Source organism: Enterovibrio norvegicus DSM 15893 (assembly GCF_900115495.1).
Classification (GTDB): Bacteria; Pseudomonadota; Gammaproteobacteria; order Enterobacterales; family Vibrionaceae; genus Enterovibrio; species Enterovibrio norvegicus.
Map to the genome: position 1 here is coordinate 1 of NZ_FOWR01000019.1, position 99,280 is coordinate 99,280.

The following is a 99,280-nucleotide window of genomic DNA, read 5'->3' on the forward strand; positions in this document are numbered from 1 at the left end:
TGGCAGAGCAGCGGATTCCAAATCCGCGTGTTGGGAGTTCGAATCTCTCCACCCCTGCCACATTTAAGGCTCCAGCAGAAATGCTGGAGCCTTTTCGTTTCTGTCACTTTTTCAAAGTGATGTTGGGAGCTGGAACGCCAGCCCGGTCGAATCTCTCCACCCCTGACACATTTTTCGTCCTAAAGACAGCTATTCCAACATAGAGCATTTATCTCCCTTCCTTAGCGCTTCGAAGGTTTAAGGCGTATCATACGGCTATTGTTTCTCATCATCACGGTCAAGAACCATGAATCAAGCTGTCCTACTCTCATTTATCGCGTTAGGCGGTGCTGTTGGTGCCTGCTCTCGATACCTTATTTCAGAACTGTGTGTCGTCTTGCTAGGACGCGGGTTTCCCTTTGGTACATTGACCGTCAATGTCATTGGATCTCTTGCAATGGGGCTACTCGTTGCTGCTCTAGAACAAGAAACCTTTGTTCCAGGTCCCTGGAAGCATCTTATTGGGTTGGGTTTCTTAGGTGCATTGACGACATTTTCCACTTTCTCAATGGATAATGTATTGATGATTCAGCAAGGTGAATGGCTGAAGATGGGGCTGAACGTTGTACTCAATGTGGTGGTGTGTATTTTTGCTGCATGGGCGGGTTTTCAGCTTTTAATGCGCGCCTAATCACACCTTCTGCGGTTGAGAAGGTTTACCCGATTACCTATACTGCTCGATGATACTTGTCGGAGTGCCATTTGGCTGAGACTGCGAAAGCGGGATCCGTTGAACCTGATCAGGCTAATACCTGCGAAGGAAACAAGAGAAGAAAACTTACATGCCGTAGGTGTATCTATTTTTTGATAGGTTTATTTATGTGCAAATATCACTCTTGAAGCGCCTATCCGGCAAGCATTTATTCCCACATAAATTTGGAGTAATGCTATGTCGAGTCGTAAACAATCTAGAAGCGAAGCTAAAGCTTTCATCGATAACCTGTCGGTAAAACCTTTCCCCAATTCTCAAAAAGTCCATGTAGAAGGCTCTCGTCCTGACATTCGCGTAGGTATGCGTGAAATCTCTCTTGCCCCAAGCCTCATTGGTGGCAGTAAAGATAATCCTCAATTTGAAGACAATGAAGCGGTTCGTGTTTATGACACGTCCGGTGTTTATACTGATCCTGATTACGATATAGATATTTATTCAGGCTTGCCTAAACTCCGCGAACGTTGGATAGAAGAACGTTCTGATACTGAACGGTTAGACACCGTCTCTTCTGAATTCGCGCAGACCCGTCTTGATGATGACACTTTAGATGAGTTGCGTTTTGGTCATTTACCAACGGTTCGAAAAGCTCAAAAAGGTCGTTGTGTTACCCAACTTCACTATGCACGCCAAGGGATCATTACCCCAGAAATGGAGTACATCGCCATTCGTGAGAATATGGGAAGTCCTAAGTATTCTGATGAGCAACTAAACCGCCAGCATCCAGGTGAAAACTTTGGGGCTAATTTACCTAAAGAGATTACACCCGAGTTTGTACGTAAGGAAGTGGCGGAAGGACGAGCGATCATTCCATCCAATATCAACCACCCAGAATCCGAACCGATGATCATTGGTAGAAATTTTCTGGTAAAGGTTAATGCCAATATTGGTAACTCTTCCGTGAGTTCATCCATTGAAGAAGAAACCGAGAAACTGATCTGGTCGACACGTTGGGGTGGCGATACCGTCATGGATCTTTCTACGGGACGAAATATTCACGAAACGCGAGAGTGGATTTTACGAAATAGCCCGGTCCCTATTGGTACAGTACCTATGTATCAAGCACTTGAGAAAGTAAATGGTGTCGCTGAAAACCTGACTTGGGAGGTTATGCGTGACACCTTAATTGAGCAAGCCGAGCAAGGTGTCGACTACTTCACCATTCATGCTGGCGTGCTTCTTCGCTATGTGCCTATGACCGCTAAACGCGTAACGGGTATTGTGTCCCGTGGCGGCTCCATCATTGCCAAATGGTGTCTTGCTCATCACACCGAGAGTTTTCTTTATACTCATTTCCGCGAAATCTGTGAAATCTGTGCTCAATATGATGTCGCGCTGTCTCTTGGTGATGGCCTGCGCCCTGGCTCTGTGGCTGATGCGAATGATGAAGCCCAATTCTCAGAGTTACGCACCTTGGGCGAATTGACCAAAGTTGCGTGGGAATACGATGTTCAGGTCATGATAGAAGGACCTGGACATGTGCCAATGCACATGATCAAAGAGAACATGGATGAGCAGCTTAAACACTGTCATGAAGCACCGTTTTATACGCTTGGTCCGCTAACGACGGATGTTGCACCTGGTTATGACCACATCACGTCGGGTATTGGCGCAGCAATGATTGGCTGGTTTGGTTGTGCAATGCTTTGTTATGTTACGCCTAAAGAGCATCTTGGCCTTCCAAACAAAGACGACGTGAAAGTCGGTTTGATTACTTACAAACTCTGCGCACATGCCGCTGACCTTGCGAAAGGCCATCCCGGTGCACAAGTCCGTGATAACGCTTTGTCGAAAGCGCGTTTTGAATTCCGTTGGGAAGATCAATTTAATTTAGCGCTAGACCCAGAAACTGCACGTGCATACCACGACGAGACTCTGCCGCAAGAATCCGGCAAAGTGGCCCACTTTTGCTCTATGTGTGGTCCTAAATTCTGTTCAATGAAGATCAGTCAGGAAGTCCGTGAGTACGCGAAAAACCAAGAGCTTGGCGAAGCGATTGAAGTGAAAATGCTCGATGATCCACTTGAAGGCATGAAACAGAAATCGGCTGAGTTTCTTGCGAAAGGCAGCGAACTTTATCATCAAAAGGCGTAAGGAGTCGGTATGAAGGCTTCGAATGTATTCGTCAGTCAGCCTTTTGAAAAAATGGAGGAGGGCTTAGGCCCTCTTTACCCTGTGGTTGATGACATTGCGCTGCTTAAGAGATTGTTGGCGCATGGCGTACGAACAGTGCAGCTTCGGGTTAAAGACCCAAACCATCCTCATCTCGAAGCAATGATAGAAGACGCGGTTGGGTACGGTGAGCTTTATAACGCACAGGTGTTCATTAATGACCACTGGGAAAAAGCCTTATCAGCCGGCGCTTACGGCATACATTTGGGACAGGATGATCTAAAAAGTGCTGATCTGAATGCCATTGCGAAAGCAGGGATTCGCTTAGGTGTGTCGACAAGAACGGCAGAGGAACTGCAATTAGCCTTATCTTTAAATCCGAGCTACTTGGCGATTGGACATATATTTCCTACCCCTACCAAGCAGATGCCAACCCCTCCTCAAGGCATTGAGCAACTAAAAACACATTTACGGACTGTGAATGGAAAAGTTCCGACCGTGGCCATTGGCGGTATCGATCTATCTGTCGCGTCAGAGGTATGGCAATCAGGCGTTGATGCCATTGCTGTCGTTCGTGCTATCACTCAATCCGAAGATCTAGCCGCAACACTTCACTCTTTTGCAGACATTCTGACAGAGGAGGCGAGAAATGAACTTTCCACCGCTCTCTGATGACGCGTTTGATCGATACAGCCGTCAAATCATGCTGGCTGATTGGGGGGAGAAATCTCAACAAAAACTCGCGGTAGCCAAGGTCTTGATTGTTGGGTGTGGCGGGCTAGGGACCGTGGCGGGACTGTATCTTGCCGGAGCAGGGGTGGGGCATCTTGTATTAGCCGATGATGATGATGTCGAATCTTCCAATTTGCCTCGTCAGGTTGCTTATCGCGAAACGGATGTAGGCACCCCCAAAGCCAAAGCGCTGAGTGCCCAACTCAGCGCGTTGAATCATCGTATTCATTGTCGACCTGTTGAGCGCCGTCTCTCGGGAAAATCGCTTTCTTTGGAAGTGTCTCTTGCCGATCTGGTATTGGATTGCAGCGATAACCTAGAGACGCGCCAAGCCATCAACGAGGCTTGTTTTACCTCGAAAACGCCCCTTATCTCTGGTGCAGCAATCGGTTGGAATGGTCAGTTAATGGTGTTTGATTTTGCTCGTGCGAAGACACCTTGCTACCACTGTTTGTTCCCTGCGAAACATGATGAAACGACACGAAACTGCCAATCAGCAGGCGTTATTGGGCCTGTTGTTGGTGTGATTGGTAACTTTCAGGCACTTGTCGCACTGCAATACCTGACCCAGCCAGAGAAACCTGCAACGCGCTTTTATCACCTTGATGGGCTCACATTATCTTGGCAAATGATGCACGTTCCTCAGGACCCCGCATGTACAGTTTGTCAGGTTCAAAAGAAGGCGGTGATAAATGAATATTTGGCTTAATGAACAAGCGTATACAACGATTGATGCTTGCGATCTTAAAGCACTCATTACTGAATTGTCGCTGCCAGATAATGCTGTCGCGGTAGCAATTAATGGCGATATTGTCCCGCGTCACCAGTGGCAAGACACGCCATTAGAGGAAGGTCTTCAAATTGCTGTTTTTCAGGCTATTGCAGGAGGATAACCATGTTGAGAATTGCAGATAAAGTTTTCGCTTCTCGCCTTTTTACGGGAACAGGCAAGTTTTCAAGCACCAAAGTGATGGCAGAAAGCATTGCGAAAAGTGGTTCAGAACTGGTCACTATGGCACTTAAACGTGTTGATGTTCGAAATCGAGATGATGACATTCTTGCGCCCCTTTTAGCCTCTGATATCCATTTGCTTCCCAACACGTCAGGTGCCAAAACTGCAAAAGAGGCAATATTCGCGGCGCGTTTAGCGCGTGAGGCATTGGGCACAAACTGGCTAAAACTGGAAATTCATCCAGACCCTAAATATTTGATGCCCGATCCAATTGAAACGCTCAAGGCTGCCGAACAGTTAGTCCAAGAGGGCTTTATTGTGTTGCCTTACTGCCATGCAGATCCGGTGCTGTGTAAGCGACTTGAAGAGGTTGGGTGCGCTGCTGTCATGCCGCTTGGTGCGCCAATTGGGAGTAATAAGGGTCTGGTTTCTAGCGACTTTCTCGACATCATTATCGATCAAGCAAAAGTGCCGGTTGTGGTGGATGCTGGGATAGGCGCACCTTCTCATGCTGCATTTGCAATGGAAAAAGGTGCGGATGCTGTGCTCGTCAATACGGCTATCGCCACCGCAGCAAACCCTGTCGCCATGGCGTATGCGTTTAAATTGGCGGTTGAAAGTGGCCGAATGGCCTATGAAGCTGGGTTGGCAGGTAGAGCACAACACGCGGTGGCATCGAGCCCTTTAACGGCTTTCTTAGATGAGCTTGCTTGAGAATAGGGAGACGACATGGGTTTTTCAGAGCAATGGGCAGATCTCGAATGGGACGACATTCGGCTGTCTATTTACAGTAAAACAGCCAACGATGTGTCGTGCGCGTTGGCGAAGCCGAAACGCGATCTTGAAGATTTCAAAGCGCTGATATCGCCGGCCGCTGAGCCTTTTCTAGAGCAAATGGCGCAACAAGCAGCCGCGGCGACAAGGCGTCGTTTCGGGTATACGGTGAATTTCTACGTACCGCTTTATCTATCAAATCTATGTGCCAATGCTTGTACCTATTGTGGTTTTTCGATGGAAAACCGCATTAAACGCAAAACCTTGTCGATGAGCGAAATAGAGCGTGAATGCAATGCTATCAAAGCCATGAACTTTGACAGTATTTTGCTCGTCACAGGTGAACATCAAACCAAGGTAGGCATGGCGTATTTCCGTGATGCTGTGCCTGCGATTAAGCAGCACTTTAGCTATTTGGCGATGGAAGTTCAGCCAATGGAAGAACAAGAGTATGCCGAGTTGCGTAGCTTTGGTTTGGATGCGGTGATGGTCTATCAAGAGACGTATAACCGCGCCACTTATGCAGAGCACCATCTTCGCGGGAACAAAACGGATTTTGCATACCGACTCGATACGCCGGATCGATTGGCGCGAGCCGGCATAGATAAAATCGGCATTGGCGCATTGATCGGGCTGGATGAATGGCGCACGGACTGCTTTTTTGTCGCTAACCATCTTGATTACTTAGAGCGCACCTATTGGCGCAGTCGTTATTCGATTTCTTTCCCCCGTTTACGTCCTTGTGAAGGCGCTGTTCAGCCTAAGTCGGTGATGACAGACCGCCAATTGGTACAACTTATCTGTGCCTATCGGTTGTTAAATCCTGAGGTTGAGCTTTCCTTATCGACCCGAGAGTCACCGGATTTTCGTGACAAAGTACTGCCGCTGGGTATTACGTCGATGTCTGCGGCATCGAAAACACAACCCGGTGGATATGCCGACGAAGAAGAAGAGCTAGAGCAATTTGCCGTGTCTGACGAACGCAGCGCCAGAGAAGTCGCAACGGCTGTTAAACAGGCGGGTTTTGAAGTGGTTTGGAAAGACTGGGATGCATCGTATTCAGGTTAAGTACAACTCAACGAAAAGGCTCCAGAAGGAGCCTTTTATTCAACACGCATAAAGTTAACTTTATGTCACAAAGGTACTGTGGCTTGCTTAAGCCACGCTAAGTCTTCACCCTCGAGAGACGGACTCACGTCTTGCCATACTTTCTGATGGTAATCGTTCCACCATGTGATCTCGCTATCGGTCAGTAGAGAAACATCGACGAGTCGACGATCAATCGGTGCGCGGGTCAGTGATTCAAAGCCCAGCACCGTCATATCACCTTTCGTTGGCACTTCCACGACGATTTCCAAGTTCTCAATGCGAATACCGAATGCGTCTGCGCGGTAGTAACCAGGCTCGTTAGACAGCACCATACCTGGAAGCAATGCGACGGTGTTTGGCGCTTTTGCGATACGTTGAGGGCCTTCATGCACGCTAAGGAAGTGACCGACGCCATGGCCTGTGCCATGGTCGTAATCAAAACCGTGCGCCCATAGGTGTTGACGGGCAAGTGCATCTAATTGGCTGCCACTGGTGCCTTTCGGGAAGCGTGCCGTACCCAATGCAATATGGCCTTTCAGTACTAAGGTGAAGGCGGTTTTCACTTCGTCTGAGCACTCACCAATCGCAATGGTTCGCGTGATGTCGGTGGTGCCATCTGGATACTGGCCGCCTGAATCCACCAAATACACATTGTTGAGCTCAAGATCACCTGGCTTTGGTTGGTTTAGGTGATTGTAATGACACATTGCGGCGTTTCCGCCCGCGGCAGAGATAGTGTCAAAGCTCAAATCGGCAAGGGTGTCATCTTTTTCACGGAAGCTGAGAAGCGTGTCAGAAAGCTCGGCCTCATTAGGAAGGCTTCCCGCTGCGACTTGTGCATCGACCCATGCGAGGAAGCGGCTCACTGCAACACCGTCGCGAATATGGCAGGCTTTGATACCTGCGATTTCAGTGCTGTTTTTAGCGGCTTTTGGCAACATGCAGGGATCGGCTGCATGCACGATGTGCGCGCCATGTTGGGTAAGCACTTGGCTTGCCCATGCATTGCTTGTTTGTGGATCAACCAAGACTGTCTTTCCGCTCAAAGAGGCTAAAGAAGCTTCGAGAGCGTCAGGTGCTTGAACGGAAACACCCTTTCCAACATGCGCAGCGAAAGCGTTTGGCAGGCGAGCAGGGTCGATGAAAAAGGTCACGTTGCCGTTGGCTTCGATCAATGCGCTTGAAAGTAACACGGGCAGGCGCGATACATCGCCGCCGCGGATATTAAGCAGCCAACAAATACTATCAAGCTGGCTTAACAGTGCAGCGTCTGCACCTGATGTTGAAAGGGCTTGACCGATGACGTGACGTTTGTCTTCACTGCTTTGACCTACAAGGTTATTCTCCATCAATCGTGCGTCAGTGAGTAACGGAGCTGGGCGGTCATGCCACAAGGTATCGATTGGGTTACTGTCGATGCGAATGAGCTCAAGGGAGCCGTCTACTACTGATTCCGCTTGTGCTAACCAATTGGCGCTGTGAAGACGTGGATCCACGGCCACTTTGCTGCCAAGTGGCAATGTATTAAGTAGCCACTGCAGTGCAGGTTCTTCAATCAGGTGGCGGTATTCAAAAGTATCGGCAGGGACTTGCTTGCGCACTTGCACCGTGTAGCGACCATCGACAAACATCGCTGCTTTTTTGCGAGTGATCACCGCTGCGCCAGCCGAGCCTGTAAATCCTGTTACCCAGTGGAGGCGTTCGTTGTGTTCTGGGATGTATTCGCCAAGAAATTCGTCTTCATGTGGGATAATCAGCGCGTCCAGAGACTGGTCATCTAGCCAACGTCGTAAAGCCTCGACGCGTTCAGCAGTCGTAGTGTGCATGTATCGTCCTATTATTCTCTGTTTGAATGATCGTAACGTTCTAAATGGGTTGAAACCCTGTGGTTTCTTAACCTCTACGCTATCTGTTTTCCTCTGCCGCTGCAATTTCTGTCATATGTCTGCAACGTGAAATAATTAACTCCCTTAACCAATGGTGTCCCGGATCGCTTTGTCGGCTTTGATGCCAAAACAAGGTGTATGCCATGGGAGGGAGAGGTTCTGGAAGCGTCAGCACCATCATGTCGAGTTGTTTGGCGACCGAATAAGCAAAATGTGAAGGGGCAGTAAATACGAGATCGGTGTGCGTACAAAGGCTTGCCGCACTATTAAAGTCTGGCACATACATAGCGATATCCCGTTCAAGGCCTCGCTCTGCCAGTTTATAGTCTAGTAACCAACGATCACTGCCATCACACCGAACTTGCACATGCCGCTGTTTCAAATAGATGTCCATGTTCCAGTCAGCACTAAGGATCGGGTGGTCTTTTCTTACGATGACACGTTGCTGATCTTGATAGAGTTCTTCATAGATGATGCCTTTTGGTGGCATCAGCGTCAGCATGGCATCCGCAGGGTTTAGGTCTTTCCCTGTGATGCCAAAGTCGACGTCTCCTCTCGCCATGGCATCAAAGGTATGCGGACCCCATGCTTCTGTGTCTAACGTGATGGATGGCGCGGCATCAAGAATTTCACTGAGAAAGCGGGGAAGTAACAACGGATACGCGCTTTCAACCAAGGCAAAATGAAAGCGACGGTCGCTGGTTGCTGGACTGAATTCGTCGGTCACTATTAACCCTTCGATATGGCCAAGTAAATTCTTTAGTCCTGCCTTTAAAGAAATGGCCTTCGGGGTGGGGTGAAGCCCTCGCGAAGTGCGGTTAAACAGTGGGTCATCAAACTGCGTACGTAATTTTGCGAGGTTCTTACTTACCGCGGATTGGCTAAGGTTCAACCTTTGTGCTGCGCGCGTGACGTTGCATTCTTCGATCAATACATGGAGGCAAATCAGGAGGCTGAGATCGTAACGAAGCAACTGGTTGAGGTTCATTGAATGATATTCCAAATGGTCATGTCTAACCTGAATATAAACCATTTTTGTTCATATCTGAATGCGACTACACTCCGCGTTAAATAATCAGGAGTACGTTATGTCCGCCCCTTCTTCAAAACCTGATAGTCGCCTTGTTGCGTTAATGGTCTTGCTGGTGCTTTTCAGCCCACTGGCTATTGATATCTATCTACCTGCTATGCCGCTAATGGCCACTGAATTTGATGTCGCGCCAACGCGTATTCAAGACACCATCTCATGGTTCTTGGTGAGCCTCGGTGTGGGTCAACTCTTGGCTGGCCCATTGGCTGATCGCTTTGGCCGTCGTCCTGTTGCTATGGCAGGCATTGCGATTTATGCCGTTAGCTCAGGCATGGCATGGGTAGCTCAATCACTCGACGCACTCTTAATTGCCCGATTACTGCAAGGTGCTGGTGCTAGTGCAACGTCTGTGTGTGCATTTGCGGCTGTTCGAGACAGCTTTGGTGCGAAAAAAAGCGGCCAAATGATCAGCTACCTTAACGGTGCTATCTGTTTTATTCCTGCGCTTGCGCCACTTCTCGGTAGTTGGCTTACGCACATGTTCGGCTGGCGTTCAAATTTCAGTTTCATGATGGCGTATGCGGTTGTGGCATTTGTGTTGGTGATGACGCTGTTCCGTGAAACCCGACCCGCAGATACCGATACCAGTGGTCGCTTACTAAGCCCTTCGCGTTATTGGCAAGTGCTTAAAGAGCCTGTGTTTGTTTACCATGCGGTACTTTGCTTGCTGGCGATGTCTGTCATTCTTGCGTATGTCACCTCGGCACCCGTGAGATTGATTTCGGAACTTGGCTTATCCATGGAAGCCTTCACCTTGTGGTTTGGTACCAATGCGGCCTTCAATATTTTCGCGTCAATGACAGCGCCAAAAGTCATCGAAAAATTTGGCAGTCGTAAAACACTGAATGCAGGCATGGTGACCTTGTTGTTTGCGGGCTGCTTGATGGCGGCATTGAGTGGCACACAACAGGCGTGGGCATTTATGTTGCCAGTGATTGTGTCTTCATTTGGTTTTGCGTGGATTTTAGGTTCAGCCGCAGGTAAAGCCCTGGAGCCATTTGGTCAGCGCGCAGGTACGGCCGCTGCATTGTTGGGTTTATTCCAAATGAGTGGCGCTGGCACCTTGGTGAGTTTGACACAGCGTGCTGGTCTGAGTGAGCCGCACTTGCTGGTCTTCCACATGCTGTTACTAGCACCAGGCCTATTTGTTCTTTGGTCATCAGCTGGTAAGCGCTGGCACACGGCTGAATGCTAAACCTGCTGACTAAGTGTTAAAGAATACAAAATGATAAGACGCGAAAAGCGCAGGGTCTCGACAACCCAATAACAAATCTTCGCCCGCCAATTCTTATTGTGCGGGCATTTTTTTGTTGCTTAATAAGCAAAGGGAGTATATTTAGTGTGCAACCTTTTCCTTTCCACCCCTACATACACTAATAGGCAGTCATAATTTATGTCGATGTCGACAATCGAATTAGCACGTCATCTGGAAATGCTTGAAGAATCGCCAGAGAAAATGATGTTCGGAAAACTTCTCACTGAATTAAGCGGTATGAGCGAAGAGCGTGTTCAGCGAGCAGCACGTCAAGTGCCTATCAGCGGCCTGCGTGAGCTGGTACATCAGTTTAATAAGGTGATTCACGATCGTCGTGGTGAGCGCGTACAAGAGCTTGCACAAGAGATGGCGAATGATGGTATTTCAGCAGAAGAGCTGCGCCAATATTTAGCGCAGCGTACTCGCTAGAATTAAATATTCCCCTGAACTACGTTTTACTTTTTCGCTGCTGAACCAAAAGACCTGCAACAATCATTAGCAATCCGACCAGCGTTGTTGGATGGATTTGTTCGCCTATGATCGTGGCAAGTAGCAATAAAGAAATAAATGGCGAAATAAAAATGAGATTACTGATACGCGCTGTATTTGACGCTAACTTAATGGCATTTAACCAAAGCACGAACGTGATCCCCATTTCGAATAAACCAACATAGCTAACTGCTAACCAGCCTTGCCAAGGAATGCCGCTCCAATCGCTGGTATAAAGGCTCAGTCCAATCGAAAAGGGCAGTGACAGAAGAAAACCAAGCAGTAGACCTATAACCGGGTCGGCTTGGTTTTTTGCATTTAGAATCCAATACCCGGCCCACAGTAAAGTGGATAGCAGCGCCAAGCCAACCCCTAATGGACTGTCAAAATTCAACGCAAGCACATCCCCTTTTGTGGCAATCACCACCACCCCGGCATAGCCAAGTACCGCAGCAATCCAATCTTGTTTACGGATTTTTTGCCCCATAAAAATGGCCGCCATCAGCGTGAGCGTAATTGCCCAGCTGTAATTAAGGGGTTGGGCTTGAGAGGCGGGCAGCAAATCGTAGGCTTTAAAAAGCACCAAGTAATAAACCAGTGGGTTAATTAAACCCAGCATCAAATAATACAGTGGGCGCTTCGACAGTGTGGCGGTGAGCGTGTTCAGTGTGCCTTTCCACGCCGCAATTGCCGCAAGAGACAGGGCTGACACGACACTCGCTGCGGCAAGCATTTGGATGGGGTCCATGTAAGTGAGGGTGATCTTGAAGGCTGTTGCGACGGTTGACCACAGCAACACCGCAGCCAATCCGTAGCCGATCGCAAGGCGGTCGTTCATGACGAATCATTCCATTGAGAAAGAGAGAGCATGCAGTCTAGAGCAATCGGTGACCATTAGAAAAGCTGGACATTTATCCAGTGCTTTATTAGCCTTCAATACTGGTTATGGCGTGAAATTAAAAGGTTATCGCATGCAGATAGAAAGCCTGCTTTCGGATGGAATGATTTGGGCTGCAGCAGGCGCTGGAGTCACGGCGATTGTTGGCACAATATTTCATCGACTCTCACAGCGAAACCTTCGCGATCTGATGATGCAGCAACAAGAAGCCGATGAGAAAATCAGCCAATCCACTATTTTACGTCTTGAAGCCGAAACGCGCACCTTGCAGGGTGAGCTCGATGGCATGGACTTAGAGCGTGACCGATTGAGCAATGAACTTCGACATCAATATGGCAAGTTGACTGCCGCGGCCGAAAAACTGCGTCAGATGGACATCATCCGCAGTGAAAAAGACCAGCTGTCTGACACCGTTGAAACCCTTCGAGACCACAAAGCCGCGTTAGAACTTTCTCTTCGAGAGCAGCAAACCCGCACGGAAGAGCAACTTGAAGCCGCTGATGCAAAAATTCGATTGCTTGAAGGTGCGGAAGAGCGTCTGCGTGTTCAGTTTGAAAGCTTAGCGAACAAAGTGTTTGACCATAAAACCCGCACCGTGGATGAGCAGAACCGTCAGAGTTTAGAAAGCTTACTTGGGCCGTTGAAAAACCAACTAGAAGGTTTCCATAAGCAGGTTTCTGACAGTTTCGGCGAGCAAGCCAAAGAGCGCCACACCCTGATCCATGAAATAAAAAGCCTGCAAAAGCTCAATGAAGACATGACCCGAGAAGCGGTGAACCTCACTCAAGCATTAAAAGGCGACAATAAGCAGCAAGGAAATTGGGGTGAAGTGGTGCTTGCTCGTGTGCTGGAAGAGTCAGGACTTCGCGAAGGGCATGAATACCAAACGCAGGTCAGCCTCGAAAATGAACAAGGCAAGCGATATCAGCCGGATGTGATAGTGCGTCTACCCCAAGGGAAAGACGTGGTTATCGACGCCAAAATGGCGCTGGTGGCTTACGAACGTTACTACCATGCGGAAACCTTAGCGGACAAAGACAGTGCCCTGCGAGAGCATGTAGCGGCGATTCGCGGGCATATCCGTGGCCTTGGGCGTAAAGATTATCATCAGCTTCACGGCATTCAGAGTTTGGATTATGTGCTCATGTTTATTCCGGTTGAGCCAGCGTTCCAAATTGCCCTTGAAGCCGAGCCCTCATTGATTCGGGAAGCCCTCGATAACAATATCATGCTTGTGAGTCCGACCACTTTGCTGGTGGCACTTCGCACCATCAATAATCTATGGCGATATGAGCACCAAAACCAAAATGCCCGTTTAATTGCGGAAAAAGCCGCCAAGCTTTATGACAAAATTCGCTTGTTTGTCGTAGACATTGAAGTGCTGGGCGGTGCGTTGGACAAAGCGACCGACAGTTACCAAGGTGCGCTTAATAAGCTTTCTACTGGGCGCGGGAACATATTGCGTCAGGCGGAAGGCTTTAAAACACTGGGTGTGGAAGTAAAACGGGATATTAGTGTGGCGATGCTGAAAAGAGATGCGTCAGACGATGAAGACGACGCGCCAGCCTTGTCGGCATCTCGTGATTAAGCCTGACCTCTTATCCGCGGCACGAACCGCTTTTCGCCTTTGTGGGTATAAAGTACACTAAGCAGCAAAAATAACGGGCATTTTCTTAGCACGTCCGCTATTACTCAGGGGTTTACGATGACAGATACGACACAGGGCGTGACGCAAGACGCGGATCAGAATACCACTCACTTTGGCTTTCAAACGATCGCCAAAGAAGACAAAGTCAGCATGGTGGCAAATGTCTTCCACAATGTGGCAGCGAAGTACGACATCATGAACGACGTGATGTCTATGGGTATTCACCGGATTTGGAAGCGCTTCACCATCGATTGCAGTGGTGTGCGTCCAGGTCATCGCGTGTTGGACTTGGCTGGTGGAACCGGCGATCTGACAGCAAAATTTTCCCGCATCGTGGGTGATAAAGGTCAGGTGATTTTGGCTGATATCAATAACTCGATGCTCAATGTTGGCCGCGATAAACTGCGTGACATCGGCATTGTTGGCAACGTGAATTACGTGCAAGCCAACGCCGAAGAACTGCCATTTCCAGACGATTATTTTGACTGCATCACCATTGGTTTTGGTTTGCGTAACGTCACCGACAAAGACAAAGCATTACGCTCTATGTATCGCGTGTTGAAACCCGGTGGCCGCTTGTTGGTGCTGGAATTCTCAAAGCCCATCGTAGAACCACTGTCGAAAGTGTACGACGCCTACTCCTTCCACCTGTTACCGAAAATGGGCGAACTCATTGCTAACGATGCGGAAAGTTACCGCTATCTTGCAGAGTCTATTCGCATGCACCCAGATCAAGAGACCTTGAAAGGGATGATGGAAGGTGCAGGTTTCGAGCAAACGAAATATTTCAACCTGACCGGTGGCATTGTTGCCTTGCACCGCGGTTACAAATTCTAAGGTGCTGCTATGCCACTCGATCCGTTAGTGACCGCCGTTGTCGAAACCAGCATCAATACGCTGATCCGTCAAGACAGCGAGAGTCAACGCCGTTTAGCGCGCCTAAAAGGTAACGTGCTGCGCGTCAAACTGACCGACATCAACAAACAGTTGGTGTTTGTGTTTAGCCAGCAAGTTGATGTGTTGGCAGCGTTTGAAGGTGATGCCGATTGCGAGCTTGCGCTTGCGGTTTCCGTGCTGCCTCAGCTAAAAGACAAAGCCAACCTGACCCGTTTGATCAAACAAGACAAACTGCATTTAGACGGTGATATCGACATTGCTCAGCATTTTTCTAGCTTGTTGAATGGGCTAAACCCAGACATTGCAGAATGGTTGTCTCACTATACCGGTGATGTGGTTGCACATACCGTGGTGAGAACGGCACAACAAGGCATCGCGTTTCTCAAAGATGTCGGTAAGCGCCAGCAGCGTTATGCCGCAGAATTGGTGGTTGAAGAGTGGCGCTTAGCGCCCGGCGCATTGGAAGTCGCGTATTTCGCTGACCAAGTGGATGATGTGCAAAGCCATGCCTCGCGTCTTCAAGCACGTATTGATGCGTTTGAACAAAAGCTAAACGTAGTCGCTAAGGTGGAGAGCGCATGACACCCAGCGAAATTCGCCGTTTATACCAAATCACAAAAGTTCAGCTAAATTACGGTCTTGATGAGCTTTTACCAAAACAACCTATTACGCGTGGGCCTCACCTCATGCGAAAAATGCTGTTTTGGCTAAAAAATTGTCATGAAGACAAAGTGCTGGGCGAGCGCCTACGGTTGGCATTGCAAGAGCTCGGGCCGGTCTGGATAAAGTTCGGACAGATGATGTCAACGCGTCGAGATCTGTTTCCGCCAGCGATTGCTGACCAACTCGCCATGCTGCAAGACCAGGTTGCCCCATTTGACGGCAAGTTGGCGAAATCGCAGATGGAAGAAGCACTCGGTGGGCCTATTGAAACTTGGTTTGATGATTTTGATGAAACGCCCTTGGCATCTGCATCTATTGCGCAGGTGCACACCGCGATATTGAAAGAAAATGGTCGCGAGGTCGTGCTCAAAGTTATTCGCCCTGACATCCTTCCTGTTATTCAAGCCGACATTAATCTGATGTACCGCATGGCGCGCATCGTCGCCCGTTTCTTGCCAGAAGCGCGTCGTTTAAAGCCGGTCGAAGTGGTGCGTGAATACGAAAAAACACTGCTTGATGAGCTCGATTTGATGCGTGAAGCGGCCAATGCCATCCAGCTTCGTCGTAACTTCGAAAATGACCATATTCTCTATGTGCCGGAAGTCTTTAGCGATTACTGCCGTACACGCTTGATGGTGTCTGAGCGCATCTATGGCATTCAAGTGTCAGACATGGAAGGCCTACGAGAAAACGGAACCGATTTAAAACTCCTTGCTGAACGCGGCGTACAGGTATTTTTCACACAAGTTTTCCGTGATAGTTTCTTCCACGCTGACATGCACCCGGGCAATGTGTTCGTGTCTTATGACCACCCTAAAGACCCACAATGGATTGGATTGGACTGTGGCATTGTTGGTACGTTAAACCGTGAAGACAAACGCTACCTTGCAGAGAATTTCTTGGCGTTTTTCAATCGAGACTACCGTAAAGTCGCCGAACTGCACGTTGATTCAGGTTGGGTGCCGCATGACACCAATGTGGATGAGTTTGAATTTGCGATTCGCACCGTGTGTGAGCCTATTTTCGAAAAGCCACTGTGTGAAATTTCCTTTGGCCATGTGCTGTTGAACCTGTTTAACACCGCGCGTCGCTTTAATATGGAAGTGCAGCCACAACTTGTCTTGTTGCAGAAAACCCTGTTGTATGTAGAAGGGCTAGGGCGTCAGCTTTATCCGCAACTCGATTTGTGGGATACCGCCAAACCTTTCCTTGAAGACTGGATGTCTCGACAGCTAGGTCCAAAAGCGTTGATAAACGCAATTAAAGAAAAAGCACCATTTTGGGCTGAAAAACTGCCGGAGTTACCGGAACTTGTTTACGATAGCTTAAAGCAGGGACGTCAGGTAAACCAACGCATGGACGCTATGTACCAAGAGTTTATGTTGGCACGCCGACAGCATAACCGCGCTCGCTTCTTACTTGGGGTGGGTGCTACATTGCTCGTTACCTCTGCCATACTGTATAGCAATCACGTGGATCTTCTCCCTCACGTTGCTGGTGGTACGGCATTGTTGAGTTGGTTATTCGCATGGCGAGCATTTAATAAATGATTCCATTGTCCTATCAACGTGAAGTAGATTGGGGCATATCAAATAAGTTGTAGCATTGAGCGCGTAGACTCCTGTTACTTTTTTTACACCACATAACGCAGAGGTAGCACTAGCATGGGTGGTATTAGTATTTGGCAACTGCTGATTGTCGCAGTGATCGTAGTTCTTTTATTCGGAACGAAGAAATTGCGTAACATTGGCGGTGACCTCGGCTCAGCAGTAAAAGGCTTCAAAAAAGCCATGACTGACGACGAGAAAAAAGACGCTGATTTTGTCCAGGAAAAACTGGAAGAAAAAGACAGCACTGCACAGAAAAGTGAAGCGAAAGACAAAGAGCAGGCATAATCCGTGTTTGATATCGGTTTTTGGGAGCTGATCCTGATCGCGGTTGTTGGTCTGGTGGTTCTCGGCCCTGAAAGGTTACCCGTGGCTATTCGTAATGTGTCTCGCTGGATTGGTGCAGCACGAAGAATGGCAGGGTCTGTGCGCGATGAACTTGAGCAAGAGCTCAAGATTCAAGAGCTGCAAGATAACCTGAAAAAAGCCGAGCAGATGGGAATGCAAAACCTGTCACCGGATCTACAGCAGTCTGTTGATGAGCTAAAAAAAGCAGCTGAAGACGTGCAGCGACCTTATGAAAATAAGAACGCAGGTGAACCTATCGCCAACACCGATTCTGCTCCTGCTTCCAGCCCAGCCAAAGATAAAACCGAATAACGGTTTTTGGTCGGGCTCCAGTTTTTTGTCGAGAAACTATGTCATCTGTAGAAGATACCCAACCGCTCATTAGTCATCTTGTCGAACTAAGAGATCGCCTGTTACGTGCTTTGTTGGCCGTGCTGGTGGTTTTTTTAGGTTTGGTGTATTTCGCCAACGACATTTACACCTTTATTTCTGCGCCGTTGGTCGATCGCTTACCGGAAGGCACCAGCATGATTGCGACAGATGTGGCATCGCCCTTCTTTACGCCAATAAAATTAACGCTGGTGGTATCGGTATTCGTTGCGGTTCCTATGATCTTGTACCAAGTGTGGGCGTTTGTCGCGCCTGGCTTATACAAGCATGAGAAGCGCTTAATCATGCCTTTGTTAGCGTCGAGCTCACTGCTGTTTTACTGCGGCGTGTCTTTTGCTTATTTCGTTGTGTTCCCTCTGGTGTTTGGCTTCTTTACGTCAATTGCCCCCGTGGATGTCGAAATTGCCACTGACATTGCGAGCTATCTGGATTTTATCTTGGCCCTGTTCATGGCCTTTGGTATCGCGTTTGAAATCCCTGTTGCCATCATTTTGTTGGTGTGGACAGGCGCGGTAGATCCAGATGAATTACGCACCAAGCGCCCTTACATCATTGTTGCGGCATTCGTGGTGGGCATGTTCCTCACGCCGCCAGACATCATTTCGCAAACATTATTGGCGATTCCAATGTGTTTTCTGTTTGAAGTTGGTTTGTTCTTCTCCCGCTTTTACAAGCCACGTGAAGAGCTCAATGACGAAGAAAGTGAAGGTCAGAACTAAGCGTTTTCAATCCCTAAAAGCCAGTTTTATACTGGCTTTTTCTTTATCTGTTGCCATGAAGTTTCACCACGGCATTGCCGCCGACACCACGTTTGAATAAAGGACATACACAGTGATTGATATTGGAGTGAACCTCACCAGCAGCCAATTTGATGCCGATCGAGAAGAGGTTGTCCTTCGTTCTCAAGAGGCCGGTATCACTGCCATGGTGCTGACGGGGACTGATCTCGAATCTAGCCCTGCTGCTGCGAAGCTTGCGGAGCAATATCCGGGATTTGCGTATTCCACCGCAGGCGTCCATCCTCATGATGCAAAAAGCGTGGAGGATTTATCCTTACCGAGCGTTCGAGAATTAGCATCCTTGCCCCATGTTGTGGCTGTTGGTGAATGTGGATTGGATTTTAATCGCGATTTTTCACCAAGACCGCAGCAAGAAGCTGTCTTTGATGCGCACTTGGCATTGGCCGCAGAACTTAACATGCCGGTCTTCCTGCACTGTCGTGATGCTCATGCGCGTTTTATGACGATTCTTTCGCCATGGATAAGCAAACTGCCGGGCGCTGTTCTACATTGTTTTACGGGCTCAGAAGACGAGTTGAAAGCGTGTCTTGAGCTGGGCTTACATATTGGCATCACAGGGTGGGTTTGTGATGAACGACGCGGGCAAGCGCTACGTGAAATTGTGCCTTTGATTCCTGATGACCGCTTGATGATTGAAACCGATGCGCCGTATTTGCTGCCGCGGGATCTCGCACCAAAGCCGAAATCACGTCGTAACGAACCCTGTTACTTGCCACATATCGCCAACGAGATCGCGACATTGCGTCAGCAGGACACTGAGCAGTTGATCACAATAACCACACAGAACAGTCGTCGATTCTTCAGACTGTAAGCGCTATCATGCGTTCAAAGCATTTGGATTAAGGAGGATGCCATGACTGTATCCACTCAGGGCGCGTTTCCGGCCCGTCGCATGCGCCGACTGCGCAAGCATGACTTTAGCCGCCGTTTGATGGCTGAAAACCAACTTTCCGCGAGCGATCTGATTTACCCAATGTTCATTCTGATGGGAAAAAACCGTCGCGAGAGCATTGAATCCATGCCCGGCATCGAGCGTCTGTCTATCGACCTGATGCTGTATGAAGCAGAGTATTTGGCAACTTTGGGTGTGCCAGCAATTGCGCTGTTTCCCGTTGTACCAAAAGAATTTAAATCAACAGATGCCAACGAAGCACATAACCCAGAAGGTCTTGTGCAACGTGCTGTGCGTTTGCTGAAAGAGCACGTTCCACAAATGGGCGTGATCACGGATGTGGCGCTCGACCCGTACACCTTATCTGGTCAAGATGGTTTGACGGATGAAGGCGGCTACGTGTTGAATGATGAAACCACAGAAGTACTGATTCAGCAGGCGCTGTCTCATGCTGAAGCGGGTGCGGATATCGTGGCACCGTCAGACATGATGGATGGTCGCATTGGTGCTATCCGCGAAGCGCTTGAAGAGGCGGGTTACATTCACACCCAAATCATGGCGTATTCTGCCAAGTATGCGTCTGCTTACTACGGTCCATTTCGTGATGCTGTCGGTTCAGCGGCAAATCTGAAAGGGGGCAACAAGAAAACCTATCAGATGGATCCTGCAAACAGCGATGAAGCAATTCACGAAGTGGCCATGGACATTCACGAGGGTGCGGACATGGTCATGGTGAAACCGGGCATGCCGTATCTGGATGTGGTTCGTCGCGTGAAGAGTGAGCTGAAAGTGCCGACGTTTGCTTACCAAGTGTCTGGTGAGTATGCGATGCACAAAGCCGCGGCACAAAACGGCTGGTTGAACGAGCGTGAGACCGTCATGGAATCGCTCATGTGCTTCAAGCGTGCAGGCGCAGACGGCATCTTGACCTACTTTGCCAAAGACGTGGCGCGCTGGCTAGCGGAAGACCAACAAATGGACATTCCTGCCCTGCCTAATCAGGACAGCGCTGATTAGTGCTTTTTGCCCTCCAAAGACAAAATGCCAGCTTACGCTGGCATTTTTCATTCTGAGCTTTAAAATTTCTCGCTTCTCGCTTCTCGCTTCTCGCTTCTCGCTTCTCGCTTCTCGCTTCTCGCTTTAAGGTGCAACATTCCGTTTAATGGGATTTTGCAGCGAGATCAGCGTTTCGGTTGATTGCACTTCATCGATCGCTTGTAGTTTGTCGATCAGCACATATTGCAGTTCTTCGATTGAACGGCACATCAGCTTAACAAAAATGTTGTAAGCCCCTGTCGTGTAATAGGCTTCAACCACTTCATCCAATTGCTGCAGTTTTTCAATCGCTGAATGGTAATCGCGCGCTGCGTAGAGATTGATGCCGATAAAACAACATACGTCATAGCCAAGCGCTTTGGTGTTCACCAGTACTTCCGTACCTGTAATAATGCCAGCAGCTTTCATTTTTTCTACGCGCACATGAACCGTGGCTGGGCTGACAGAAAAGCGTTTACCCATCTCCGCGTAAGGGACTTTCGCGTCGCTCATCAAGGTGTGAAGTATCTGACGATCTAAATCATCTAACTTAACAATTTCATTCATTGGTATCGCTAAACTCCATGTTACCCGCAGTTTTCGTGCATGAAACTTGACCACTTCATTGTCTAGCCAATACGGTGTACTGACATTTCACACAGTGATAAATTCATCCAAATCCATTTTTATGCATCAGATAATTAAGTGTTTTTTTCTACTCGTATTGATGCTGAAAAGCAGCCTTCTGTTGGCTGCTGATCAGGTCCTTGCCATACATTCTTATCACCCTGATTTTTTCTGGACGGAATCGCTCGTCAAAGGGATAGAAAAGGGGGTTGAAGGGCAGGACATTGTGGTTGAACACACGTATCTTGATACAAAACGCATTCAAACACCCGACTACCTTTCGCAACTTAAACAACTTTATCAGTCTCGCCTACAAGATCACCACTACGACGCGATATTAACCACAGATAATGTTGCGATGTGGTTAGTGGATGAACTCGGCGACACCTTAGGGGATACCCCTGTCATCTTTTCTGGCCTGAATATTGATACCGCACAATCCTTTGAAAGAATCCCACGTTTAAGCGGTGTGAAAGAACTGGTCAATGTCCCTGATAATATTGCCTTGATAAAGACCCTTCATCCTGACACGAAACGTGTTTGGGTTGCATTAGATGATGGCTATTCAAGCAATCAATATTGGAATGCCATTGAAGAACAGCTCGATGGCGTGCCAACGTTGGATGTGACAGTAAATCGTCTTCACAACATGCGATTTGATGAACTTGTGACGCGGATATCGACCCTAGAAGCAGGTGATGTGGTGTTTTTTGTCTCGTATTTTAAAGATGCGAGCGGCGCGTTTATGGAGCACAAAGATTTGTTACGCCAAATATCAGCCACCTCATTAGTACCAATCTACGGCGCGAGTAGCTTCATGCTGCCTTACGGCGTGATTGGCGGCATCATGGTGGACGGTGAGTATCATGGAGAGGTACAGGCTTCTTTGTTAGGAGATGCGCTGAATAAATACAACATGCCTACTGTTATCGACGATGCAAACCAACTGATGTTCCAATACGATACCGCTAAGCGCAATGCGATTGATATATCCCAATTTTCTGACGCTATCGTTGTTGATCGTCCTCCCTCTTTCTGGGTCTCGAACCAAGATGCGGTAATGAGCAGCTTAGCGATCATGTTCGTCTCGGGCGTGATCATCGCCATGCTAACCAAGCAGATGAATAAACAACGACAAAGCGAGCGCGCATTGGCGCAAAGCCGTGCCTTGTTTAAAGGGGTGTTTGACCAAAGCCACCAATATATCGCTATGCTGGATTATCGCGGGCGTGTCGTTTCAGCAAACAGTGCATTTCAATTCTTATTCCCTGACATGTTGTCGCGCGAAATGCTGCCGATTTGGCGTTGGTCTGATTGGCTTAGCTCAGACCGCTTAAAGCTGCACATTGAGTCCTTGATTGAAGGACAAACCAGTCGCTTTGAAATCTGCATAATTTCTGAACAGCAAAACGAAATCATTCTGGATGTGGCGCTCAAGGCGTTGCCTGATCACAGCCATGCGGATGCGCAAATTCTGTTTGAAGCCCGTGATATCAGCCAGCGCAAAAATGCCGAGCAAAAGCTGCAGCGTAGCGAAGTGGAATATCGCATGCTCTATGAGCAACAGCCCGTGATGTTGCTGACCATCGACCAACAGTCTCGCATTCAGTCCGTTAATCAATGTGCATCTGAGTGGCTTGGCTTTTCCAAGCGCCATATGCTCGGACATAAAGTGACGGAGTTCTATGCCGATGAAAGTTTGCCGCCGCAATCTCTTGTGAGTGAAAACAACCGTGAACGCTTTGGCATTTGGCGACGCGATATTCGTTATGTCACCAGTGATGGGAAAGAGCGCTGGATACGCGAAAGTGTGCGTTCAACTCAAGTGAAATCACAGTTGCTTCTGGTGGGGGAAGACATCACTGAAAACCGCCGCATGGAATCGCAGCTTCGTTATCAAGCACAGCATGACTTCCTGACAGGGCTGCTTAACCGCACCTATTTTGAAATGCGTCTCGTGGATGCGCTGCAAGAATCGGCAGACACCGAATCGGTGCATGCCTTGTTCTACATCGACCTTGATCAGTTTCGCGTCATTAATGACACTGTGGGTCACGAAGCTGGCGATGAGGCCCTCAAGCAAACGGGTCAGGTGCTTCGTAGCATCTTGCCTCATGGTGCGACGTTAGCGCGTCTTGGTGGTGATGAGTTTGCGGTAATTTGTTACCACTGCAATGAAGTAGCGGCCTTGGCGCAAGGCGAGAAAATTCTCGACTCGTTGAGTGGTATGGATTTCTACTGGGATAACACGCGCCTCGCGTTAGGGTGTTCTGTCGGGATCAGGTTGCTTGATAAAACCGCAGGTACGCCACAGCAAGTGCACGCACAGGTCGACACGGCGTGCTACGCCGCTAAGCATGATGGCCGAAGCAGAGTGCACCTATATCGCCCTGATGACCAAGAGCTTCGCCGTCATGAGCGCGAAATGGCCTTTGTAAACAAAATCTACGCAGCGCTAGCAGAAGACAGGCTTGAGGTTTATGCCCAACCGATTGTGAGCGTGAGTTCAAGACTGAAGGAAAAAATGTATTTCGAAGTCTTGGTGCGTATGCGCGATGAAGACGGTAACCATGTGGCTCCGGGGCAATTCATTCCTGCTGCTGAGCGCTACAACATGGCGCACTTGATTGATAAGCGTGTGATTGAAAAAACCTTGGGTTGGTTTGAAGCCCATCCCGTCTTTGTTGACGAAATCGCCATGATTTCAGTGAATTTATCCGGTCGCTCTATGAGCGATCAGAGCTTTATCACCTTCCTGCTCGATGCGCTGAAAAACAGTGTCTTGCCAAGCAATCGTATTTGTTTGGAGATTACAGAAACAGCGGCCATCGGTAATTTATCCGATGCGATAGAGTTGTTCACCAAACTCAAAGCGTTGGGATGCACCATTGCGTTGGATGATTTCGGCTCAGGGCTTTCCTCTTTCGGTTATCTCAAACGCTTACCTGTCGACATCATTAAAATTGATGGTCTGTTTGTGAAAGACATCGTGGATGATGAAACAGATTACGTCATGGTGCGTGCTATCCATCAACTTGCTAGCCAAATGGGTAAAAAGACAGTGGCGGAATTTGTCGAGAACGAAGCCATTTTGACGCGCCTCAAATCGCTCGGCGTGGATTACGCCCAGGGCTATCACTTCAGTATTCCTAAGCCGATGCAGCATTTGATTGAAGATCATGTGGGCATTCATTTGGATGTATCGACGAGCTAAGGGTATGACCTTGGGTTTGTTTCTTAAAAGCAGCCTATGAGCTGCTTTTTTCATGGGCTTATTCACGGTGATGTGGCGCGTTTTTGCTCTGTGTTCCTTGTATGAGCCTGATATACTCGCCGAGATTACTTTTCCGGAGAGTTCAGGTGCACATTGCTTTATCTTGCGACGCGCCAGCGCGTGCAGATACCCTGGCTGAGATTGCTCAGCGCTGGGGTCTTACCCATGATGCGGGTGCCATATTCGCCCTCGTTTTAACCGAATCCCGTTTAGAGCTTCGTAAGCTTGATGAGCCTAAGTTGGGCGCGGTATACGTTGATTTGGTTGGCGGTGCGGCGGGACATCGACGCAAATTTGGTGGTGGCAAAGGGCAATCCATTGCCAAAGCGGTTGGATTGAACAAAGGCGCGACACCGACGGTGCTTGATGCAACGGCGGGTTTGGGTCGAGATGCATTCGTATTGGCGTCGTTAGGCTGTAAGGTGCAAATGGTTGAGCGTCACCCTGTGGTGGCTGCATTGCTTGAAGATGGATTAATGCGTGCTAAAGCGGATGCGGACATCGGCGGCTGGGTCAGTGAGCGTTTGTCGATGGTGCATGCTTCTAGCCATGATGCGTTAAACCAATTGGTGAATGACGCCACGTTAACCCGCCCAGATGTTGTATACCTCGACCCTATGTATCCGCATAAAAAGAAATCGGCACTGGTGAAAAAAGAAATGCGTGTTTTTCAATCATTGGTCGGTGCTGACAACGATGCCGATGGCTTGTTTGCGCCAGCCTATGAGCTTGCGACCAAACGTGTGGTCGTGAAGCGTCCTGATTACGCGGAATTTCTTGCCGATAAAACGCCATCGACGCAGATTGAAACCAAAAAGAATCGCTTTGATGTGTATGTAAAAGCAGCAATGCGCTGATCGCGTCATCAAGAGCTGTAAACCGGAGACTGAAGCGTTGGCAAAAACACTGTGTGACTGGAAGAGCCGAGACATTGAAGGCGATTTGTCAGAACTGACAAAACTGGTCAAAAAACCAGAGTTCGTGTGTAAGAAGTGCGCACGGGTAGCGAACACCAAAAAAGTGCTGTGCAAACCCATATCACTCAAGTGATTAGGTTTAGCGAATACAATATAACGTATAAATGATAACGCCCCCGAGTCGGAGGCGTTAGAAGGGCGTGGGGTTTACTCCATGCCTTTGACCATCAGTACCGTTAGCAGACCGGTAACTACCGATACCAACAGGCCTGAGATGATCATCCAAGGTAACATATCCATGATCAGTTGAGCTCACTTTACAAATTTTAGCGTTATAGTTTTTGTTACCGCTCTATTTGATACCAGTTACCTTGCCTTAACAATACGCTGTAAATAGCCCTTAATCATTATTAACGACTCGAAACACATGGGGTTGTTAATCGGTCTATTTGCTAAATTTGTGAATAAAAAAACGCCCGTTTGGGCGTTTTGTGTATCTGTGATTTTTCGCCTGCTTTAGGCGATTTGCAGATGCTACGACGAAGACGTTGGAGGCAATGCGAGCTTCAACGCTTCACGTGAAACGCTGTTGGCAATGCCTGATTCGTTGAGCTTCTCCAACGTATCAACCAGCCATGCATAGTCGGTCACGTCAGGACGAGCTTCCAGCGCGCGCTCAAAGTGCTGTCTTGCCTCAGCCCATTTTCCTTCTCGGAAATACAATTGTCCCAATGCACTGTTGGTCACTGGGTTGTTTTCGTTGTAACGCAGCAACTCTTGAAGTTTTAAGATCACTGGGTGGTAATCAGGCAGCGTAAGCTCAGGAATCAAGCTGATCAGCGACTCGTCAGGCTGCTTCTTCAGGTTTTCACGTAAAATTACATAAGCTTCTGAATCCGAACGGCGAGCAATCAACTGTTTCACCAAACACGCAATCAATGACGTTTGCTGACGTGCCGCGCGTGACAAACTGTTCCAGTGTGCCAGTAAGCCATCGCTGCCTTTCTGGGTCGCGATGTAAGCCATCAGACCACATTCCGCCTTTATCTCAAGCTTATGGACTTCTTCATCAGAGAGCGCTTTAACGCGCTTCAGAGACGGCAATAAGCGAATGAGAGCCTGCCAATCTTGCAGTTGTAGATAGGTATCTTTTAGCAGTGTCAGCAAAATCGCATTGCGCGGGTGTGCATCAATCAAACCTTGCAGACTGGCGAGTGCCTCTTCGTACTGCCCTTGGCGGTATTGAAGCTTGGCGCGTGTCAGAGACGTCGCCAAATTGTCGGAGCCAAAATCCGCCGCTTTTTGTAGGTAGCGGTCACGGCTTTCGACATCACCACGCCCTTGTGCGGCTTCCGCAGCGGCAAGGCAGTTCAACAAAGGAGCATCGCTATGTGAAGCGCCTTTGACGACCAATTTCTCCGCTTGCTTCCAATCGCCTTCCAGCAATTTCATTAAGCCATCGTTGGTCAGCTTGCGTGCTTTCTTGTTCTTACGACCGGAGAACCAACCGCGGGTTGAACTCGAAATCGAAAGCAGTTTGCGCACAAGAAACTCGAGAATGAAAAAAGCAGCAAACGCGGCGATGACCAAAATGATCAAGGTGGTTAAGCTCATTTCAATGGTCTGGTTGGCCGCGGAGATCAGTACATAACCTTGGTTGCCCGCAAGATCGGGCCCCACGATTAAGCCAGCAATCAGCGCAATGACCAGTAAAAGGATTTTGATCATTGGGTGCTCTCCTCTGTTGGGAGTGCCTCAGCTTCCGCCGGCAGTGGCGACAAATCACGACGCAAGCGCTCAGACAGTGCTTCGCTGATCAAATCTTGGCTGTGCAGCACTTCCGGGTAATTCACGGAAATGGTTTGCTCACTCAAGTGTGTCAGGGTGGTGATGAAAGCTTCTGTCGATTTCGCGTCTTGGTTATAGAAACGCTCTGCCCATGCTTTTGCTGTGCTCAATGATTCTGCGTACAAACGACCATTTTCGCGATAAACCGCCGTGATGGCTTGGTCTAGCTTCGCTTTGAGGTTTTCTTGTAAGTAGAAAGTTTGAGCCGGTGTCAGCAGCGGGACCACATCGCCTTCGCGTTTGCGGTACGTGATGAATTTACCCACAAAGTCATTCATCGACGCTTTCAGGTTTTGTTCCCAATCACTGACGTCTGAAGAGACCTTCTCCGGTGCAACCTCTTCGGCTTGCGGCATGATGGCGTTTGCCAGTGGCAACGTATCAACTTCTTGCTGAAGGCTGTTCAAACGAAGAACCAGACCGTCTCGGTCAATACGCTTGAGTGCTTTCAATTGCATGATGTCTTTTGCCATGGCTTGGCGAATAGGTGTCATTGAAGGGTCGTTGAGTTCGGCAATACGCTGGTCAGCATTTTCCATCAAGGTGGTTGCTGTTAGCACATCATGCACCAACCAAAGCTGACGACCCGCTTGGTTTACCAGGTATTCCGCCTCAGCAAGCAGCCAATCGTTCGGGCGACGACCTTTCATGTCGGCCAATGCAGATTGTAGGCTGACGATGGTTTTGTCTTGTTGCTTGATAAGCACTTGCGTGTTTTGCGCTGCGCTTGCCAATGCTGCCTGGTTTTGTTTCTCGCTATCAGACAATGCGCTTTTCAGTGCATCGACTTGGGATGCCAGCGCCGATATGTCAGCATTGTATTGCTGTGACTGCTGGTGGCCGTGATAGTAAAGGCCTGCACCTAGCGCAATCACCAAAATAATGGCAACAGCCGCTAACTTGTTTCCGCCACGTTTTTGTTCTTTGGCAGGCTTTGCTTCAGGCGGCGTTGATGCCGTTTTCTTCTCAGCATTTGAAGGCTTGCTGTTAGAGGGTTGAGAGCTGGCAACAGTGTTTGACGAACTAGGCGTCTCCTTGCCTGAAGAGGATGCTGGCGCCGACGTGTTTTTATCCGTGCCTGATGTTTTATTCTTGTCTGTCATCCGAATGTCCCGAGTTGTTCATCTCGTGTAATACGTGAAACAGTGTGCGGTTGGCGGCACTGTATACACAGCTAATCGTGGAAAAACCAAGGCCAATTGCTTGATTGTAAATCCGTTTGCTAGGCACCAGTATATGGCATTCTTTTAGCCATTGCTGGTCACACTCTGAGATTGTCTGACACAAAAGTGAGAGTTGCTCACCACTGGTCACCACAATGGTGTCGACATATTCACGACGCCACTGTTCTGTAAGTGATGATAAGTGCTCACTCTCCCAGTGTCGTTGATATGCTTCAAAATAGTGGATGTGCGCGCCTTGCGCGTGAAGGGTTTCCCCTAACAATGCGCGGCCACCATTCCCCCGTAGAATAAGAACTGACAGTGTGCTGGGCGCAGAAAATACAGGCAGGGCTAACATGCCTTCGCTGTCTTCGGTTTGGGGAAGGTAAGCCTCAATGGCGCTATGTTCTTTCCATGTAACCGCGGTTTTTTCACCCACTGCGACATAATGTAAATCGTGTCGCCAAGGCTGATGTTGCTCACGAAGGTGGCGATGCGCATAGTCGACCGCGCGAGGGCTTACCGCGACCACCACGCTGTTGGAAGGCAATGCCGCCAATGTGTCGCTGAGGGTGTGCAGATCTTTTCCGTCAGAAAAAGACAATAAAGGCGCGGGCAGCGCCTTTATTCCTGCTTGGTTAAGGCTATCAGCCAGCTCGTGACACGCAGGAGCTGGGCGAACAACCAATACCGTCATATTTCGTCCTGATACAACTTTTCAAGAATAGGGCGTGCGCCGTCTTCAAGCAGTTGTTCCGCCAGACCTGTTCCCAACTCTTCTGCTTTTTCTAGTGGGCCCGTCACTTCGCCGCGAATGATTTGGCTACCATCAGGCTCGCCGACAAGCGCACGAAGGAAAATCTGATCGCCTTGAATCACTGAATAGCTGCCGATCGGCACCTGACAACCACCTTGTAGGCGATTGTTCATGGCGCGTTCGCACAGCACGCGGAACGTGGTGTTCGCATCAGCCAAAGGCTCTAACAGCGTGCGAACACGTTCGTCATCAAGACGACACTCGATGCCCACAGCGCCTTGACCGACGGCAGGAAGAATTTCTTCTGGTTCGATTTCAGCACGAATACGGTCGTGAAGGTTCAAACGTTTTAGGCCTGCGGCGGCCAAAATGATCGCGTCATACTCACCTTTATCCAGTTTGCCTAAACGCGTGCCGACGTTACCGCGCAAATCCTTCACCACTAAATCTGGGCGCATTTCGCGAACCTGACATTGGCGACGAAGACTTGATGTGCCCACAATTGCGCCTTTTGGCAGATCGGCAAAGCCATTGTATTTGTTAGAGACAAACGCATCTCGCGGGTCTTCACGCTCACAAATCGTGACAAGGCCAAGGCCTTCTGGGAACTCAACAGGCACGTCTTTCATGGAATGCACGGCGATATCCGCACGCCCATCTAACATGGCTTGTTCAAGCTCTTTCACGAATAACCCTTTCCCACCAACTTTTGCCAGTGGCGTATCAAGAATAATGTCACCTTTGGTCACCATAGGAACAAGTTCAACCACCAAACCTGGGTGAGTGGATTCGAGGGCTGCTTTTACATATTCAGCCTGCCAAAGAGCCAGCGGGCTTTGTCGTGTCGCGATGCGGATCGGTGTTGAGTTCATGTTGGCTTCCATTTGTTTCTATTACGCTAATCGTATCATCGCTTCATCGTCCTTGATAACGGAAGGTGATGGTGAAGGTTAAAACGTGCGAAGTGTGGCAGGATGGGCTAGTCTTGTGTGACGAGGATCTATTTTTTAGGGCTGATTCAGAAGGCGAAATAGAACGCGGTTCACCTTCCTTTGAAGCTATTATGAGATAGCGTGTTGTCTCTCTCACAGTTTTGCTCATATAGTGAACGAAGTGATGGGAAAACAAGAAACCATTGCTCGCTTTACGCTCCAGCTAAAAACTGTTAGATTGATCACGTTTTTGTCCATGGGTGTCGATGTCTTCTTTATTCTCGACCCCGCTACGTTGACTCGGATGTCGGCAACTTTGGATGTTTATCTTGCAAAACTATGTTGATCAGCAAATAGAGCGCCTCGATGCTTTCAACCAAGTAAGGTTGGAACGTGCTCGAAGCGCTATGCACTCACAGGCCATTAACGTGTTTAACGTTTTGCCTGTCTTGCTGCACTTTAACCATCCAGCCATTCCGGGCTATTTGGAACGTAGCGTCGTCCACGGAATTTCTAGTTTTACCCTTTCTGATTTGCAGCGCGATTTCGTGAATGACTGTGCACTTGCCGTCGACAGCGCGATCCCTGACAAACCCCTTTCTGACGAATTCCCAATCAAAGGTCTTTTCTCCATGGGCAGCACTGCCTCGATGGGACAAAGCCTGTCGAGCGATCTCGATATTTGGGTGTGTGTTCAGCAATGGGTTAGCGAAGATCAGCGCGCCATGCTCGACAGCAAATGTTCGATGATTTCAGATTGGGCGATGGCACAAGGCGTCGAAGTGAACTTCTTCGTGATGTGCGAACAGCGTTTCCGCAAAAACCTTGCCCAAGCCATGACCTCCGATAACTGTGGGTCAAGCCAGCATTACCTTCTTCTTGATGAATTCTACCGCTCTGCGCTGCACCTCGCAGGTCAACAACTGCTGTGGTATCTCGTGCCGCCAGAAATGGAAGATTGTTACGAAGAGTATGTGGGCGAGATGATCGCAAGCGGCGCAATTTGCCGCGATGATTGGGTCGATTTTGGTGGACTGCCGTCGATCCCTGCTGAAGAATATTTCGGCTCAAGCCTTTGGCAGCTATACAAGAGTATCGACTCTCCTTATAAGTCGGTGCTGAAAGCTATCCTACTCGAAGCATACTCATGGGAATACCCAGGCACGCAGCTTCTGAGCGTGGACGGCAAACGCCGTTTTTATTCTGGCATGTTAGATGTTTACCAATCTGACGCGTATTACTTGATGCTGGAAAAAGTGACGCGTTACCTTGAGCGTATTGACGACCACCGCCGTCTGGATTTGGTGCGTCGTTGCTTCTACCTCAAAACCCACGAAAAATTGACCCGCGAGCCGGGACCAGGTTCCGTGCCATGGCGCCGTGAAGTGCTGTGTGTATTGACCCGTGAGTGGGGGTGGAGCCAAGACGACGTTGCGCGTTTAGATAACCGCCGCAATTGGAAAGTGGAAGAAGTTAAAGAGGCGCACAACGAGCTGCTTGAAGCGCTGATGTTGAGCTACCGCAACTTGATTCGCTTCGCACGTCGTAATGACATTACTTCGGCAATCAGCCCAGAAGACATCAGTATTCTGGCACGTAAGCTGTATGCCGCGTTCGAAGTGCTGCCAGGCAAAGTGACCTTGCTGAACCCGCAATTGTCGCCAGATTTGCACGAGCCGAACCTGACCTTGATTCAAGTGCCAGAAGGCCGTAGTAACCCGCCGGGGTGGTACCTCTACAAGCAATCGCTCAAGCCTGTCGACATCATCGGCCGTTCGCCCCTTGAACATAACCGTTATTTGTCGAAGTTAGTCGCATGGGCGTATTTCAATGGCATGTTGACCGAATCGACGTGTTTGCACTCCGTGGCGCGCAACAGCAATGTGGACATTGATAAGCTTTATCAATTAGTGAGTGACATGCGAAACACCTTCTCGGTGCGCCGTCCTCAGCCTTCATTGCAGGCGTTGTCTAGCCCGTGTGAAATTCGCAAACTGGCGTTGTTTATCAACCTTGAGCAAGACCCAACGTCTGAGCTCAAGCAGCCTGCTGTGCGTTTCGATTTTAAAAACACCGATATTTTCAGCTATGGACCTGAGCAAGAGTGCTTGGTCGGCAGCGTTGACTTGGTTTACCGCAACAGTTGGAACGAAGTGCGAACCCTTAACTTTAAGGGTGCGAACGCCATGCTGGATGTGTTGAAAACCTTGTTGGGTAAAATGCACCAAGACGCCATTCCACCCGAGTCGGTCGATGTGTTCTGCTATGCCGGTAAGATGCGTGGTTTGATCCGAAACTTGGTGTACCAACTGGTGGCAGAGTGTATTGATATGCGCTTGAAGCCGGTTGATCAGGAAAAACGCCGTCGCTTTAAAGCGATTCGAGTGGCAGACCAAACGTTCGGCCTGTTCTTCGAGCGTCGTGGCGTGTCTGTGCAGAAACTCGAAAACTCTGTCGATTTCTACCGCTCTATCTCGACCAACAAAATCAATGGTTCGCCAGTGGTGGTGCTTGATAAAGACGGTGAAGTGCATCCGCCCGAAGTGGTTGATGCGTACGCGAGTGAAGGGCTTATCCAATTCTTCTTCGAAGATTGCGAGCAAGGCTTCAATATTTACGTGCTAGATGAAAACAACCGCGTCGAAGTGTACCGCCAGTTTAGCGGTGATAAAGATGAAATGGTGCAGGGCGTAAACCGTTTCTACACGTCGTCACAAGACAAGGTGTCGTTTACAGGCCAGGCGGTTAACTTCAACCTGCCACAGTTCTACGACATTATTCATCATGCTGATGGCCGTGCTCAGGTTATTCCATACAAGAGTGGTCCTTGGCAGCGTAGCGCCGAAGCGAACGCAGAAACGTCGCAATACGCGTCGCGTTAAACCCCTCTCTGATTTCTTTTGCCGCCAAACGTGCGGCAAAAAATGCTGATAGCGATGTCCCGCTATCAGCATCTCTTCAAAAGCCGATCTATGCGTCTTACCAATTCACGTCTTCGCCAGCATGCTTGCTGCACTCTTGCTTGACCATGTCCATGAATTCAACGCCTGACTTGCTGCAAATCCACTTTCCGTCTTTGTAAGCGAAATGGAATCCACCTGAGCGGGACGCCAACCAAATCTCTGACATCGGTTCTTGACGGTTGATAATGATCTGGCTGCGGTCTTCAAAATCGATGGTGAGCACGTTCCCAGACGTCTCATAATCGATATCCGCACCACTCTCGTCGATGCCTTCTTCGATGGTCATCCATTCTGCATCAACCAGTTCGTGGTATTGGGTTGTGTTCATTGCATTCCGTCCTATTGCTTTTCAGTGTGTTGATGCGATTATAGAGGGCATTAACTTTTGGATCACTGGCATTAATGATGCGAACTACCCTGAAACTCTTTGTGCTGGCAGCCGTCACCGTGTTGTCAGCCTGTGGTCAGCAAGGCCCACTTTACTTTCCAGCAGATGCACCCGCGCAAAATTCTGCGCCAGCAACTTCGGATACCACTCAGGATACACAGCCTCAGGCCGCCAGTCAGCCATAACCCAATCTGGACAGGGAAGGACAACGTTGGACTATTTTAACTATCAGAATGACGGACAACTGTGGGCAGAAGATTTGCCGCTTGCGCAGTTGGCTGACACATACGGCACTCCACTTTACGTTTATTCACGTGCGACGCTTGAGCGTCACTGGCATGCGTTTGACAGTGCTGTAGGCGATCACCCGCATCTGATTTGTTATGCCGTGAAGGCAAACAGCAATTTAGGTGTATTGAATGTACTGGCGCGTTTAGGTTCAGGCTTCGACATTGTGTCGCTGGGTGAACTTGAGCGTGTATTGGCCGCAGGTGGCGATCCGGCAAAAGTCGTGTTCTCTGGTGTGGGCAAAAAAGCAGATGAAATGGCACGCGCACTGTCGCTTGGCATCAAGTGCTTTAATGTGGAATCAGAAGCTGAACTGGACCGTCTCAACCACGTCGCTGGCGAGTTGGGCAAAGTGGCGCCGGTTAGCCTTCGCATTAACCCAGATGTTGATGCGAAAACCCACCCGTACATTTCGACAGGCCTGAAAGAAAACAAATTCGGTATCGCCTTTGACCGCGCACGTGAGGTGTATAATTACGCCAACAGCCTGCCAAACCTCAATGTGCATGGCATCGATTGCCACATCGGCTCTCAATTGACCAACCTTGCACCGTTTATTGAATCGACCGATCGCTTGTTGTCTTTGATTGACCAATTGGGTCAAGACGGCATTGAAATCTCGCACCTTGATGTGGGCGGCGGCTTGGGCGTGACCTACCACGACGAGAAGCCACCAGAGCCATCTGATTACGCCAAAGCCTTGCTTGACCGTTTATCAAATCACCAAGGCATTGAGCTGGTGTTTGAACCGGGTCGTGCGATTGCGGCTAACGCGGGCGTGTTGCTGACGCGTGTCGAGTTCCTTAAGCACAACGAAGAAAAGAATTTTGCCATCATTGATGCGGCGATGAATGATTTACTTCGTCCTGCGCTATACCAAGCGTGGCAAGACATTGTGCCTGTAGCACCGCGTGCGGGCGAGCCGAAAACCTATGATCTGGTTGGCCCAATCTGTGAAACGGGCGATTACCTCGGTAAAGACCGTGCATTGAATATTGAGCCGGGCGATTTGTTGGCGGTACGTTCATCTGGTGCATACGGGTTTGTGATGTCATCGAACTACAACTCTCGTGCACGCGCGGCTGAAATCATGGTCGATGGTAACACTGCCCATGTAGTGCGTAAGCGTGAAGTGCTTGAGTCACTGTGGGAATTAGAGCAAGTATTGCCTGAGTAAAGGATCCGGATGCAGATACAATTTTCGAAAATGCATGGGCTTGGCAACGACTTTATGGTCGTTGACTGCGTGACGCAAAATGCATATTTCTCCCCGGATATGATCCGTCGATTGGCGGACAGAAACACCGGTGTGGGCTTCGACCAACTTTTGGTTGTTGAGCCTCCGTACGATCCGGAAAGTGACTTTCACTACCGGATCTTTAATGCGGACAGCAATGAAGTAGAGCAGTGTGGCAACGGTGCCCGCTGTTTTGCGCGCTTTGTGCGAATGAAGGGCCTCACCAACAAGCATCAAATCAATGTCAGCACCAAATCTGGCAAGATGGTGCTGAAAATTGACAGTGACGATGCGGTGACGGCCAACATGGGTGAACCGATTTGGTCACCTGCGAAAATTCCGTTTCGCGCAAATGCGGAAGAAAAAACCTATATTTTACGTGTAGACGATAAAACTTTGTTTGTTGGCGCTGTCAGCATGGGCAATCCTCACTGTGTGACGGTTGTTGATGATGTTGATACCGCTGACGTGGAAACCCTTGGCCCGTTGGTTGAATCGCACGAGCGATTCCCTGAGCGTGTGAATGCGGGATTCATGCAAGTGGTCTCGCGTAACGAAATCCGACTTCGCGTGTATGAACGCGGTGCGGGCGAAACCCAAGCATGTGGAAGCGGCGCGTGTGCAGCCGTGGCTGTTGGTATCACTCAAGGTTTGTTGGATGAATCTGTCACCGTGCATTTGCCGGGGGGTTCATTACACATTCGTTGGCGTGGGCTCGGTCATCCGCTGTTTATGTCGGGTCCTGCTTCTCATGTATATGATGGACAAATAACCGTATGACGGAGCTTTCCAAGCTCGAAGGGCCATTGGCACAAGCACTTACCGAAGATGCCGTGGCCAGCTTTTTGAAAGATAACCCTGATTTTTTCCAGCGTCAGCCTCAGTTGCTGACACAATTGCGTATCCCTCACACTGAGCGTGGTGCGGTGTCTTTGGTCGAAATCCAACTGGGTCGTTTGCGCGAGCGTGTTGGCGAGTTAGAAGAAGACATCACACAGCTAATGAGCATTGCGGCGGGCAATGAAAACTTGTTCCGTGCATTTTCTCATGCCCATAAAGCCTTGTTTGCTGCTGACAGTGAAAGTGGTATTCACCAAGCACTGCGCGAACTTGCAACATCGTTGAACCTGACGGTCACCTTGCGCCTTTACGATGGCGACAAAGGGTTGAACCGTCAGGGGGTCGATGCGGTAAAAGCGGCACATTTTTGTGGTCAGCGCATTTACCTCGGTCGATTACGTAAGAATGACGGCGAGTACTTCGTTCATGCAGCACCAGAGTTAGGTTCGTACGCGCTGGTTCCTGTGTACAAAGGAAAGGAGTTGGGCTTTTTATCGTTTGCCAGCAAAGACGGCGGACATTTCCAACCGAGCATGGATACCTTGTTCGTGGAACAAATCGCCGAGCATATCGCCATTCTTCTTTCCAAGTGGCAGGCGGCTTAATGAGCTTGCCAGCCACGCTGGAAAACCCCCTCGTCCGTTTCTTTGACTACATGATCCGCGAGCGCGGTTTAAGTCGTCATACTGAATCTAATTACCGTCAGCAATTGCAGGCGTGTGCCGAGTTTTTGGTTCGCTCCGAAGTGACCCATTGGCAGGATGTGGATTCGGCGTGGGTGCGCCAAATTGCCAGCCAAGCCAAGCGCGACAAGCTCAAACCCGGCAGCATTGCCCTTCGGCTGTCTGCGCTGCGTAGCTTCTTTGATTTCATGGTGAGAGATGGCGCAATGGGTGCAAACCCTGCGAAAGGTGTTGCTGCACCCAAGCAAGGCCGAACCTTACCTAAAAACCTCGATGTGGATGAAATTGACCAGTTATTGTCGGTTAATGACGATGACACGTTGTCGATCCGCGATCGCGCCATGATGGAATTGATGTACGGTGCAGGTCTGCGTTTGTCGGAACTGATCGGACTGAACCTTCGTGATGTGGCGGTGCGCAAAGGGGATATACGCGTGATCGGTAAGGGCGATAAAGAACGCGTCGTGCCGTTTACAGGTAAAGCGCAAGAGTGGTTGGTTAACTGGTTAAAAGTGCGTAACCAATTGCTTAAAGGGCCGGAAGAGGCCTTGTTTATTTCCAAACTTGGAAACCGTATTTCGCCACGCAGCGTACAAAAACGTATGGCGGAGTGGGGACAGAAACAAGCGGTTAGCAGCCACATTAATCCCCACAAGCTTCGACACAGTTTTGCCACGCACATGCTGGAATCATCCGGTGACTTGCGTGCGGTGCAAGAGTTGCTTGGGCACGCCGACTTGTCGACAACCCAAGTGTACACCCACCTCGATTTTCAGCACTTGGCGAAGGTATATGATGCCGCGCACCCAAGGGCTCGAAAGCGTAAAGGGGAGTGATGTCTAAATCATGAAGTTCTATCGACGCTGGCAACCTGTGAACGCATTGACGTTTGATCTTGATGACACGCTTTACGATAACCGTGTGGTCATCGTGCGCGCTGAACAGTTGTTGCTCGATTGGTTGGAAGACCGCTGTGAAGCCATGGCGGCTTTTGATTGGTCACAATGGCAAGTGATGCGCCAACGAGTGATTGATGAGAATCCGTCATTGATTGGGTTTGTCACGGAAATACGCCGCGCACAGATCGTGCTGGCAGCCACTCTATGTGGTTTGCATGCACCGGAAGCGCGCCTGCTGGCTGATGACGCAGTGGCATTTTTCTTGTTTGAGCGCAGCAACTTCACTGTGCCTGATGAGGCGTTAGAAACCTTGTCTTTGCTTGCGTCTCGTTACCCGCTGGTGGCGATCACCAATGGCAATGTAGACAGCGATAAGCTTGGTTTAACGCCGTATTTTAAACAGGTGCTGAGAGCTGGGCCTGATGGTGCGGCTAAGCCTGACGGCACGTTGTTTGTCAAAGCCCAACAAGCGTTGGCCATGCCCGCCTCTGACATTCTTCATGTGGGCGACCATTTGAAATCGGATGTGCGTGGAGCGGTGTTGGCAGGTTTTAAAGCGTGCTGGTTCAATGACACGCGCCAACCTTTGACGCAGCAGCGTCGTGCGTCACTCTTACCTGATGTGGAAATTTCTCACCTCAGTCAGCTTCTGACGCTGACAGGGTGTGTAGAGTCTTAGGGCGGGCAATATTTTTTGCCCCATATTTGTTCGTCCAAACAATAAAAAAAGCGCCTAGGCGCTTTTTTTGTCTCTCTTGCTGACGTTACTAGCCACGCCGTTTAAGAAAGTTATCAACGGCTGCCAAGCCTGGGCCAAGGATAACGGTCGCCAGCAGCATGATGCCCCACATTTGGTGATCGTAGAACCCTTTCTCCCACAGTGCTGGGTATGACACAACCGCGACGATGTTGAACACAAACAGTGCAAGCGCAGCAGGGCGCGTCAACAAACCCAATACCAAAAACACGGGAAGGATCAATTCAGCCGCGGTGCCAAGGTAAGCCGCAAGCTCCCAAGGTAGCACGGGCACTTGGTACTCATATTCAAACAAGTACAAGGTGCTGTCCCAACTGGCGATCTTTGTTTGGCCTGCGCGGAAAAACACCCACGCCACCCAAAGGCGACTTATAAGCAACAGTACTGGAACCAAAGGCTTTAGCGCGGATTCCATCAGGCTATCAATTTTATTTAATACAGCAATCATCTGCTATTTCCTTTTCATTCTCAGTCATCAAATAACGTGCTGTGCCAAGCTAAATCAGTGCGTAGGCTAAAGTTGGTCAGCAATATCAAAGTGTTCAAACACACCACGCTGAACCGCGGGTGCGATGTGTTTAAGCAGTTCTGGGTCAATGCCACCTAAGGTGCTTTCATTGCTCGCCACGATCAGTGAGGCTTCCTCTGCATCAATGGCTTGCAACTGAATGCCTTGCTCGTTCATCAACAAAAGCACGGTTTCACTTTCTGATAAATCGAGGGCTTGCAGTGCATTCCCATCATTGTTTGTCACTGCGTGCCAAATGCTGGCAGCCGGAAAGCGGCTTTGAAGCAGTCGCACAGACGGCGCGACAGTCAGCTTCAGCGCATCAAAGTCTTCGGGAGCAACCTGCGCGAGGGCGTCCAAAGGGAAATCCGTGGCGCAAGATGCGTGTTTGTTCACCGCTTGTATTAACCACTCTAACGTCGCGATGTCGGCCAGGTAGGGCACGGCATCAATGATGTTAGGAATGGCATTAATGGTGGCGTCAAAACCATCGCCATATTGGTCGGCACGCGCATCAAGCATGGGCGTATTCAATACATGGTGTCGCGCCAAAGCATTGAAGCAGTCTTCACCGACAAGAGCGTGTACCACGGGATACACGACTTCAAGGTACTCCGATAGCGTCATCACGAAGTTATTGCGATACACCTGGAGCAGTGCATCGGGCTCCGCGACGCCTTCGTCAACGGGCAGCGCGTAGGGCTGGTAATGCAGCGCTTGGCTGAACTGCTGTTGCAACGAGGCCAATGACGGTGAGTCACTCATGACGCCTCCTTACGCACCATTGAAGCGACGGCTTTAACAATGCGGTCGGCTTTCGCCGCTTCTGCCAATAACACTTCTGGCGCAGGGATATCTCTGTCCCACTCAATCAAGGTGTGTCTTGGACCATGTTGGGATATCCATTGTTCATAGAGCGCCCAAACAGGCTCAGAGACAGGCTGGCTGTGTGTATCAATCCAAATCTCGCCTTCTGGCAAGGGATTGACAGTAAAGCCTGCCAAGTGAATTTCTTTCACGCTGTTAGGGTCAATAACATCGAGGTAGTGCTGCGCGTCAAAGCCATGGTTAAAGGCACTGACGTGAATATTGTTTAGGTCGAGCAGTAAGCCACACCCCGTTCGACGAGAGACTTCGGTGAGAAAATCCCATTCCGACAAGGTCGAATGACTGAAGCTCAAATAACTGGATGGGTTTTCAACCAAGATTTGACGATTTAAGTAGTCCTGCGTTTTGTCGACATTGGTGCAAAACACATCGAGGGCTTCTTCGGTATAAGGCAGGGGCAACAGGTCATTGAAGTATTCCCCGTTAACCGAACTCCAACTTAAATGCTCTGACACAAATAGTGGGTCAATGGCATCAATCAAATGCTTGAGCTGTTGAAGGTGTTGAACATTAATGGGGTCAGTCGACCCAAGTGACAACCCAACGCCATGGCAACTGATGGGGTATCGGCGCTGCAAAGAATGCAGCGCCTGAAACGCATCGGAATCAGGTTGGAAAAAATTCTCACTGTGTACTTCTAACCATCCAATATCCGGGGATTCTTGTTCGAAGTAGTCGTGGTGTGGATGACGTAACCCAACACCGACCCAAGGAGATATTTTTTCCATACCTTTTCTTCCGTAATTGTCAGCTTATGATGAGGTGCTTGAGCTACCTGACAAACGATCACATAGGCCTTTTGGTACAACGATGAATGCATCAGATTGTGCGTCTTTAGTAGAGGTACCTGCACATGAGCTGGTGTTTGTTGCACAGTCATTTTTACCGGCTTTGGCTACGCCATAGCACTTCTCTTTTTCTGCAGCGTGAACCGCGGTGGTGGTCAGGGTAGTTGCACCCACAGCAAGTAAACCGGTAACAGCAGCAGCAACAGCAAGATTGGTCTTTTTCATGTTTAATCCTCACTCTTAGGACTCAGCAGTCCTCAAGATTATCAATCGGTTGTGGTAGGGCGGGTCTTCAATAACGCGCTCAATTAAAAAGATAGGCTGTGAGGACAAAAACTTTCGCATTGGCGTCCATTTTTTCGCCATTAACGCACCGTTTCGTGGTTTTTTTAAGCAAAATATTTTTTAAGCTCATGATATATAGTCTTAAAACATCATGTGGTAAAAAAGAAAAAATATTCACAAACATGATGCTTTTTCGGTAATCACCTGGGTGAAGATGATGAATGAGAGGGGTGGTTTCCATTTTGAGCTCAGAAAATCGGCGTGAAGCGAGCAACGCACGCCACTTTGGGTATATAATCCTCAACCAGTGTATAAATAACCAGTGAATGAACGATGGACGTATCCCACCTCATAGATGGTCTCAACGATAAACAACGCGAAGCCGTGGCTGCGCCGCTTGGCAACTACTTGGTGCTGGCGGGAGCGGGAAGTGGTAAAACCCGTGTGCTTGTTCATCGTATCGCTTGGTTAATGCAAGTGGAGCAGTCATCGCCTTTTTCTGTGTTGGCGGTAACCTTCACCAATAAGGCGGCGGCAGAAATGCGTGGTCGTATCGAACAACTGATGCATGGTACGGCGTCAGGACTTTGGTGCGGGACCTTCCACGGTTTGTGTCACCGCATTCTGCGCGCGCATCATCTGGATGCGAGCTTGCCGCAGGATTTCCAAATTCTCGATTCAGATGACCAACAGCGTTTGCTGCGTCGTTTGATCAAAGCGCAAAACTTGGATGAGAAACACTGGCCAGCGCGTCAGGCGTCTTGGTACATCAATGCCAAAAAAGACGAAGGGCTGCGCCCACAACACATTGACGCGCAATTCGATCCGGTAGAGAAAACCTGGCTACGCGTTTACAGCGCATACCAAGAAGCGTGCGATCGTGCAGGCTTGGTTGATTTCGCTGAACTCCTGTTGCGTTGTCATGAATTGCTGCGCGATAAAGCCCATATTCGCGAGCACTACCAAGCGCGCTTTAAGCACATCTTGGTGGACGAATTCCAAGATACCAACAACATCCAATACGCATGGCTTCGCATGATGGCGGGCACACAAGCCAGCGTTACGATCGTGGGCGATGATGATCAGTCTATCTACGGCTGGCGCGGTGCGAAAATTGAAAACATTCAACGTTTCTTGGATGATTTCACTGCCGCGAAAACCATTCGTCTTGAGCAGAACTACCGTTCAACGGGTAACATTCTAAAAGCTTCTAACCACTTGATTGAAAACAATGCCGAACGCATGGGCAAGAGCCTGTGGACGGATGGCAAAGAAGGTGAGTTGATTTCGGTTTACAGCGCGTTTAATGAATTGGATGAAGCGCGTTTTGTTGTCGGAAAAATCAAAGCGTGGCATGACGATGGGGGCGCCCTGAATGATTGCGCCATGTTGTACCGAAATAACGCCCAATCCCGTGTGCTGGAAGAAGCCTTGATTCAAGCGGGCTTGCCTTACCGTATTTATGGCGGCATGCGATTCTTCGAGCGCCAAGAGATCAAAGATGCGTTGGCTTACCTGCGTTTGATGGCGAACCGTTTTGATGATGCTGCCTTTGAACGCGTAGTGAATACCCCCACCCGTGGTTTGGGCGATCGCACCTTAGAAACCATTCGTCTGGCAGCGCGTGATCGCGGCGCGACAATGTGGGAAGCCAGTACACAACTTCTGGAAGAGCAAGTGCTGGCAGGCCGTGCAGCGAACTCACTGCGTCGTTTTATCGAACTGGTGAACGCACTGGAAGACGATACCCGTGAAATGGCCCTGTTCCAACAAACGGATTACGTCACCAAACACTCTGGCCTTCGTGCGATGTACGAAGCGGAAAAGGGTGAGAAAGCCCAAGCACGTATTGATAACTTGGAAGAGCTGGTGACGGCCACCCGCCAATACGAAGTGCCTGAAGAGGTACAGGAAACCATGTCGCCATTGTCGGCGTTTTTGTCTCATGCGGCGCTGGAAGCTGGTGAAGGCCAAGCCGATGAGTTTGAAGATGCGGTGCAATTAATGACGCTGCACAGCGCCAAAGGTCTCGAATTCCCATTGGTCTTCATGGTGGGTGTGGAAGAGGGCATGTTCCCAAGCCAAATGTCGTCAGAAGAAGCTGGGCGTTTGGAAGAAGAACGCCGCCTTTGTTATGTCGGCATGACCCGTGCGATGAAAAAGCTCTTCATTACTTACGCAGAAATGCGCCGTGTTTACGGCAAAGACATGTTCCATAAAGCATCTCGCTTTATTCGTGAATTACCGGAAGAGTGCTTAGAAGAAGTGCGGATGCGCGCGAAAGTGACGCGCCCTGCAGCGTCTAGCGGTCGTTTCTCGCAAACGCAGACCCAATCAAACTTCAACCAAACGGGCTTTGCACTTGGACAACGTGTACAGCACCCTAAATTTGGCGAAGGCACCATCATTAACTTTGAAGGCAGTGGCGGTCAAAGCCGTGTGCAAGTGGCCTTTAATGGCGAAGGCATTAAGTGGCTGGTGACGCAATATGCCAAGCTTGAAGCTTTGTAAACAAGGTTTGAATGACTGAACAGCGACAATAAAAAAGGGTGGTCATGATGACCACCCTTTTTGCGTTTTACTGCGTCTTCCGTTGAAAGACAACGTTTATCGCAGAGAGAGCAGAAGCGATTATGCTGCTTGACCCCAAAGGCTAGACAAGTCGCTAAGCAGAGATTCGCTCGCGCCTTCGTTACCCAAGAACTTCAAGATCATTGGTGCATACTCTTGCACCATGGCAGGGTCGAGACCCAAAGCAGTAAAGACTTTGTTTACTGACTCCATGTTGTTGAGCATGCTGCCGAGGTCGCCAGGGATGGCGCCTGTCAGCGAATCCAAGCCTGGAACCATTTTGGTCAGCTCGCTCGCTTGGTCTGTGCCCAGTTCCTGATAAGCCATCGCAAGAAGTGCACCGGCACCGCCTGCTGCTTGCTCGTCATTCACTTTCAAGCCTTCAGCAATCTGTGACGTTAGCGGGTTGTCTGCCGCTTCTTTGCTTACACCGGTCAGTAGATTGCTTGCTTCTTTTGTCGCTTCACCCACCAAACCGTCTAGGCTCAGTGCATGTGCTGGCAACGCGGCCATCGTTAATACGGCTGAAAGTGCCATCACATTTAGTTTACGTAACATTGTGCTCCTCCTGAAGGGCGTTATTTCTGGCTACTGCGCCGTTACCAATCCTTCGCGCCTTGGGTCGGCTCCGCCTTCCAAAGTGCCACTATCGATAACAATACCGTGTATACCAGAGGTTAAGTCACGAATATTTACTTCAAAACCCATCTCTTCAAGGGCAGGTTTGAAGCTTTCAGCATCGGTACCCGCTTCTACATCATAGGTGCCAAAACGGTTAACCAAATGCGGGAGGTCGATGGCTGACTGTACATCCAATCCCCAGTCTAGGTGTGCAACCAATGTTTTCGCCACATAACCGATGATACGGCTACCACCCGGCGAACCAACGGCCATGTAGGGTTTGCCATCGCGCATAACGATAGTCGGTGCCATCGACGAGCGTGGACGTTTACCCGGCTCGACTCGGTTGGCGATAGGCATGCCATCTTTGTGGGTTGCGAAAGAGAAGTCGGTCAGCTCGTTATTGAGTAAGAAGCCGCGTGTCATCAAGCGCGAGCCAAACCCATTTTCGATGGTGGTGGTAATCGACACAACGTTGCCTTCTTTATCCACGATAGAAAAGTGGCTGGTGGAAGGCAGCTCAATGGATTGGTCATCGGCCCACTCTGGCGCGACTCTAGCGTGAGTAAATACAGGTTTGCCCGGTGCTGCATTGTCTAATGCTGCATCACCGCTAATCAGATCTGCGCGTGTTTTGAGGTACTCAGGTGATAACAAGCCCTCAGTTGGCACTGGCACAAAGTCGCTGTCTGCGATGTAACGACCACGGTCAGCAAAGGCGAGACGAGAGGCATCGCCAATCAAACGCCAGCTTTCGGGGTTGTCTTTGCCCAAGGTTTTCATTGGGTAGTTGCTTAAAATACCGAGGATTTGGCCAACGGTAATACCGCCAGACGTTGGTGGGCCCATGCCACAGATTTTGTATTGGTGATAAGGCGCACACACTGGATTGCGCTCAATCACGCGGTAATTCGCGAGATCTTTCTTACTCAAAATACCTGGATTGCCCGCGGCATTTTGCACCGTGGCAACGATGTCATCGGCGATGTCACCTTCATAGAAGTTGTCGATATCTTCCGCGACCAATTTCAGCGTATTCGCATACTCTTGGTTCACTAAACGATCGCCAACGTTGAGTGGGTTGCCGGTGTCATCAAAGAAATAGCGGTAAGTGCTTGGGTAGCGGCGCAGTCTGTCTGCATCGCCTTCAATCAAAGCAGCAAGACGGGGGGACACTTCAAAGCCGCTCTCCGCCAATGCGATCGCTGGTGCGAGCACTTTACGCCAAGACAGATTGCCAAGCTTGGCGTGGGTGTCATGCATTAAACGCATGGTACCTGGTGTACCCACGGACAAACCACCCACGACAGCATCGTAGAATTTCAGCGGTTGACCATTGTCATCGAGGAACAGGCTTGGTGTGGCATCCAATGGCGCGGTTTCACGTCCATCATAAGTGGTCAGCGCTTGTTTTTGTTCATCCCAAAACACCAACAAGGCACCGCCACCGATCCCTGAGCTTTGTGGCTCAACCAATCCAAGGACAGTTTGTACCGCGACCATGGCATCAATGGCGTTACCGCCTGCAAGCAGTATTTGTTCGCCTGCCTTACTGGCATGAGGGTTGGCAGAGGCCACCATCCATTGTTCACCTTTCACGCTTTTACGCATGACACTGCCAGTGGCAAGTTCGGGGGCGATAGCATCCGTTGCTTGTCCTTCGCTGGTTGCGTTGGCGGTGCCGCCGAAGGCAAAACTCAGCAAGAGCGCGGAGAGTGAGAGATAGGGGAGTTTTTTCATTGGAATTCCTTTTGCCACCTGAACTGTTGGTCTTTCAGTATAGTTCGCCATCGCTAGGGTTATGTGTCGGAAATTCGAGGCAAAAGGGAAATTTATTGAGACGTTACGGAAAGATAGAGACGGAGGGCTGTGAAAGAAAAACGGCACATTAAGTGCCGTCTTGAACATGACGTACGAATGAACACGGTATCGCGTTAAGGCTGCGCTTTCTTTTCGTGTCGTTGTTTTCGCTGCTGCTTCACCGCATCAAATGTAAAGACCACCAGTGCTGTCCAAATGAAGATGAAGGTCGTCGCTTTGTCAGCGGTAAACGGTTCGTTGTACAAACCGATCGCCAACAAGAACATAATGCTAGGGCCGATGTATTGGAAAAAGCCTAGCGTCGACAAACGTAATTTAGTGGCTGCGCCGTTAAAACAAAGCAGGGGTAGCGTCGTGACGACACCCGCCGCGATCAGTAAGACATTCATGCCGATACTGTTATTGAGCAAGTTGGATGTCGTGCTTTCTGCAATGAAAAAAAGGTAAATGATTGAGGCGGGTAACAATACCAAGGTTTCAATGAAAAGCCCGGTCGCTGCATCCACATTGATTTTCTTACGCAGCAATCCGTAAACGCCGAAGCTGCTCGCGAGCACCAACGCGACCCAAGGCAGCGAGCCAAAGGTGACCAACTGAATCCCCACTCCAGAAGCCGCCAAAGCAACAGCAAACCACTGTAGTTTTCGAAAGCGTTCGCCGAGAAACACCATACCCAGCACGACATTCAACAATGGGTTGATGTAATACCCTAAACTGGCGTCGAGCATGCGGTTACTGCCAACGGCCCAAATAAATATGAGCCAGTTACTGGCAATGACAATGGCCGTGATCGCGAGCAATGCCATGCGTTTTTTGTCTTTAAATAACAGACGAACACGCGCAAAGCTGCTGCTCATATAAACAATGGCGGCTAAAAAGAAAAACGACCAGAGTATTCGATGCATGACGACTTCAAGAGCAGGAACGTCAGTCAGCGATTTAAAGTAAATGGGGGCAATCCCCCACATGGTATACGCGCCAAGGGCGAGTAAAACGCCACGGCGGGTTTGTTGCGCATCATTCACTGCGGTATCTCGTGTTATTTTCCTTCCATGGTTAAAGCGACTGCCTGTGCGGCAAATGGAAGGGCGGTTTAAAGAATAAATGTCGAAATATGACGAAATAAGCAGCGAAATATAAGGATGAAGTGGCATTGTCACTGCCGAACGGCTGAGCAATGGCATTGAATGCAAATTGTTTTGCTGCTTTGGTAGTATATGGATGATGCGAGTTTAATCACACCCTCAGAGTGACAAATAGGTGAGAAAATTTCGTACAACGCCAGCATCGCTTTCAACATTGCCGTGGTGCGTTTAGAATGAGCGCCAATTCTTCGAAGAGAGGCGCTATGACCCCTACTGATTCGGCCGCGTTAACGTCGGAAATCGCTCACGATCACTCTGTTCTGCAGACGGTATTCGGTTACCACAGCTATCGCGACGGTCAGAAAGAAATCATTGATGCTGTGATTGCAGGTCAAGATTGCTTGGTCATTATGCCCACAGGCGGCGGTAAGAGCCTGTGCTATCAAATTCCTGCCTTGATGCGTGATGGCATCACGATTGTCATTTCCCCGCTGATTTCTTTAATGAAAGATCAGGTCGACCAATTGCTCGCAAACGGTGTGCAGGCAGCGTGCTTGAACTCTTCGATGACACCAGACGAACAAAGCGAAACGTGGAAATCACTGCGTGAAGGCAACCTGAAACTTTTGTATGTGTCGCCTGAACGTGTGTTGATGCGAGATTTCATCGAACGTCTGCAATCGATTCAGGTTGGACTGATCGCCGTGGATGAAGCGCACTGTGTGTCACAGTGGGGGCATGATTTCCGCCCAGAGTACGCGCAACTTGGCATGTTGAAACAACACTTTGTTGATGTGCCCGTAATGGCGCTGACGGCAACGGCTGATGACACCACTCGCCAAGATATTTGCCAGCGTTTGGCCTTGGATTCGCCAAACATTTACCTCGGCAGTTTCGACAGACCTAACATTCGCTACACCTTGCTTGAAAAGCACAAGCCCCTCGCGCAGCTCACTCAATTTCTGACTACCCAGTCAGGCCAAAGCGGCATTATTTACTGCAATAGTCGAAAGCGTGTTGAGCAGGTCGCGGAAAAACTGTGCGACCAAAATATCCGTGCGGCGGGCTACCACGCAGGCATGAGCAACGAGCAACGCGGCTTTGTGCAAGACGCTTTTCAACGCGATGACATTCAAATCGTGGTGGCCACCGTGGCATTCGGTATGGGGATCAACAAACCCAACGTGCGGTTTGTTGTGCATTACGACATTCCGAGAAACATCGAATCCTACTATCAGGAAACGGGCCGTGCGGGGCGCGATGGCTTGCCAGCGGAAGCGGTGATGTTCTATGACCCGTCAGACATTGGTTGGCTACATCGCTGTTTGCAAGAAAAGCCTGAAGGCCCGCAAAAGCAGGTGGAAAGCCACAAACTGAATGCCATGGGGGCTTTTGCTGAAGCCTTAACGTGTCGTCGTTTGGTGCTACTGAACTACTTCGGTGAATACCGCGAGAAGCCGTGCGGCAACTGCGACATTTGCCTAGACCCACCTACTTTGTTTGATGGTACTGAGCAGGCGCAAAAGGCGCTGTCTTGTGTGTACCGCGTGAACCAAAGCTTTGGTGTGGGTTATGTGGTGGAAGTGCTTCGCGGCATGCAAAACCAACGCATTAAAGATCATGCCCATGAAAAGCTCAGCACTTATGGATTGGGTAAAGATAACAGCCATGAATATTGGGTTAGCATTTACCGTCAGTTGATTCATCGCGGGTACTTGGTGCAGAACATTGCGCGAAGCTCGGTGCTGCAATTGACCGAAGAAGCGCGTCCATTATTACGTGGTGAAATTGCGCTGGAATTGGCCGTACCGCGTTTAGGTTTGTCGCCGCGCAGCAAAGCAGACAAGCTTGGTAAGCGTAATTACGATAAAAAACTCTTCGCGAAACTGCGTAAATTGCGTAAAGCCATTGCCGATGAAGAAGACGTCCCGCCGTACGTGGTGTTTAACGATGCCACCTTGATTGAGATGGCGGAGATGATCCCAACCTCGCAAGGTGAGTTGCTCGCAGTGAACGGCGTGGGTCAACGTAAGCTCGAAAAATACGGCAATGTCTTTTTGGACGTGATTGAAGATCACATCACCATGGACTCAAACGATGCCAGTTACGGATAACCGCATTCTGACACACGCCAGCGTTGCCCTTTTTGATATCGAAGAAGGGCGCTTTGTGTTGGCCATTGATGATCTTGATTTTGACAATGCAGAGGCTTATGCCGCTGCGTTTTGCCAATTGATGGATGCAGCCATCATTGAAAAGCAAATGGATGCCGATTTGATGAGCTGGTTGGTCGATTTTGAGGGCGTACAATTTATGTTAAAAGCCGAGCATTACAGCGCAAGTTTATGGCTAGAACGCCTTGGTGCAGAAGGCGATGATGAACTTTCATTCTTGAATCATTGGCTCTCTAATCAACTCCTTTCCTCACACTCCTAAAGGCAGTTGGCAATCGAAAGATTTGCTGTATAATTCGCCACCTTCTGATCCATTCGTTAAGAATGAGCGCGCCAAATAGGTTCGCGAATCAGTGAAAAATAAGGTGTTAAGTCCAAAGGCTTAGCATTTGTAGTTAATTTGGGTTCCCTCGCCCCCAATGACAAAAAGGTTCACAATGAGCACTTTTACGCCCGCGCAACAGCGCAAAGCCCTTTCATACTTGGTGGTTTTCCACCTCGTCATCATTGCATCTAGCAACTATTTGGTTCAGCTGCCTTTTACCATTTTTGGTTTTCATACCACTTGGGGCGCTTTTACCTTCCCGTTTATTTTTCTGGCAACAGATTTAACGGTACGTATCTACGGTGCAGGCATGGCACGCCGGATCATCTTCAGTGTCATGGTGCCGTCACTGCTGATTTCATATGTGTTGTCTGTGCTGTTCTATCAAGGACAGTATCAAGGCCTCGCACATCTGACGGAATTTAACCTATTTGTCGCCCGCATTGCCGCCGCAAGTTTCATGGCATATATGCTGGGACAAATCCTCGACATTCATGTGTTCAATCGTCTGCGTCAAACCAAGAAATGGTGGGTTGCCCCTAGCTGCTCAACGCTATTTGGTAATGCGATTGATACCTTGGCGTTCTTTGCGATTGCGTTTTACAACAGCCCTGATGCCTTTATGGCGGAAAACTGGAAGGAAATCGCACTGGTGGATTACGCATTCAAGCTGGTGATCAGTCTTGGATTGTTTGTGCCGATGTACGGTGTGCTGCTGAACTATGTTGTCAGTCGTATCACCAAGGTGGATGCGAACGTTGCTATTGAGCAGCCGAGCTCAAGCCGCGTCTAACGCAAAAACACAGTTTTGAGGGAAGAGGAGCCGGTCGAGAGATCGGCTTTTTTTATGTCACTTGAACCGAAATGATGGGCTTTGTTGCTCCGAAACAAATCGTGCAACGTTGGAATTACTATACTCGCTAGACGGGCGCTTGGACGCTTTTGTAATGAGGATGTTTACCATGATTATTCGAGAAGGCACGCTGGCAGAAGCCGTGAACGTGCTCGGGAAAATTGAAGAGTTCGCGCGTGTTGAAACGTTAGCATCTCTTAAACGGCGCATAGGCGACAAAGCATGTCTTGCACTGGTGGCTGACGACGATGGCGAATTGGTTGGCGTTAAACTTGGCTATCAACTGGATGACGATTGTTTCTATAGCTGGATCGGCGGCGTGACTAAGCAAGGGCGTCGTCGAGGCATTGCACAAGGCTTACTGCACGCGCAGGAGCGTTGGGTGGCAAGCCATGGTTACCAAACCATTCGCGTGAAGTCTCGCAACTGCTATGCGGGCATGCTGTGCTTGTTGCTGAATAATCACTACCACATAGAGCATTTAGAAAAGAAAGATGAATTGGCGCAGTACCGCCTACATTTTGTGAAAAAGATCACATCTAACTAAAGACTGAAGAAAAATTGAACGAAAGGGCTTGCCAGATGATAATGAGAATGGTTATTATTATCTCGTCCTAAGGCGAAACGCGATATCTTCGCTGAGGGGCACACGACATTGCTCACATTGCTTCCAGTATATGTATTTGCATTAGACTGCGCCTTTTCTAGCAGTTTACCCTGATGCAGGCGACGCCCCTTCCGGCGTCGCTTTTTTCTTTTTGGCTTACCTCTTTTATCTCTTGAGTTCGAATTATCCCAACTCCACCAATTTCGCGACCAATTTGTTGATGCCTGACGCCGCCTCACTGACACTGCTAGCCAGCATATAAGCGGGGGTTGAAAGCACGCGACGGCTTTGATCCAAAACGAAGTCATCGACAGGGCATTGGATGTGTTCACCGCCCATCGCATTGAATGCGGCAGCCGTCTCAGGATCATTTCCTATGGTGCCTTTTGCGCCAGGGCCATAGATCGCAGGGATCAGTATGGGAGAAATACACAAGTAGCCTACCGGTTTCTCTGCTTCAGCGAAGGCTTTACATGCCGCCAATACGTCTTCTTGTACTGTCATCGCCGTGCCATTGACGGCGAAATCACACAAGTTCTTTGCCACACCAAAACCGCCCGGCAGTAGCAATGCATTGAACTCTCGAACATCTAGCGCAGAGAGAGGGCGCACCTCGCCACGCGCAATGCGTGCCGATTCTTCCAGTACATTCCGTGATGCGCCGCTTTCTTCGCCTGTTTGATGATTAAGCACGTGGCGCTTTTCAATATCCGGTGCGAAGCAATGCCATTTCGCGCCAGCTTGTTCTATCGCGAGGAGGGATAGCACTGCTTCATGAATTTCTGTGCCATCAAAGACACCACACCCAGATAAAATCACGGCAATATTTTTCATTCTCAGCACCTCGTATCAGTGGACAATCGAAAAGAGTGGCAGCGGAATGATGCCTATCTAATCATCAAAAGAAGTTCAGATTATGAGCAAAGCGATGTGTATTTGAATGCAACGAGATCACATCCTTTCATTTCAGGATGAAAATTTGGTTTTTCGTCGAGTTGAGAGAGGAATAATTTATTTTTCCACAGCCGATGATCTGATCACGATCCTGATCACGATCAAAGTGTTGGTGTTAACTGTTTATAAAATAAAGAATTAATTTCCGTATTTTATAAATACACACAAGCGATCTAACACGTTAAAAATAAATACCAACAAACTTATCCACAGAACGGCGTGTGTTGTATAACTCTGTGTAGGGTTTTAAATGATCGTCTTTTTCGGCCTACGGTGTGAATTTCCAACATTTATCTCAAGTCTGCCGACCACTTATACCTCATCAACCTGAATGTGAGCATCTTCATGTTGGGAGGGTAAAAGCCATTTTCAGCTTATCTTTCTTCATAAAGCACGCCGAATCCTGCAACTTCTGGATGTTTGGGTAACTATCTCTCAATCGTGGGTTAACAGATTTCTCTAGTCATGGCATCCTTACCTATCCATCATTTTCCGGTTAGCTAAGACAGTTATGGCCATGAATCCTGAAAACCCGTTGATTTTGGTCGACGGCTCTTCCTACCTTTACCGCGCGTACCACGCTTCTCCTAATCTCACCAATGCAAAGGGTGAACCGACGGGTGCCGTGTATGGCGTCGTAAACATGCTACGCAGTTTGGTGAAGCAGTATCCAAAATCAAATGTGGCGGTGATTTTTGACGCCAAAGGAAAAACCTTCCGCGACGACATGTACAGTGAGTACAAAGCAAATCGTCCGCCAATGCCGGATGATCTTCGCGGTCAGATCGCGCCATTGCACGCGATCATTGAAGCCATGGGCTTCCCAATGATGGTGATCGAAGGCGTGGAAGCGGATGACGTGATCGGTACGCTCGCGACACAAGGTTCGGCGGCGAGTATGCCGATCTTGATCAGCACGGGTGATAAAGACATGGCGCAGTTGGTTGATGAAAATGTCACGCTGATCAACACCATGACCAATGTCATTATGGATCCGCAAGGCGTGCATGATAAGTACGGCTTCGGCCCAGAACACATCATCGATTACCTCGCACTGATGGGCGATAAAGTCGATAACATTCCTGGCGTTCCTGGTGTGGGTGAGAAAACGGCGACGGCGCTGATCGCAGGCATCGGTGGCTTAAGTAAGCTGTATGACAACCTCGACCAAATCGCAGGTTTGGGCTTCCGTGGTTCTAAAACCATGGCGAAGAAGCTCGAGGATAACCGAGAAAATGCTTACCTGTCTTATGAGCTTGCCACCATCAAGCTGGATTGCGAATTGCCTGCTCGCCCTGAAGAATTGATCAATGGCGCTGCGGATAACGAGAAGCTGGTAACGCTATTTACAGAATTGAACTTCAAGCGTTGGCTTGCAGAAGCGCAAAGCGGCAATGCAGGGATTGATTCTGTTGCAGCTGGCGCTTCTTCTTCTGCACCTGCGGGTACTTCATCAACCGCTGCCGCGAAAGACGCTGAATTCTCTGCGGCTGCCATTGATCGCAGCCAATATGACACGGTATTGACCGAAGAAGCATTCCACGCATGGATGGAAAAACTGCGCGCAGCTGACGTGGTGGCGTTCGACACCGAAACAGACAGCCTTAATTACATGGAAGCTAACTTGGTTGGTCTTTCCTTCGCCATTGCACCGGGTGAAGCGGCGTATGTTCCTGTTGCGCACGATTACCTTGATGCGCCTAAGCAATTAGATCGTGATTGGGTGATTGCTGAAATGAAGGGCTGGCTGGAAGATGCGGGCGCGTTGAAGGTGGGTCAAAACCTGAAATATGACGCCAGTGTGTTGGCACGTTACGACATCAACATGAAGGGTATCGCGTTCGATACCATGTTGGAGTCTTACGTCTATAACAGTGTGGCTGGCCGTCATGATATGGACAGCCTTGCGACGCGTTACCTGCAGCATAAATGCATCAGTTTTGAAGAAATCGCAGGGAAGGGGAAAAAGCAGCTAACCTTCAACCAAATTGAACTTGAGCAAGCTGCGCCTTACGCGGCGGAAGATGCAGATGTGACGTTACGATTGCACCTTGCGCTGATGGGACACATCAACAGTGATGACAAGCTCAAAGCCATTTTCGAGCAATACGAAATGCCATTGGTGCCTGTGCTTTCGCGCATTGAACGCCACGGTGTTTTGATCGATAGCGATATGCTGGGTAAACAGTCGCAAGAAATTGCGGCGCGTTTGGATGTCCTAGAGAAAGAGACGTTTGAGTTGGCAGGTGAAGAGTTTAATCTCAGCTCGCCAAAACAGCTGCAAGCCATTCTGTTTGAAAAAATGGGGCTGCCGGTCATCAAAAAAACACCGTCAGGCACACCTTCAACCAATGAAGAAGTGTTGCAAGAGCTTGCGTTGGATTACCCGCTACCAAAACGCATTTTGGAATACCGTGGATTGGCGAAGCTAAAATCCACCTACACTGACAAATTGCCGAAGATGGTGAACCCAGCTACCAAGCGTGTTCACACGTCTTATCATCAAGCCGTCACCGCAACAGGACGTTTGTCTTCAACCGATCCTAACTTGCAGAACATTCCAATTCGTAATAAAGAAGGTCGTCGCATTCGCCAAGCCTTCATTGCACCTGCAGGTAAAACCATTCTGGCTGTCGATTACTCCCAAATCGAACTTCGTATCATGGCGCATTTGTCGGGTGATGAAGCGTTAATTGATGCATTCCGACACGGTAAAGACATCCACAGTGCCACTGCTGCAGAAGTTATGGGCATTGATATTTCGGATGTGACGTCTGAAATGCGTCGACGTGCGAAGGCGATTAACTTTGGTTTGATCTACGGCATGAGTGCATTTGGTCTAGCGAAGCAGTTGGGGATCCCGCGTGGTGAAGCGCAGCAGTACATGGAACGTTACTTTGAACGCTACCCTGGCGTGAAGCAATACATGGAAATCACACGTTTGCAGGCGGCGGAGCAAGGGTATGTTGAAACCATCTTTGGGCGTCGACTGCACCTGCCAGAGATCAAATCAAGCAATGGTATGCGCCGTAAAGCAGCGGAACGTGCGGCGATTAACGCACCTATGCAGGGCACGGCGGCTGATATCATCAAACGTGCGATGATTTTTGTTGATGGCTGGATCCAACAGCAACCAGAAGGACGTGTGTCACTTATCATGCAAGTGCACGATGAATTGGTGTTGGAAGTAGATACCGAATACCTGTCTGAGGTAGAAGCGATGGTTTGCAGGCTCATGGAGTCCGCAGCAATGCTAGAAGTGCCTTTGATTGCAGAATCAGGTAGCGGTATTAACTGGGACCAAGCCCACTAAAACCAAGCTCTTCAGCGGTTTTCTATCGGCTGTCACTTAAAGTTTAAAGCGAAAAAAGTCCACGGAAGTGGGCTTTTTTTTCGACCAAATGAAACAAGATGAATACACCTCGTGTTCTTTTTTATAATTTTATGAAAAAAAATTACGTAAAGGGTTTTCTTAATCGAACATTTGGTATACAGTTATTCGCGTAGGGTACAGAGGTAAGATGTTCTATCTTTCAGACCTTTTGTTTCACGTTATTGGATTTAGCTGATTCAGCAGCCCCGGTCGATGTATATCGACCGGGGCATTTTTTATGCGGAAAACCCAACGTCATCCCCATCTCTTTAATTGTAACAAAACTCTTATTTAGCAATGACTTAACTGTTATTTTTGGTGTGTAAACTTTTTTGTACAAACTAAATTAGAGTAAATACTTTAGTTTGTCAGTGCTGACGCTATAATAACCACTGCTTCTTATTCTTAATGTGTCGAGACTCACTGCGGTAGTGTTTAAGACAGTGCATCTCCATGTTGATTCTGGCCGATCTGACTCTCAGTTCGGCCATTTTTTTACCCTTCATTCTGTAACTCAATTCCAGTAATTCTGTAGCCAAAAAACATGTTTAAATCATGATAATTCTTATAGAAAAATAAGAATTTTTTGGATAACTAAAAACATGATGAATCATAAGGTTAAAAGGCGGAATGAATTAGCTGTCTGTTAAGTAAGGCAAAAAAACAGGTGATGCGGGTGGTGTGGACTTGCGAGGATGAGAATCATTGCTGACACTGATTCTATAACGAATAAAAAAACCTCCTATTTCTCTCCCGTTACCCCACCCACGAGGTGGGGTTTTTTATTTGGCACGCTTATTCCGCAGAATCAACGTCCACTGATACTGCGTCAGCGCTGTCTTCAACGTCAGTCTCAACACCGCTTTCATGATAGGGGAAGTACCAGCCATCAAGTTTTTTGCGCAGTTTATCTACGCCAACACCTTTGAGTGATGAGTAGAGTTCGACTTCCACATCGCCGCCAAAATCTTTTGCTGCTTCACGAACCTTCACCAGCTCTGCTTTACGTGCGCCGCTTTTCAGCTTGTCACACTTGGTGAGCAGAGCAAGAACAGGAAGGTTCGAATCTACCGCCCAGAAAATCAGTTGCTGATCGAGCTCTTTCAGTGGGTGACGGATATCCATTAACACCACCAAGCCCTTGAGCTGATCACGTTTTTGCAAATATTCCCCAAGGGATTTTTGCCATTTTTTCTTCATTTCCAGGGGGACTTGCGCAAAGCCATACCCAGGTAAGTCAACGATGTGGCATCCCTCATCCACTTTGAAAAGGTTAATTAATTGAGTGCGACCTGGTGTCTTACTCACCTTTACCAGACCCTTATGATCACATAGTCTGTTAATAGAGCTCGATTTACCCGCGTTCGATCTGCCTGCAAAGGCAACCTCGATCCCGGTATCAGCTGGCAGGGCACGAATGTCCGGTGCACTGGTAATAAAGTGGGTATTGCGATAGTTGAGTGAAGGATTCACTGTTAACTCCGTCTCGACTTTATGTAGTCGACTGATTACTTTTATGTGAAATTGTGTAAAATATCCGTGCTCGGTTTTTGCTCAATGATTGTATCATGATGGCGCGAGCATCGTGGTATCGGAAGCTTGATAATTATAAATGGAATGTCATGAAGAAATTAGCGCTATTACTCACCTTACTTGCGAGTTTTACCGTTTATGCACAGGGTGATGCAGAAGCAGGTAAAGCAAAATCAGCCACTTGCGCAGCTTGTCATGGCGCTGATGGTAACAGCCTCATCGCTGCAAACCCAGTTTTGGCAGGCCAGCACGAAAAATATCTTTTGAAGCAACTTAAAGATTTTAAGTTGGGAATGACCTCTGGTGGTGCTCAAGGCCGAAATAACGCCGTCATGGCCGGCATGGTTGCCTCTCTGTCAGAAGAAGACATGTCCGATCTCGCGGCATACTTCGCGGCACAAACACCGAAAGCCGGTAGCACGCCTGAATCGTCAATCCCTGTTGGTGAGCAATTGTACCTCGCAGGTGATAAAGAGCGTGGCATTGCAGCGTGTATTGCCTGTCATGGCCCTCGTGGTAACGGCACGGCACTGTCCGGTTTCCCTAAAATCTCTAGCCAACATGCGGATTACATCAAATCTCAGTTGATGGCATTCCGTGATAAGCAGCGAAACAACGACATGAATGGCATGATGCAAATTGTTGCCTCAAAGCTTTCCGACAAAGAGATTGAAGCCATTTCTCTTTATGTGGGCGGTTTGCACTGATCACCATCCTAATGCCGTAATCTGGCATTGAAAGGTGAAGTTATCAAAAAGGCAGCGAAAGCTGCCTTTTTTCTTTTTGGGCATTTTTCCTGTCTACGTGTAAGCGATCGACCATTGTTAGACGTGTCATACGCGCGAAAAAATGACAGACTTTGTTTTTTTGTTCTACATTTCAGGTAGATATTTAATTCCCTTAAAAATGGGTAGTGCGTTTTGTGAAACATGACCTGTTTTGTTTTCGAGAGACTCGTAAACTTATCTATGTCGACAGGGAACACGACACGGAATGGACCATCAGGACGATGACGCAGGGTGCGTAGCGGACAAACGGATACTGGCTCTGGATGAGCCTTAGAAAGAACAGGATGTTTTGTTGTCAGGATGACAAGCGGTGTGAAGGAATAACGCCGATAGGACACTCTCTGGACGAGAGAAGGACACCCGCCAGGATGGTGGAGACAACAGGACGTTGACGAGCAAAACTCAAATAAAAACGGCAGGAAGCCCTATCACAAAAGGAATATTGTTCACCGGGAAGTGGTGTTACTGTTAGGGATGAAAACGGTAAAATCCGTTCTTTAGAACGCTATAGAGCGACAGGCCTTGCCTGTCGCTTTTTTCTTATCCATCTTTCTGATACATTTCCGCCATTCACTTTGGTGTAGAAATCTCCAATGACCCTTGATTGCCCGCTTTGTCAGTCGACCTATGTCGTCGATTTTGAGCAGGATAAACGTCGCCGATATTTCCGTTGTGACCCTTGTTCACTGGTTTTCGCCGATCCTGCTAGCCGACTGTCACCGGATGAAGAGAAAGCGCATTACGACCTGCATGAGAATTCGGCGGAAGATGAAGGCTATCGCCAGTTTCTGAGCCGCGTTGCCATGCCACTGAGCGAAAAGCTCGGTATGACCTCTCAGCGAGGCTTAGACTTTGGTTGTGGGCCAGGCCCTGTGTTGGCCAGCATGCTGGCGGATAAAGGGCATACAATGTCGATTTACGATCCGTATTTTTCGCCCGACACCACGGTGCTCGAGACGCAATACGATTTCGTTACCTGCACTGAAGCGATTGAACATTTTTACTTGCCTCACAAGGAATGGAGACAGTTACTGAGTCTGGTTAAGCCTGGAGGCTGGTTAGCTATCATGACCAAGCTCGTTATTGATGCTGACGCGTTTAGGTGCTGGCATTACAAGAACGATCCAACCCACGTGAGTTTTTTTAGTCGCGAAACGTTCTGCTTTTTGGCAGATCGTGATGGTCTTGACGTGGACTTTGTTGGTAACGACGTAATTTTACTGAGGAAGAAAAACGAATGACCCGCAAGAAGAAAGCACGCAAAGTCGGCTCTGAAGGTCCTGCACAATACAGTGACCGTTCATTGAGCAAAGATGACGTTGCGTCATTGGCACGCAAACGCGCAAACCGTCGTAAAGGTTTGAAAGCGGGCTCTCGCCATTCTGATGGTAAAGTCGAAAAGCAACGCCAAATCAACGCAACAAGAGACCCACGTTTGGGTAGCAAAAAGCCTATCGCATTGATTGTTGAGCAAAAGCCACATCCAAAGTCAGCAGAAGGTAAAAAGGTTCGTCGCCTAGATGCTGCAAAAGAATTGGATATGCTGGAAAACGATGCACAACTAAATGTGTTGTTAGACCGTATTGAAAATGGCGAGAAGCTAGGTGCAGGTCTGCAGTCTTACGTTGATGAGAAACTGGATCGCATTGAAGCGTTGATGGCACAGCTTGGCTTGCTGGAAGAAGAGCAAGAAGATGCGCCAGTTGAACAGCCAAAAGGAAAGAAATCGCGCCGAGGCGACGATGATTTATTGGCTGAGTTTGAAAACCTAAAATTCGATCAGGAGTAAGTGTTGGAGACTCTTCCTTTAGGTGTTGTGGCGCTTGGCGGTGCCATTGTTCTTGGGTTAGCAAGTTATGCTGGTTGGTTGTTGTCGAAACTTCGTCGACAAACTCGCTTTCAGGCTGCGCAACAAAAAGCGGCGATTACCCAAAGAAATAACAAGATCATCGAAAGCGTTGATGTGATTGCGATGGCAACATTGCAAGATCAATGCGATTTGTCAGAAGCGGCGATCCGTCTGTTTATGATCATGGATCACCTACAGGGAGAAAAGCGTGTGGATTACCCGACGCGCTTTCCTGCGCTTTATGAATTGTATGACGTGGTTAAGGACATGCCACGTGGTGACGCCCGAAAGGCCATCCCGAAAAAAGAAAGGATGCGTCATGATTTAGAACGCATGAAAACGGAAACTCGTCTTCAGGATGCGATCAAAATCGAACTCGAAGAAATCCTCGCTTTTACTGGTGCCAAGATGACACCTATTCGGACGTTAGCGAGCTGATCGCTTCGATCAGTCCAGCAAAATTGCCGTTGAGCAGCGAGATTGATTCATCTGACACCGGAGAGTGTGGCAAAATAATACTCTCCGGTTGTTCATATTGGGCGAAATATACATGTCAAAACAGCAAATCATTTGGGATCAGAGTCTGATCGAGAAGTACAACTACTCAGGCCCTCGTTATACCTCCTATCCAACCGCGCTGGAATTCCATGAGGTGTTTACCGCCGCGGAATTTGACATGGCATGTACCCAATATCCGGAGAGAAACCTTTCTCTCTACGTCCATATCCCGTTTTGTCATACGCTTTGCTACTACTGTGGCTGCAATAAAGTCATTACACGTCATCAGCACAAAGCAGATGCGTATTTGGATGCGCTAGAGCAAGAGATCCGTCAGCGTGCGTATTTGCTGCATGATCGTAACGTGACACAACTTCATTGGGGGGGCGGCACGCCAACCTTTTTGACCAAAGAGCAGGTCACTCGATTGATGGGGTTGCTTCGCCAAGAATTCCAACTGGATGACAATGCTGAAATCAGTATCGAAGTGGATCCGCGTGAAATCGAGCTGGATATGCTTGATCACCTGCGCAGTGAAGGCTTTAACCGTTTAAGTATTGGCGTTCAGGACTTTGATAAAACCGTGCAGAAAGCGGTGAACCGTGAGCAGGATGAAACCTTCATTCGTGACATGGTGTCGCGTGCTAAAACCTTGGGCTTCCGCTCAACCAACCTTGATTTGATTTATGGCCTTCCACACCAAAACGGTGAAACATTTGCGAAAACCTTGTCGCAAGTGCTTGAGATGAAGCCGGGACGCTTGTCCGTTTTCAATTATGCGCACCTACCATCCTTGTTTGCTGCTCAGCGTAAAATCAAAGATGACGATTTACCGTCGCCACAAGTGCGTTTGTCCATGTTGGAGCAAACCATTGGTACGTTGACGAGTGAAGGCTACCAGTTCATTGGTATGGATCACTTTGCGTTGCCGGATGATGAGCTTGCTGTGGCACAGCGTGAAGGAAACCTTCACCGCAACTTCCAAGGCTACACTACGCAAGGCGACTGTGATTTACTAGGTTTGGGTGTGTCAGCGATTTCCATGATTGGTGACTGTTATGCCCAAAACCAAAAAGAGCTGAAGAAATATTACGGCCAAGTGGAAGAACAACGTCATGCGCTTTGGAAAGGTGTCATGTTAGATGGCGACGATTTGTTGCGCCGTGAAGTCATTAAATCGCTGATCTGTAATTTCTATCTTGATAAGTCCGAGATTGAAGGCACCTATGACATTGAATTCGACACCTACTTTGCCGAAGACTTATCGCTGCTACAGTGCTTCGTTGATGATGAGCTGGTGGAGGTGGATGCGAAAAGCATCAAGGTGACGCTGAAAGGCCGCTTACTGATCCGCAATATTTGTATGTGTTTTGACACTTACCTTCGCGATCGTGCACGTCAGCAGCAGTTCTCTCGCGTGATTTAATGTGATGAGTGACGAAAGGTGATCGCTACACGGGTTAGCGAGATCACCAAAGACAAAAACGAAAAAAGCCGCTATCGCGGCTTTTTTCGATCTGGCGTTTGCGCTTACGCGCCGCTGCCAAGGCTGAATACAGCCAGTACCACAGCAAGAGCTGCCGCTGCCAGTTGACCTGGACCCGCAGCTGCCATTTCATTCAGTGTAAATAGTGCGTCGAACATGAACGTTTCATCCGGCGTGTTAAAAAATCGGCGGCATTGTACGTCAGCTACGCTCAAAAAAACACCAGCAATTTGCTGGTGTTTTTCGTCATGCTCAGTGCTGATTCGGTTACCGTTCAGCGTACTGCTGTCAATATATTGTTTTAACGAGGTTTACGCGCGCGCTTGTGCTTTTGCGCGGAGTTCCGCTTTTTCACTGTCTGACAAGTAGGCGATCGCTAGGCCATTTTCTTGCAGTTGAGTGATTTGGGCTTGGCTCAAGCCTGCTTGTGGCGCAGCAACGTCATATTCGTGTGGCAGCTCAATACCCGAAACTGCAGGGTCATCGGTATTGAGAGATGCCAAGATGCCGTGCTCAAGGAAGGCTTTCACTGGGTGCGTCGCGAAGCTCTCGACAGTGCTGGTTTGTACGTTTGACGTTAGGGCGGATTCGATACCAATGCGGTGCTTGGCAAGGTAATCCATTAAGCGTGGATCTTGGATGGCTTTTACGCCGTGGCCAATACGGGTCGCGCCTAATTCGTTAATGGCTTGCCACATGCTTTCAGCGCCAGCAGCTTCGCCCGCATGCACGGTGACATTGAGGCCTGCTTTGCGTACTTTTGCGAAATGGTCGTTAAATTGCTCACCAGGCTGTCCAAGTTCATCACCGGCTAAATCAACGGCGACGAGGTGCTGTTTGAGTGCCAATAACGCATCCAATTCTTGCATGCAAGCGTCCACACCAAAGGTGCGGCTCATGATGCCAATCAGGTTGGTTTTCACGCCGAAATCTTGGCTACCGGCTTTTACACCGTCAATCACGGCTTCAACCACACCTTGCACGGGCAGATTATGCTTCATGGCCATGTAGTAAGGAGAAAAACGCAGCTCAGCGTAATCAATGCGGGCATTCAATGCGTCTTCGACGTTCTCGTAAGCAACACGGCGCACCGCGTCCAGATCGCCAAGTACAGCGACACCCCAATCCAATTTGGACAGGAAGCCAACCAAATCAGGTTCGTTAGACATCACTTGTACGTGTGGACGAAGTGTCTCGATGGTGGTCGCAGGGAGCGCCATTCCGAACTTCTGACCCAGTTCCAAAATGGTATTAATACGAATATTGCCATCAAGATGACGGTGAAGGTCCGTCAGTGGAAGGTGGGTTGCGATCATAGCCAAATATCCTTAAATCAACTTTTGAGAAGTATAAGGACTAAAAATAGGCGCGTCAGTAGATTGGTGAAGACAAACCACTCGATTGAGCGGTTTTGTTGTCAGTGTTAACCAAAATTGTTGATTTATTGCTCAGCGATTAAAGAACTGAACCTATTCATCATGCGTAAGGGCGGTGACTGCCCTTACGCGAATAGGCTCATCGGTGAATTTAAGGGATGTGCAGTTCTTTGAGTTTACGTGTCAGTGTGTTGCGCCCCCAACCGAGCAGTTTGGCAGCTTCTTGCTTGTGGCCTCTCGTGTGGCTGAGAGCCTCTTGCAACAAGATGCGTTCAAATTCAGGCAAGGCTTCTCTGAGCAGGTTGTCATCGCCGTTACCCAACGAATGCTTTGCCCACTGTGAGAGCGCACTTTGCCAACCGCCACCTTCGCCTTCTTCAGCGATATCGGTCGGTTGTAGCAACTCTGGCGGAAGGTCTTCGGGCAAAATTTCTTTGCCACTGCCCATCACGGTTAGCCAACGACAGGTGTTCTCGAGCTGACGCACGTTGCCCGGCCAAGCGAGGCCTGAAATCAAATCGAGCGTGCTGGCATGCAGCGATTTCACTTCAATATCAAGCTCATCAGAGGCGCGCTTGAGGAAATGTTTGGCAAGCTGGCCGATGTCTTGGCGACGTTCTCGCAGTGGCGGAAGGTGAACGCGAATAACATTGAGGCGATGGAATAAATCTTCACGGAAGCTACCTTCTGCCACCAATTTTTCGAGGTTTTGGTGCGTTGCGGCGATAATACGCACATCAACGTTAATCGCTGAATGCCCACCGACACGATAAAACTGCCCGTCCGCCAATACGCGCAGCAAGCGGGTTTGAATATCTAACGGCATGTCGCCGATTTCATCCAAAAACAGCGTGCCGCCATTGGCTTGCTCAAAACGGCCTTGGCGAATGCTATTCGCCCCAGTAAATGCGCCTTTCTCATGGCCAAACAATTCAGATTCAATCAAATCTTTCGGAATGGCTGCCATGTTCAAGGCGATAAACGCATTCTTGGCGCGTGGGCTATGACGGTGCAAGGCATGGGCAACTAACTCTTTGCCTGTGCCCGATTCACCGTTAATCAAAACGGAAATGGATGAGCGGGATAAACGGCCAATGGCACGAAACACTTCCTGCATCGAGGGTGCTTCACCAATGATCTCCGGCACGGTTTCTTGTGATTCACGCGGAGAGCGTTGTCGTTTTTGCTCTTGGCTGTGTGAAACAGCACGCTCAACCAAGGCAACAGCTTCGTCAATGTCGAAAGGTTTCGGCAAGTACTCGAATGCGCCTTTTTTGTAGGCACTCACTGCTGCGTCGAGATCCGAGTGTGCGGTCATGATAATGACGGGCAGGGTTGGGTATTCTTCCTGAAGACGATTGAGCAGGGTAAAGCCGTCTGTTCCCGGCATACGGATGTCTGAGACCAACACATCGGGCACTTCTCGGTTTAAGCCTTCTAACACGCTGTCTGCATCTGCGAACGTCTCACAGGCCAAGCCAGCGGCGTTTAGCGTGCGTTCTAATACCCAGCGAATTGAGCTGTCGTCATCAACGACCCAAATTAATCCTTTGCTCATGAGCTCCCCTTAGCGACGAATTGGTAACAAAATGGTGAAGGTGGTATGCCCCGGCCAGCTGCTGACATGAATGTTGCCTTTATGCTGATCAATGAGGTTTCGCGTAATAGAAAGGCCTAGCCCAGTGCCGCCAGCGCGTCCTGATACCATGGGGTAAAAGAGCGTGTCTTGAAGGTCGGGGGCAATACCCGGGCCGTTATCCGAAATATCAATGCGGGCGGCAAGACGATGGCGCTGCCCGTTAATGACCACTTGATGTTCGGTACGCGTTCTCAGTGTGATTTCACCTTCGTGGGTGTTTAGTGCGTGCAGTTCTTGCAGTATTTGTGCGGCATTGCTGACCACATTCAGTATGGCTTGTTCCATCTGATCGGGGTCCATCTCTAGGTCGGGCAAGCTTGGGTCGTAATCTCTGACAATGGATATATCGCCAGATTCGAGTTCGACCAATTGGCGCACTTTCTCCAAGATGACGTGAATGTTCTCGTGTTGGCGATGTCCGGGTTTTTGTGGCCCCAATAAGCGATCGACCAAGTTCCGTAGCCGGTCAGCCTGTTCGATGATGATGCGCGTATATTCGTGCAGGCTTGGGTCCGGCAGCATTTTCTCCAGCAATTGCGCCGCGCCGCGTAAGCCCCCAAGTGGGTTTTTGATTTCATGCGCGAGGCCACGCACTAATTCTCGAGCGGCTTGCTGCTGGGCTTGCTGCGAGAGCTCTTTGCTGATGCGGCGTTGATGCCCAATGGCTTTGATCTCAAGCAGCATGGATGGACTGCGTTCCCACATTAATGGGCTCGCACTGAATTCGACTTTCCGCTGGTGGCCATCGATAACGAGTGTGACATCGCTGTCCGTGAGGCTTTGCCCGTTCTCGAGGGTTTCTTTGACCTGCACTAAATCGATGGAGCTGTGTTGCAGTAACTCTGTCAGAGGGTGATCGCGCAGGCGGCGTGCACTTTGGCAGAACAATTGCTCTGCCGCAGGGTTGGCATAGGCCACGACAAGCTCGTTGTCGAGCACCAGCACTGCTGTGATCAGGTTGTCCATTACAGTTTCGGTCAGAGTAGCCACATCACCTTCCTAGTTTGAATGCACCATATTGGTGCATTCTAGTTTACGCGATAGTGCGTTGTTGTGCAGCGTTCAATATCAATTAATGGCATATCGAGAACTCTGTGTTTGTTACACCCCTATCGTGGTGTCGGTTTTGGCGCTTTAGGCTTTGTCGCCCGGTGCAAAAACACAGTCACTGACTGGGTTGCTGCAATTACCTTGCCATTTTGTAGTAATTGCACATTTAACTGGTGAGCACCCCGGTCTACGTTGTTGAGTTGCCAACGGTTAGCACTTTGGGTTGATTGTTTTTCTCCGTCCATAACAAGGCGTAATGCTTGGTCTTTGCCCAAGGGTAAATCGGTATCGACCTTGATGCTGATGTTGCCTTCGTTGCTTCTAATCGTGGCTTCTTGGGAAGGCGAAACAAGGCGTACTGCGGTCGCCATGGCTGGGGCCTCTGGTTCTGGTGGTGCTGGAGGCGCATCGGGTGTGGGTATGTTTGTCTTTGTGGTTTGTTTTTCTAATGGCACCACATCAATCTGTATGCCGAGTTCTACGCTGACGTCGGGTGGTGCATCGCTAAAGTGCATCACGCCGTTTTCGTCTACCCAGCGGTAGTACTCATCGGACGCAATAGAAAGAGAGGGTGCACCAAAATAGAGCATTAGGCTTGAAAGCAGGAAAACACGGAACGAACGCATCGTTTAACATCCTGAAGAGTAAAGTTTTATTTTGCGCCTGATCTTTTTTACGACAATAGAAAAAGGGCCCGCTTGTGAGCGAGCCCTTTGATCTGATATGAAACCGAATGTATTACACTGAGTAGTACAGTTCAAATTCCAATGGGTGCGTGGTCATGTTTACTTTTTCCACGTCCTGAGATTTCAATCCGATGTAAGAATCGATGAAATCGTCAGAGAATACGCCGCCTGAAGTCAAGAACTCACGATCTTCGTCAAGTGCTTTCAATGCAATTTCCAAAGACTCTGCAACTTTTGGAATCTCTGCTGCTTCTTCCGCTGGAAGGTCATACAAATCTTTGTCCATTGCATCGCCAGGGTGGATCTTGTTCTTGATACCGTCAAGACCGGCCATCAGAAGTGCTGCAAACGCCAAGTATGGGTTGGCTGCTGGATCTGGGAAACGCGCTTCGATACGGCGTGCTTTCGGGCTTGGTACCACAGGGATACGGATAGAAGCTGAACGGTTACGTGCAGAGTATGCAAGCATCACTGGCGCTTCGAAGCCTGGAACAAGACGTTTGTATGAGTTAGTTGCTGGGTTAGCAAAGGCGTTGATAGCACGTGCGTGCTTGATGATACCGCCAATGTAGTACAGCGCCATTTCAGACAGGCCGCCGTATTTATCACCCGCAAACAAGTTCTGACCGTCTTTGTTCAAAGACATGTGAACGTGCATACCAGAACCGTTATCACCAACAAGTGGCTTAGGCATAAAGGTCGCAGTTTTACCAAATGCGTGTGCTACGTTGTGAACAACGTACTTGTAGATTTGGATTTCATCAGCTTTTGACGTCAACGTGTTGAAACGCGTTGCGATTTCGTTCTGACCTGCTGTTGCAACTTCGTGGTGGTGCGCTTCAACAACTAGACCCATCTCTTCCATAACCAGACACATCGCTGAACGGATGTCTTGTGATGAATCAACAGGTGCTACTGGGAAGTAACCGCCTTTCACGCCTGGACGGTGACCTTTGTTACCACCTTCAAAAGACGCACCGCTGTTCCAGCTCGCTTCTACATCATCAATTTTGTAGAAAGAACCTGACATGTCGGTGGCGAACTTCACGTCATCAAACAAGAAGAACTCTGGTTCTGGACCAACAAGCACGGTGTCTGCAATACCAGAAGCACGCATGTAGTCTTCAGCACGCTTTGAAATTGAGCGTGGGTCGCGATCGTAGCCTTGCATTGTTGCTGGCTCAAGAATGTCACAACGCACGTTTAGGGTGCTGTCTTCGGTGAACGGGTCAAGTACAGCAGTAGATGCGTCAGGCATCATTACCATGTCTGATTCGTTAATGCCTTTCCAGCCTGCTACGGAAGAACCATCAAACATTTTGCCGTCTTCAAAGAAGTCTGCATCAACTTGATGTGCTGGGATTGAGATGTGCTGCTCTTTACCTTTGGTATCGGTAAAACGCAGATCAACAAATTTCACTTCGTGCTCTTGGATTAAGGCAAGTACGTTTTCTACTGACATGTGAATAAACCTCCGGTGTCAATTATCTCTAAATTGGCTAAGCAGCTTGTTTCGCTCAGACAAAAAATGAATCTGTATGCTACTAAGCGAAAAGCGTGCCAAGTTTTAAAACCCTGTTACTGCCTGATTTTGGGTCATCTTGTCCGCAAAATATCGCCAGTAATGTTCACTTTTGGTGCGCGTCCGCACCATTTTGGTGCATCTGAAAAGAATGCGTGTCCAATCCCTTCATTCAGCAGCGGTTGCCTCATGTTGTCAATCAATGTTGGGGGTGAGAAACATGAGCGATGTTGTACCTGTGATCTCGATCGGAAAGCTGATGCATGATGCTATCTAGCACAGAGATCACCCGCTAAGGGCGCAAAGACAGGGGATGCGACTATATTAAGAGGGGCTAAAAGTGTGTCATCACTAAGGCGAGGCGAATATAAATTGGTCCTAGGTCACATTGTTGAAGTGTTTTGAGTAAGAATCTGTTAAATTACGGTCGTTTTTTTAATCAAGTGGCGATGAATGCCTCTAGTAATGTAGCTAGAGCGCCTTTTGCGACACATCTTTTTTGAGTGAAAGAGAACCCATGTCTACGTTACAGTTAGATAAACTAAGAAATATCGCGATTATCGCGCACGTTGACCACGGCAAAACTACCTTGGTTGATAAGCTGCTTCAGCAGTCTGGCACCCTGGAAACCCGTGGCGAGCACGAAGAACGTGTCATGGACTCGAACGACATCGAGAAAGAGCGTGGTATCACCATTCTTGCGAAAAACACCGCAATTAACTGGAATGATTACCGCATCAACATCGTTGATACCCCTGGACACGCCGATTTCGGTGGTGAAGTTGAGCGTATCATGTCGATGGTTGACTCGGTTCTTCTGATTGTTGATGCCGTTGATGGTCCAATGCCACAAACCCGTTTCGTAACGCAAAAAGCGTTCGGTCACGGTTTGAAGCCAATTGTTGTTATTAACAAGATTGACCGTCCAGGCGCACGTCCTGATTGGGTTATGGATCAGGTGTTTGACCTGTTCGACAACCTTGGTGCAACCGACGAACAACTGGATTTCCAAGTGGTTTACGCATCAGCACTAAACGGCTGGGCGACGTTGGAAGAAGGCGAAACTGGCGAGAACATGGAACCATTGTTCCAAGCTATCGTTGACAACGTTTCTGCTCCACAAGTTGATTCTGAAGGTTCACTGCAGATGCAAATCTCTCAGTTGGACTACAGCTCATACGTTGGTGTTATCGGTGTTGGCCGTGTAACACGTGGTTCGGTTAAGCCTAACCAACAAGTGACCATTGTTGGTGCAGACGGCAAAACCCGTAACGGTAAAGTCGGTACTGTACTGGGCTACCTTGGCCTTGAGCGTCATGACATCGATCAAGCACACGCGGGCAACATCGTTGCAATTACAGGTCTTGGCGAGATGAAAATCTCTGACACTATCTGTGATGTGAACGCTGTTGAAGCGCTGCCACCATTGTCTGTTGACGAACCAACCGTGACCATGACGTTCCAAGTCAACACCTCTCCTTTCGCAGGTAAAGAAGGTAAGTACGTGACGTCACGTAACATCCTTGAGCGTCTGCAAAAAGAATTGGTTCACAACGTTGCATTGCGCGTTGAAGAAACTGACAACCCAGATCGCTTCCGTGTTTCAGGCCGTGGTGAACTTCACCTGTCTATCCTGATCGAAAACATGCGCCGTGAAGGTTTCGAGTTAGCAGTATCTCGTCCAGAAGTAATCATCAAAGAAGAAGACGGCCAGAAAATGGAACCGTTTGAAACCGTAACCATCGACGTATTGGAAGAAAACCAAGGCGGCGTAATGGAGAAAATCGGTCTTCGTAAAGGTGAGCTGACTGACATGTCTCCAGACGGTAAAGGCCGTGTACGCATGGACTTCATCATGCCTTCACGTGGTCTGATCGGTTTCCAAACTGAATTCCTGACGTTGACGTCAGGTTCAGGTTTGATTTACCACACGTTTGATCACTACGGTCCAATGAAACCTGGCATTATCGGTCAGCGTAAAAATGGCGTATTGATTTCTAACGCAACGGGTAAAGCACTGACTTACGCACTGTTTAACCTGCAAGAGCGTGGCCGTTTGTTTGCTGAACACGCAGATGAAGTTTATGAAGGTCAAGTTATCGGTATCCATAACCGTTCTAACGACCTGACTGTTAACTGTCTGAAAGGTAAGCAGCTGACCAACGTTCGTGCATCTGGTACTGACGAAGCTCAAACACTTTCACCTGCTATCAAGTACACCCTTGAGCAAGCACTAGAATTCATCGATGACGACGAATTGGTAGAAGTAACACCAGAAAGCATCCGTATCCGTAAGAAACTTCTTACTGAGAACGAGCGTAAACGCGCAAGCCGCGGGTAATGTATTTACCAACGCTAACGCAATCGTGACTTAACGGTAGCGAATAAAAAAGCCTCCATGATTGGAGGCTTTTTTGTATCTAATGTTTTTTATTCCTGAGCATCTCAATACGACTTAGCGTAAGAGGCTGTTCTGGAATGGATGGCTTACTTGGCGAATCGGTTGTATAGGAACAACAAGATAAGCGCGCCAACGGTTGCCATCACAATGCTACCTAGGCTTAGACCGCCAGCAGTGCCAAGGCCAAGCAGTGAACTCACCCAACCGCCGACAACCGCACCAGCGATACCCAGTAGTGTGGTCATAATGAAACCACCACCGTCTTTCCCAGGCATAATCCACTTCGCCAAGATGCCGGCAAGTAGCCCAAGAATGATCCAAGAAATAATACCCATGTGTTCTCCTCCGAGTTGAGAGACGGCGAATACCCATCAGCGGTGACCTATGGTTCAAGCCGCGTGGTGTATTCATACCGTTGAATACAGGCAAGAAGTTGCCTGCACACACGATAAGGGAAAACGGTTACATGGAATGTTTCACTTATAAGAAACAGCCAATCCTTAATTAGTTCTTCAAGGTGGCGAGGAAGCGCTCAGATTCATTGATGGCTGCCTGCATGTCTTTGATTGCAAGGTTGATATCATCTTCTAGCCCAGCAAACTCGCCTTTGAGTGCACCAATGGCTGCAGCATTTAAGTTGTGTTTGAGGTACAAGCTGTTGTCCCGAAGTGTATCGAGTACAGGCTCCATTTTGCTTTCAGCTTTTCGCATAGCGGCGAGCATTTGGGTGTAGCTGCGCTCCGTGTTTTTCAGTTTACGTTCACTCTCACGGCGCAACTTTGCACTTGAATACAAAGACAATTCTTCCTGCCACTCGTCAAACAATGCATCAGAGACATCTTCGACCGCCTCGATGCGCTCTTTTACGTTTTCAACTGTGGCTTCGCTCTCTTCGTATTGGTCATTGATGGTGTTATACATGGCTTCTAATTCACCACCATCGAAATTGGTCAGGGCAGTGAGTGCTTCAAGCGCACTCGTGAATTGCTCACTGGCTTCTTGTTGCGCTTCTGACGCCGCTTCAACGCGGTCGGCCATAATGTCACGCTTGTGAACGCCAACCTTTTCCATGGTTGCGTAGTACGCAGACTGACAGCCTGACAAAGCGAAAATAAGAAATAAGGTGGTGAGTAGACGCACGGTAAACTCCTTTACGCATTCGTGTATGATTAGGTTTCTTAACAAAGATGATATTAATAACAAACTATGGTTGAAGCTGTGGAACGACTCAAGCATTCATTGCCCAAGGTGGGGCAGACGTTATTCGCTTTCGCAAGACACTTGGTGTCGCGAGTAAGTCACGATCGATTGACGGTTAATGCCGGCTATATGGCGTACGTCACTTTGTTATCTCTTGTGCCGCTGATCACTGTGGTACTTTCGGCACTCTCAATATTCCCAAGTTTTGCGGGCGCGGGCGATGAAATCAAATCTTTTGTCCTGCATAACTTTGTTCCTGCGTCGGGTGAAGCGCTCGAGAAATACCTTGATGAGTTTGTGTCGAATGCTGGGCGAATGACCGCAGTGGGTGTCGCTTTCCTGTTCGTTGTTGCCTTGATGATGATTTCAGCGATCGACAAAATCTTAAACTACATCTGGCGTGTTCAGCACAAGCGGGCACCGGTTATTTCGTTTTCTATTTATTGGATGGTGCTGACATTGGGCCCCGTGTTGGTGGGCACCAGCCTCGGTGTAAGTTCTTACCTTGGTTCATTGAATTTGCTCAATGTGGAAGGTACTGAGCAATGGATCCCGTCACTGCTTCGCATGTTGCCGTTCTTATTAACCACTATCGCTTTCTTTGGGCTTTACACCTTGGTGCCTAATCGTCCAGTGGTGCTTTGGCATGCGCTGACAGGTGCGGTTTCCGCAAGCTTGTTGTTTGAACTCAGCAAGAAGGGGTTCGCCATCTATGTGTCGAAATTTCCGTCTTATGAGCTGATTTATGGCGCGCTGGCGGTGGTGCCGTTGTTGTTTGTTTGGGTATACCTCAGTTGGTGTATCGTATTGCTTGGCGCTGAAGTGACCGCCTCATTGGGTGAGAAAAAGTTGTGGTATGTCGAGAGTCCGTCAAAAAATGAACAACTTACTGATAATTAAGATGATAAGAGAGGAGCTGGTATGATTGCGCTGATCCAGCGAGTCAGTGAAGCACGCGTCGTGGTTGATGGCGAGGTTGTGGGCGCGATTGATCATGGCCTACTGGTGCTGCTGGGCGTTGAAAAAGGGGATGACGACAAGAAAGCGCATCGCCTACACGAGAAAGTTCTGGGTTATCGCATTTTTGGTGATGACGAAGGAAAAATGAATTTGAACGTGCAACAAGCGGGTGGTCAGGTGTTGGTGGTGTCGCAATTTACGTTAGCCGCCGATACAAAAAAAGGGATGCGTCCTAGTTTTAATGGAGCACCGCCGGCGGAAGCTGACAGACTGTACCAATTGTTTTCGCAGTATTGCCGTGACAGCGGTGTTCATACTGAGAATGGCGTGTTTGCTGCTGACATGAAAGTCAGCCTAGCCAATGATGGTCCTGTCACTTTCTGGCTTCAGGCTTAAAGGTTTACTTCAGGTTCGCAAGGAGAGCTGCGGAATGTTTCGATTGATCACACCAACGAAGGAAGACGAATTGAATGCGTACTTCCATTTTCGCTGGCAGATGCTACGCGAACCTTGGTGTCAGCCAGAAGGCTCTGAGCGTGATGCCTACGATGTCGGTGCGATTCACCGCATGATCGTGGATGCCAAAGGCGAGCCGATTGCGATTGGTCGTTTGTACATTAGCCCAGATAATGACGGGCAGATTCGCTACATGGCGGTTTCCCCTGATTATCGAAAGCGTGGTCTTGGTGCATTGATCTTAATGGCGCTCGAATCACTTGCGCGCCAGGAAGGGGCAAAACGCCTTGTATGTAACGCCCGCGAAGATGCCATTGGGTTTTACAGTGGTAACGGTTTTGTCAGCCAAGGTGAATTGAACGAAGAGCGTGGCCCTGTACGCCACCAACAAATGCTTAAACCCCTCGATATGATGTCTGATGTTGTTCGCCGTCCAGAATGGTGCAGTGAGCTTCAGAAGCGCTGGCAAACACAAATTCCGATCAGCGACAAAATGGGCATTCGTATCACTCAATTCACGGGCTACCGCTTTGAAGTGTCCGCATTGCTTAACGCTAACCTGAATCCTCATGACTCCATGTTTGCTGGCAGTGTGTTTAGCATGGCAACTCTCACGGGGTGGGGGATGGTGTGGTTGTTGATGAAAGAGCGACAGCTCACCGCAGGTATCGTATTAGCAGATAGCCACATTCGTTATCGAAAACCGATCACTGAGCGTCCACGTGCCGTGGTATCCCTTGATGGACTAAGCGGCGATTTAGACCGTTTAGCGGATGGGCGAAAAGCCCGTGTGAAATTGGAAGTGACGCTCTACAGCGGCGATGAGATTGCGGGCGTGTTTGCAGGCACCTATATGTTGGTGCCTGAAGAAAGCACGTCACATCAACACCAAACGCCGACGCAAACCTTGCTGTTTGGGTAAGCGATCAGCAAGCGTGCTGATGAACCACAACACCGTACTAACGAAAAAAGCGCGAAATCTTCGCGCTTTTTTGTGTCTGACGTTTGTCCCGTCCTGAGATAAGTTGGCAATGAGGGTGATTTTTCCCGCTAGTCGATCTCCAAGGTATTGCCTTTCATCGTCTTGTTCGACAGTTCCCCATCTCGTGTCACTAAATCCCACTCGCCAGAAAGTTCGGTTTTTTCATTGTCATCTTCAATGGTTGTAGGTGTGATGTGGATGCGCCCTCTGTCGGCGGTAATGGCAATGTCTCCCATGACCAAAGGCAACGCCACGGCATCTTGAGCACGCTCGGTCTCCATGAACACATTCAGAATGTCTTGAGACAGCGTTGTTCCTGGCGAGCGAGAAAAGAGCACTCGGTGCGGCGTTGCATTCAAGGTGCCAGTCAAACTGTACGCAAAGCTGTCGTTGCTTGCTGCAAGGCCAGAAAACGCAGCGTATACGTCATGCTCACCGGATAGCGGTAAATTAACATCAAACCACTGTTGATAAAGCGTGGTTGGAATACTGAGGCCTTGTGCCTTCATCTCCCAAGGTCGACTTGGGTTGGCCAAATCGACCTTGGCGGTTGCGTTCAACTGGCCTTGACGGAATGATAATGACAACGTGTCCAATTGCCATACTCCATCACTGACGGACATGCTCGCATGCGGTGCTGAGACTGAAATGCGATTCACACTGGCGGCTTTCATGCTGACGGTGAGGTCGCCTTGCCACATGCCTGAGTGTTGCTTTTCGCGCAGCGACAACCTGTTGCCTCGCAAATTGATGCCAATTAACTGCAGCGGGAAGTTCACATCGGGCACGGTAATATTGGTGTGTCGCACTGAAAGTGACGCTATTCGAATATCATTCAGCGCTGACCATGCCGTTTTTAGCGTACTAAATAGGGGCGCTTGGAGCGTAAGGTCAAACCCATTAACCACCAAGGTGTCGAGTTGCACACTTGTCTTGCTGATGTCACCAGCAAACGAGATAAAGCCTTCGTCGTTAATCTTGGAGGAGAATGCGTTAACGCGCAGAAGATCAGGGGAAAGTGAAAACTCACCCAATGCGTCCGTCAGCACCCACGTTTCGTAACGCAGCAAGTTTGCGTTGAATGATAACAACGAGGGTACGTTGCTGTTGGCCCATGTCAGTTCGCCGTTTTTTACCGTCATGGATTGCGCGGAAAGGTTGAGGTGGTCAATGCTCAGCGTGGGCATTTCAGCACTGACATCGAGCAGGTCGAGCCTGCGAATGTCCATGGAATAGTGTTGAGAGAAAGCCTGCCATTGCGAGGACAGTGTCGACAAAGCCTCTGAAGGTTCGATCCGGGCGTCACTTACGCCAAGTTGGTGAACGGTCCAATGGTTGTTTGCATCAAGGGTGGCGCTACCTGTGATGTTGCCAAAAATGCTGTTGAAGGATAATCCCCACACTTCCCAAATATCATCCCGTTTTTCGCTGTCGAGCAGCAAGTTCGAGAGTGTCTGACCTTGAAGTGAAATGTGAGGAGCCGAAAATTGAAACTTGCCGTTCCACGTCCCCCACTTTTCTTCACTGTTTTGCCAATTCGACAGCTGAACGTCTGCTTGAGAGAAAGACAGCCCCTCGCTGTCATAGGCCAAATCATCCAGTGCAATGTGTTTTACCGACAATGTACTTGGTACCCATTCAGGCAGGGTGTCGTCGATAGTGGCGCCACGAATCACGAGGCTTTTTAGCACGAGCTGTCCGGTGAGGCTATCGAGAGGCGAGACGGTAAAAGACAAGTATGCGACAGACTTGCCACGATTGTCCTGCAACAGTTCTGGGTCATCAAATGCAACGTTAAAAGGCGAAAGGATGTTGTACTCAAGCGCACTGGCATTGAGCTGATAAGGCGTAAGCGTGCTAACAACGCGTTGCACCATAGGCAAACCATATGACGTGTGTAGAACCGTCAGGAAGGTGCACAGTGCAACAACGAGCACGATGAGTAGCGACGTGAGCAACTTTGCAAGCAAACGCATGTGGAGATGATCTCTTTAAATACCCAAACCAAGGATAACGATGAACCTGAGTTTGTGAGGAATACGCATGGGTCGGGTTCACACCCGCATAGTGTGTTGAGGTTGGCGTAAAAAGATCTGTTATTCAAGCCGAAAGCGGCAAGGGCGTGAGACAACATGAAAAGAAACGAGGATTACATCGGCGGGAAAAAGAAAGCCCCCAGTTGGGAGGCTTTCATCTGCAAGTTTGTTTTAGTCGAGTTGTGGACCCGCTTTAACCAATGCTTTGCCTTCGTCGTTGTCAGTGTACTCAACGAAGTTGTTGATAAAGCGCTGCGCCAAATCTTCCGCTTTGCTTTCCCACTGTAGCGGGTCAACATACGTGTCACGTGGATCCAGGATGCCTGAATCAACACCTGGCAGGCTGGTAGGCACTTCCAGATTGAACGTTGGGATGATTTTTGTTTCTGCTTTCTCGATGGAACCATCAAGGATCGCGTCGATAATGCCGCGTGTATCTTTGATTGAGATACGTTGACCTGTGCCGTTCCAACCGGTGTTAACCAAGTAAGCTTCTGCGCCAACGGCTTCCATGCGCTTAACCAGTACTTCTGCGTATTTGGTAGGGTGAAGCGTCAGGAACGCTTTACCGAAACATGCAGAGAACGTTGGTGTCGGCTCAGTGATACCACGTTCAGTACCTGCTAGTTTGGCCGTGAAGCCAGACAAGAAGTGGTACTTGGTTTGCTCTGGAGTCAGTTTAGATACAGGTGGCAATACGCCGAATGCATCTGCAGACAAGAAGATCACTTTGTTTGCGTGACCGCCTTTCGATACGGGTTTAACGATGTTTTCAATGTGGTAGATCGGGTAGGAAACACGGGTGTTTTCTGTTTTCGAACCGTCATCAAAATCGATAGAGCCATCTTTACGAACGGTAACGTTCTCTAGCAGTGCATCACGACGGATTGCATTGTAGATATCAGGCTCTGCTTCTTTCGATAGCTTGATGGTTTTCGCGTAGCAACCACCTTCAAAGTTGAAGACACCGTTATCATCCCAACCGTGTTCGTCATCACCGATAAGCTCACGCTTAGGATCGGTAGACAGGGTGGTTTTGCCTGTACCAGAAAGACCGAAGAAAATCGCAACGTCGCCTTCTTTGCCCATATTTGCAGAACAGTGCATGGATGCAATGTCTTGCAAAGGCAGGAAGTAGTTCATCATTGCGAACATGCCTTTCTTCATTTCGCCGCCGTACCATGTACCGCCGATCAATTGCATTTTCTCGGTCAGGTTAAATACGGTGAAGTTTTCAGAGTTCAGACCATGCTCTTCCCACTTCTCATTGACGCACTTAGCACCGTTCATTACCACGAAATCAGGTTCAAAGTTTTCCAGCTCTTCTTCTGTTGGGCGGATAAACATGTTTTTAACGAAGTGTGCTTGCCAAGCCACTTCTGTGATAACGCGAATGCATAAGCGAGTATCAGGGTTTGCGCCACAATAGCCGTCAACGACGAACAGACGCTTGCCAGATAGCTGGGTTGTCACAAGGGCTTTTAGATCATCCCAGACATGCTGTTCGATCGCTTTATTATCATTAGCGCCTTGATCTGACCACCATAGGGTATTTTCAGTGGTGGCATCTCGTACGATGAATTTGTCTTTCGGGGAGCGACCGGTAAAAATACCAGTATCGACCGACACTGCACCTAGTTCGGTAACAACGCCTTTCTCATATCCTTCAAGCTCAGCTTTTGTTTCTTCAGTAAAGAGTTGCTCATAACTTGGGTTACGAATTACTTCCTTAACATTGTGTAAGCCGTGCAGTGACAAATCCATATTTCTTGCAACCTTTTTCTCGACGTTCATGACAGTCATAGGTGCTCCTTGGGTAAGATGTGTTTAACTGTCGTCCATGCTAGCAACCTGAACTAGGTAATTCAGAGAGTTAATTCAAAAAATAACCACAAACAAATTAAGGGATTGTAATACTCTTAACCAGTCTGTACCTTTTATATTACCGCCATGTTAAGCACTTGTGCCACTCGATATTGGTTATTATTTGTACAAAATTAAGCAGTTAAAGGTCGGCGTGTTTTTTTTAGGAAAGAGGCGATAAAGGGAAAAAAAATCGGCCAGGAGGCCGATTTTTGTTGGTTTTTTGTGCGTTAATTATTTATGGAAAATATTAATGCATAGAATCTGATGATGGACTGTTTTGATCGAAAATTGCTTTAATATCAACACTATCGAATTCATAGTCCGTACCACAATAATCGCAGTGAAGTTTGAGGTTTCCTGTCTCGACGACCATTTTCTCAACTTCTTGGCGTTCAATTGCAGCAATTGCAGAAGCACTGCGCTCACGAGAGCATGTACACTTGAATGTCACATTTTTCGGCTCGAAGACTTTTACATTTTCTTGGTGATAAAGTCTGTAAAGAACGTCTTCAGCGGCCAAAGTGAACAATTCTTCGTTCTTCACCGTGTCAGTGAGTTGCGCAAGGTGGTCGAAATCTTCGTCACTTCCTTGGCCATCTGGCATCACTTGAAGCAACATGCCTGACGCGTGGTTTTTACCGTCAACGTCACCCGTGCGAAGCCACAAACGTGTTTTTAGCTGCTCAGAACGCTCAAAGTAATCTTCAATACATTCTTGAAGGGTCTCGCCTTCCAAGCCAACGATACCTTGGTAACGTTCACCTTTCTCAGGTTCAATCGTGATCACGATTTGCCCTTTGCCGATCATGTCTTGCAAGGTGATGTCGTCAGCAAGCTCTCCATGCCAACGCGCTGTGCCACGAAGTACTTGATCGTGGTTACCATTAATAACCACAAGGGGCACGGGACCGTCACCTTGGATTTGTACGGTAATGCTGCCTTCAAATTTCAAGGTCGCAGTCAGCAAGCTGGTCGCAACCATAAGCTCACCTAGTAGGTTCTTGATGGGAGCAGGGTATTCCTTGCTGCTGGTGAGTTGTTCAAAAGAGTTAGATAATTGAACCAGTTCGCCGCGTACTGAAACGCCATCGAACAAGTAACGGTGCAGACTGTCTTGTGCCATGGGATAACTTCTCCGGCGTTAATCGTTACTGTTTTTAAATTTGATAATATCGCGTCGCTGCTTTTTGTCAGGTCGGCGTTCTGGGCTCGGGTTGTGCGCATTGAGTTTGCGTTCGAGACTCTTTTGCTCGCGCAATGTGACGCTGGCATCGGTTTCGCTATAAAGCGCTTGTGCTTCTGGGGCACCACGTCGATGTTCGCTGAGCTGCTCAACCACGATGGTTTTTTCTTCAGCACCTTGGCGTAGTCGGATTTCTGCACCGACTTCAACCAATTTGCTCGGTTTTGACCGCTGGCCGTTATAATGAACTTTGCCACCGTCAATCATGTTTCTCGCCAAGTTTCGTGTTTTGTAAAAGCGCGCGGCCCACAACCACTTGTCTAGGCGAACTTGCAAATTTTGGTCGGAATTGTCGTGTTTTGAACCCACTAAACACTCCTTTACATTCAGGTGGCTAAACTTACCACAATTGGTTAATACGATCAGCATCACAATTCAGGGCTCGATATGGTGTCGATCCGTCTAACTTTCAAGCCGAGATGGAATCATTCAGTCAAAAATCAGTTCTGTATTATCGGCAATTGGTCTGAAAAAAGGTAGATTGTTAAGTCATACTAATGATTCCTGCATCAAGGCGCTAAAACAGTCAACATATTGGTTGCCAATGCATTGCTGATGTAATTAGACAGGAAAAGCATGTTTGCAAATTTCGGGATGAAGCGCTTAGGGAACTTTGCGCCGCCACAATTAGGAAAGGACGCTCCTGCCTCGGCAGCGAAGTGGGTGACACGGATATTGCTATTTATACTGGCATGGACGTTAGGCCGCTTGCTATGGGTATGGTTTGTGCCCGCTGACGCGACGGTTGTTTCTTCTGCACCCTCTCAAGTGTCGGTTGGACAAGTCACACCTGCCTATCAAATCGATCAGATCGTTAATCATCATATTTTTGGGCGCTTCAGAGAAAAAACAGCGCCAGCCCCTAAAAAACCTGAGCCAGTGGTTGATGCCCCGCGTACCCGTCTAAATCTGACGCTTGTCGGATTGGTGGCGAGTTCTGAACCTGAGCGTGGTTTGGCGGTGATCGCAAACCGTGGCTCGCAAAAAACCTATGGCATTGGCGAAGCCATTGAAGGAACTCGCGTTACTTTGCGTCAAGTTTTTAACGACCGCGTCATTTTACGCAATAACGGACGAGATGAAGCTTTGATGTTGGCAGGTGTCGATTACAATGCGCGCGGCCAAACCAAGCCAGCGACGCGTCAAAAAGCGTCTGCGCCTGTTAGACGAAATACAGGCAAGCCAGATCTTAGTAATGTGAAGGCGGAAATCCTGAGTAACCCGCAAGCGTTGCTGAAGTACATCACCTTGTCTCAAGAGCAGGGTGAAAATGGATTAGTTGGGTATCGCATCGGTCCTGGTAGCGATAGCCGTTTATTTGATGAGGCGGGTTTGAAGTCCGGGGACGTGGCAGTTGGCCTTAACGGTGCTGACTTAACAAACCCTGCTGAAATGAACCGTATTTGGCAAAGCTTGTCTGATGCCTCAGAGATCAGTCTCACCGTTCAGCGCGACGGTCAGTTGCACGACATTTATATCAGCCTGTAAGTAGGACTGGAAACGGAGAACAGAGTGGATACGTGGAAGAAACGTAAAACGTGGCTAGTCGCCGGCGTGTTAGCGATGCAAAGCATGGGCGCATGGGCCGCTGAATTCAGTGCCAGTTTTAAAGGAACGGACATCCAAGAATTTATCGAGATTGTTGGTCGTAACCTAGAAAAAACCATCATTGTCGATCCCGCTGTACGCGGCAAAGTGAATGTTCGTAGCTATGACGTTCTGAACGATGATCAGTATTACCAGTTCTTCCTCAACGTGCTTGAGGTTTACGGGTTTGCTGTGGTTGAGATGGAAAACGGTGTGTTGAAAGTCATTCGCGATAAAGACGCGAAGCAGGCAGCCGTTCCCGTTGTCGGTGATGACAACACCATCCAAGGTGATGCGGTTATTACGCGCGTTGTGTCGGTGAAAAACGTAACGGTCCGTGAATTGTCTCCTTTGCTACGTCAACTTATCGACAATGCGGGTGCGGGTAACGTTGTTCACTACGACCCGGCAAACGTCATTATGATCACCGGCCGTGCTGCGGTTGTGAATCGACTGGCTGAAATCATTGATCGTGTGGACAGGGCGGGTGATACGGAAGTTGAGATCGTTAACCTTAACCACGCGTCGGCATCTGAAATGGTACGTATCGTTGAAAGCTTGCACAAACAAGCAGACGGTAAAAATACCCCAGCATTGTTGCAACCAAGTTTTGTTGCTGATGAGCGTACTAACTCAATTCTCGTCTCTGGCGAACCTCAGGTTCGCGAGCGTATCCGTAACCTAATTCGTCAACTTGACCGTGAAATGGCCACCACGGGTAACAACCGTGTTGTGTATCTGCGTTATGCAAAAGCCGAAGACGTGGTTGATGTCCTTCAAGGTGTGTCTGACAACCTGATTGCTGAAAAGCAGGGCGGTCAGAAATCTGGCGGAGCACAAGCGGGCAAGGACGTGAAAATCTCTGCACACAAAGGCACTAACGCCCTCGTGATCACTGCGCCACCCGATATCATGCGTGCCCTTGAAAGTGTCATTTCACAGCTTGATATTCGCCGAGCACAAGTGCTTATCGAAGCCATGATTGTTGAAATCTCTGAAAGCGACGGTGCAAACCTTGGCGTTCAGTGGGGTTCGCTTGACGGTGGTGGTATCCAATTTGGTAACACGGGTGTGCCCATCACCAACTATCTAGCAGCACAAGAACAAGCGAAAGACACCACGACCACAGAGTCGCGTTTCGACAAAAACAATAACTTGGTTGAAGTGCCGATCACGAAATCTGGAGACCCAACGGCGATTGCTGAAGTGTTAGGCGGCGTGAGCGGTTTGGCGGCCGGTGTTGTGTTTGGTGATTGGACTGCGTTGGTGACAGCGGTATCGTCTAACAGCGATTCGAACATCCTGTCTTCACCGAGCTTGATGGTGCTCGACAACGAAGAAGCCTCATTCATCGTCGGTGAAGAAGTGCCGGTTGTGACAGGTTCTGCAACTGGCTCCAATAATGACAACCCATTCCAGACCGTTGAACGTAAAGACGTGGGTATCAAGCTGAAGGTAACGCCTCAAATCAATGAAGGGGATTCTGTTCAGCTCAGCATCGAACAGGAAATTTCTAACGTACTGGGCGCAAGTGGCGCAGTGGACATTCGCTTTGGTAAACGCCAACTCACAACGTCGATTTTGGCGGCTGACCAGCAAATGATCGTGTTGAGTGGTTTGATTGATGAACAAACCAATGAAAGCGAGCAGAAAGTGCCAATCTTGGGTGATATTCCATTCCTTGGTCACCTGTTCAAATCTACGTCTTCGGGTAAAACAAAACGTAACTTGATGCTGTTTATCAAACCGACAATCATTCGTACGGGGCTGACGGCTGACGGTATCACACAGCGCAAATACAACTACATTCGTGCAGAGCAAATCTTCCGTGCACAAGAAGAGGTGAAGTTGATGCCAGGCGTGACCACACCAGTACTGCCTGAGTTTGGTAACGATCTAACCATGCCTGCAGAAATCCGTGCCATTTTATCGGAACTGAGGTAAACGCGATGGATGAGCTGCCAGCAGTTTCTGATGAAGTACTTGAGCAAGTCGTGCCTATCTTGGCATTGCGTCTGCCGTTTGGTTTTGCGAAACGTCATGGCGTGATGGTTGAGCGCACCGATAGTGGTTGGTTGATGTATTACAAAGACCAGCCGCGTGCAGAAGTATTAATGGAGGTGCGTCGTGTGCTTGGGCAATCTTTTACGCCGATCCAACTGCGTGTTGAAGATTTCGATCCCAAGCTGACACAACTCTATCAACGTGATTCTTCTGAAGCACAGCAATTGATGGAAGACATTGGTGCGGACAGTGATGATTTCTTTGCCTTGGCAGAAGAGCTGCCGCAAAGCGAGGATTTGCTGGAATCGGAAGACGATGCGCCGATCATCAAATTGATCAACGCCATGCTGGGTGAGGCGATCAAAGAAACCGCGTCTGATATTCACATTGAAACGTTTGAGAAAACCCTGTCGATCCGTTTTCGTGTCGATGGTGTGCTTCGCGAGGTGTTAAGCCCAAGTCGCAAACTGGCGCCGCTGCTCGTGTCGCGTATCAAGGTTATGGCGCGTCTCGACATTGCAGAAAAACGTGTTCCGCAAGATGGCCGTATTTCATTGCGCATTGGTGGCCGTGCCGTCGATGTGCGTGTGTCCACCATGCCATCGTCTCACGGTGAGCGTGTGGTCTTGCGTCTACTTGATAAAAACGCCACCCAGCTGGATTTGGAAAGCTTGGGCATGACACGTTCAGTGCATGATAGCTTCCAAACGCTCATCAAACGTCCTCACGGTATTTTGCTGGTAACGGGCCCGACAGGTTCGGGTAAATCCACGACCTTGTATGCGGGCTTGACCGAACTTAACAGCGCTGAACGTAATATTTTGACCGTAGAAGATCCGATCGAATTTGATATCGACGGTATCGGTCAAACGCAGGTCAATGCCAAAGTCGACATGACCTTTGCTCGTGGTCTTCGCGCTATTTTGCGTCAAGATCCAGATGTAGTGATGGTCGGTGAAATCCGTGACCTAGAAACCGCGCAGATTGCGGTTCAAGCCTCGTTAACGGGTCACTTGGTACTGTCAACCTTGCACACCAACACCGCTGTGGGTGCGATCACGCGTTTGCGTGATATGGGCATTGAGCCTTTCCTCGTGTCTTCGTCATTGTTGGGTGTGCTTGCACAGCGTCTTGTTCGTACCTTATGCCAAGACTGTAAAGAACCGTATGAAGCGGATGCGCCGAGCAAATCTTGGTTTGGCATGTCGGAAGATGAATCGCTGACCTTGTATCGCCCAAGTGGCTGTAAGCACTGTAACAACAAAGGCTACCGTGGCCGTACTGGTATTCACGAACTGCTGGTGGTTGATACGCATGTACAAGAGCTGATCCACAACGAAGAAGGTGAGCAAGCCATTGAGCGTTATGCTCGCCAACATTCGCCAAGCATTCGTGCCGATGGTTTGATGAAAGTCAGACTCGGCCAGACCACGCTTGAAGAAGTCCTTCGCGTTACGCGGGAGGGGTAATGGCAGCGTTCGAATACAAAGCACTTAACCCTAAAGGTCGCACCATCAAAGGTGTGATTGAGGCCGACACCGCCCGTCTTGCAAGGCAAATGCTGCGCGAAAAAGGCCTTGTGCCCGTTGATATTGCCCAGACGCGTGAGAAAGAGCAGCAACAGCAGCGTTCTCAATCCGTGGGTTTTCAACGTGGCATCAGCACCAGTGAGTTGGCGTTGATCACTCGCCAACTGGCGACCTTGGTGCAAGCCTCCATGCCTTTGGAAGAATGCATTAAGGCGGTGGCTGAACAAACTGAAAAGCAGCGTCTAAGGAACATGCTGACAGGGGTACGTGCACGCGTTGTTGAAGGTTATACCTTGTCGGACAGTTTGGGTGATTACCCACATGTGTTTGATCAACTGTTTCGTGCCATGGTGGCTGCGGGTGAGAAATCCGGTCACTTGGGCCCTGTGCTTGAACGTTTAGCGGACTTCGTCGAAAACCGTCAGCAAGTGAAAAACAAACTGATCCAAGCCATGGTATATCCGATTGTGCTGACTGTGGCGGCGATTGCGATCGTCGCTTTCTTGTTGGCGACCGTGGTGCCTGACATCGTTGGGCAGTTTTTGCGTACAGGCGCTGAATTGCCCGGCATTACGCAGGTACTGCTCAGTGCCAGTGACTTTGTGACCAATTGGGGGGTGCTCGTCCTTGTGGTGTTTGTGGGGCTCTTAGTGCTCACCAAAATGCTACTGAAAAATGAAACCCGCAAACTCAATTGGGATCATCACGTGTTGGGTATGCCTGTGATTGGGCGCGTGGCGCGTGGACTCAACACATCACGCTTTGCACGTACCTTGTCAATTTGTACCTCAAGCGCCATTCCTTTGCTTGATGGCATGAAGGTCGCCGCCGATGTGATGACCAATACCTGGGTGAAAACCAAGGTGCTGGAAGCGTCCGATCGTGTGCGTGAAGGGGCAAGCCTTCGTGTGTCGCTTGAGAAATCCAAACTGTTCCCACCGATGATGCTTCATATGATCGCCAGTGGTGAGCGCAGTGGTGAGTTGGAGCAAATGCTAACTCGCGCTGCGGATAACCAAGACCGCGATTTTGAATCTCAGGTCAATATCGCACTCGGGATTTTTGGCCCGTTACTGATTGTCTGCATGGCAGGCATCGTGCTTTTCATTGTTGTGGCAACCTTGATGCCCATTATTCAGCTCAACAATATTGTTGGTGTATAAGCAAAACATAAGCTGCTAAGCAGCAATTTTTCAGGAGAGATAGAACATGCAACGTCGTCAACAGGGCTTCACCCTGCTGGAAATCATGGTTGTTATCGTTATTTTGGGTGTATTGGCAAGTTTGGTTGTCCCTAACCTTCTCGGTAACAAAGATAAAGCTGACCAGCAAAAAGCGATCACAGATATCAGTGCACTGGAAGGTGCGTTGGATATGTACCGTCTAGACAACAGCGTTTACCCAACCACAGACCAAGGTCTGGATGCGTTGGTGTCGAAACCTACCTCGTCGCCAGAGCCGCGTAGCTATCGCCAAGACGGTTACATCAAGCGTCTTCCACAAGACCCTTGGGGCAACGATTACCAATACCTGAATCCAGGTGAACACGGCACAACGGATATCTTCACCCTAGGTGCGGATAACCAAGAAGGCGGTGAAGGTGTCAATCAAGACATCGGCAACTGGAACATGCTAGAGATTAACTGATTGTGAAAAATGGGCACTCAACCGGATTTACATTGCTGGAAATTTTGCTGGTACTGCTTTTGTTAGCAGTCAGTGCAGTGGTTGTTGTGCCTAATCTTCCACAAAATCAGAGTGATGAAGCGAAAGAAGAAGCGCAGCGTTTTTACCAATTGGTGCAACTGTGGACAGAGCAAGCGCTGCTGACAGGACAAACCTTTGGGCTGCGCTTTGATAATGACAGCTACACCTTGAATCAACTGACACCAAAAGAATGGCGACCTGTCTCTGAGGGGCGGTATGCCAACGCGATTTCAATGCCAGAGGGGATTGAGATGGACTTGGAAGTCTCAGGTTTTGTGAATGAAGAAGACCGCTTGTTCGATCGCAAAGGTCTGTTTGATGAAGAGTTGTTTGCTGAGGAAGAAGACAAACCTAAGCCACCTCAAGTGGTGCTGATGGGAAATGGTGAGATCATTCCATTCACGCTGACCTTCTTGGCGGATGATAAGCGTTTGTGGCAAGTCAAAGGCAATGATGTCGCGACCTTTGAAATTACGGCGCTGAATGAGGATAAAGAGTGAGACGAGCTCGCGGCTTTACCCTGATTGAAGTGCTTGTGGCAATGGCTGTGTTTGCAGTGGCTGCCATGGCGGTGCTGAATGCAACAGGGCAACATGTTAACTCGCTCGGTGCCTTGGAAGAGAAAACCTTTGCAGCCATGGTTGCTGACAATGAATTGGCCTTGTTTACCCTAGAAGGGAAAGTGCCAACGTCGGCTAAAAATGGCAAATCTGAGTTGGCGGGCCGCACATGGTTTTGGACAATCCAACCGGTGCCTACGGTGGACAATGCGCTCAAGGCTGTGGATGTGATCGTGTGGCAGAACGAAGAGAAGACAAACCAACTGCTCTCCGTGAGGACGTATGTCCCGAATGGCTAAGGTGAATAAGATAACGACGTTAACGTCTCGTAAAGCGCATGGTTTCACCTTGATTGAAGTGCTGTTGGCACTGATGATTTTTGCCACCTTGAGTGTGGCTGCAAATCAGATCTTTCGTAATGTGATCAACGCTAACCAACAAACGGAAGAAGTGGGTGATGCGTTGAAAACCTTGCAACGTAGCTTGGTGATCATGGACAGCGATTTTCGTCAGATGTTGGCGCGCCAATACCGAAATGGTGGCGATGAAGCTGAAGACAAACTGCTTGAGCTCGGTGATAACTTATTGGATTCAGAAGCCGCAGGTATTCGATTTGTACGCGGTGGTTGGATCAACCCACAACAGCTCTTCCCTCGGGGGGAGGTGGTAAAAGTGGGGTATCGCTTACACGATGAAACGCTAGAGCGTATTCGTTGGATGTACGCAGATGACAGCTCTGCCACGGAACCTGCTGTGATGCCGTTGATGGAAGGCCTGACAAATTTAACCTTTGAAGTGCTTGGTGAAGAAAGCTGGCAGAAAAATTGGGATAGCGCGAATGTCATGCCTAAAGCGGTTCGCGTGACGCTTGAAACGGAACGATACGGCGAGCTAACACGCGTGTATCTGTTGCCGGGTCAAAAGATTGCGGATACCCCTGCTGGTGGAGGCGTGCAATGATGAAGCACTCCCAACGTGGTGTAGCATTGCTGGTGGTGTTGTTGATCATGGCACTGATGACGACTGTCGCTGTCAGCATGTCGAGCCGTATGTTCGTGAACTTCAACCGCGCGGAAAGCCAGATCCGATACCAACAAGCGTATTGGTATGCGCAATCTGTCGAAGCACTTGCTCGCTACGGCATTGAAGAGAGCATCGACAGCGATGAAACTGTGACGCTCAGTCAGCCTTGGGCGGTGCGAGACCAAATTTATCCGTTGGATGGTGGGCAAGCCACGGGCAGTGTGTTCGACCGCCAAGCCTGTTTCAACGTAAATGGCCTGCGGGACATTAAACCGCTAGAGAATGGCACAAATCCGTTGTTGGTGACGGCGCTACAGCAATTGATTGAGTCTCAAGGCATCGATAGCTTTGAAGCAGAAACTGCCGCAGCATCCACGTGGGAATACATTGATACCAACACAGATGTGCAATCGACGTTGGGTGTCGAAGACAGTGAGTATGAAGCGCGTTCATTGGCTCATGTCGCACCAAACAATTTTATTGCAGATATCTCTGAGTGGCGCGCGGTAAACGGCGTATCCCAAGAGATGTATGAGAAAGTCAGCCCGTTTCTATGTGCCGTCCCCAATGGCAACCTTGTCGTAAACGTGAATACACTGACAGAAGAAGACGCACCAATACTGAGTGCCATTTTTCACCCGAATTTAAGTGATGATCAGGCTAAACAACTGATCAACGAACGAAACGCTGTTGATGGCTGGAAAGACGTGGCGAGCTTTATGGCAGAGCCCGTGTTTAGCAGCTTAAAACAAGAAGACAGAGAACGTCTTCAGAACTTTTTTGATGTTCGAAGTCGCTTCTTTGAACTAGATACAACCATTACCCTCGACAGCACGAGCTTACGAATGCGCGCGCTGTTGGAAAGAGATGATTCAGGCACGGTCAACGTTGTCCGTCGCCGCTTTGGAGGAATGAGTGAGCGAGATCCTGACGATAAGGCTTAACAGTGATCCGCAGGAAGCAATACCGTGGCTAGTATGGTCGCCAAGTCAGCAAGATGTGATTGCATCGGGAGAAGCTGAGAATTTGGCACAATTGGCAGAGTATGCCAAAGACCGTGATGTCATGGCGTTGGCGGATAGCGCAGCGTTGACTTTAGCCTCTGTGGCTATTCCCTCTGGTAGCGAACGCCAGTTGGAAACTGTGTTGCCTTACTTGCTAGAGGATGATTTAGCGCAAGATGTCGATCAGGTGCATGTCACCCTGCTTGGAAAGTCTGGTACGCAGGCACATGTGGCGGTCATTGAGCATCGCATCTTGACGCGTTGGCTTTCGGAATTGTCTGATGAAGGCATGACACTCAAACGTCTTGTTCCTGATTGTTTGTGCTTGCCACTGCATGATGATGCCGTGAGCGTGGCATCGTTGAACAACCGCTGGTTGGCGCGCGTGAGTGATACGCAAGGTGGAACGGCAGAACCTGCTTGGCTACCTATGTGGCTAAAAAGCGTCGCTGATTCACATGAGGATAAAGAAGCAGAAGAACGTGCTGTAATCAGCTATTCAGCATTGCCTGAAGATGCCCCTGAAAACTGGCGTTGTGAACCTTCTGAGTTAGTCATGTTGCTACTGGCGCAAGGTGCCATGTCGAGCCGAGCTTCATTGTTGACGGGTCGCTACAAGCCACAAAATCAAATTTATAAACACCTAAAGCCTTGGCGAAGTGTCGCCATCGCTGCGGGGATATTGTTGTCTGTGCTTGGCGCTGAAAAAGTGGCGGGCATTTACCAAATGGAAGCGCAGGCGAAACAATATCGTGAGCAAAGCGAAACCCGATTGCGTTCTGTGTTACCGAATAATCAGCGTATTCCAACCACCAGTTACCTGCGTCGTTTAATGGAGTCAGAAGTGAACCGGCTTTCCGGTGCAGGAGAACAAACGGGATTGATGGTGTGGTTGCACGAATTAGGTCCGATGTTGAAAGGCGTGTCAGGCATTCGTTTGGACTCTATTCGCTATGACCAAAAGCGTGGCGAACTGCGCTTTAATGCCCGTGGTAAAGACTTTGCAGATTTTGATAAGTTGCGAGAAGTACTCTCTAGTAAATATGAAACAAGCATTGGCCAAACAAGCCGTGATCGTGAAAGCGTCACAGGTGCCTTTGTGTTGAAGAGGGCGTCGTAATGAAAGCATTTATCGCGTATTGGAAAGGCTTGTCGCTTCGTGAGCAACGCTTGTTAGGGGCGGCAGCGGCAGTACTATTGTTGGGTGGTTTGTATTGGGGGTTGATAAGCCCGCTGCAAGATCGTGCCGAACAAGCAAAGCAGAAACTGGCGAGCGAAAAAGCGTTACTGGCTTGGGTGGATGGAAAAGCCGCAGAAATTGAAGCGCTTCGCACTGCAACGGGTAACCGCTCGCAAGTGAGTACGCTACCACTCAACCAAGCGGTGACAAGCAGTGTTAAACGCTACAAATTAGAAATTGTTAGGTTGCAGCCGCAACAAGAAGATATTCAAGTGTGGCTAAAACCCATGCCTTTCAGCACGTTGTTGAACTGGTTGGAATTTCTTTCTTCTTCTCAGGGTGTGCAGGTGAAATTTATCGATTTAGGTAAGACGGATACCGAAGGTATGGTTGAAGTGAAGCGTCTGCAGTTAGGGCGGGGTTAAGATGAAAGGTAAAATTTTCACCGGACTGGTCTTTGTCATCCTTCTCGTGATCAGCGTTATCGTGCACATTCCCGCGAGTTTCGCGCTTCGTCATTTGCCTTCGAACACAGGCGCCGACTTTACTGGTGTCTCGGGCACGGTATGGAATGGTTCGGTCAAGCAATTTACGTGGCAAGGGCAACCTCTGGGTACGTTAAATTGGACGTTGAATGTTCTGCCTCTGTTTACCGGGAAGGCTGATGTGTCGGTGCGTTTAGCAGGTTCAGGAGTATCAGCGCGTGGTAATGTGGGCTATGGATTCAATGGTGTGTTTGCAAAGCAGCTTTTACTGTCCGCGCCAGCCTCATTCATTCAATCTTACGTACCTTATCCTTTGCCTGTTGGTGTCTCGGGGCAATTTGATGTCACCGTACGTGATTACCTGATGAATGAGCCATTTTGCGATACGTTGGATGGCAATATTGCGTGGTCTCAAGGAAACGTAAGTTCTCCGTTAGGCAACGTCGACCCAGGGTTAGTGGTGGCGGATGTCACGTGTGATGAAGGTAGCCTGGTGTTGAACGGTGACAGTAAATCGGACGCATTGCAGAGCGAATTTACTCTCTCGCTTGACCCGAGTCAGCGTTACAACATTAATGGTTGGTTCATTCCCGGCGATGCGTTGCCAGATAGCATGAAGAATCAGTTAAGCTGGCTTGGAAAGCCAGACAACGAAGGACGCTACCGACTCAGCTTTGGTAGCTGACAGCCTTTGTTAGGAGAGAACACATGACAAAGAAACTCACGCCCCCTGAGATCTTGGATGCAAAAGTCGTCGCTAAATCGCGTCTTTTCCAAATCGAGTCTCTGGAACTTCGTTTTAGTAACGGGGAAGAGCGCACATACGAGCGCATGAAACCGAGCGGCAGAAACGCTGTGATGATTGTGCCTGTGACTGAAAATGGCGACCTGCTTCTGGTGCGCGAATATGCTGCCGGAACGGAACGTTATGAACTAGGCTTTCCAAAAGGCCTCATTGATCTTGGTGAAACCGCACTTGATGCTGCAAACCGAGAGCTAAAAGAAGAAATCGGCTTTGGCGCTAACCAGCTTTTACCACTGAAAGAGGTGGTACTTGCACCGTCGTATTTCTCAAGCAAAATGACGTTATTTCTTGCGCATGACCTGTATCCAGAGAAGCTCGAGGGCGATGAACCCGAGCCGTTGGAACTTGTTCGTTGGCCTGTTAATCAGGCTGAAGCGCTACTGTCTCACATTGATTTTGGGGAAGCCCGCAGCATTACCGCATTGCTGCTGGCACTGAAACATCTTTCCGGCCAGTAAAAACTGTCGGCGTTACTTTCAGTGACCAAAAGGCATTGAAAGCAGTCGTAGTGTGAAGGCCCAAGAGGAGTATCACATGGAGTTGTCACTGCTACTGCAACCAGTGATTGAAATCGCACGTGCATCCGGACAAGTGATTCTGGATATTTACCAACGTGGTGATTTTGAAAAAAACATAAAAAGCGACGACACGCCTGTCACCAGTGCAGACTTAGCTGCACACAAGCTGGTGACTGAGCGATTGACGGCGCTCACCCCCGACATTCCCGTGCTTTCTGAAGAAGACGCGACTGTGCCATTGTCTGAGCGCGAAAAGTGGGACAGATATTGGCTGGTGGATCCACTCGATGGAACACAAGAATTTATCGCAGGTAGCGGCGACTTTGCCACCATCATTGCGTTGGTTGAAAACAATCAACCCGTGATGGGCGTAGTGTATGGCCCCGTCTCGGGTGTGTCGTATTACGCGGCGAAAGGCCACGGCGCATGGAAAATCATGCCGGATGGCGAAAAAGTGCGTTTATCCATTCTCAAGCATGACGATGAAATGTCATCACTCTCCATTGCGATTAGCCGTCGACAAGACATCAGTAAGATCACTGAACGTTTGGACCCTAGCCGTAATTACGATTTGGTGCCTTTAGGCTCCGCGGCGCTGAAGTCATGTTTGGTGGCTGAAGGTGCGGTGGATTGCTACCTACGTTTAGGTCCAACGGGCGAGTGGGACACGGCTGCAACGCAGTGCATTGTCGAAGAATCCGGTGGCCGTATTTTAGACATGACGTTGTCGCCCCTTTCTTACAATGAAAGAGATTCGTTCGAAAACCCTAACTTTATTGTGTTGGGTGACACCGGACTGCCTTGGCGAGATATCGTGCGCTTAGAAGGTTAATGCCTTCTTTAAGCCAGCAATAAAAAAACGGAGCATTCGCTCCGTTTTTTGTTGGGCCTAGTACTTAAAAAGGTCATGTCTTTCTGCGTGAGCAAAACTCTTTAAGACCTAAAACAAGACTCAATTATTTTTAGGACCCAGTCTTAGAACAACCTATTCAATCCATTTAATGCCGCAACACGATAAGCCTCTGCCATGGTTGGGTAGTTGAACGTGGTATTGATGAAGTAATCCAGCGTATTCCCTTCACCTTTTTGCTCGAATATCGCTTGGCCGATGTGAATGATTTCTGCGGCGCGTTCTCCGAAACAGTGAATCCCGAGAATCTCTTTGGTCTCGCGGTGGAACAAGATCTTCAAACTGCCGACATCCATGCCCGCAATCTGCGCGCGTGCAAGGTGTTTAAACTGCGCACGGCCGACTTCATACGGCACTTTATCTGCCGTCAGTTCTTGCTCGGTTTTTCCAACAGAACTGATTTCAGGGATGGTATAAATGCCCGTTGGAATGTGGTCGATCAGTCGGCCTGTTGCTTGGCCTTCAACAATGGCTTGCGCCACAATGCGGCCTTGGTCATAAGCCGCACTTGCCAGGCTCGGGTAACCGATAACGTCACCCACAGCAAAAACATGTTCGACCTCTGTGCCGTAGTTGTCGTTCACTTTTAACTGACCACGAGAGTCGGCTTTTAGGCCAACCGCTTTGAGGTTGAGTGAATGGGTATTACCGGAACGTCCGTTCGCGAACAAGATGCAATCTGCACGCATTTTCTTACCAGATTGCAGGTGCAAAATCACGCCGTCTTTGGTGCCCTCGATACGCTCGTACGTTTCATCGTTACGAATCAGTACACCGCTGTTCCAGAAGTGGTAGGAAAGTGAGTCAGACATTTCGTTATCAAGGAAAGACAACAAACGATCACGGGTGTTAATCAAATCGACCTTGATACCAAGACCACGGAATATCGACGCATATTCACTGCCAATGACCCCTGCTCCATAAATAATGACGTGGCGAGGATCGTGCTCTAAAGACAGGATTGAATCACTGTCATAAATGCGAGGGTGCTTGAAGTCGACATCGTTTGGACGATAAGGGCTAGAGCCTGTCGCAATGACAAACTTATCAGCGGTGTAGGTATCAACACTGCCGTCATTCGCGGTGACTTGTAATTCATTCGTGCCGCTAAAACGCGCACTGCCATGCAATATAGAGCAGGCATTACGGTCATAGAAGCCTTGACGCATACGGGTTTGCTTACCGATCACAGATTGCGCGTGGCCAAGAATGGCGGAGAAAGTACTGTGAACATATCGATTATCACCTGAATAGATCGGGCTTTTGTTGAACTCGATAATACGGCTAACGGTATGGCGCAGCGCTTTGGATGGGATGGTGCCCCAATGGGTACAACCACCACCGACGGTCTCTTCTTTTTCGACGACAGCAACGCGCAAACCAGCTTTGGTTAAACCCATGGCGGCACCTTCGCCACCAGGGCCACTGCCGATCACGATAACGTCAAAATGGCTAGGCGATGTAGGGGATGCTTTGCTCATATCCTTATGACCTTTTGTTTTCATTATGTTAAGAATCGCGAGCTGATTGTAACGCCGCAGGGGCTTAACGAGAACACACTCACTACTAATCAGCGTAGGTGATCACGCAACTTTGGGCGAAAAGGTCGCTATTCAGGTCATAATTCTGTCTCGTTGTGGTGATCTAACACAGGGATTGCAAAAACGAACAGTGAGACCCACTGAACTCCTTGTAAAAAGCGGGTATAGTTTGCGGTTAGATTTCATGAGGTAAACACTGGCGATGGGAATAAGAGCTCAACAGAAAGAAAAAACACGTCGTACGTTGATCGATGCTGCATTTAGTCAACTCAGCGCCGATCGCAGTTTTTCCAGTTTAAGCCTCCGTGAAGTGGCACGAGGAGCCGGTATTGCGCCGACTTCTTTCTATCGCCACTTTAAAGACATGGATGAATTAGGCCTGACCATGGTTGATGAAGGAGGCCTGCTGTTGCGTCAACTGATGCGACAAGCACGCCAACGCATCGCGACCGAAGGCAGTGTGGTCAGAACGTCAGTAGAAACCTTCATGGAATTTATCGAAAGCAGCCCGAACGTGTTCAGGCTGTTATTGCGTGAACGCTCTGGTACATCGACAGCATTCCGCGCGGCTGTGGCCCGTGAGATTCAGCACTTTGTGGCTGAATTGACAGAATACTTCGAAGCGAAAACCGGACTAACCCGTGATGAAGCCTATAATCAGGCGGAGGCATGTGTGACCTTGGTATTCAGCTCTGGTGCAGAAGCACTCGATCTGGACAAGCGAGCACGTGCAGAACTCGCTGAGCGATTGGTGACGCAATTGCGCATGATTGCAAAGGGCGCTTACTGGTACCGTAAAGAGCGGGAACGCAATGCTCTCAAGGATAAGTTGTCTTCAGGCAGGTAAGAATTATGGAACAAAATCATCAATCTGAGCGTAAATTTCTCCTCCTCGCGGTCATCGCGGGTTTATGTGGCAGTGCGACATTGTCGACACTGTTCGTTGATGGCGTAGCATTCTCGATTTTTCCAATAATCGCGTTTGTTTTGTCTATCTACTGTTTCTACCAGCAACACCTCACACAACCTCTTACCGAAGGCACGCCGCTTATCGCGTTTGCGTGTTTCTTAGTCGGTGCGTTCGGATACTCGGCATTTGTACGTATGCAAATGCCCGACATCGGCGGTAATTTCTTCTCTATCATTGTCACCATGATCCTCGCGTTTTGGATTTTCCATCGCATGGGTTGGTTGAAAGGGAAAAAAGAAGCCGTTGAAGAATAAGCGATCGAGTCTGTTCGACTAAACGCAAAAAAGGAGCCTAAGGCTCCTTTTTTATTGCATCGCGTTTGCTGTTTTATTTACGTTCCAGCATGACACCCGCTTCCATATGATGGGTGTATGGGAATTGGTCAAACAGTGCGAAACGAGAAACGCGGTGTGTTTCAGAAAGAATCTCAAGGTTCTCTTTTAGCGTTTCTGGGTTGCAAGAAATGTAGAGAATACGGTCGTAGGTTTGAACCATACGGCACGTTCCTTCGTCCATGCCTGAGCGTGGTGGGTCAACAAAGATGGTGTTGCAGTTATAGCTTTTTAGATCAACATTCGCTTGCTGTAGACGGCGAAACTCGCGCTTACCTTCCATCGCTTCCGTAAACTCTTCTGCAGACATACGGATGATTTGTACGTTGTCAGCGTTGTTTGCTGCAATGTTGAATTGCGCGGATTCCACTGACGGCTTCGCCAATTCAGTCGCCAAGACGCGCTCGAAGTTGTGTGCCAGTGCCAATGAAAAGTTGCCGTTACCGCAGTAAAGTTCAAGCAGGTCACCCGTGCTGTCTTGGGTGCAGTCTACTGCCCATTCCAACATCTTCTCTGCGACTTTGCCGTTTGGCTGCGTGAAGCTGTTTTCGATTTGTTGGTAAGTCAGCGTGCGATCGTGAACTGTCAACTTTTCAAGTACGTAGTCTCGATCGATGATGATTTTTTGCTTACGAGCGCGACCAATCAGGTTCAGGTTAAACCCTTCATCATTTAGGCTTTGCTTCAGCTCACGCGCGTTCTTCTCCCACTCTTCATCCAATTGACGGTGATAAAGCATGGAGACCAGCACTTCACCGCTCAATGTAGAGAGGAAGTCGACTTGGAAAAGCTTACGGCGCAGGCTTTCGATAGGCTTAATTGCGTCGACCAAGAGAGGCATCAGATCATTGATGATGCGGCTCGCTTGTGGAAATTCATCCACGCGATATTTTTCCTTCGTCTCTTGGTTGAACATGATGTAATAGAGATCATCCCCTTCATGCCAGACGCGAAACTCTGCACGCATACGATAGTGCTTGTCTGGAGACGGAAACACCTCGAGCTCAGGCGTGTTGAACGCGCTAAATGCCTCATTCATGCGGGCAATTTTCTCGTCCAGCTGTGCCTGATACTGGCGGGTGTCAATCAGGGTGTTGCTCATATTACCTAACCTGCGTAACTAAAAATGAGCGCAAATTGTAAGTAGCCCATCCATATTGTCCAGCCTTTTCGCTGACTTTTTCGCCAATCGGACAATGTGGCAGCGTAAATTCAGTGCATAGGATAATATTGGCGCAGTTTGCTATGGCAGGAATGATCATGACCTTTCGAAAACCCAAAAACCGTAAAGAAATTTGCTATCCCTTCATCTATGAATCTGCGTTGACGTGCGACTATGAGGTGCATACCGATGAGTTGTGCAGTTTGGTCGGTATGGTGTTGGCGCAAATGCCCGAGGGGTTTGATGATGTGGTGGCAGATCTTGAAATGCTTCATCCGAAGATTTATCACCTTAATGGGTCGGTACGTGGGAAGACGGCAATCTTCGAAGAAGATCTTGAATGGCTTCACGCGCGCTATGACTATTACAACGAAGCGAGTAAAGGGCGAATCTCTCGTTTCGTATTGCCTCGTGGCCCTGTTGCTGTGATGGCGTTGCACCAATGCCGTACAGGGGCGAAGAAAACGGTCCGTTTGCTGCACCGTTTGGATGAGTCGGGGGTGACGTTTGAACCTGAACTGCCACGCTTTGCAAATCTTCTCGCCAATTTCTTCTTTGTGTTAACCGTCTATATAAAGATGAAATTGGATGTGGAAGAAGTCGATTTCGTCAGCCTTAGTTACTAGTTTTTTGGTAACACCTCCTCTTCTTTGCGGTCCAAGTAGGACTCAGATCTCACAATCAAAGTATCAATAGCGCGCTGACTTCACTATAATCGGCGCGCTTTTTACTTCCAGCTGGGAATCTGGTGAAAATCCAGAACTGGCGCGCAGCGGTAATGAGAAACGAAGGTGACACGGCGAAAGCCAGACACTGTGCTTCTATCTAAGATAGGGTGTGGGAAGTCGTCACTGTAGGCTGTCTCTAAGTCCGAATATCAGCTGGGTCACAATATGGTATCAGGAATTCCTGACATCATTAGATACACGCGATTATGGATCTGATATGTCTCATAAGTATTGGGTAGCAGGAATGCTGCCAATGGCTGTGTTTGCGCACGCCGAAACAACCACCCCTTCTATCGACGACACTATGGTCGTTACCGCTTCTCGATTTGAACAGCCTGTCAAAGATGTTATCGCTCCGATTAATGTCGTAACTCGCGACCAAATTGAGCAAAGCCAAGCTAAAACAATGACCGAAGTTCTGCGCAAAATGCCAGGTGTTGAGGTAACTGTGAATGGTGGCATTGGTCAACAAGCATCTATTTTCATTCGTGGCACAAACTCGACGCATGCTTTGGTATTGATTGATGGTGTTCGTATGAATCAATCTCTTTCTAGCGGCACGAGTATTAACCGCATCCCACTTAATCAAGTTGAACGAATTGAGTTGATTAGAGGTTCTGGGGCTGCTGTATATGGTTCAGATGCTATAGGCGGTGTGCTAAACATCATTACTCGTTCAGAGCGAGGCAGCGAGACTAAAAGTATTACTGTCGGTGCGGGCAGTAATGAGTACCGAGAGGGAAATTTCGTTGCGAGCAGTGACATATCTGAAAATGGGCATTTAAAGATCGCAGCTGGCTTCCAAGAAACAGACGGCTTTAATGTAAACCCTCTACTGGGTCAAAACGATGGCGACAAGCATGGGTTTAATGGTAATCAGTTAATGATTAACTACGAACATTTGCTATCAGAAAATTGGACGGCTTTTGCTTCAGTGCGTTGGTTTGACAACGATGCTGAATACAACAGATATGACTCCTTTAATGGACCTGGTTATGTTGTTGCTAACGGTAACTCAGAAAGCACGGTTTATAATCTTCGCACTGATTTTGTGAGTGAGCAGTTAGCCAGTAGCTGGACATTTAGTCATCAAGAGTCAGCAAATACTGATACTCAACCTAGTGTTGATACTCCGTTTTCCCTACTTGATATTGATCTCACGACTTTCCAGTGGGCAAACCGACTTACACTATCAGAATCTTTCTCTTTGTTAGCTGGTGCGGATTGGCGTAGAGAGAAAATGAATGGAAACTCTCGTGATACTGCATTTGATGCTTCATTTACGCCATCTATCGTAACTCACCCTTTCGCTGGAGAAGATCGAGAAATTTATGGTGTTTACGGTAGTGCAAACTACGAAATTGGTGACCTCCAGCTTCAAGCAAGTGCTAGACACGATCGTTATGACTCTAGTTATGAAAGCGCAGAGTCTTTCGATGACTACACCACTTGGAGCTTAGGTGCTGGATATCGCATAGGCGATGAACATCGCGTGACAGCAAGTGTTGGAACTGCATTTAAAGCACCTACATTTTCTGATCTAGATAGCAATCTATTTCTGGAACCAGAAGAGAGCTTGAATCTAGAGTTGGGCATTAGTGGATTTTACAGTGCGTTTTACTGGCAGCTAGCGTTCTATGATAATGACGTTGATAACCTAATCTACTACATCAAAGAAAATCAATTTAGTGGCAATAGTTATAATGTAGATGCGCGTATTCGTGGTGTTGAGTTAGAAACAGGATTCTCTACTGGCCCGGTGTCTCACACAGTAGTGCTTGAATATAAAGATCATGAAGATTCGAAAGGTATTCAGCTCGCGAGACGTGCAAAAGAAAATGCGAAATGGCTTATGGAGTATGGCATCGATGACTTTGATTTTTCATTGTCGTATTTATACACCGGCAAGCGAATGGATCTACCGAGCCTCGCTCCTACTGAAGACGATTACCTAGCGGCTTACAGTCTTTGGGATTTCGGTGTTACCTATTGGGCTACTCCTGAAGTCGCTTTAAGAGGCCGAGTTGATAATTTATTTGATGAAACGTATGAGACTACGGGCGGCTACCCAGCGCCAGAACGCGCTTACTATGTAAGCATGGACTATCGCTTCTAAGCATTATGTAAGAGCCGCCTACGGGCGGCTTTTTTCATCCGAGAACAGCAATGAAAAAACGTGTCATCGTGAGTTGGTCATCAGGCAATTATGTATAAACTATAAAATGTAAACACAGATCACATGTATTAAGTCATAAAAAATAATAGGTTAGATGTTAAGTGATAATCATTTTCTTAAAGGTGAGAATTGCTTGAGATTAAACTAGAATTATAAGCATAAACTTTTCTGTAAAGGTGAGGCATGCGAGTACGAGTTCATGTGTATCAAATTGATGGAAGAACTAGAGTATCCCTAGTAGATGAGAGCTTCTTACCGTTTTACCCTTTATGTATTCACCTGGATAGGGAATATGGTGGGAAATCCATCAACTCAAAGAAGTCTGTCGCTCAAGATCTAAGGTTTTTCTGCGAATGGCTGCACATACAGTCGATTGATATTGAAGACCGAATTGTGTCAGGGAGGATGCTATGAATAGCCACCGACTCAGTAGACACCTTTGAGCCTTTCTTCGTACTGCTTTTCATACTCTACAGGTGACATTTGGTCGTTGGAACCGTGCCGACGTTTTACGTTGTAGAACATCTCAATATATTCAAAGATATCCATACGTGCTTCTTCTCTCGTTGAGTAGATTTTTCGCTTGATACGTTCTCGTTTCAATAACTGAAAGAAGCTTTCAGCAACAGCATTGTCATGACAGTTGCCTCTGCGGCTCATACTTGACTCCAAGCCATGCTGAGTCAGGAATTTATCCCAATCATGACTGGTGTACTGACTGCCCTGATCTGAATGTACAAGCACTTTCTCTTTCGGG

95 protein-coding genes and 2 riboswitches are annotated in these 99,280 nt (G+C 48.8%); of the genes, 62 read left to right on the plus strand and 33 right to left on the minus strand.

What is annotated here, in order from left to right:
• The 8 genes from BM082_RS25180 to thiH form a co-directional block, all read left to right on the plus strand.
• Positions 1 to 203: hypothetical protein (locus BM082_RS25180; protein ID WP_208862530.1), on the plus strand; the 203-nt coding region annotated here is incomplete at its 5' end.
• Between the two features lie 83 nt (positions 204 to 286).
• Positions 287 to 670 carry a fluoride efflux transporter CrcB gene (gene crcB, locus BM082_RS13170; RefSeq protein WP_074927242.1) on the plus strand — a complete coding sequence of 128 codons (384 nt, stop codon included), beginning with the start codon at positions 287 to 289 and terminating at the stop codon, positions 668 to 670.
• Positions 671 to 720: 50 nt separating this feature from the next.
• Positions 721 to 819, plus strand: a riboswitch (TPP riboswitch).
• A gap of 109 nt (positions 820 to 928) precedes the next feature.
• Entirely contained in the window at positions 929 to 2,842 is a 1,914-nt protein-coding gene (gene thiC, locus BM082_RS13175) for a phosphomethylpyrimidine synthase ThiC (protein WP_074927245.1), read from the plus strand.
• A gap of 9 nt (positions 2,843 to 2,851) precedes the next feature.
• Positions 2,852 to 3,532: a thiamine phosphate synthase gene (gene thiE / locus BM082_RS13180; RefSeq protein ID WP_017008310.1), complete on the plus strand. Its 681-nt coding sequence runs from the start codon at positions 2,852 to 2,854 to the stop codon at positions 3,530 to 3,532.
• Positions 3,510 to 4,301, plus strand: coding sequence for a HesA/MoeB/ThiF family protein (locus BM082_RS13185; RefSeq protein ID WP_074927248.1), 792 nt, complete (start codon positions 3,510 to 3,512; stop codon positions 4,299 to 4,301). The genes thiE and BM082_RS13185 overlap by 23 nt, the downstream gene beginning before the upstream one ends.
• The gene (gene thiS / locus BM082_RS13190; protein ID WP_017013239.1) at positions 4,285 to 4,485 is read left to right on the plus strand and encodes a sulfur carrier protein ThiS; all 201 of its coding nucleotides are present in this window, start codon (positions 4,285 to 4,287) and stop codon (positions 4,483 to 4,485) included. The genes BM082_RS13185 and thiS overlap by 17 nt, the downstream gene beginning before the upstream one ends.
• Positions 4,486 to 4,487: 2 nt before the next feature.
• Entirely contained in the window at positions 4,488 to 5,258 is a 771-nt protein-coding gene (locus BM082_RS13195) for a thiazole synthase (protein ID WP_074927250.1), read from the plus strand.
• A gap of 15 nt (positions 5,259 to 5,273) precedes the next feature.
• Entirely contained in the window at positions 5,274 to 6,386 is a 1,113-nt protein-coding gene (gene thiH, locus BM082_RS13200) for a 2-iminoacetate synthase ThiH (RefSeq protein ID WP_074927253.1), read from the plus strand.
• Positions 6,387 to 6,451: 65 nt separating this feature from the next.
• Here the strand turns inward: thiH and BM082_RS13205 are convergent, their stop codons facing one another.
• Together BM082_RS13205 and BM082_RS13210 are read right to left on the minus strand one after the other, a co-directional pair.
• A complete protein-coding gene (locus BM082_RS13205) occupies positions 6,452 to 8,233 on the minus strand; it encodes an aminopeptidase P family protein (RefSeq protein WP_074927256.1) in 1,782 nt (593 codons plus the stop codon).
• 79 nt (positions 8,234 to 8,312) lie between these two features.
• A complete protein-coding gene (locus tag BM082_RS13210; protein WP_074927258.1) occupies positions 8,313 to 9,281 on the minus strand; it encodes a LysR substrate-binding domain-containing protein in 969 nt (322 codons plus the stop codon).
• 100 nt (positions 9,282 to 9,381) lie between these two features.
• Between BM082_RS13210 and BM082_RS13215 the strand changes: the two genes are divergently transcribed.
• Positions 9,382 to 10,578, plus strand: a complete 1,197-nt coding sequence (locus BM082_RS13215; RefSeq protein WP_074927261.1) for a multidrug effflux MFS transporter — start codon at positions 9,382 to 9,384, stop codon at positions 10,576 to 10,578.
• 198 nt (positions 10,579 to 10,776) lie between these two features.
• Positions 10,777 to 11,067 (plus strand): H-NS-like global regulator TsrA, encoded by a 291-nt coding sequence (gene tsrA, locus BM082_RS13220; RefSeq protein ID WP_017010913.1) that lies wholly within the window; start codon positions 10,777 to 10,779, stop codon positions 11,065 to 11,067.
• Between the two features lie 19 nt (positions 11,068 to 11,086).
• On the opposite strand, the gene BM082_RS13225 is transcribed toward tsrA, so the two are convergent.
• Positions 11,087 to 11,965: a DMT family transporter gene (locus BM082_RS13225; protein WP_017010914.1), complete on the minus strand. Its 879-nt coding sequence runs from the start codon at positions 11,963 to 11,965 to the stop codon at positions 11,087 to 11,089.
• Between the two features lie 133 nt (positions 11,966 to 12,098).
• On the opposite strand from BM082_RS13225, the gene rmuC reads away from it, so the two are divergent.
• The 9 genes from rmuC to hemB all read left to right on the plus strand — a co-directional run bounded on the left by rmuC (position 12,099) and on the right by hemB (position 20,287).
• A complete protein-coding gene (gene rmuC / locus BM082_RS13230) occupies positions 12,099 to 13,613 on the plus strand; it encodes a DNA recombination protein RmuC (RefSeq protein WP_074927318.1) in 1,515 nt (504 codons plus the stop codon).
• Between the two features lie 117 nt (positions 13,614 to 13,730).
• Positions 13,731 to 14,510, plus strand: coding sequence for a bifunctional demethylmenaquinone methyltransferase/2-methoxy-6-polyprenyl-1,4-benzoquinol methylase UbiE (gene ubiE, locus BM082_RS13235; RefSeq protein WP_017010916.1), 780 nt, complete (start codon positions 13,731 to 13,733; stop codon positions 14,508 to 14,510).
• Between the two features lie 9 nt (positions 14,511 to 14,519).
• Complete coding sequence (locus BM082_RS13240) at positions 14,520 to 15,152, plus strand: ubiquinone biosynthesis accessory factor UbiJ (RefSeq protein WP_074927263.1); 633 nt, start codon at positions 14,520 to 14,522, stop codon at positions 15,150 to 15,152.
• Entirely contained in the window at positions 15,149 to 16,783 is a 1,635-nt protein-coding gene (ubiB, locus tag BM082_RS13245) for a ubiquinone biosynthesis regulatory protein kinase UbiB (RefSeq protein WP_017013244.1), read from the plus strand. Before BM082_RS13240 ends, ubiB begins: the two co-directional genes overlap by 4 nt.
• 114 nt (positions 16,784 to 16,897) lie before the next feature.
• Positions 16,898 to 17,128, plus strand: coding sequence for a Sec-independent protein translocase subunit TatA (tatA, locus tag BM082_RS13250; RefSeq protein WP_017010919.1), 231 nt, complete (start codon positions 16,898 to 16,900; stop codon positions 17,126 to 17,128).
• Between the two features lie 3 nt (positions 17,129 to 17,131).
• On the plus strand, positions 17,132 to 17,500 hold the full coding sequence (gene tatB, locus BM082_RS13255; protein WP_017010921.1) for a Sec-independent protein translocase protein TatB: 369 nt from the start codon (positions 17,132 to 17,134) through the stop codon (positions 17,498 to 17,500).
• Between the two features lie 38 nt (positions 17,501 to 17,538).
• Positions 17,539 to 18,297 (plus strand): twin-arginine translocase subunit TatC, encoded by a 759-nt coding sequence (gene tatC, locus BM082_RS13260; RefSeq protein WP_017010922.1) that lies wholly within the window; start codon positions 17,539 to 17,541, stop codon positions 18,295 to 18,297.
• 112 nt (positions 18,298 to 18,409) lie between these two features.
• Positions 18,410 to 19,189 (plus strand): 3'-5' ssDNA/RNA exonuclease TatD, encoded by a 780-nt coding sequence (gene tatD / locus BM082_RS13265; protein WP_074927266.1) that lies wholly within the window; start codon positions 18,410 to 18,412, stop codon positions 19,187 to 19,189.
• Between the two features lie 42 nt (positions 19,190 to 19,231).
• Positions 19,232 to 20,287: a porphobilinogen synthase gene (gene hemB / locus BM082_RS13270; RefSeq protein WP_017010925.1), complete on the plus strand. Its 1,056-nt coding sequence runs from the start codon at positions 19,232 to 19,234 to the stop codon at positions 20,285 to 20,287.
• 123 nt (positions 20,288 to 20,410) lie between these two features.
• On the opposite strand, the gene asnC is transcribed toward hemB, so the two are convergent.
• On the minus strand, positions 20,411 to 20,872 hold the full coding sequence (gene asnC, locus BM082_RS13275; RefSeq protein WP_017011875.1) for a transcriptional regulator AsnC: 462 nt from the start codon (positions 20,870 to 20,872) through the stop codon (positions 20,411 to 20,413).
• Positions 20,873 to 21,032: 160 nt separating this feature from the next.
• Here asnC and BM082_RS13280 point away from each other — a divergent pair, with 160 nt between their 5' ends.
• Both BM082_RS13280 and BM082_RS13285 read left to right on the plus strand, forming a co-directional pair.
• Positions 21,033 to 24,146 (plus strand): EAL domain-containing protein, encoded by a 3,114-nt coding sequence (locus BM082_RS13280; RefSeq protein WP_017013246.1) that lies wholly within the window; start codon positions 21,033 to 21,035, stop codon positions 24,144 to 24,146.
• A gap of 146 nt (positions 24,147 to 24,292) precedes the next feature.
• Entirely contained in the window at positions 24,293 to 25,063 is a 771-nt protein-coding gene (locus BM082_RS13285) for a class I SAM-dependent methyltransferase (RefSeq protein ID WP_017011877.1), read from the plus strand.
• Positions 25,064 to 25,657: 594 nt separating this feature from the next.
• Here the strand turns inward: BM082_RS13285 and BM082_RS13290 are convergent.
• From BM082_RS13290 to hemC, 4 genes are read right to left on the minus strand one after another with little or no spacing between them, the layout of a single operon-like run.
• On the minus strand, positions 25,658 to 26,851 hold the full coding sequence (locus tag BM082_RS13290; RefSeq protein WP_074927268.1) for a heme biosynthesis HemY N-terminal domain-containing protein: 1,194 nt from the start codon (positions 26,849 to 26,851) through the stop codon (positions 25,658 to 25,660).
• Positions 26,848 to 28,074: a uroporphyrinogen-III C-methyltransferase gene (locus BM082_RS13295; protein ID WP_074927271.1), complete on the minus strand. Its 1,227-nt coding sequence runs from the start codon at positions 28,072 to 28,074 to the stop codon at positions 26,848 to 26,850. The genes BM082_RS13290 and BM082_RS13295 overlap by 4 nt, the downstream gene beginning before the upstream one ends.
• Positions 28,058 to 28,831, minus strand: coding sequence for a uroporphyrinogen-III synthase (locus BM082_RS13300; RefSeq protein WP_017011880.1), 774 nt, complete (start codon positions 28,829 to 28,831; stop codon positions 28,058 to 28,060). Before BM082_RS13300 ends, BM082_RS13295 begins: the two co-directional genes overlap by 17 nt.
• Complete coding sequence (gene hemC, locus BM082_RS13305) at positions 28,828 to 29,763, minus strand: hydroxymethylbilane synthase (RefSeq protein WP_017011881.1); 936 nt, start codon at positions 29,761 to 29,763, stop codon at positions 28,828 to 28,830. The genes BM082_RS13300 and hemC overlap by 4 nt, the downstream gene beginning before the upstream one ends.
• Before the next feature lie 389 nt (positions 29,764 to 30,152).
• On the opposite strand from hemC, the gene BM082_RS13310 reads away from it, so the two are divergent.
• Entirely contained in the window at positions 30,153 to 32,705 is a 2,553-nt protein-coding gene (locus BM082_RS13310; protein ID WP_479684307.1) for a class I adenylate cyclase, read from the plus strand.
• A 97-nt stretch (positions 32,706 to 32,802) separates the two neighbouring features.
• On the opposite strand, the gene cyaY is transcribed toward BM082_RS13310, so the two are convergent.
• A complete protein-coding gene (cyaY, locus tag BM082_RS13315) occupies positions 32,803 to 33,114 on the minus strand; it encodes an iron donor protein CyaY (RefSeq protein ID WP_017011883.1) in 312 nt (103 codons plus the stop codon).
• A gap of 74 nt (positions 33,115 to 33,188) precedes the next feature.
• Here cyaY and lptM point away from each other — a divergent pair, with 74 nt between their 5' ends.
• The 6 genes from lptM to yigB are packed head-to-tail and all read left to right on the plus strand — an operon-like array spanning position 33,189 to position 37,800.
• Entirely contained in the window at positions 33,189 to 33,359 is a 171-nt protein-coding gene (lptM, locus tag BM082_RS13320) for an LPS translocon maturation chaperone LptM (RefSeq protein WP_074927276.1), read from the plus strand.
• A gap of 26 nt (positions 33,360 to 33,385) precedes the next feature.
• Positions 33,386 to 34,639 carry a diaminopimelate decarboxylase gene (lysA, locus tag BM082_RS13325; RefSeq protein WP_074927279.1) on the plus strand — a complete coding sequence of 418 codons (1,254 nt, stop codon included), beginning with the start codon at positions 33,386 to 33,388 and terminating at the stop codon, positions 34,637 to 34,639.
• 9 nt (positions 34,640 to 34,648) lie between these two features.
• The gene (gene dapF, locus BM082_RS13330; RefSeq protein WP_017011886.1) at positions 34,649 to 35,479 is read left to right on the plus strand and encodes a diaminopimelate epimerase; all 831 of its coding nucleotides are present in this window, start codon (positions 34,649 to 34,651) and stop codon (positions 35,477 to 35,479) included.
• Positions 35,476 to 36,144, plus strand: a complete 669-nt coding sequence (locus BM082_RS13335; RefSeq protein WP_017011887.1) for a DUF484 family protein — start codon at positions 35,476 to 35,478, stop codon at positions 36,142 to 36,144. The genes dapF and BM082_RS13335 overlap by 4 nt, the downstream gene beginning before the upstream one ends.
• Positions 36,144 to 37,058: a tyrosine recombinase XerC gene (xerC, locus tag BM082_RS13340; protein WP_074927282.1), complete on the plus strand. Its 915-nt coding sequence runs from the start codon at positions 36,144 to 36,146 to the stop codon at positions 37,056 to 37,058. Before BM082_RS13335 ends, xerC begins: the two co-directional genes overlap by 1 nt.
• Before the next feature lie 10 nt (positions 37,059 to 37,068).
• Positions 37,069 to 37,800, plus strand: coding sequence for a 5-amino-6-(5-phospho-D-ribitylamino)uracil phosphatase YigB (gene yigB / locus BM082_RS13345; protein ID WP_074927284.1), 732 nt, complete (start codon positions 37,069 to 37,071; stop codon positions 37,798 to 37,800).
• An 88-nt stretch (positions 37,801 to 37,888) separates the two neighbouring features.
• On the opposite strand, the gene BM082_RS13350 is transcribed toward yigB, so the two are convergent.
• From BM082_RS13350 to BM082_RS13370, 5 genes are all read right to left on the minus strand, one after another.
• On the minus strand, positions 37,889 to 38,326 hold the full coding sequence (locus BM082_RS13350) for a DoxX family protein (RefSeq protein WP_074927287.1): 438 nt from the start codon (positions 38,324 to 38,326) through the stop codon (positions 37,889 to 37,891).
• Positions 38,327 to 38,392: 66 nt separating this feature from the next.
• A complete protein-coding gene (locus BM082_RS13355; protein WP_074927289.1) occupies positions 38,393 to 39,151 on the minus strand; it encodes an HvfC/BufC N-terminal domain-containing protein in 759 nt (252 codons plus the stop codon).
• Complete coding sequence (gene bufB / locus BM082_RS13360) at positions 39,148 to 40,002, minus strand: MNIO family bufferin maturase (RefSeq protein WP_017016300.1); 855 nt, start codon at positions 40,000 to 40,002, stop codon at positions 39,148 to 39,150. Before bufB ends, BM082_RS13355 begins: the two co-directional genes overlap by 4 nt.
• A 24-nt stretch (positions 40,003 to 40,026) precedes the next feature.
• Complete coding sequence (locus tag BM082_RS13365; protein ID WP_017011961.1) at positions 40,027 to 40,287, minus strand: BufA1 family periplasmic bufferin-type metallophore; 261 nt, start codon at positions 40,285 to 40,287, stop codon at positions 40,027 to 40,029.
• 79 nt (positions 40,288 to 40,366) lie between these two features.
• Positions 40,367 to 40,588, minus strand: a complete 222-nt coding sequence (locus BM082_RS13370) for a hypothetical protein (protein WP_017016299.1) — start codon at positions 40,586 to 40,588, stop codon at positions 40,367 to 40,369.
• 92 nt (positions 40,589 to 40,680) lie between these two features.
• On the opposite strand from BM082_RS13370, the gene uvrD reads away from it, so the two are divergent.
• A complete protein-coding gene (gene uvrD / locus BM082_RS13375; RefSeq protein ID WP_017011963.1) occupies positions 40,681 to 42,858 on the plus strand; it encodes a DNA helicase II in 2,178 nt (725 codons plus the stop codon).
• Positions 42,859 to 42,978: 120 nt separating this feature from the next.
• On the opposite strand, the gene BM082_RS13380 is transcribed toward uvrD, so the two are convergent.
• The 3 genes from BM082_RS13380 to rarD all read right to left on the minus strand — a co-directional run bounded on the left by BM082_RS13380 (position 42,979) and on the right by rarD (position 46,385).
• Positions 42,979 to 43,476, minus strand: a complete 498-nt coding sequence (locus tag BM082_RS13380) for a DUF2780 domain-containing protein (RefSeq protein WP_017011964.1) — start codon at positions 43,474 to 43,476, stop codon at positions 42,979 to 42,981.
• Positions 43,477 to 43,506: 30 nt separating this feature from the next.
• Positions 43,507 to 45,279 (minus strand): gamma-glutamyltransferase, encoded by a 1,773-nt coding sequence (gene ggt / locus BM082_RS13385; protein WP_074927292.1) that lies wholly within the window; start codon positions 45,277 to 45,279, stop codon positions 43,507 to 43,509.
• Positions 45,280 to 45,473: 194 nt separating this feature from the next.
• Entirely contained in the window at positions 45,474 to 46,385 is a 912-nt protein-coding gene (gene rarD / locus BM082_RS13390; protein ID WP_074927295.1) for an EamA family transporter RarD, read from the minus strand.
• Between the two features lie 323 nt (positions 46,386 to 46,708).
• Here rarD and recQ point away from each other — a divergent pair, with 323 nt between their 5' ends.
• From recQ to BM082_RS13410, 4 genes are all read left to right on the plus strand, one after another.
• Positions 46,709 to 48,559 (plus strand): ATP-dependent DNA helicase RecQ, encoded by a 1,851-nt coding sequence (recQ, locus tag BM082_RS13395; protein WP_017011967.1) that lies wholly within the window; start codon positions 46,709 to 46,711, stop codon positions 48,557 to 48,559.
• Positions 48,543 to 48,881, plus strand: a complete 339-nt coding sequence (locus BM082_RS13400) for a DUF3630 family protein (RefSeq protein ID WP_074927298.1) — start codon at positions 48,543 to 48,545, stop codon at positions 48,879 to 48,881. The genes recQ and BM082_RS13400 overlap by 17 nt, the downstream gene beginning before the upstream one ends.
• 175 nt (positions 48,882 to 49,056) lie before the next feature.
• On the plus strand, positions 49,057 to 49,737 hold the full coding sequence (locus BM082_RS13405; protein WP_017013258.1) for a 7-cyano-7-deazaguanine/7-aminomethyl-7-deazaguanine transporter: 681 nt from the start codon (positions 49,057 to 49,059) through the stop codon (positions 49,735 to 49,737).
• A 169-nt stretch (positions 49,738 to 49,906) separates the two neighbouring features.
• A complete protein-coding gene (locus BM082_RS13410) occupies positions 49,907 to 50,344 on the plus strand; it encodes a GNAT family N-acetyltransferase (protein ID WP_017013259.1) in 438 nt (145 codons plus the stop codon).
• Positions 50,345 to 50,587: 243 nt separating this feature from the next.
• Here the strand turns inward: BM082_RS13410 and elbB are convergent, their stop codons facing one another.
• Positions 50,588 to 51,238, minus strand: coding sequence for an isoprenoid biosynthesis glyoxalase ElbB (gene elbB / locus BM082_RS13415; RefSeq protein WP_017013260.1), 651 nt, complete (start codon positions 51,236 to 51,238; stop codon positions 50,588 to 50,590).
• 631 nt (positions 51,239 to 51,869) lie between these two features.
• On the opposite strand from elbB, the gene polA reads away from it, so the two are divergent.
• Together polA and spfP are read left to right on the plus strand one after the other, a co-directional pair.
• A complete protein-coding gene (gene polA / locus BM082_RS13420; RefSeq protein WP_074927301.1) occupies positions 51,870 to 54,671 on the plus strand; it encodes a DNA polymerase I in 2,802 nt (933 codons plus the stop codon).
• 208 nt (positions 54,672 to 54,879) lie between these two features.
• Positions 54,880 to 54,927 (plus strand): small protein SpfP, encoded by a 48-nt coding sequence (gene spfP / locus BM082_RS25520; RefSeq protein WP_438356882.1) that lies wholly within the window; start codon positions 54,880 to 54,882, stop codon positions 54,925 to 54,927.
• 599 nt (positions 54,928 to 55,526) lie between these two features.
• Here the strand turns inward: spfP and yihA are convergent.
• The gene (gene yihA / locus BM082_RS13425) at positions 55,527 to 56,204 is read right to left on the minus strand and encodes a ribosome biogenesis GTP-binding protein YihA/YsxC (RefSeq protein ID WP_017011974.1); all 678 of its coding nucleotides are present in this window, start codon (positions 56,202 to 56,204) and stop codon (positions 55,527 to 55,529) included.
• Positions 56,205 to 56,353: 149 nt separating this feature from the next.
• Between yihA and BM082_RS13430 the strand changes: the two genes are divergently transcribed.
• The 5 genes from BM082_RS13430 (at position 56,354) to hemN (ending at position 60,825) form a co-directional block, all read left to right on the plus strand.
• Positions 56,354 to 56,971, plus strand: coding sequence for a c-type cytochrome (locus BM082_RS13430; RefSeq protein ID WP_017011975.1), 618 nt, complete (start codon positions 56,354 to 56,356; stop codon positions 56,969 to 56,971).
• 674 nt (positions 56,972 to 57,645) lie between these two features.
• Positions 57,646 to 58,293, plus strand: a complete 648-nt coding sequence (locus BM082_RS13435; protein WP_017016292.1) for a class I SAM-dependent methyltransferase — start codon at positions 57,646 to 57,648, stop codon at positions 58,291 to 58,293.
• Positions 58,290 to 58,841 (plus strand): Der GTPase-activating protein YihI, encoded by a 552-nt coding sequence (gene yihI, locus BM082_RS13440; protein WP_017011977.1) that lies wholly within the window; start codon positions 58,290 to 58,292, stop codon positions 58,839 to 58,841. Before BM082_RS13435 ends, yihI begins: the two co-directional genes overlap by 4 nt.
• The gene (locus BM082_RS13445) at positions 58,842 to 59,339 is read left to right on the plus strand and encodes a DUF2489 domain-containing protein (RefSeq protein ID WP_017011978.1); all 498 of its coding nucleotides are present in this window, start codon (positions 58,842 to 58,844) and stop codon (positions 59,337 to 59,339) included.
• Positions 59,340 to 59,451: 112 nt separating this feature from the next.
• Positions 59,452 to 60,825: an oxygen-independent coproporphyrinogen III oxidase gene (hemN, locus tag BM082_RS13450; protein WP_017013265.1), complete on the plus strand. Its 1,374-nt coding sequence runs from the start codon at positions 59,452 to 59,454 to the stop codon at positions 60,823 to 60,825.
• 371 nt (positions 60,826 to 61,196) lie between these two features.
• Here hemN and add read toward each other — a convergent pair whose 3' ends face one another.
• The 5 genes from add to glnA all read right to left on the minus strand — a co-directional run bounded on the left by add (position 61,197) and on the right by glnA (position 67,098).
• The gene (gene add / locus BM082_RS13455) at positions 61,197 to 62,201 is read right to left on the minus strand and encodes an adenosine deaminase (RefSeq protein WP_017013266.1); all 1,005 of its coding nucleotides are present in this window, start codon (positions 62,199 to 62,201) and stop codon (positions 61,197 to 61,199) included.
• A 211-nt stretch (positions 62,202 to 62,412) separates the two neighbouring features.
• A complete protein-coding gene (gene glnG / locus BM082_RS13460; protein ID WP_074927303.1) occupies positions 62,413 to 63,819 on the minus strand; it encodes a nitrogen regulation protein NR(I) in 1,407 nt (468 codons plus the stop codon).
• 9 nt (positions 63,820 to 63,828) lie between these two features.
• Positions 63,829 to 64,866, minus strand: coding sequence for a nitrogen regulation protein NR(II) (gene glnL, locus BM082_RS13465; protein ID WP_017012490.1), 1,038 nt, complete (start codon positions 64,864 to 64,866; stop codon positions 63,829 to 63,831).
• Between the two features lie 143 nt (positions 64,867 to 65,009).
• A complete protein-coding gene (locus BM082_RS13470) occupies positions 65,010 to 65,576 on the minus strand; it encodes a DUF4124 domain-containing protein (protein ID WP_017012491.1) in 567 nt (188 codons plus the stop codon).
• Positions 65,577 to 65,688: 112 nt separating this feature from the next.
• Positions 65,689 to 67,098: a glutamate--ammonia ligase gene (gene glnA / locus BM082_RS13475; RefSeq protein WP_017012492.1), complete on the minus strand. Its 1,410-nt coding sequence runs from the start codon at positions 67,096 to 67,098 to the stop codon at positions 65,689 to 65,691.
• Between the two features lie 577 nt (positions 67,099 to 67,675).
• On the opposite strand from glnA, the gene typA reads away from it, so the two are divergent.
• Positions 67,676 to 69,499, plus strand: a complete 1,824-nt coding sequence (typA, locus tag BM082_RS13480; RefSeq protein WP_017012493.1) for a translational GTPase TypA — start codon at positions 67,676 to 67,678, stop codon at positions 69,497 to 69,499.
• A gap of 146 nt (positions 69,500 to 69,645) precedes the next feature.
• On the opposite strand, the gene BM082_RS13485 is transcribed toward typA, so the two are convergent.
• Together BM082_RS13485 and BM082_RS13490 are read right to left on the minus strand one after the other, a co-directional pair.
• Positions 69,646 to 69,894, minus strand: a complete 249-nt coding sequence (locus BM082_RS13485; protein WP_017012494.1) for a GlsB/YeaQ/YmgE family stress response membrane protein — start codon at positions 69,892 to 69,894, stop codon at positions 69,646 to 69,648.
• A 169-nt stretch (positions 69,895 to 70,063) separates the two neighbouring features.
• The gene (locus tag BM082_RS13490) at positions 70,064 to 70,699 is read right to left on the minus strand and encodes a DUF2959 domain-containing protein (protein ID WP_017012495.1); all 636 of its coding nucleotides are present in this window, start codon (positions 70,697 to 70,699) and stop codon (positions 70,064 to 70,066) included.
• 66 nt (positions 70,700 to 70,765) lie between these two features.
• Between BM082_RS13490 and BM082_RS13495 the strand changes: the two genes are divergently transcribed.
• From BM082_RS13495 to BM082_RS13505, 3 genes are read left to right on the plus strand one after another with little or no spacing between them, the layout of a single operon-like run.
• On the plus strand, positions 70,766 to 71,659 hold the full coding sequence (locus tag BM082_RS13495; RefSeq protein WP_017012496.1) for a virulence factor BrkB family protein: 894 nt from the start codon (positions 70,766 to 70,768) through the stop codon (positions 71,657 to 71,659).
• Positions 71,660 to 71,680: 21 nt separating this feature from the next.
• Positions 71,681 to 72,115 (plus strand): D-aminoacyl-tRNA deacylase, encoded by a 435-nt coding sequence (gene dtd, locus BM082_RS13500; protein WP_074927305.1) that lies wholly within the window; start codon positions 71,681 to 71,683, stop codon positions 72,113 to 72,115.
• 34 nt (positions 72,116 to 72,149) lie between these two features.
• Positions 72,150 to 73,097, plus strand: coding sequence for a bifunctional GNAT family N-acetyltransferase/hotdog fold thioesterase (locus BM082_RS13505; protein WP_017012498.1), 948 nt, complete (start codon positions 72,150 to 72,152; stop codon positions 73,095 to 73,097).
• Positions 73,098 to 73,225: 128 nt separating this feature from the next.
• On the opposite strand, the gene BM082_RS13510 is transcribed toward BM082_RS13505, so the two are convergent.
• From BM082_RS13510 to hslR, 4 genes are all read right to left on the minus strand, one after another.
• Positions 73,226 to 75,133 (minus strand): AsmA family protein, encoded by a 1,908-nt coding sequence (locus tag BM082_RS13510; RefSeq protein WP_074927307.1) that lies wholly within the window; start codon positions 75,131 to 75,133, stop codon positions 73,226 to 73,228.
• A 231-nt stretch (positions 75,134 to 75,364) separates the two neighbouring features.
• Positions 75,365 to 76,996, minus strand: a complete 1,632-nt coding sequence (gene pckA / locus BM082_RS13515; protein WP_017012500.1) for a phosphoenolpyruvate carboxykinase (ATP) — start codon at positions 76,994 to 76,996, stop codon at positions 75,365 to 75,367.
• Between the two features lie 310 nt (positions 76,997 to 77,306).
• Complete coding sequence (gene hslO / locus BM082_RS13520; protein WP_017012501.1) at positions 77,307 to 78,182, minus strand: Hsp33 family molecular chaperone HslO; 876 nt, start codon at positions 78,180 to 78,182, stop codon at positions 77,307 to 77,309.
• An 18-nt stretch (positions 78,183 to 78,200) separates the two neighbouring features.
• Positions 78,201 to 78,611 (minus strand): ribosome-associated heat shock protein Hsp15, encoded by a 411-nt coding sequence (gene hslR / locus BM082_RS13525; RefSeq protein ID WP_017012502.1) that lies wholly within the window; start codon positions 78,609 to 78,611, stop codon positions 78,201 to 78,203.
• Between the two features lie 267 nt (positions 78,612 to 78,878).
• On the opposite strand from hslR, the gene gspC reads away from it, so the two are divergent.
• The 14 genes from gspC (at position 78,879) to cysQ (ending at position 91,536) form a co-directional block, all read left to right on the plus strand.
• Positions 78,879 to 79,790 (plus strand): type II secretion system protein GspC, encoded by a 912-nt coding sequence (gene gspC / locus BM082_RS13530; RefSeq protein ID WP_074927309.1) that lies wholly within the window; start codon positions 78,879 to 78,881, stop codon positions 79,788 to 79,790.
• Positions 79,791 to 79,814: 24 nt separating this feature from the next.
• Positions 79,815 to 81,833 carry a type II secretion system secretin GspD gene (gspD, locus tag BM082_RS13535; RefSeq protein ID WP_017013272.1) on the plus strand — a complete coding sequence of 673 codons (2,019 nt, stop codon included), beginning with the start codon at positions 79,815 to 79,817 and terminating at the stop codon, positions 81,831 to 81,833.
• 5 nt (positions 81,834 to 81,838) lie between these two features.
• The gene (gene gspE, locus BM082_RS13540; RefSeq protein ID WP_017013273.1) at positions 81,839 to 83,362 is read left to right on the plus strand and encodes a type II secretion system ATPase GspE; all 1,524 of its coding nucleotides are present in this window, start codon (positions 81,839 to 81,841) and stop codon (positions 83,360 to 83,362) included.
• Positions 83,362 to 84,585 carry a type II secretion system inner membrane protein GspF gene (gene gspF, locus BM082_RS13545; RefSeq protein ID WP_017013274.1) on the plus strand — a complete coding sequence of 408 codons (1,224 nt, stop codon included), beginning with the start codon at positions 83,362 to 83,364 and terminating at the stop codon, positions 84,583 to 84,585. The genes gspE and gspF overlap by 1 nt, the downstream gene beginning before the upstream one ends.
• A 46-nt stretch (positions 84,586 to 84,631) precedes the next feature.
• Positions 84,632 to 85,069 carry a type II secretion system major pseudopilin GspG gene (gspG, locus tag BM082_RS13550; RefSeq protein ID WP_017012507.1) on the plus strand — a complete coding sequence of 146 codons (438 nt, stop codon included), beginning with the start codon at positions 84,632 to 84,634 and terminating at the stop codon, positions 85,067 to 85,069.
• 2 nt (positions 85,070 to 85,071) lie between these two features.
• The gene (gene gspH / locus BM082_RS13555) at positions 85,072 to 85,629 is read left to right on the plus strand and encodes a type II secretion system minor pseudopilin GspH (RefSeq protein WP_017013275.1); all 558 of its coding nucleotides are present in this window, start codon (positions 85,072 to 85,074) and stop codon (positions 85,627 to 85,629) included.
• Positions 85,626 to 85,988, plus strand: a complete 363-nt coding sequence (gspI, locus tag BM082_RS13560) for a type II secretion system minor pseudopilin GspI (protein ID WP_017012509.1) — start codon at positions 85,626 to 85,628, stop codon at positions 85,986 to 85,988. The genes gspH and gspI overlap by 4 nt, the downstream gene beginning before the upstream one ends.
• Entirely contained in the window at positions 85,981 to 86,649 is a 669-nt protein-coding gene (gspJ, locus tag BM082_RS13565; protein WP_017013276.1) for a type II secretion system minor pseudopilin GspJ, read from the plus strand. Before gspI ends, gspJ begins: the two co-directional genes overlap by 8 nt.
• The gene (gene gspK, locus BM082_RS13570) at positions 86,646 to 87,656 is read left to right on the plus strand and encodes a type II secretion system minor pseudopilin GspK (RefSeq protein ID WP_017013277.1); all 1,011 of its coding nucleotides are present in this window, start codon (positions 86,646 to 86,648) and stop codon (positions 87,654 to 87,656) included. The genes gspJ and gspK overlap by 4 nt, the downstream gene beginning before the upstream one ends.
• Entirely contained in the window at positions 87,628 to 88,836 is a 1,209-nt protein-coding gene (gene gspL, locus BM082_RS13575) for a type II secretion system protein GspL (RefSeq protein ID WP_017016280.1), read from the plus strand. The genes gspK and gspL overlap by 29 nt, the downstream gene beginning before the upstream one ends.
• Positions 88,836 to 89,321 (plus strand): type II secretion system protein M, encoded by a 486-nt coding sequence (locus BM082_RS13580; protein WP_074927312.1) that lies wholly within the window; start codon positions 88,836 to 88,838, stop codon positions 89,319 to 89,321. The genes gspL and BM082_RS13580 overlap by 1 nt, the downstream gene beginning before the upstream one ends.
• A 1-nt stretch (position 89,322) precedes the next feature.
• Positions 89,323 to 90,066, plus strand: coding sequence for a type II secretion system protein N (locus tag BM082_RS13585; protein ID WP_074927314.1), 744 nt, complete (start codon positions 89,323 to 89,325; stop codon positions 90,064 to 90,066).
• 23 nt (positions 90,067 to 90,089) lie between these two features.
• Positions 90,090 to 90,644, plus strand: coding sequence for an ADP compounds hydrolase NudE (nudE, locus tag BM082_RS13590; RefSeq protein ID WP_017012515.1), 555 nt, complete (start codon positions 90,090 to 90,092; stop codon positions 90,642 to 90,644).
• 76 nt (positions 90,645 to 90,720) lie between these two features.
• The gene (cysQ, locus tag BM082_RS13595) at positions 90,721 to 91,536 is read left to right on the plus strand and encodes a 3'(2'),5'-bisphosphate nucleotidase CysQ (RefSeq protein WP_017012516.1); all 816 of its coding nucleotides are present in this window, start codon (positions 90,721 to 90,723) and stop codon (positions 91,534 to 91,536) included.
• 143 nt (positions 91,537 to 91,679) lie between these two features.
• Here the strand turns inward: cysQ and sthA are convergent, their stop codons facing one another.
• Positions 91,680 to 93,095: a Si-specific NAD(P)(+) transhydrogenase gene (sthA, locus tag BM082_RS13600; protein WP_017015710.1), complete on the minus strand. Its 1,416-nt coding sequence runs from the start codon at positions 93,093 to 93,095 to the stop codon at positions 91,680 to 91,682.
• 262 nt (positions 93,096 to 93,357) lie between these two features.
• Here sthA and fabR point away from each other — a divergent pair, with 262 nt between their 5' ends.
• Positions 93,358 to 94,002: an HTH-type transcriptional repressor FabR gene (fabR, locus tag BM082_RS13605; protein ID WP_017012518.1), complete on the plus strand. Its 645-nt coding sequence runs from the start codon at positions 93,358 to 93,360 to the stop codon at positions 94,000 to 94,002.
• A 5-nt stretch (positions 94,003 to 94,007) separates the two neighbouring features.
• Positions 94,008 to 94,379, plus strand: a complete 372-nt coding sequence (locus BM082_RS13610; protein WP_017015711.1) for a YijD family membrane protein — start codon at positions 94,008 to 94,010, stop codon at positions 94,377 to 94,379.
• 73 nt (positions 94,380 to 94,452) lie between these two features.
• Here the strand turns inward: BM082_RS13610 and trmA are convergent, their stop codons facing one another.
• Positions 94,453 to 95,559 carry a tRNA (uridine(54)-C5)-methyltransferase TrmA gene (gene trmA / locus BM082_RS13615; RefSeq protein WP_074927316.1) on the minus strand — a complete coding sequence of 369 codons (1,107 nt, stop codon included), beginning with the start codon at positions 95,557 to 95,559 and terminating at the stop codon, positions 94,453 to 94,455.
• 158 nt (positions 95,560 to 95,717) lie between these two features.
• Here trmA and BM082_RS13620 point away from each other — a divergent pair, with 158 nt between their 5' ends.
• Together BM082_RS13620 and BM082_RS13625 are read left to right on the plus strand one after the other, a co-directional pair.
• On the plus strand, positions 95,718 to 96,245 hold the full coding sequence (locus tag BM082_RS13620) for an ATP--cob(I)alamin adenosyltransferase (RefSeq protein WP_017015713.1): 528 nt from the start codon (positions 95,718 to 95,720) through the stop codon (positions 96,243 to 96,245).
• 73 nt (positions 96,246 to 96,318) lie between these two features.
• Positions 96,319 to 96,520, plus strand: a riboswitch (cobalamin riboswitch).
• Positions 96,521 to 96,564: 44 nt separating this feature from the next.
• Positions 96,565 to 98,463: a TonB-dependent receptor domain-containing protein gene (locus tag BM082_RS13625; protein WP_026025033.1), complete on the plus strand. Its 1,899-nt coding sequence runs from the start codon at positions 96,565 to 96,567 to the stop codon at positions 98,461 to 98,463.
• A gap of 486 nt (positions 98,464 to 98,949) precedes the next feature.
• On the opposite strand, the gene BM082_RS13630 is transcribed toward BM082_RS13625, so the two are convergent.
• Positions 98,950 to 99,280, minus strand: a 331-nt coding sequence (locus BM082_RS13630) for an IS3 family transposase (RefSeq protein WP_139218788.1), incomplete at its 5' end; no start/stop codon positions are given.

What these genes read in the sequence shown, in the direction of transcription:
- BM082_RS13215 (WP_074927261.1), top strand. Translation starts at nt 9,382, where the DNA reads ATGTCCGCCCCTTCTTCAAAACCTGATAGTCGCCTTGTTGCGTTAATG.
- thiE (WP_017008310.1), top strand. Translation starts at nt 2,852, where the DNA reads ATGAAGGCTTCGAATGTATTCGTCAGTCAGCCTTTTGAAAAAATGGAG.
- BM082_RS13365 (WP_017011961.1), bottom strand. Translation starts at nt 40,287, where the DNA reads ATGAAAAAGACCAATCTTGCTGTTGCTGCTGCTGTTACCGGTTTACTT.
- BM082_RS13510 (WP_074927307.1), bottom strand. Translation starts at nt 75,133, where the DNA reads ATGCGTTTGCTTGCAAAGTTGCTCACGTCGCTACTCATCGTGCTCGTT.
- gspK (WP_017013277.1), top strand. Translation starts at nt 86,646, where the DNA reads ATGATGAAGCACTCCCAACGTGGTGTAGCATTGCTGGTGGTGTTGTTG.
- BM082_RS13400 (WP_074927298.1), top strand. Translation starts at nt 48,543, where the DNA reads ATGCCAGTTACGGATAACCGCATTCTGACACACGCCAGCGTTGCCCTT.
- BM082_RS13580 (WP_074927312.1), top strand. Translation starts at nt 88,836, where the DNA reads ATGAAAGCATTTATCGCGTATTGGAAAGGCTTGTCGCTTCGTGAGCAA.
- recQ (WP_017011967.1), top strand. Translation starts at nt 46,709, where the DNA reads ATGACCCCTACTGATTCGGCCGCGTTAACGTCGGAAATCGCTCACGAT.
- BM082_RS13430 (WP_017011975.1), top strand. Translation starts at nt 56,354, where the DNA reads ATGAAGAAATTAGCGCTATTACTCACCTTACTTGCGAGTTTTACCGTT.
- gspC (WP_074927309.1), top strand. Translation starts at nt 78,879, where the DNA reads ATGTTTGCAAATTTCGGGATGAAGCGCTTAGGGAACTTTGCGCCGCCA.
- thiS (WP_017013239.1), top strand. Translation starts at nt 4,285, where the DNA reads ATGAATATTTGGCTTAATGAACAAGCGTATACAACGATTGATGCTTGC.
- asnC (WP_017011875.1), bottom strand. Translation starts at nt 20,872, where the DNA reads ATGAATGAAATTGTTAAGTTAGATGATTTAGATCGTCAGATACTTCAC.
- nudE (WP_017012515.1), top strand. Translation starts at nt 90,090, where the DNA reads ATGACAAAGAAACTCACGCCCCCTGAGATCTTGGATGCAAAAGTCGTC.
- gspF (WP_017013274.1), top strand. Translation starts at nt 83,362, where the DNA reads ATGGCAGCGTTCGAATACAAAGCACTTAACCCTAAAGGTCGCACCATC.
- uvrD (WP_017011963.1), top strand. Translation starts at nt 40,681, where the DNA reads ATGGACGTATCCCACCTCATAGATGGTCTCAACGATAAACAACGCGAA.
- pckA (WP_017012500.1), bottom strand. Translation starts at nt 76,996, where the DNA reads ATGACTGTCATGAACGTCGAGAAAAAGGTTGCAAGAAATATGGATTTG.
- gspJ (WP_017013276.1), top strand. Translation starts at nt 85,981, where the DNA reads ATGGCTAAGGTGAATAAGATAACGACGTTAACGTCTCGTAAAGCGCAT.
- BM082_RS13485 (WP_017012494.1), bottom strand. Translation starts at nt 69,894, where the DNA reads ATGGGTATTATTTCTTGGATCATTCTTGGGCTACTTGCCGGCATCTTG.
- thiH (WP_074927253.1), top strand. Translation starts at nt 5,274, where the DNA reads ATGGGTTTTTCAGAGCAATGGGCAGATCTCGAATGGGACGACATTCGG.
- add (WP_017013266.1), bottom strand. Translation starts at nt 62,201, where the DNA reads ATGATCGCAACCCACCTTCCACTGACGGACCTTCACCGTCATCTTGAT.
- tatA (WP_017010919.1), top strand. Translation starts at nt 16,898, where the DNA reads ATGGGTGGTATTAGTATTTGGCAACTGCTGATTGTCGCAGTGATCGTA.
- BM082_RS13405 (WP_017013258.1), top strand. Translation starts at nt 49,057, where the DNA reads ATGAGCACTTTTACGCCCGCGCAACAGCGCAAAGCCCTTTCATACTTG.
- tatC (WP_017010922.1), top strand. Translation starts at nt 17,539, where the DNA reads ATGTCATCTGTAGAAGATACCCAACCGCTCATTAGTCATCTTGTCGAA.
- BM082_RS13435 (WP_017016292.1), top strand. Translation starts at nt 57,646, where the DNA reads ATGACCCTTGATTGCCCGCTTTGTCAGTCGACCTATGTCGTCGATTTT.
- BM082_RS13205 (WP_074927256.1), bottom strand. Translation starts at nt 8,233, where the DNA reads ATGCACACTACGACTGCTGAACGCGTCGAGGCTTTACGACGTTGGCTA.
- trmA (WP_074927316.1), bottom strand. Translation starts at nt 95,559, where the DNA reads ATGAGCAACACCCTGATTGACACCCGCCAGTATCAGGCACAGCTGGAC.
- BM082_RS13370 (WP_017016299.1), bottom strand. Translation starts at nt 40,588, where the DNA reads ATGGAAACCACCCCTCTCATTCATCATCTTCACCCAGGTGATTACCGA.
- dapF (WP_017011886.1), top strand. Translation starts at nt 34,649, where the DNA reads ATGCAGATACAATTTTCGAAAATGCATGGGCTTGGCAACGACTTTATG.
- rmuC (WP_074927318.1), top strand. Translation starts at nt 12,099, where the DNA reads ATGCAGATAGAAAGCCTGCTTTCGGATGGAATGATTTGGGCTGCAGCA.
- BM082_RS13620 (WP_017015713.1), top strand. Translation starts at nt 95,718, where the DNA reads ATGACCTTTCGAAAACCCAAAAACCGTAAAGAAATTTGCTATCCCTTC.
- BM082_RS13585 (WP_074927314.1), top strand. Translation starts at nt 89,323, where the DNA reads ATGAAAGGTAAAATTTTCACCGGACTGGTCTTTGTCATCCTTCTCGTG.
- lptM (WP_074927276.1), top strand. Translation starts at nt 33,189, where the DNA reads ATGATGCGAACTACCCTGAAACTCTTTGTGCTGGCAGCCGTCACCGTG.
- hemB (WP_017010925.1), top strand. Translation starts at nt 19,232, where the DNA reads ATGACTGTATCCACTCAGGGCGCGTTTCCGGCCCGTCGCATGCGCCGA.
- yigB (WP_074927284.1), top strand. Translation starts at nt 37,069, where the DNA reads ATGAAGTTCTATCGACGCTGGCAACCTGTGAACGCATTGACGTTTGAT.
- elbB (WP_017013260.1), bottom strand. Translation starts at nt 51,238, where the DNA reads ATGAAAAATATTGCCGTGATTTTATCTGGGTGTGGTGTCTTTGATGGC.
- hslO (WP_017012501.1), bottom strand. Translation starts at nt 78,182, where the DNA reads ATGGCACAAGACAGTCTGCACCGTTACTTGTTCGATGGCGTTTCAGTA.
- BM082_RS13240 (WP_074927263.1), top strand. Translation starts at nt 14,520, where the DNA reads ATGCCACTCGATCCGTTAGTGACCGCCGTTGTCGAAACCAGCATCAAT.
- gspG (WP_017012507.1), top strand. Translation starts at nt 84,632, where the DNA reads ATGCAACGTCGTCAACAGGGCTTCACCCTGCTGGAAATCATGGTTGTT.
- BM082_RS13210 (WP_074927258.1), bottom strand. Translation starts at nt 9,281, where the DNA reads ATGAACCTCAACCAGTTGCTTCGTTACGATCTCAGCCTCCTGATTTGC.
- BM082_RS13350 (WP_074927287.1), bottom strand. Translation starts at nt 38,326, where the DNA reads ATGATTGCTGTATTAAATAAAATTGATAGCCTGATGGAATCCGCGCTA.
- BM082_RS13505 (WP_017012498.1), top strand. Translation starts at nt 72,150, where the DNA reads ATGTTTCGATTGATCACACCAACGAAGGAAGACGAATTGAATGCGTAC.
- BM082_RS13335 (WP_017011887.1), top strand. Translation starts at nt 35,476, where the DNA reads ATGACGGAGCTTTCCAAGCTCGAAGGGCCATTGGCACAAGCACTTACC.
- glnG (WP_074927303.1), bottom strand. Translation starts at nt 63,819, where the DNA reads ATGAGCAAAGGATTAATTTGGGTCGTTGATGACGACAGCTCAATTCGC.
- ggt (WP_074927292.1), bottom strand. Translation starts at nt 45,279, where the DNA reads ATGAAAAAACTCCCCTATCTCTCACTCTCCGCGCTCTTGCTGAGTTTT.
- typA (WP_017012493.1), top strand. Translation starts at nt 67,676, where the DNA reads ATGTCTACGTTACAGTTAGATAAACTAAGAAATATCGCGATTATCGCG.
- fabR (WP_017012518.1), top strand. Translation starts at nt 93,358, where the DNA reads ATGGGAATAAGAGCTCAACAGAAAGAAAAAACACGTCGTACGTTGATC.
- cysQ (WP_017012516.1), top strand. Translation starts at nt 90,721, where the DNA reads ATGGAGTTGTCACTGCTACTGCAACCAGTGATTGAAATCGCACGTGCA.
- ubiE (WP_017010916.1), top strand. Translation starts at nt 13,731, where the DNA reads ATGACAGATACGACACAGGGCGTGACGCAAGACGCGGATCAGAATACC.
- BM082_RS13610 (WP_017015711.1), top strand. Translation starts at nt 94,008, where the DNA reads ATGGAACAAAATCATCAATCTGAGCGTAAATTTCTCCTCCTCGCGGTC.
- glnA (WP_017012492.1), bottom strand. Translation starts at nt 67,098, where the DNA reads ATGTCAGTAGAAAACGTACTTGCCTTAATCCAAGAGCACGAAGTGAAA.
- BM082_RS13300 (WP_017011880.1), bottom strand. Translation starts at nt 28,831, where the DNA reads ATGACGGTATTGGTTGTTCGCCCAGCTCCTGCGTGTCACGAGCTGGCT.
- polA (WP_074927301.1), top strand. Translation starts at nt 51,870, where the DNA reads ATGGCCATGAATCCTGAAAACCCGTTGATTTTGGTCGACGGCTCTTCC.
- hemN (WP_017013265.1), top strand. Translation starts at nt 59,452, where the DNA reads ATGTCAAAACAGCAAATCATTTGGGATCAGAGTCTGATCGAGAAGTAC.
- BM082_RS13625 (WP_026025033.1), top strand. Translation starts at nt 96,565, where the DNA reads ATGTCTCATAAGTATTGGGTAGCAGGAATGCTGCCAATGGCTGTGTTT.
- hemC (WP_017011881.1), bottom strand. Translation starts at nt 29,763, where the DNA reads ATGAACTCAACACCGATCCGCATCGCGACACGACAAAGCCCGCTGGCT.
- gspE (WP_017013273.1), top strand. Translation starts at nt 81,839, where the DNA reads ATGGATGAGCTGCCAGCAGTTTCTGATGAAGTACTTGAGCAAGTCGTG.
- BM082_RS13195 (WP_074927250.1), top strand. Translation starts at nt 4,488, where the DNA reads ATGTTGAGAATTGCAGATAAAGTTTTCGCTTCTCGCCTTTTTACGGGA.
- BM082_RS13380 (WP_017011964.1), bottom strand. Translation starts at nt 43,476, where the DNA reads ATGTTACGTAAACTAAATGTGATGGCACTTTCAGCCGTATTAACGATG.
- cyaY (WP_017011883.1), bottom strand. Translation starts at nt 33,114, where the DNA reads ATGAACACAACCCAATACCACGAACTGGTTGATGCAGAATGGATGACC.
- BM082_RS13290 (WP_074927268.1), bottom strand. Translation starts at nt 26,851, where the DNA reads ATGATCAAAATCCTTTTACTGGTCATTGCGCTGATTGCTGGCTTAATC.
- BM082_RS13295 (WP_074927271.1), bottom strand. Translation starts at nt 28,074, where the DNA reads ATGACAGACAAGAATAAAACATCAGGCACGGATAAAAACACGTCGGCG.
- sthA (WP_017015710.1), bottom strand. Translation starts at nt 93,095, where the DNA reads ATGAGCAAAGCATCCCCTACATCGCCTAGCCATTTTGACGTTATCGTG.
- dtd (WP_074927305.1), top strand. Translation starts at nt 71,681, where the DNA reads ATGATTGCGCTGATCCAGCGAGTCAGTGAAGCACGCGTCGTGGTTGAT.
- xerC (WP_074927282.1), top strand. Translation starts at nt 36,144, where the DNA reads ATGAGCTTGCCAGCCACGCTGGAAAACCCCCTCGTCCGTTTCTTTGAC.
- ubiB (WP_017013244.1), top strand. Translation starts at nt 15,149, where the DNA reads ATGACACCCAGCGAAATTCGCCGTTTATACCAAATCACAAAAGTTCAG.
- tsrA (WP_017010913.1), top strand. Translation starts at nt 10,777, where the DNA reads ATGTCGATGTCGACAATCGAATTAGCACGTCATCTGGAAATGCTTGAA.
- thiC (WP_074927245.1), top strand. Translation starts at nt 929, where the DNA reads ATGTCGAGTCGTAAACAATCTAGAAGCGAAGCTAAAGCTTTCATCGAT.
- BM082_RS13280 (WP_017013246.1), top strand. Translation starts at nt 21,033, where the DNA reads ATGCTGAAAAGCAGCCTTCTGTTGGCTGCTGATCAGGTCCTTGCCATA.
- BM082_RS13410 (WP_017013259.1), top strand. Translation starts at nt 49,907, where the DNA reads ATGATTATTCGAGAAGGCACGCTGGCAGAAGCCGTGAACGTGCTCGGG.
- BM082_RS13185 (WP_074927248.1), top strand. Translation starts at nt 3,510, where the DNA reads ATGAACTTTCCACCGCTCTCTGATGACGCGTTTGATCGATACAGCCGT.
- BM082_RS13225 (WP_017010914.1), bottom strand. Translation starts at nt 11,965, where the DNA reads ATGAACGACCGCCTTGCGATCGGCTACGGATTGGCTGCGGTGTTGCTG.
- glnL (WP_017012490.1), bottom strand. Translation starts at nt 64,866, where the DNA reads ATGGACAACCTGATCACAGCAGTGCTGGTGCTCGACAACGAGCTTGTC.
- yihI (WP_017011977.1), top strand. Translation starts at nt 58,290, where the DNA reads ATGACCCGCAAGAAGAAAGCACGCAAAGTCGGCTCTGAAGGTCCTGCA.
- BM082_RS13495 (WP_017012496.1), top strand. Translation starts at nt 70,766, where the DNA reads ATGGTTGAAGCTGTGGAACGACTCAAGCATTCATTGCCCAAGGTGGGG.
- BM082_RS13355 (WP_074927289.1), bottom strand. Translation starts at nt 39,151, where the DNA reads ATGAGTGACTCACCGTCATTGGCCTCGTTGCAACAGCAGTTCAGCCAA.
- crcB (WP_074927242.1), top strand. Translation starts at nt 287, where the DNA reads ATGAATCAAGCTGTCCTACTCTCATTTATCGCGTTAGGCGGTGCTGTT.
- bufB (WP_017016300.1), bottom strand. Translation starts at nt 40,002, where the DNA reads ATGGAAAAAATATCTCCTTGGGTCGGTGTTGGGTTACGTCATCCACAC.
- BM082_RS13470 (WP_017012491.1), bottom strand. Translation starts at nt 65,576, where the DNA reads ATGCGTTCGTTCCGTGTTTTCCTGCTTTCAAGCCTAATGCTCTATTTT.